The organism is Mycobacterium sp. IS-1556, from assembly GCF_001499985.1.
Classification (GTDB): domain Bacteria; phylum Actinomycetota; class Actinomycetes; order Mycobacteriales; family Mycobacteriaceae; genus Mycobacterium.
On sequence record NZ_LQIM01000010.1, the window covers coordinates 1 to 92,636 of the forward strand.

General features: G+C 66.7%; 87 protein-coding genes and 2 pseudogenes. 40 read left to right on the forward strand and 49 right to left on the reverse strand.

The genetic code is table 11. The annotated features are described in order from the left end of the window. Nucleotides 1-123 precede the first annotated feature (123 nt). The 4 genes and pseudogenes from AU187_RS24910 to AU187_RS08485 all read right to left on the reverse strand — a co-directional run. Nucleotides 124-276: pseudogene (locus AU187_RS24910) on the reverse strand (translation initiation factor IF-2 N-terminal domain-containing protein); the annotation flags it as partial. Between the two features lie 281 nt (nt 277-557). After that, nucleotides 558-1,538, reverse strand: a complete 981-nt coding sequence (gene ligD, locus AU187_RS08475; protein WP_286131882.1) for a non-homologous end-joining DNA ligase — start codon at nt 1,536-1,538, stop codon at nt 558-560. A gap of 106 nt (nt 1,539-1,644) precedes the next feature. Continuing rightward, the gene (locus AU187_RS08480) at nt 1,645-2,205 is read right to left on the reverse strand and encodes an Imm61 family immunity protein (protein ID WP_059166580.1); all 561 of its coding nucleotides are present in this window, start codon (nt 2,203-2,205) and stop codon (nt 1,645-1,647) included. A gap of 68 nt (nt 2,206-2,273) precedes the next feature. Further along, nucleotides 2,274-4,316, reverse strand: a complete 2,043-nt coding sequence (locus tag AU187_RS08485) for a hypothetical protein (RefSeq protein WP_082691792.1) — start codon at nt 4,314-4,316, stop codon at nt 2,274-2,276. A gap of 213 nt (nt 4,317-4,529) precedes the next feature. Here AU187_RS08485 and AU187_RS08490 point away from each other — a divergent pair, with 213 nt between their 5' ends. After that, nucleotides 4,530-4,976, forward strand: coding sequence for a helix-turn-helix domain-containing protein (locus AU187_RS08490; protein WP_286131883.1), 447 nt, complete (start codon nt 4,530-4,532; stop codon nt 4,974-4,976). Between the two features lie 38 nt (nt 4,977-5,014). Here AU187_RS08490 and AU187_RS25885 read toward each other — a convergent pair whose 3' ends face one another. Next, nucleotides 5,015-5,485 carry a hypothetical protein gene (locus AU187_RS25885; RefSeq protein ID WP_286131884.1) on the reverse strand — a complete coding sequence of 157 codons (471 nt, stop codon included), beginning with the start codon at nt 5,483-5,485 and terminating at the stop codon, nt 5,015-5,017. Between the two features lie 408 nt (nt 5,486-5,893). On the opposite strand from AU187_RS25885, the gene AU187_RS08500 reads away from it, so the two are divergent. Together AU187_RS08500 and AU187_RS08505 are read left to right on the forward strand one after the other, a co-directional pair. Further along, entirely contained in the window at nt 5,894-6,439 is a 546-nt protein-coding gene (locus tag AU187_RS08500; RefSeq protein WP_059166584.1) for a hypothetical protein, read from the forward strand. A 125-nt stretch (nt 6,440-6,564) separates the two neighbouring features. Then, nucleotides 6,565-6,864: a hypothetical protein gene (locus AU187_RS08505; protein ID WP_059166585.1), complete on the forward strand. Its 300-nt coding sequence runs from the start codon at nt 6,565-6,567 to the stop codon at nt 6,862-6,864. Here the strand turns inward: AU187_RS08505 and AU187_RS08510 are convergent. Beyond that, nucleotides 6,858-7,106 (reverse strand): helix-turn-helix domain-containing protein, encoded by a 249-nt coding sequence (locus AU187_RS08510; protein ID WP_059166586.1) that lies wholly within the window; start codon nt 7,104-7,106, stop codon nt 6,858-6,860. The two genes, AU187_RS08505 and AU187_RS08510, sit on opposite strands and share 7 nt — an antisense overlap. 61 nt (nt 7,107-7,167) lie before the next feature. Further along, nucleotides 7,168-8,304 (reverse strand): hypothetical protein, encoded by a 1,137-nt coding sequence (locus AU187_RS08515; RefSeq protein ID WP_286131885.1) that lies wholly within the window; start codon nt 8,302-8,304, stop codon nt 7,168-7,170. Between the two features lie 160 nt (nt 8,305-8,464). On the opposite strand from AU187_RS08515, the gene AU187_RS08520 reads away from it, so the two are divergent. The 5 genes from AU187_RS08520 to AU187_RS08540 all read left to right on the forward strand — a co-directional run bounded on the left by AU187_RS08520 (nt 8,465) and on the right by AU187_RS08540 (nt 11,705). After that, complete coding sequence (locus tag AU187_RS08520; RefSeq protein ID WP_059166588.1) at nt 8,465-10,048, forward strand: ParB/RepB/Spo0J family partition protein; 1,584 nt, start codon at nt 8,465-8,467, stop codon at nt 10,046-10,048. A 272-nt stretch (nt 10,049-10,320) separates the two neighbouring features. Next, nucleotides 10,321-10,572 carry a redoxin NrdH gene (locus AU187_RS08525; protein ID WP_059166589.1) on the forward strand — a complete coding sequence of 84 codons (252 nt, stop codon included), beginning with the start codon at nt 10,321-10,323 and terminating at the stop codon, nt 10,570-10,572. 52 nt (nt 10,573-10,624) lie between these two features. Next, a complete protein-coding gene (locus AU187_RS08530) occupies nt 10,625-10,909 on the forward strand; it encodes a hypothetical protein (protein ID WP_059166590.1) in 285 nt (94 codons plus the stop codon). A gap of 9 nt (nt 10,910-10,918) precedes the next feature. Next, the gene (locus AU187_RS08535) at nt 10,919-11,158 is read left to right on the forward strand and encodes a hypothetical protein (RefSeq protein WP_059166591.1); all 240 of its coding nucleotides are present in this window, start codon (nt 10,919-10,921) and stop codon (nt 11,156-11,158) included. Between the two features lie 13 nt (nt 11,159-11,171). Continuing rightward, nucleotides 11,172-11,705 carry a hypothetical protein gene (locus tag AU187_RS08540; RefSeq protein WP_059166592.1) on the forward strand — a complete coding sequence of 178 codons (534 nt, stop codon included), beginning with the start codon at nt 11,172-11,174 and terminating at the stop codon, nt 11,703-11,705. Between the two features lie 133 nt (nt 11,706-11,838). On the opposite strand, the gene AU187_RS08545 is transcribed toward AU187_RS08540, so the two are convergent. Together AU187_RS08545 and AU187_RS08550 are read right to left on the reverse strand one after the other, a co-directional pair. Continuing rightward, a complete protein-coding gene (locus AU187_RS08545; RefSeq protein WP_059166593.1) occupies nt 11,839-12,342 on the reverse strand; it encodes a hypothetical protein in 504 nt (167 codons plus the stop codon). 333 nt (nt 12,343-12,675) lie between these two features. Next, complete coding sequence (locus AU187_RS08550) at nt 12,676-13,149, reverse strand: hypothetical protein (protein WP_059166594.1); 474 nt, start codon at nt 13,147-13,149, stop codon at nt 12,676-12,678. A 396-nt stretch (nt 13,150-13,545) separates the two neighbouring features. On the opposite strand from AU187_RS08550, the gene AU187_RS08555 reads away from it, so the two are divergent. From AU187_RS08555 to AU187_RS08565, 3 genes are all read left to right on the forward strand, one after another. Continuing rightward, the gene (locus AU187_RS08555; protein WP_046363131.1) at nt 13,546-14,673 is read left to right on the forward strand and encodes a tyrosine-type recombinase/integrase; all 1,128 of its coding nucleotides are present in this window, start codon (nt 13,546-13,548) and stop codon (nt 14,671-14,673) included. Continuing rightward, nucleotides 14,663-14,995, forward strand: coding sequence for a helix-turn-helix domain-containing protein (locus tag AU187_RS08560; protein ID WP_024449211.1), 333 nt, complete (start codon nt 14,663-14,665; stop codon nt 14,993-14,995). Before AU187_RS08555 ends, AU187_RS08560 begins: the two co-directional genes overlap by 11 nt. A gap of 128 nt (nt 14,996-15,123) precedes the next feature. After that, nucleotides 15,124-16,458, forward strand: coding sequence for a hypothetical protein (locus AU187_RS08565; RefSeq protein ID WP_011856875.1), 1,335 nt, complete (start codon nt 15,124-15,126; stop codon nt 16,456-16,458). Nucleotides 16,459-16,807: 349 nt separating this feature from the next. Here AU187_RS08565 and AU187_RS08570 read toward each other — a convergent pair whose 3' ends face one another. After that, on the reverse strand, nt 16,808-17,500 hold the full coding sequence (locus tag AU187_RS08570; protein WP_011856876.1) for a TetR/AcrR family transcriptional regulator: 693 nt from the start codon (nt 17,498-17,500) through the stop codon (nt 16,808-16,810). 102 nt (nt 17,501-17,602) lie between these two features. Here AU187_RS08570 and AU187_RS08575 point away from each other — a divergent pair, with 102 nt between their 5' ends. The 3 genes from AU187_RS08575 (at nt 17,603) to AU187_RS08585 (ending at nt 19,326) form a co-directional block, all read left to right on the forward strand. Continuing rightward, on the forward strand, nt 17,603-18,115 hold the full coding sequence (locus AU187_RS08575; protein WP_011856877.1) for a PaaI family thioesterase: 513 nt from the start codon (nt 17,603-17,605) through the stop codon (nt 18,113-18,115). Next, a complete protein-coding gene (locus AU187_RS08580; RefSeq protein WP_011856878.1) occupies nt 18,112-18,783 on the forward strand; it encodes a TetR family transcriptional regulator in 672 nt (223 codons plus the stop codon). The genes AU187_RS08575 and AU187_RS08580 overlap by 4 nt, the downstream gene beginning before the upstream one ends. Before the next feature lie 78 nt (nt 18,784-18,861). After that, a complete protein-coding gene (locus AU187_RS08585) occupies nt 18,862-19,326 on the forward strand; it encodes a DUF6188 family protein (protein WP_059166595.1) in 465 nt (154 codons plus the stop codon). Nucleotides 19,327-19,374: 48 nt separating this feature from the next. On the opposite strand, the gene AU187_RS08590 is transcribed toward AU187_RS08585, so the two are convergent. Further along, complete coding sequence (locus AU187_RS08590; protein WP_011856880.1) at nt 19,375-20,424, reverse strand: LLM class flavin-dependent oxidoreductase; 1,050 nt, start codon at nt 20,422-20,424, stop codon at nt 19,375-19,377. Beyond that, nucleotides 20,421-21,017 carry a TetR/AcrR family transcriptional regulator gene (locus AU187_RS08595; protein WP_011856881.1) on the reverse strand — a complete coding sequence of 199 codons (597 nt, stop codon included), beginning with the start codon at nt 21,015-21,017 and terminating at the stop codon, nt 20,421-20,423. The genes AU187_RS08590 and AU187_RS08595 overlap by 4 nt, the downstream gene beginning before the upstream one ends. A 74-nt stretch (nt 21,018-21,091) precedes the next feature. On the opposite strand from AU187_RS08595, the gene AU187_RS08600 reads away from it, so the two are divergent. From AU187_RS08600 to AU187_RS08610, 4 genes are read left to right on the forward strand one after another with little or no spacing between them, the layout of a single operon-like run. After that, on the forward strand, nt 21,092-22,288 hold the full coding sequence (locus AU187_RS08600) for a cytochrome P450 (protein WP_011856882.1): 1,197 nt from the start codon (nt 21,092-21,094) through the stop codon (nt 22,286-22,288). A gap of 28 nt (nt 22,289-22,316) precedes the next feature. Beyond that, nucleotides 22,317-22,478, forward strand: a complete 162-nt coding sequence (locus tag AU187_RS25405; protein WP_156442342.1) for a hypothetical protein — start codon at nt 22,317-22,319, stop codon at nt 22,476-22,478. Then, nucleotides 22,463-22,915 (forward strand): PaaI family thioesterase, encoded by a 453-nt coding sequence (locus tag AU187_RS08605; protein ID WP_011856883.1) that lies wholly within the window; start codon nt 22,463-22,465, stop codon nt 22,913-22,915. Before AU187_RS25405 ends, AU187_RS08605 begins: the two co-directional genes overlap by 16 nt. 58 nt (nt 22,916-22,973) lie before the next feature. Next, nucleotides 22,974-23,864 carry an alpha/beta fold hydrolase gene (locus AU187_RS08610; protein WP_011856884.1) on the forward strand — a complete coding sequence of 297 codons (891 nt, stop codon included), beginning with the start codon at nt 22,974-22,976 and terminating at the stop codon, nt 23,862-23,864. A 133-nt stretch (nt 23,865-23,997) separates the two neighbouring features. On the opposite strand, the gene AU187_RS08615 is transcribed toward AU187_RS08610, so the two are convergent. Next, nucleotides 23,998-24,867, reverse strand: a complete 870-nt coding sequence (locus tag AU187_RS08615; RefSeq protein WP_011856885.1) for a metal-dependent hydrolase — start codon at nt 24,865-24,867, stop codon at nt 23,998-24,000. A 104-nt stretch (nt 24,868-24,971) separates the two neighbouring features. Between AU187_RS08615 and AU187_RS08620 the strand changes: the two genes are divergently transcribed. The 4 genes from AU187_RS08620 to AU187_RS08635 all read left to right on the forward strand — a co-directional run bounded on the left by AU187_RS08620 (nt 24,972) and on the right by AU187_RS08635 (nt 36,574). After that, complete coding sequence (locus AU187_RS08620) at nt 24,972-25,607, forward strand: TetR/AcrR family transcriptional regulator (RefSeq protein WP_011856886.1); 636 nt, start codon at nt 24,972-24,974, stop codon at nt 25,605-25,607. 330 nt (nt 25,608-25,937) lie between these two features. Further along, nucleotides 25,938-29,060: an MMPL/RND family transporter gene (locus AU187_RS08625; protein WP_011856887.1), complete on the forward strand. Its 3,123-nt coding sequence runs from the start codon at nt 25,938-25,940 to the stop codon at nt 29,058-29,060. A 188-nt stretch (nt 29,061-29,248) separates the two neighbouring features. Continuing rightward, entirely contained in the window at nt 29,249-35,098 is a 5,850-nt protein-coding gene (gene mobF / locus AU187_RS08630) for a MobF family relaxase (protein WP_059166596.1), read from the forward strand. A gap of 57 nt (nt 35,099-35,155) precedes the next feature. After that, a complete protein-coding gene (locus tag AU187_RS08635) occupies nt 35,156-36,574 on the forward strand; it encodes a type IV secretory system conjugative DNA transfer family protein (RefSeq protein ID WP_059166597.1) in 1,419 nt (472 codons plus the stop codon). 88 nt (nt 36,575-36,662) lie between these two features. Here the strand turns inward: AU187_RS08635 and AU187_RS08640 are convergent, their stop codons facing one another. From AU187_RS08640 to AU187_RS08690, 11 genes are all read right to left on the reverse strand, one after another. Then, nucleotides 36,663-37,847 (reverse strand): FHA domain-containing protein, encoded by a 1,185-nt coding sequence (locus AU187_RS08640; protein ID WP_059166598.1) that lies wholly within the window; start codon nt 37,845-37,847, stop codon nt 36,663-36,665. Between the two features lie 722 nt (nt 37,848-38,569). After that, on the reverse strand, nt 38,570-40,138 hold the full coding sequence (locus tag AU187_RS08650) for a serine/threonine-protein kinase (RefSeq protein WP_059166646.1): 1,569 nt from the start codon (nt 40,136-40,138) through the stop codon (nt 38,570-38,572). Nucleotides 40,139-40,236: 98 nt separating this feature from the next. After that, entirely contained in the window at nt 40,237-42,024 is a 1,788-nt protein-coding gene (locus tag AU187_RS08655; protein ID WP_059166600.1) for an AAA family ATPase, read from the reverse strand. A 3-nt stretch (nt 42,025-42,027) separates the two neighbouring features. Further along, nucleotides 42,028-44,115 (reverse strand): hypothetical protein, encoded by a 2,088-nt coding sequence (locus AU187_RS08660; RefSeq protein WP_059166601.1) that lies wholly within the window; start codon nt 44,113-44,115, stop codon nt 42,028-42,030. Then, nucleotides 44,112-46,655: an ATP-binding protein gene (locus tag AU187_RS08665; RefSeq protein WP_059166602.1), complete on the reverse strand. Its 2,544-nt coding sequence runs from the start codon at nt 46,653-46,655 to the stop codon at nt 44,112-44,114. Before AU187_RS08665 ends, AU187_RS08660 begins: the two co-directional genes overlap by 4 nt. After that, on the reverse strand, nt 46,639-47,016 hold the full coding sequence (locus AU187_RS08670) for a hypothetical protein (RefSeq protein WP_059166603.1): 378 nt from the start codon (nt 47,014-47,016) through the stop codon (nt 46,639-46,641). Before AU187_RS08670 ends, AU187_RS08665 begins: the two co-directional genes overlap by 17 nt. 2 nt (nt 47,017-47,018) lie before the next feature. Continuing rightward, entirely contained in the window at nt 47,019-47,156 is a 138-nt protein-coding gene (locus tag AU187_RS25635) for a hypothetical protein (protein WP_172800192.1), read from the reverse strand. Continuing rightward, complete coding sequence (locus AU187_RS08675; RefSeq protein ID WP_286131886.1) at nt 47,153-47,383, reverse strand: hypothetical protein; 231 nt, start codon at nt 47,381-47,383, stop codon at nt 47,153-47,155. The genes AU187_RS25635 and AU187_RS08675 overlap by 4 nt, the downstream gene beginning before the upstream one ends. Nucleotides 47,384-47,505: 122 nt before the next feature. After that, nucleotides 47,506-48,423 (reverse strand): conjugal transfer protein, encoded by a 918-nt coding sequence (locus AU187_RS08680; protein WP_059166605.1) that lies wholly within the window; start codon nt 48,421-48,423, stop codon nt 47,506-47,508. A 1-nt stretch (nt 48,424) separates the two neighbouring features. After that, nucleotides 48,425-49,519 (reverse strand): discoidin/SUN/FTP domain-containing protein, encoded by a 1,095-nt coding sequence (locus AU187_RS08685; RefSeq protein WP_059166606.1) that lies wholly within the window; start codon nt 49,517-49,519, stop codon nt 48,425-48,427. Continuing rightward, nucleotides 49,516-49,929, reverse strand: a complete 414-nt coding sequence (locus tag AU187_RS08690; protein ID WP_059166607.1) for a hypothetical protein — start codon at nt 49,927-49,929, stop codon at nt 49,516-49,518. The genes AU187_RS08685 and AU187_RS08690 overlap by 4 nt, the downstream gene beginning before the upstream one ends. A gap of 115 nt (nt 49,930-50,044) precedes the next feature. Between AU187_RS08690 and AU187_RS08695 the strand changes: the two genes are divergently transcribed. Genes AU187_RS08695 through AU187_RS08705 form a run of 3 tightly spaced genes read left to right on the forward strand, consistent with a single transcriptional unit; the run spans nt 50,045 to nt 52,103 of the window. Next, nucleotides 50,045-50,419: a helix-turn-helix domain-containing protein gene (locus AU187_RS08695; protein ID WP_059166608.1), complete on the forward strand. Its 375-nt coding sequence runs from the start codon at nt 50,045-50,047 to the stop codon at nt 50,417-50,419. Further along, entirely contained in the window at nt 50,388-51,185 is a 798-nt protein-coding gene (locus AU187_RS08700) for a hypothetical protein (protein WP_286131887.1), read from the forward strand. The genes AU187_RS08695 and AU187_RS08700 overlap by 32 nt, the downstream gene beginning before the upstream one ends. A gap of 54 nt (nt 51,186-51,239) precedes the next feature. Further along, entirely contained in the window at nt 51,240-52,103 is an 864-nt protein-coding gene (locus tag AU187_RS08705) for a hypothetical protein (protein ID WP_059166610.1), read from the forward strand. Between the two features lie 45 nt (nt 52,104-52,148). Here the strand turns inward: AU187_RS08705 and eccE are convergent, their stop codons facing one another. The 21 genes from eccE to AU187_RS08805 form a co-directional block, all read right to left on the reverse strand. Beyond that, on the reverse strand, nt 52,149-53,696 hold the full coding sequence (gene eccE / locus AU187_RS08710; protein WP_059166611.1) for a type VII secretion protein EccE: 1,548 nt from the start codon (nt 53,694-53,696) through the stop codon (nt 52,149-52,151). Beyond that, the gene (gene mycP / locus AU187_RS08715) at nt 53,693-55,345 is read right to left on the reverse strand and encodes a type VII secretion-associated serine protease mycosin (RefSeq protein WP_059166612.1); all 1,653 of its coding nucleotides are present in this window, start codon (nt 55,343-55,345) and stop codon (nt 53,693-53,695) included. Before mycP ends, eccE begins: the two co-directional genes overlap by 4 nt. Further along, nucleotides 55,342-56,859, reverse strand: a complete 1,518-nt coding sequence (gene eccD, locus AU187_RS08720; protein ID WP_059166613.1) for a type VII secretion integral membrane protein EccD — start codon at nt 56,857-56,859, stop codon at nt 55,342-55,344. Before eccD ends, mycP begins: the two co-directional genes overlap by 4 nt. Continuing rightward, a complete protein-coding gene (locus AU187_RS25890) occupies nt 56,856-58,691 on the reverse strand; it encodes a MinD/ParA family ATP-binding protein (RefSeq protein ID WP_286131888.1) in 1,836 nt (611 codons plus the stop codon). The genes eccD and AU187_RS25890 overlap by 4 nt, the downstream gene beginning before the upstream one ends. Nucleotides 58,692-58,813: 122 nt before the next feature. Continuing rightward, the gene (locus tag AU187_RS08730) at nt 58,814-59,770 is read right to left on the reverse strand and encodes an ESX secretion-associated protein EspG (RefSeq protein ID WP_059166615.1); all 957 of its coding nucleotides are present in this window, start codon (nt 59,768-59,770) and stop codon (nt 58,814-58,816) included. A gap of 14 nt (nt 59,771-59,784) precedes the next feature. After that, a complete protein-coding gene (locus tag AU187_RS08735) occupies nt 59,785-60,078 on the reverse strand; it encodes a WXG100 family type VII secretion target (RefSeq protein WP_059166616.1) in 294 nt (97 codons plus the stop codon). A gap of 36 nt (nt 60,079-60,114) precedes the next feature. Continuing rightward, nucleotides 60,115-60,417, reverse strand: a complete 303-nt coding sequence (locus AU187_RS08740; RefSeq protein ID WP_082691796.1) for a hypothetical protein — start codon at nt 60,415-60,417, stop codon at nt 60,115-60,117. A gap of 78 nt (nt 60,418-60,495) precedes the next feature. Next, a complete protein-coding gene (locus tag AU187_RS08745) occupies nt 60,496-61,872 on the reverse strand; it encodes a PPE family protein (protein ID WP_059166618.1) in 1,377 nt (458 codons plus the stop codon). A gap of 4 nt (nt 61,873-61,876) precedes the next feature. Continuing rightward, entirely contained in the window at nt 61,877-62,176 is a 300-nt protein-coding gene (locus tag AU187_RS08750; protein ID WP_059166619.1) for a PE domain-containing protein, read from the reverse strand. Nucleotides 62,177-62,363: 187 nt separating this feature from the next. Further along, complete coding sequence (locus AU187_RS08755; protein WP_082691779.1) at nt 62,364-62,774, reverse strand: helix-turn-helix domain-containing protein; 411 nt, start codon at nt 62,772-62,774, stop codon at nt 62,364-62,366. Beyond that, complete coding sequence (eccCa, locus tag AU187_RS08760) at nt 62,767-66,930, reverse strand: type VII secretion protein EccCa (RefSeq protein ID WP_082691780.1); 4,164 nt, start codon at nt 66,928-66,930, stop codon at nt 62,767-62,769. The genes AU187_RS08755 and eccCa overlap by 8 nt, the downstream gene beginning before the upstream one ends. Nucleotides 66,931-66,936: 6 nt before the next feature. After that, on the reverse strand, nt 66,937-68,415 hold the full coding sequence (gene eccB / locus AU187_RS08765) for a type VII secretion protein EccB (RefSeq protein ID WP_059166622.1): 1,479 nt from the start codon (nt 68,413-68,415) through the stop codon (nt 66,937-66,939). 161 nt (nt 68,416-68,576) lie between these two features. Continuing rightward, on the reverse strand, nt 68,577-71,012 hold the full coding sequence (locus tag AU187_RS08770; protein ID WP_059166647.1) for an EspK C-terminal domain-containing protein: 2,436 nt from the start codon (nt 71,010-71,012) through the stop codon (nt 68,577-68,579). Continuing rightward, complete coding sequence (locus AU187_RS24925) at nt 71,012-71,629, reverse strand: hypothetical protein (protein ID WP_082691781.1); 618 nt, start codon at nt 71,627-71,629, stop codon at nt 71,012-71,014. The genes AU187_RS08770 and AU187_RS24925 overlap by 1 nt, the downstream gene beginning before the upstream one ends. Then, nucleotides 71,626-71,967 carry a hypothetical protein gene (locus AU187_RS24930; RefSeq protein WP_082691782.1) on the reverse strand — a complete coding sequence of 114 codons (342 nt, stop codon included), beginning with the start codon at nt 71,965-71,967 and terminating at the stop codon, nt 71,626-71,628. The genes AU187_RS24925 and AU187_RS24930 overlap by 4 nt, the downstream gene beginning before the upstream one ends. A 13-nt stretch (nt 71,968-71,980) precedes the next feature. Continuing rightward, nucleotides 71,981-72,658, reverse strand: coding sequence for a hypothetical protein (locus AU187_RS25895; RefSeq protein WP_286131889.1), 678 nt, complete (start codon nt 72,656-72,658; stop codon nt 71,981-71,983). An 82-nt stretch (nt 72,659-72,740) separates the two neighbouring features. Then, nucleotides 72,741-73,145, reverse strand: a complete 405-nt coding sequence (locus AU187_RS08785) for a YbaB/EbfC family nucleoid-associated protein (RefSeq protein ID WP_082691783.1) — start codon at nt 73,143-73,145, stop codon at nt 72,741-72,743. Continuing rightward, nucleotides 73,142-74,932 carry a hypothetical protein gene (locus AU187_RS08790; protein WP_082691784.1) on the reverse strand — a complete coding sequence of 597 codons (1,791 nt, stop codon included), beginning with the start codon at nt 74,930-74,932 and terminating at the stop codon, nt 73,142-73,144. The genes AU187_RS08785 and AU187_RS08790 overlap by 4 nt, the downstream gene beginning before the upstream one ends. An 8-nt stretch (nt 74,933-74,940) precedes the next feature. Further along, a complete protein-coding gene (locus AU187_RS08795) occupies nt 74,941-75,240 on the reverse strand; it encodes a hypothetical protein (RefSeq protein WP_059166627.1) in 300 nt (99 codons plus the stop codon). Nucleotides 75,241-75,247: 7 nt separating this feature from the next. Then, a complete protein-coding gene (locus AU187_RS08800) occupies nt 75,248-75,562 on the reverse strand; it encodes a type VII secretion target (RefSeq protein ID WP_082691785.1) in 315 nt (104 codons plus the stop codon). Between the two features lie 33 nt (nt 75,563-75,595). Further along, complete coding sequence (locus AU187_RS08805; protein ID WP_059166629.1) at nt 75,596-77,209, reverse strand: DUF4226 domain-containing protein; 1,614 nt, start codon at nt 77,207-77,209, stop codon at nt 75,596-75,598. A gap of 470 nt (nt 77,210-77,679) precedes the next feature. Here AU187_RS08805 and AU187_RS08810 point away from each other — a divergent pair, with 470 nt between their 5' ends. The 3 genes from AU187_RS08810 to AU187_RS08820 all read left to right on the forward strand — a co-directional run bounded on the left by AU187_RS08810 (nt 77,680) and on the right by AU187_RS08820 (nt 79,964). Next, the gene (locus tag AU187_RS08810; protein WP_059166630.1) at nt 77,680-78,114 is read left to right on the forward strand and encodes a hypothetical protein; all 435 of its coding nucleotides are present in this window, start codon (nt 77,680-77,682) and stop codon (nt 78,112-78,114) included. Nucleotides 78,115-78,364: 250 nt separating this feature from the next. Continuing rightward, complete coding sequence (locus AU187_RS08815; protein WP_286131891.1) at nt 78,365-79,543, forward strand: helix-turn-helix domain-containing protein; 1,179 nt, start codon at nt 78,365-78,367, stop codon at nt 79,541-79,543. A gap of 124 nt (nt 79,544-79,667) precedes the next feature. Further along, nucleotides 79,668-79,964, forward strand: a complete 297-nt coding sequence (locus tag AU187_RS08820; RefSeq protein ID WP_059166631.1) for a hypothetical protein — start codon at nt 79,668-79,670, stop codon at nt 79,962-79,964. A 25-nt stretch (nt 79,965-79,989) separates the two neighbouring features. Here AU187_RS08820 and AU187_RS08825 read toward each other — a convergent pair whose 3' ends face one another. Both AU187_RS08825 and AU187_RS08830 read right to left on the reverse strand, forming a co-directional pair. After that, nucleotides 79,990-80,217 (reverse strand): hypothetical protein, encoded by a 228-nt coding sequence (locus AU187_RS08825; protein ID WP_059166632.1) that lies wholly within the window; start codon nt 80,215-80,217, stop codon nt 79,990-79,992. Nucleotides 80,218-80,260: 43 nt separating this feature from the next. After that, nucleotides 80,261-80,749 carry a DUF2637 domain-containing protein gene (locus AU187_RS08830; RefSeq protein ID WP_172800193.1) on the reverse strand — a complete coding sequence of 163 codons (489 nt, stop codon included), beginning with the start codon at nt 80,747-80,749 and terminating at the stop codon, nt 80,261-80,263. 1,146 nt (nt 80,750-81,895) lie between these two features. On the opposite strand from AU187_RS08830, the gene AU187_RS08845 reads away from it, so the two are divergent. The 6 genes from AU187_RS08845 to AU187_RS24940 all read left to right on the forward strand — a co-directional run bounded on the left by AU187_RS08845 (nt 81,896) and on the right by AU187_RS24940 (nt 87,764). After that, the gene (locus AU187_RS08845) at nt 81,896-82,264 is read left to right on the forward strand and encodes a hypothetical protein (RefSeq protein WP_059166635.1); all 369 of its coding nucleotides are present in this window, start codon (nt 81,896-81,898) and stop codon (nt 82,262-82,264) included. A 79-nt stretch (nt 82,265-82,343) separates the two neighbouring features. Beyond that, on the forward strand, nt 82,344-82,586 hold the full coding sequence (locus tag AU187_RS08850) for a DUF2188 domain-containing protein (RefSeq protein WP_059166636.1): 243 nt from the start codon (nt 82,344-82,346) through the stop codon (nt 82,584-82,586). An 876-nt stretch (nt 82,587-83,462) separates the two neighbouring features. Beyond that, on the forward strand, nt 83,463-84,182 hold the full coding sequence (locus AU187_RS08860; RefSeq protein ID WP_059166638.1) for a ParA family protein: 720 nt from the start codon (nt 83,463-83,465) through the stop codon (nt 84,180-84,182). Next, nucleotides 84,179-85,072 carry a ParB/RepB/Spo0J family partition protein gene (locus tag AU187_RS08865; RefSeq protein WP_059166639.1) on the forward strand — a complete coding sequence of 298 codons (894 nt, stop codon included), beginning with the start codon at nt 84,179-84,181 and terminating at the stop codon, nt 85,070-85,072. Before AU187_RS08860 ends, AU187_RS08865 begins: the two co-directional genes overlap by 4 nt. 396 nt (nt 85,073-85,468) lie before the next feature. Further along, nucleotides 85,469-86,614, forward strand: a complete 1,146-nt coding sequence (locus tag AU187_RS24935; RefSeq protein WP_082691786.1) for a lysozyme family protein — start codon at nt 85,469-85,471, stop codon at nt 86,612-86,614. Between the two features lie 67 nt (nt 86,615-86,681). After that, nucleotides 86,682-87,764 carry a VldE C-terminal domain-containing protein gene (locus AU187_RS24940; RefSeq protein ID WP_082691787.1) on the forward strand — a complete coding sequence of 361 codons (1,083 nt, stop codon included), beginning with the start codon at nt 86,682-86,684 and terminating at the stop codon, nt 87,762-87,764. 20 nt (nt 87,765-87,784) lie between these two features. Here the strand turns inward: AU187_RS24940 and AU187_RS08880 are convergent, their stop codons facing one another. After that, on the reverse strand, nt 87,785-88,423 hold the full coding sequence (locus AU187_RS08880) for a helix-turn-helix domain-containing protein (RefSeq protein WP_059166640.1): 639 nt from the start codon (nt 88,421-88,423) through the stop codon (nt 87,785-87,787). Between the two features lie 404 nt (nt 88,424-88,827). Here AU187_RS08880 and AU187_RS08885 point away from each other — a divergent pair, with 404 nt between their 5' ends. From AU187_RS08885 to AU187_RS08905, 6 genes and pseudogenes are all read left to right on the forward strand, one after another. Then, on the forward strand, nt 88,828-89,211 hold the full coding sequence (locus AU187_RS08885; RefSeq protein WP_082691789.1) for a WhiB family transcriptional regulator: 384 nt from the start codon (nt 88,828-88,830) through the stop codon (nt 89,209-89,211). A 342-nt stretch (nt 89,212-89,553) separates the two neighbouring features. Continuing rightward, nucleotides 89,554-89,820: a hypothetical protein gene (locus AU187_RS08890; protein WP_059166642.1), complete on the forward strand. Its 267-nt coding sequence runs from the start codon at nt 89,554-89,556 to the stop codon at nt 89,818-89,820. Next, nucleotides 89,817-90,329 (forward strand): hypothetical protein, encoded by a 513-nt coding sequence (locus AU187_RS08895; RefSeq protein ID WP_059166643.1) that lies wholly within the window; start codon nt 89,817-89,819, stop codon nt 90,327-90,329. The genes AU187_RS08890 and AU187_RS08895 overlap by 4 nt, the downstream gene beginning before the upstream one ends. A gap of 41 nt (nt 90,330-90,370) precedes the next feature. Then, nucleotides 90,371-91,105 (forward strand): annotated as a pseudogene (locus tag AU187_RS08900) (alpha/beta fold hydrolase); the annotation flags it as partial. Nucleotides 91,106-91,148: 43 nt separating this feature from the next. Then, a complete protein-coding gene (locus AU187_RS25900; protein ID WP_286131893.1) occupies nt 91,149-91,406 on the forward strand; it encodes an alpha/beta fold hydrolase in 258 nt (85 codons plus the stop codon). A gap of 418 nt (nt 91,407-91,824) precedes the next feature. Further along, complete coding sequence (locus tag AU187_RS08905) at nt 91,825-92,433, forward strand: hypothetical protein (RefSeq protein ID WP_286131894.1); 609 nt, start codon at nt 91,825-91,827, stop codon at nt 92,431-92,433. Between the two features lie 11 nt (nt 92,434-92,444). Here AU187_RS08905 and AU187_RS25775 read toward each other — a convergent pair. Further along, a partial coding sequence (locus AU187_RS25775; RefSeq protein WP_216636051.1) for a hypothetical protein occupies nt 92,445-92,636 on the reverse strand: 192 nt, incomplete at its 5' end.

A 92,636-nucleotide genomic window follows, 5' to 3' on the forward strand; every position in this document is an offset into this window, starting at 1 on the left:
CAACAACTACACTGACCGCTGCTCACAGGTGAGGAATTTCGGCGAGCACACCTGAGGACTTTCGACGAGCGCGATCAACCTGCCGCCGGCGCCGCGGCGCCCGGCGGTTTTGTTCTGCGCCTGGTATGCCTCACGCAGACGTCGGGCGACGGGGGCCTCAACTGTGGAGCTCGCTGACTTGATGAACTCGCCCTGTTCGGACAGTCGCGCCAACACTTCCTTGGCCGTCACGCCGAGTTCTTTGGCCAGCTCGTGCACCCGCGCCTTACCGCCCACGCCTACCTCCCGACCCCCGCCCACCACAGCCGTTACTTTCGGGCTACGGCTACTACTGTCCACCGACATCGGGGGTCCGCGCTGCGGTACACAACCTTGTGTTTGGGCTGACCGCAGCGTCCGCCGCCGCCGCACGTCGGCAGATCATGACCCTGCTGTCCCGCGAAGCCGGCGGCGGACCTAGCAACCACTCCCCGCCTTATTCCAGGATGTCGATCGCACGACGGAGAGCAGTTGCGAGCCACGGCTGGACGGGCTGTTGGGCTCGCCCGCCTAACGACTCAGGCAGCCCGCGGCACACGGGCACCGGCCAGCCCGACATCGCGGAGTCCCTTCCACGATGGGTGGCGCAGCCAGCGACCTGGCGTGTATTCGCGGTAGGCAATCTCGCCGACGTACCGAGGTGTCACCCAGCGCACGCCAGCTTCCGCGTGTGGGTTCCGCACCGGCGCATGCGGAATCTCGATCGGGTCGAGTAGTTCGAACAGCCTTCGCCGCTCACGCTGACTCATCCCGGTCCCAACCTGGCCGACAAGCACCAGCTCGCCGCTGTCGTCATAACCGGCCACCAGCAGCGAGCCCACGCTACCGCCGGCGGCGCTCGTGGTGATATGTCCCACGATCACCAACTCCGCTGTCGCCCTGACCATCGACTTCACCCAAAGCGGGGATCGGCCAGGCCGATACGGAGAGTCCAGGTGCTTGGCCACGATGCCCTCCATGCGGTTGGCCGCACACACCTCAAGCATGTTGGCCGGCGACACATCCACCCAGTGTCGGGGAACCGTCATGACCGGTGACTTATCCAACACCATCACCCCACCGAGGATTTCGCGGCGGCGGCCATACGGCTCGCCCGTGACATCGATCCCGTCGACAGACAGGACGTCGAAGGCCAAAAATCGGGTGGGCACCTCACGGACGAGCTCGGAGCTGGGACGGCGCTGCTGAGGCCATCGACGCTGGAGACGGGTGAATGACGGGCGCCCGTCGCTTCCAACGGCGACGATCTCCCCGTCCAAGATCACGCGGCGCCCGCCGACCGCCGCGCCGACCCGGGCAAGTTCGGGGAAGGTCCGGGACACCTCGGCACCATTCCTGGTGAACACAGCCACGTCGTCGCCGTCGACGACGATGAGGCCGCGCTGGCCGTCGTACTTCACCTCAACAGCGAAGTCATCACCCGCTGGCGGGCGTCCCAGTGTGGCCAGCATCGGCATCGGAGCCTGCCGCCGCTCCCCCGTTCTGCCGTTCGTGCCCACCTCATCGAGGTTACGCACGCACTTCCTCACCGCGGTCGGCGTCGTCCCACCGACGCGGACCAACCTGCGCGGCCCCCCAGGTACCTGCCGACTGTCGATTCCCCGCTCAGCGCGGCGTATAGCGGCCATTGCGCATGAGCGGAATGCCAGCCGGGCTCAGGAACGAGCGTTTGAGGTCGGGAATGGGCCACTGGAGGTAGTGCGATAGCGGCACCAGCGCGAGAAGGCTCAGGGTCGGGTCCGGAGCTGCGGCGACGGGCCCGCCGGTCGTACGCTTGAGAGTGCGGTATCCGCGCACCATGTCGCTCAGTTCGTAGCCGTCAGCCAGATCCTCTCTGCGCCAACCGAGTTCCAGGGGCGGCAGATCGAGGTCCTCGCGAATGTCATCGGCGAAGAGTCCCACGAGGTAGCGCTCTAGGACGTCCACTTGAGCCACGAACAGTAGCGGGTGCTCTGCGTCGTCGTCGGCCTGGGTGAGTTCGAGACGGTTAGCGCCGCGGCGCCGGACGAAGTAGCGGCCGGGTGCCCCGGCTTCAGAGCGCAGCTGCACATCGCCATCGTCAGCGACAGCGGTGAGGTAATGGGCGGTGCGGGCCCAGCCGACGCAGTCGTCGCTCAGTGCAATCGGAGCGTGTCCGTGGGCCGCTGCAACGCCTTCCAGTCCCACGCGAGTGAGGTTACGCAGCGGGTCTCGGGCATTGACAAGGCCGCCACCTACCGCCGCGAGGCGACCGACTAGGCCGCTGCGCGTTCACCGTTCGCCGAGGCGGACGCGGATCCGCTCGTCTTCTCGCCTGACGGTGTCTTCGCGTTGGCGCTCGACGGCCGGGCGTCGCTGCGGTGTCGGCCTACTGAGGACGCCGAGGACTCGGATGCGGTGGTGCCAGAGGCATGCCGGCCATACGATTCGGCACCGTCCCCGGCGTCCTTCGTCCCGGCGGGGGGCCCCACCTGCTCGCTGGAAGTAGCCTGACGCCCTGTGCCGCCGGATGACTCCAGCCGCGCCGTCCTGCGGTTAGCGGTGTTCGCAGCGGGCTCAGCGGCGGCCGCGGTGTTGGATGCATCCCCGTCTGCGCGGTCCCCCGGTGTCGGCGTGGCGTTGTCGATGTCCGGTTCGTCGTCGGTGCTGTTGGTGGGAGTCGCCACATCCTCGGTGGGGCCACCGACCGCAGGGGTCGCCGGCTCCTCGATGTCGACCGCGACGGGGCCGGCGGGCGTGGTCTGGGGCAGCACGTCGTCGGTTGCGTGCTCGTCGCTCACTTCTTCTGTCGTCGTCGGGTCGTCTGCTGCTGCTGGGGTGGCGGCATCCTCGGTCGTCGAGGCTCCGGGGTTCGAGGTGTCTGCGACCTCGCTGGCATCCGCGGTGCCCGGCACGGTGACCGTGTCCGCCAGTGTTGATCGCAGCGCGGAGCTCGGCAGGGCCGCGGGGTCTGCCGCGGCCGCGGTGAGCGCCAGCGGGCTGGCGTTGAAGATTCCGCCGATGGCCTGGCCGATGTCGATCGCGGTTGCGATCGTGTCCAGCGCGGCCGCGGTGGTGAACGCGGCGACGTTGACGGCACCGGTGACAGCGGCGGCCACGGCATAGGGAAGGCCGGCCACGAACGACGGTAGACCCGCAGCTTGCAGCAAGCCGCTGGCGGCGGTCGCCAGGCCCCCGGTGAACGAGTTGATGACCTCGGCGGCTGTGCCGGTGAGGTCCGCGCCGACCCGGAACGGCAGGGAGGCGAATGAGCCGGCCGTTCCGAGGACCGTTTGAACGGTCGTCACACCGGCGCCGAGAAGAACCGACACCGCGTTGGTGTAGCTGGCCGGGCTCTGCGGCGCCGTGCCGATCGCCCCGATCGCGTTCTGCAGTGCACCGGGGGTCGAGCCGTGGCCCAGCCAGGTCGACACCACGGCTGAGGCGCCGCCGGCGACCCGCTCGAGTGCGAAGGTCGCGGCATTGGCGGCGGCGCCGGTGATGCCGGTGACTCCGGCCAGTACGGCGGTGACGGGCGCGGACACGATGCCCTGGACGGCGGTCAGCGCGCCGTCGATGAGTGCGATGTCTGTGAGTGACTTGCCCGCCCCGAGTAGGCCGTTCACCAGGGACACGGCGTTGCCGATCTGGTCGCTTACAGCGTTGACCAGGGCGCTGGTCAAGTTCACCCCGCCGGTGGCGATGGCTGCGGCCGCGTTGATGCCGCCCTGCAGGGCCATCCCTGCGATGCCGAACGGGGTTGTCAGCAGGCCCAGGTAGCTGGCCGCCGAGAGCGGGTTGTTGACGATGCTGGCCACGGCGTGGGTGGCCGAAGCCAGGGACCCGGTGACTGTCGAGGTCAGGATGTCAGCGACCTGCCCGCTCGACAGGACGACGATGCTGCCCGTGGCGTCGACAGACTGTGCGAGCTGCGCCAGTCCGCCGGCGGATGCGGCCTTGAGGGCGATGAGCACCGATCCGAGTGTGGGATTGCCGCCGGCCGCGCGAATCAGTCCGTCCCACAGGTTGTCGTTGAGGGCTGCCGCGGAGGTCAGTGCGCCGCTGAGGGTGTGACTGGAGGCGTCGACCATCGAGGTCACCGTGGCGGTGATCGATGCCATCGCCGCATCGAGGTTGGCCGCCAGGGCGGCGATGTCGGCGGGGCTGATCGCGGCGGCCAGATGTATTTCCGAGGCCGATGCGTAGGGCATCGGGAGGTGGTGGTCACTGGGTGCCACCACGACTGGGGTCAGCGCGATCGTGCTGGCCGCAGTCAACGCGATGCCGGCAGTGAGATAGGAGCGAACGGAAAGTTCCATGAGGCCCTCCAAGGCGCACGGCGAATAGGTGTTGCGGAACACGGAGAAGGCATCGAAACTGCCGTGCGAAATCCGGTGCCAGCACTTTCGACCAGCCAAAATCCTACGATAAGATACTGCGCTATACAACGACGCTAAGATACTCTTTATTCACGTTACAGCGGCGGTGCGATGAGTCTGTCTCTCAATGAGAACCATCCGCGTCGTCGCCGTATGACTCGCCGCGTCCTGCGCGGCTTCGATCCCCGCGCCTTCACCGCGTTGCGCAATGGCGCGGGCATCAGCGTCAGCGATCTCTCGCGGCTCTCGGGTGTTTCGTTGAGCACGATCCATCACTGGGAGGCTGGTCGTCGCACACCACAAGTCGACATCCTCGCGGCGGTGATGACGGTGCTTGGCGCGCCGATCGACGCCGTGGTGCTCATTGCCCCCGAGGAGCGCTACCCCGGGGACTGGCGGGTCATGAACGGACTCACGCAGCCGCAGCTCGCCGCCAAGGCCCAGCTGTCCACGGCGATCCTCCAGCGCATCGAGCGCGGTGAGTATCCGTTGTCGGACAGGAATGCCGGCGCTCTTGCCGTTGTGCTGGGCATCACTGTCGACCAGTACCGCGCCGCCTATCAGCGAGCTCGGGAGCGGCCAGCGGGAGCGCCGAGTTAACCACGGCAGATCCAGGCCGCCAGTCATGGCAGCACTGATCACAGTGCCACGTCGGGAACTTCGCGTTCCCGCTCCCGTTCCATGCTCCGCTGGCGTATCTCCGCCTCCACGGTCGTGTTCGACATCATCCGCGCGCTGCCGATCACTTGCCGCGCCTGCGCGCGCTCCTCGTCGGTTACTTCCCGGCGCCCCGCGGCTTCGCGGGCCTTGGCCAGTGCCGACCTGGCTAGCTCCCGGCGCTTGTGAGGGTCGGTCTCGCTGCGCGCGGTCGTGAGTATGGACTGCGCCTCTCGTAGCAGACTGCCGGGAATCATCGTCAGCGCTGACTGCAGAACGGACTGCGCGCGCTCACGTTCCTCGGCGCTTGCGCCGGCGTCGAGGGATGCTTCGGCGGCTGCGTCGACAGCTGATCGTGCGTACTGACCCTGCCGATGCGGATCGGCTTCGGACTTTGCTGTGCGCAAGTCGTTTTCAGCGTTTGTCAGGGCGCCCGACAAAGGTGCGGTCATGTTCCGGACGGTACGGAGCGGTGCGCCGTCGAGTCCACCACCAGAGCCAACTTCGCACGAAAACTCGTCCGACAGCACGTCGAGGTACCTGAGCACGACTGCCCGGTCGAGGTCACAGGGCCACCACCGGAAGCCCTCTCGTGAGCTGCCGGTGTGGCGTGGGTGAGGGGTTAGCTTGCATGCAGGCCCGGCTCCCCCATGGTCACCGCGCCACCCGCCACCCCTGTTCAACTTCTCCGTGTTTGCCCCACGCGACGGCATGGCGGGTGGTCGGGAAACGACAGTCCTTGACAGGGAACGGTATTGGGCGATACGTACCGCGGTATTTGGTCTGCCAAAACCGTTGCTAGACAGCGCTTCTCACGGTAGAGTGTTGCTTATAAGCAACATCTACCGAAAGGCAGTCCGATGAAGCATCGATCCACCGAAGTGCATGTGACCCCCGCCGCGTTGGTCAGCCACACGATCGTCCGAATCCAGGGCGAGCAGAGCGGCGACATCGCCGTGCACCACGCCTGCTCCCCCAACGCCCGCCTGCGGCTGCAGTGGGGTGGCCTGCTCATGACGATGCTGTCAGCGCAGGCCGTGCAGGGGGTGCTGGAGGGGTTCTGCGCGGCACGTTCGGCGATGGCGCTCATCCCCCGACAGATCCCGGCACCCGGGCCCGCGGCGGCCGAGCCCTTCGCGGTGCCGACCGTGGCCATCGATTGGATGCGCCGACCTGCCTACGCGGTTGTGCCCCGCCAGGAGCTGTCGCGGGACCGCTCACGCCAGCTCCGCTGGCTCGACCTGCACATGGGCCCGATCACCTTCCAGGTCCTCGACCAGGCGGGAGCCATCAGCACCGTGGACCTGCTGACCACAGCTCACCGCACCGGGGTCCAGATCTTCCTGGACGGCCCCGACTTCGCAGCCGATCCTCGCGACCAGGACTACACCCCGCCGAACGCCTAGGGGTTATCCACAGCCTGCCGAGAGCCGGGTCTGCTTATCCACAACTCGTGGGAGACAGACCCGGTTTTGCTGTCTGGGGGCGCACAATCTGGCCGAGGTATCCCCCACCGCAAGGAGGCAGCGCCATGACTGCTCACTGGACTCTGACGACGGCAACCGCGCGCCGTGTCGACACGATCATCGGCTCGGCCCCGGACCACGAGGCCGCAGTGACAACGGCCCTGGCCGCCGCGCTAGATGCCATCCATCACGCAAGGGCAGGTGAGGCTTCCGCCTTGCCGCGCTATGAGCTTCGCGCCAGCGACGAACTGGTGGCTGTGATCCAAACAGGCACCGACACCGCTGGGCGCCCCGATCACACCGAGGCCGCCACGCTGATTCAGCGCATCGAGGCCTCGCGCAGCGTCGGCGTATCGCCTTACTGAGACCCTTGGGTCTGCAGTAGGGCCGCAGGATCGACGCCCAGGCCGCGAGCCAGGTGGACCAACACCACCACAGTCGGACTCTTACGCCCGCCCTCGATGTGATTGAGATGCGGTCGGCCGATACCCGCCCGTTCGGCGAGCTGGGCCTGTGTCAGACCCACCGCGGTGCGATGCTCGCGGATCGCGGCACCCAGCGCGGCCAGGATCTCGGAACCGTCGTCCGTAGACGTGTCGGCGCCCATAGCCAGCTCCCTCCCATGGCGTTGCCCATAGGCTACACCGCCGCGACGGGGCGAGTTGACCTCAGAACAGAACATCATCGCTGGTCGCCTCCTGCCACCATTCCTCGAAACCGGGCCGAGCTTTGTCCTCGACGACTGCCGGGCAGACGACGTAGAAGTGTTCCAGGGAGGGCAGCTCGGCACCTCGGGCCCGCAGCACGTGGCGCGTGATGCCGTCGGGTCCGGCGTGATGTTCGCCGGGCTGGGCCGCAAGTTGACTCGTCATCTGTTCGCGCGTGCCGTGGGCCACGGCGCGCACTGAACGCGCGGTGATGCCGCGCCCGTGGGGACGCTTGGACGAGCGGCGCGTGAGCCGGCGAACCTCGTAGAGGGCATGAGGCTGGTCAGCCAGCAGTGCCTGGTAGCGCTCCTGGACCTCGGTCAGACCAGCGGCGTCCACGAGTGCTGCCGCTGAGCCACCGGTGATCAGGGTCTGCCGGTCGTTGAGACTGCGGGCAACGAACTCGAGGAACAGGGCCTGGGCGCCGGCCTGTGGCTCGCGTCGGTAGCGCTCGAGGAGGGCCTGCCGACCCGAGGCCGTTGCCATCGCGAACGGGCAGAAGCCGCAGGCGGATTTCGACCACCGGCGCCCGGTCGTCTCGACGATGAAGTCCGAGCATCGGGTCCGATCCCAGCCCCACTCCAGAAGCGGATACCACCCGGTCCGGCGATCGGTGTTGAACAGCGCATCCTTTTCCGCCCGGGCCCGCTCACCAGCCTCAAAGCCCAGCACATGTCGATACCGGCGTCCGGCGGTCACCGAGGCGATGACCGGATCCAGGCAATTTCCCTTCGAATGAACCGAGCACATGCGGGCCCCGCCGACCTGAGGAAGCGTTCCGGCCGAGAGCATTTCGTCAGACAGCTTGTAGCCATCGACGTACAGCCGCTGCGGGGCAGTGGAGTCGTCGAGTACAGCGACACCCTCCCCGCTGGCGGTCGTCTTGCGTTGCGTGCGGCCGACCTGGATGAACCGGACCCCGTGCTGACGCAATTCGGGCAGGACGACCTCCTCGACGTCGCGCAGGGTCTGGTCGAACTCGTCGCCGGTGTGCGCGGTGAGCACCACTAGGTCCTGGAGGGCGAAGTCACGACTAGCGGGGTCTGTGAGCCAGCGCAACAGGACCGCAGTGGAATCGACACCCATGCCGTAACTCATGACAACCGTTGATCCGCAGTCGCTTTCAGCGAGACCAGGGATCTGGCCGTTGTTCATGCTCATCGAAATCAGTCACTCCGCATTGTTCCAACGTGTTGCCTATAGGCTACCTCATGGTGTAGCCTATAGGCAACACGTTGTTTCAGAGAAAGGAACCCCAATGACCACCACCGCCACCACTCCCGAGCTGCTCCACCTGAGCCCCAACGAGATTGAGATCGAGGACAACGTGCGCCTCGATCCCCGCCTGGACCGTGACTTCCTGGCCTCCATCGAGGAGCACGGAGTCTTGGTGCCGGTACTGGCCGTGCGCATCGACGGGCAGGGCAAACCGTTCGTCCGCGAAGGTCAGCGACGTATCCAGGCGGCCCGTCAGGTCGGGCTACAGACGGTGCCGGTGTACGTGCGCACCGTCGATGGAACCGACACCGCCGTTCGCGCCCAGCGCGTCATCGAGCAGATCGTCACCAACGATCACCGCGCCCCCTTGACCGAGGCCGAGCGTGCCCGCGGCATCAACCAGCTGCTGCTGGACGGGGTGTCGCCGACGAAGGTGGCCAAGGGACTTTCCACCACCAAAGACGCCGTAGCCGCAGCCAAGGTGGCCATCGAGTCCGAGAAGGCCATGAGCGCGCTGGACACCGGACAGCTCAACCTGGAAGAAGCCACCAGCTTTGTCGAGTTCGACGGCGACGACGCCGCCCAGGCCGAGCTGATCAAGGTGGCCGGCACCGACCAGTTCAACCACCGTGTCGCGCAGCTGCGGGCCGAGCGCGAAGACCGACGCCGCTACGAGGAGACAGCGGCAGCGTTCACCGCGAAGGGCTACACCGTGCTCGACCGCCGCCCCGGCTGGTCGGACAAGGCCTACATCCCGACCAACTACCTGCGAGACGCGGAGGGCAAGACCCTCACCGACGAGGCAGTCGCGGCGATGGACCCCCAGCACTGGGCAGTCGTGCTCGAAAGCGAAGAGGTGTTCCTGGACGTCGAAACCGGCGAACCGGTGGACGAGGACGACATCGATTTCGAGACCGCCGATGACCCCACCCTTGAACCGGCCGAGGGCTACCGGCACGCCCGGACCGTCACCGAGACCACCGCGTGGAGCCCCGAGTACTACTGCTGCAACCCGCGCGGCGCAGGGGTCACCATGCCCGACTGGGCAGCTCGCCAGTACGGCTTCGACGCCGACCGCCTCGCCGATGCCAGCGACCCCGACGGTGCGGCCGACCGGGAACGGGCTCGCCAGGAGCAGGCGGAGAAGGAACGCGCGGAACGCCGCAAGCTCATCGCACTGAACAAGCTCGGCGAAGCGGCAGCGATCGTGCGGCGCGAGTGGGTGCGCGACAAGCTCCTGTCCCGCAAGACCGCCCCGAAAGGCGCGGCCCTCTACCTCGCCGAAGTGATCGTCACCCGAGCAGACCTGTTCAACGATTACCACGGCCAGAAGCTCGCGCCCGAGCTGCTCGGCCTGGCCGACAACGAGACCGCGAAAATGGCCGTCGCCAAGCTCCCGGCCACCGGCGACGGACGCGCACTGGTGATCCTGCTCGGAATGGTGCTCGCCACTACCGAGGCCCGCACGGCCAAGGACGCCTGGCGCGCACCCCAGGACATCACCAAGACCTACCTGCGATTCCTGGAGGACAACGGCTACCCGCTCAGCGACATCGAGCAGGTGATCCTCGGCAAGCGCAAGGCCGACACCGTGTACCGACAGGCCTGCAAAGAGGACAACTAGCCGCCGAGGAAGGCCCCGAGGAGTTCCGCTTCCCGGGGCCTTCCGACCGTTCCTGAACAGAAAAAGAATCGCCAATAAAAGGGAATTCGCCGAATGGTTCCTAGTGTCATTAGCCACCGTCCTAGTGCCATTAATACCCGCCGTATAAACGCCTCTTCAATGCCAGAATGGACCGCCCTTAATATCGCTCTATCCGTTGCCTAGTTGCCTCCCAGCAATTAGAATAAGAGCTACAGAAACGCTTCAATTACCCAACCATTAAGGAGCGCGATATGAGCACCACCGCCTCGGTCACCGTCTACACCAAGCCCGCCTGCGTCCAGTGCAACGCCACCTACAAGGCGCTCGACAAGCAGGGCGTCACCTACGACGTCGTGGACATCAGCACCAACCCTGAGGCCCGCGACTACGTGATGGCCCTCGGTTACCTCCAAGCCCCCGTGGTGGTGGCCGGCGACGACCACTGGTCAGGTTTCCGACCCGATCGGATCAAGTCCCTCGCCACTGCCACGGCCGCCGCATAGCGCGCCCCGACCGATACACCCCTCCAGCCCCCCACCCGACCCAGGAGTCTCCATGTACACGCTGACCATCGACGAGCACGGCCGCGACGTGAGCACGCAGCACGACACCCCAGAAGCCGCCCAGGCCGCCTTACACGCGTACCTGGTCCTCTCGGACTACTACCACCGGCCCACTCAGCTCAGCGCCACTCACACGGCGTTCGAACTTCTGTCCCTTACCGATGCGCGGCCGCGCGTCGTCGGAGTGGCCACCATCGAGCCCTACTCCGAGCTCGATGCCCGCCGCGACCTCAAGGCCGTGTTCGATGCCAGTCCCGTCCACGCGCTCGCCTCGTAGAACCCCGACATGTCAACCGTCTTCCTCGCAACTGTCGACATCGGCTGCAAGGCCGTGGCCGTCGCCGACACCGCCGCCGACGCCACACGGCTCGCGTGCAGCACAGCCATGGAACATCTGCAGGCCGCGCACGGCGACCTCGGATACGACGACCCGATGATGGTCGGGAAGTACTTCGGAGTCACCGTCACCGAGTTCGACGTCGGCACAGCGATACTTCAGCACCAGCGCTGCGCGCTGGCGTCATAAGGTCACCCGCGCCATGGTCTTCTACCTCACCCGCGTCGCCGAGCTGCCCTACCCCCACACGATGGGCGATAGGCCGCGCCCGGACGGAGGACCGTCCAACTGTCCCCTGGAGCTGACGCGCTTGATGCGGGCCGGGGCCCCACACCCCGGCCAGGACGGCTACCGCCAACTGTTCAGCGACCCCACCATCGCCGGCCTCCGCCAGGCCTGCAACGTACATGCGGGAGATTGGGCCGTCGTGCTGCCCGCCGTCGAGGCCTTCCTTGCGCCCTACCCGGCGACCGCGCACCCCCTCGACATCTATCACCTCCGCGAGAACGATCCGCACATCACTGGCCTGCCCGACGACGATCGCAGGCTGGCGCGCGCAGTGCTCAACACGATCGACCCGATCAAGTACTTCGTCAACGCCCACAGCCGGCTCGAATCGATTGGCCAGCACCGCATCTGCTGGGCACGCACAGCCGGTGTCTCCGCGGTGCCTGTGTGGTTCGACGCCAGCACGGTGTCCCCGCCCCGCGACGCAGTGCTGCTGCAGCGCGGCTGAGCGCCCCTGCGCAAGATCACCGCCGCACTGCCCTCAGCTCATCCAGCTCGGCCATGCGACACCGCGCGCCACACCGCCCAGCTCGCCGCACCCGGCCACACGTTCACTGCACCTCTGCAAGTACTGGTGGACCTCACCACAGCGTGGCTTGATCACCAAGCAGCGCCGCCTGCACAGCGGCGGCATCCCAACCGTGGCGCACCGCTTCGCGCAACGCCACCGACCGTTCCCGTCGCACACCCCGACTGTCGAAGCGTCGCACCGCATATCGGCCGCCGCCACGGCGCATCCGGGCCATGCGCTCCATGTTGTCGCCCTGTGATCCCGACACGACGTGCTGGCGAGGATCTGTGGCCGCCGCAATCTTGACGCACACCGGGTTGTCGCACTCGTGGAGTCCGAGCACTCCAGCCGCCACCACGCCGGACACGATCGCCAACGCGTAGCGGTGCGGACGAACGCACACCCCCACCCCGTCCCGGGTGAGGTAGAAGCGGCCGTACCCATCGGCGCCGATCGCCCCGGTCCAGATGTCGCAATCCGAAGACGCTGGCCCGCAGACGACGTGGCTGTGAAAGCGGGCAATCTCAGCGGCGTGCACACCACGATCAACGATCAGCTGCCCCGCGCTTCTCATGGCCGTTGAACCTAACCGTCCGCACTGACATGCAGAGCGCCCACCGTGGGCCGTTTCCGCGGCGCTGTGACCGTGCCGCCGAGCGCGCCCGTTCGGGCACGGCAGCCGCCGCCGCATCGTGCGCGACGAGTCGAGGAATGCAGATGCCACCCAGGCGAACCCATCGAGCGCTGTGCACCGCACGATGCCGAACCGGTTGGCGCGCAAGCATCTGGGCCTCCCAGCGCTCGCGCTCGCACAGCGTGGCACCCGCTCGCCGGCCGAATCCGCCTCGAGCCACTCATCCCGCGCACCGCCGCCCTCGCGCAACCGAGCCTCAGCGTCGGCAACGCGTCACGCCGACACTGCATCGGCCGGAGGCTCACCGTCGTACGGGCCGACAGAGCGCGTCGACTCACCGTCCGAACCACCCTCACCTAGTGCACCCGAACCGTTCTCGACGGCAGCCTTCCCTGCTTTCGGGGCATGTCGTGCCATGGTGCGAACAACTCCGATCCCCACGTCTGTCCGCGCGGCGATCGTCGTCAGCGTCTCACCACGACCCTGCATCCGTGCGACCGCAGCGCCGGCCTTGGCCCGATGGACGGCCACCCGCTTAGCGGCTTCAGCATCGACCTGCTCGCGCAGCTGGGCGAGGCGCTCCTTCTTCCAGATCTCGACCTCGGCGATCTTTCCGACAGCGACGAGAAAGTCTGCGGCATCGTCGATGTTCGCCTTGTCTCGCGCGGCGCGCGCTTCGTTGGCGCGCCGGGTCGCTTCGTGTGCCCGCTTGCGGGCCTCAACCTTCGATATCCGTGGTGTTGTCATGGCCGCCGACCTTAGAAGCCGGTACCTCGATCGGGCCACCACCACAGCCACATTCGCTGTCCATCAATTTTTCACCGTCGTTCCTGCCGCACCACCATCTCAACCCTCACCACACCGCTCCCCGTTCCCCCCGCATCCGCGCACCGCCTCCTCAGCCCCCCATCTGAAACCCCCCTTCCACAGCCCACCGACAGACCACACACCTCTTGCACTCAGGACTCGAAGGTCGCGAATCAACCTGAAGTTGACGCGTATATCTGGCGCATGGGACCAGCGCCGGATGCGCTTCATTGAACCACTTTCGTGTTCCTCCTGGTAGACGGATTTCGCTCGCAGGTGTGGTAACTTGCGGTTGTCATTGACAACTCTAAGTTGACGATAGATGGAGGTTCTCTTGTGAGCGTTCCGGGGTCGGCGCACTTGGTTCTTGCCTCGGGCGTGGTTCACCTGGACGAGGCCAGCGCAGTCTTCGAAGCGATGCTGTCTGGGTGGGGTCGTCAACAGGCGTCTCGGCTACTCGCTGCTGAGGCCACGATCGAGCCGCGGCTGGCGTTGGTGCGGCGGTTCGCAGAGTTCGCCGGGGCGCCTCCGTGGGACTGGACTGCCGGCGATGTCGAAGACTTCACGGCCGCTTTGATGTCGGGCCCGGAACGCAAAGCACCGTCGACCATTCGCGGCTATCACATGTCGTTGCGGATGTTCTGCGACTACCTACTCGATAGCCGCTACGGTTGGATCGCGCAATGCGAGAACAGGTTCGGACGGATCCCATCGCAGGTCTGTCACGACTACAACACCGCCGCGCATCTGGTCGACTACGAGGGCAAGCCCGCGCGTCGCCCGTTCACCTACGACGAACTGGAAACATTGTTCGATTTCCTCGATGATCGCGTCGATGTTCTCGCTCGGTCCAGGAACAAAGGCGCGTTCGCGGCGCTGCGCGACGCACAGATGATCAAGACGGCCTACGCCTTCGGTTTACGCCGCCGCGAGCTGTGCTATCTCGATCTCGCCGACCTGCGTCCGAACTCGCGGATGCCGGCCTGGGGCACGTTCGGCGCCGTCCACGTTCGCTACGCCAAATCACGTCGCGGCAGCTCTCCCAGGCGTCGCACCGTGCTCGCCGTTCCGGAGTTCGACTGGGTGATCGACGGACTGCGCCAATGGGTCGACCACGGCCGCCCACTCCTCAGCCCCGGGAACCGTCAAGAGCTCTGGCTGACCGAGCGTCGACGGCGCGTGGCGACCAAGACCATGGATAGGCGATTCGCCGTCGCACGGGTGCAAGCGGGACTGCCTGCCGAGCTCACCTTGCACTGCCTGCGGCACTCCTATGTCACCCATCTGATCGAGTTCGGTTATCCGGAGCGGTTCGTCACCGAACAGGTGGGGCACTCGTATGCCTCGACCACCGCGATCTATACCTCGGTGTCCGACGACTTCAAGACCAAAACACTGCAGGCGGCGCTGCGCCGCGTCTACGGATCATCCACGACGACAGGTGAAGGCGGAGATGAGCACTAGGACCGTGCTGCGGTGGAACCTGCGTCAGCTGATGGCCCAGAACGGAATGTTCGCCACCACCGACCTTGTCGCACCGCTGCACGAGCGTGGCGTGGAGATCTCCCGACAGATGGTGCACCGGATCGCGACCAAGCCCCCGCAGCGCATCAATCTCGACCTGCTCGCCGCCCTCTGCGACATCTTGTCGTGCACGCCCAACGACCTGCTCGAGCTCGTCGCCGAACAAGTCCGTGAGGCGCCCGCGGTCAACGACAGCGGACCCGGCATCGGCGACCTGCGACCCATCCGCGCCACCATCCGCCGCCCCCACGACAACCAGTGACTCAGCGGGCCTGCTGGGAGTGTGCAAGCACCATCCGGCTAACCCCACTGACGCACGGGCGTCGCATCTGTGTCGCATGCCGTCGCAGACGGCACTATCACCCCGAGAAATGCCCGCGGTGTGAGACCGTGCGGCCACTGGCGTGGCAGCTCGACGATGCCATCGTGTGCGCCTCCTGCGCCGGTGTCGCATCGATCTTCACCTGCAGCGAATGCGGCCGCGAAGAACACCCCTACGGGTTCTACCGATGCGCCCGCTGCTTCCTACGCGAGCGCCTCACCGAGCTGCTCACCGACCCGATCAGCGGCACGATTCATCACCGACTACGGCCCGTGTTCGACGAACTGATCAACGCCGACCGCCCACAGACGGTGCTCTGGTGGCTGCGAAAGAAGCCCGGTACCGGCCCGCAGCTCCTTCGCGACATGGCCTGCGGAACGCGTGAAATCAGCCACGACACCTTCAGCGATCTTCCCTCGGACCGAGCCCACGATTACTTGCGCAGCCTCCTGGTCGCGGTCGGCGTTCTGGGCCCGATCGACATCCGCGTCGAACGGATGCTGCCCTGGATCGAGGACGTTGTAGCCGAGCTTCCGGCCGAAGACGCCGCCATCGTTCGCCGATTCGCGCATTGGCATGTACTGCGCCAGATGCGCAAGGCCTCCCACGAGAACCGGCTGACGAGATCGATGACCGATGCCTGCCGTCGTCGCGTCCGCGTGGCGATTCAGTTCATGGCGTTTCTGCACACCCACGACGCCACTCCGGCGACAGCGACACAGGAGATGCTGGAGCGCTACCAGGCGCTCCACCGGAGGCCGCTCACTGCCGAGTACGCCTTCCTCGTCTGGCTACGCCAATCCCGCATCAACACCACACTGAGGGTCACCGATCCGCCACGGTCACCTCCCTCGGTAACCGTCTCGGATTCCCAGCGGTGGGCCGCCGTCGGGCGGCTGCTGCACGACGACACAATCCGCCGCAAAACCCGCATCGCGGGACTGCTCACATTGTTGTTCGCCCAACCTCTTTCGCGCATCGTCGCCCTGCGATCAAGCCAAATCTCGATCTCCGACGATCACGCCGTGCATGTCGTCTTCGCCGCCATCCCCATCCAAATGCCTCCCCTACTCGACGACCTCATCCGCGAGCATCTGGAGCAGCAATGCGAAAGCCGCTACACCCCATCCCATACGGGCTGGCTGTTCCCCGGCCGACTTCCCGGCACCCACCTGTCCACCGAGAACATCCGCACCCAGCTCGTCGCGGTCGGGGTGAAACCCTACGAACATCGCAAAGCCGCCCTCTTCCAGCTCGCCAGCGACATGCCCGCACCCGTGCTGGCCGAACTGCTCGCGATCACCACCAAGAACGCAGCCGCCTGGGCCAAACTCGCCGCCCGCGACTGGACCGATTACGTCACCGAACGCGGCAGATCAATGCCGCATCGAAGGCGGAGCTAACTCGCAACAGCGATGTCGTAACCACTCCATGCCGCCGAGGCCACGATTCGCCTGCTCTCGTCAAAGTTGTTCTTTGTCAATCCTCCTCGCCACAAGTCAAGCAATCGAGAAACGGGTTCAAGCAGTTGCGCGCCCTCAAGCGTCTGAGACGCCGAACCGCGGGTGACCTGCACTTCGGGTAGCTCACTACCCTGCTGCGAGTCTCCGCACCTCGCTGTGGAACGGAAACCAGCGTACGGCCTCGCCGATGATGGCGACGAATGGTCCTTCGATGCCATCACCGACGCGATTTGCGAGAGGCGAAAAGGGCCCGAAGACCAGCCGGCTCGACATTGTGATTTCGTTGTGCCTAGCGAGCTGAGCGCGCCGGGCGGCCCGTCTTCTTGGTGGCGATGTTCGATTTTATGGCGTCGCTGTCGGTGTTGCGGTGGGCGGCGAGAAAGTCATCGACGATGTTCGCGCAGTCATTGTGAGTGATAGTGCGAAGCCCGGTCATTCGGGCGAAGGCGAGTGGTCCGACGAGTTGGCAAAGCGCCAGTTCCTGGTCGAAGTCGTTGAGTTCGGCTTGAGCTTTTGGGCTGGTGAGTACGGCGTCAAATGGTTGACGATATTGATCGACAACTCGGGTCCGTAGCGCCCCGGATGTGTGGCGGTCTTCCGCTTGGGCATTGGAGCCGGTGGGCCCCAATGAGAGCCACGCGAGTGTCGTGACATGCAGCGGTGCGTCGTTGAAAAGGGCGGCTTGGCGGCTGAGCAATTCGATCAGCTGCTCACGGAGGGGTCCGCTGGTCGGTGCCGGAGTGGTCACTTGTGGAAGTAGGCGTTCGAACGTGGCTGCCAGTAAATGCGACGAACTGTGGAAGTGGCGGTACAGCGTGGTTCGGGCCACTTTGGATGCTTTGGTGACGGCATCGATAGTGACCGCTTCCACCCCACCGGTGCTCAGTAGCGTTGCCGCAGCATCCAGCAGCCGGGTGCGTGACCGGATGAGCCGAGGGTCCACGTCGTCGTCAGGGACGGGCACTGCCTGACTGTCGCTCACTCGTTCACCTCGGCGGTCGATCTTCACGCGATGCTGTCACGGCAGTCTAGCAGTGTGGTACTAACGGTAGCGCAGCGAAACCGATCGTATTGGAGGGTGACGGTGCCCGAAAGCCTGTTGCCGCCCGAGCGACTGCCCTCGCACACCACGACATGCATGGGTTGCGGCCCGGACAACCCCCACGGACTGCGGTTGGTGGTGCATCGTAGCGGCGACGCGGTGTACACCGATGTGACGTTCGATGAGCGCCATATCGGGGCCCCGGGCCTGGCCCATGGCGGGGCAGTGGCCGCGGCATGTGATGACGTCCTGGGCTTCACGTTGTGGATCGCCGGAACCCCGGCGGTGACCCGCACCCTGACGGTCGAATATTTGCGGCCGGTGCCGCTGCATCAGACCCACCGGATTACTGCCCACATCGTCTCTCGTGAAGGGCGGGCGCTGCATGTCACGGCGACAGGCACGGGTGAGGGTGGGATCGCCCGCTTCACCGCCAGTGCAGTGTTCATTGTCGTCAGCCCTGAGCACTTCGCCGCACACGGCGATGTCAGCGCTTTCGGCGATCTTCTGGAGCAGTTCTCGCGCCGCGGCGGCCTCGACCCGGAGCCGTCATGACTGTCCCTCAGGCGCGCAGCCACGGGAAAACCCCGCCTTCGGAAGCGAACTCGGTCGCTGCAGAGAAGCGAGCCGCTAACGCGTCGCGTTCACGCGCGTCCGCACGGCGCCGGGAGACCATTCTTGATGCAGCTTTGGTCGTGGCCGCGGCGGGTGGTTACGAGGCGGTTCAGATGCGGACAGTTGCCGAGCGGGTCGGCATCGCCGTCGGCACGCTTTACCGCTATTTCCCGGCGAAAACCCACTTGCTGGTGGCAGCGCTGACGCGCGAGTTCCGTCGACTCGACTCGGCCGGGGACTGGGCGAGTGGTGAGGGCACACCGCTGGAACGGCTCGAACGGCTCACCGCACATCTGCATGACCGCTGGCAGCGCGACCCATGGCTGACGACGGCCATGACACGGGCCTTCGCAGTCGCAGATACCCGCGCCGCCGCGGAACTCGACCGCGCGGCCGATGAGATCCAGATCCTGCTGGCCCGCACGCTCAGGGGCGGCGAGCCCACTCCTACCGATCTGCACGTGGCTGGGATCATCTCCGACATCTGGCTGGCCAACCTCGTGGCCTTCAGCGGCCACCGCGCGACAGCCGCCGACACCCGCGACCGCATTGACCGAGCCACCAGGCGCGTCGTGACCAGCGCTGCTAGGCCAGCCGTCTACCGGTAACGATACTGCTGGTATCGCAGCGATACTTGGCGTACTCTTTGGGGATACGGCTCAACGATGCGTCGAAAAGAGACTGCCATGTACACCCAATGGATCGAAAACCTTGTCGTACAACGCCTCTCGCTGCACGGCGGCCTGGTTCTGGATTTCGATGATTACAACGAAATCGTCATCTCCTGCCCCCTACTATTGACGCTTCCTGCCGTCGGCACCTACCCCATCGAGGCGGTGCGTATTGACCCCCTCAGGATCGCGACCCACGAACGCCCGCTGCTGAACCTCGCCGGCGCACTGTGCACCCAGGCCTGGTCCAGCGACGATGGAGGGCTACACCTGAGCTTCTCGCGCGGACATCGCATCGATGTCGATCCCGACGCTGAACAGACAGCGTGGGAGCTCTATGGCATGCGCCACGGCTACATGGCCTGTCTACCTCAAGGACGGGTACGCGTGGTCCGCCATGACCTCCCCGACACCGACGACGCCAACATCGTCAACAGCGTCAGGCAATCATCGGCGGGGTCGGCGCGGCATACCCACTAATCCGGCCGCGGACACTGCGACGGGTCGACTTGGGCGGCAATACGTGGATCAGGTTGAACGTGGACAGGACCGCCCTGGCGACATCGAGGCGGGCGAGCATTCCCGGATGATGCTGTCGAGGTTTTGTTGCACGCGTTCGGCAGTGATGCCGACCGATGGTGAATACAGCATGATGTGGTCGAGGACGCCGTTGTACCGTCTCAATTGTTCACGGACCTCGTGCGCCGTCCCGGCGACACCCATGGCGTCGATCATCTCCTCGGACACAGCGGCGAACATCGCCGGGAAATCGCGCTGGGCGAATGCTTGCCGGATGGCTCGGCCTTCGCTGGCGAAGCCGTTCACATCGAGTACCGTCTCGTAGGATTTGACCGAGGAGTAGAACGCAATCTGCTGCGCCAGTTCGCGCCTGGCGACCTCGGCGTCGTCGTGGATGGCGCACATCACCATGGAAATGATTTCCACGTCATTGGGGTCGCGGCCGGTGTGCGCGGCGCCCCTGGCGATAGCGGGCCGGACGACCTCTTCGACGTAGGTGGTTGTGAACAGCGGATGTCCGGCTAGGCCGTCGGCCACCCGCCCGGCCGCCTCGCACATCCGGGGCCGGACACCGGCAGTGACGATCGGGATCGGCCTGCTGGAGGGTCCCACGTCGCCGGTCGGGGTGAGATTCATTCTGTAGAAACGGCCCTCGTGATGGATCGGGCCTTCATGCAGGTTCCATATCCGGCGCAGCAGCATCACGAGTTCTTCCATCCGCAGGGCGGGTGCGGAGGTGTCGGGCACGCCGTGCCAGTCGCCCATCATCCGTTTGGTGCCGTTGCCGATGCCGAGTACCAGTCGTCCGTTGGAGAGTTCGTCGAGGTCGCGCGCCTCGGTGGCCAGCACCAGGGGGCTTCGGCCGACGCCGTAGAGAATGGAGGAACCGATCCGACAGTTCTGGGTGCTGTTGGCCATCGCGGCCATGGAGATCGATCCGGACCGAGAATAGAACTCCGAGGCCCATACGGCGTCGAACCCGGCCGCATCAGCGGCCTGGGCGGTCTGGGCCAGTGACTTCAGATCCGCGCCGAGAACCGACAGGCCGTAGGTGCTCATGACTGGTCTCCTGTGCGCGGGCGCAGCCCGTCGAACATGACGGCGCTGAGGGTGCTGGCGACCACCGTCTCGTCGAGGTGGTTATCGGTGACCAGGTACATGAGTGCATTGATGGTGACCGCGCCGAACAGCGCAATCGACGTCGATCGCGCATCGGGCTGAGCGACGAGGGATCCGTCGCGGGCCCCTTCGATGAGCAGGGTTTCGACGGGTTGTTGGTAGGCGGTATTGATCATCTCGGCGATAGCCGGCATGCGGGCCGCTCGTCCCAATTCGCCGATGAGTGCACGGCATACCGCTGGCCGCTGCGCCATTGCCCGCAGTTGTGCGCGGATCACGAGTTCGAGGCGTTCGGCACCGGTGCCGCCGGTGTGCACGATCGCGGTCACAGCATCGAAGATGTCCTTGAGGAGGTCTTCGAGCAGGAAAGCAAGGATGTCCTCTTTACCGGCGAAGTAGTAGTACAGCGTCGCTTTCGGCACACCGGTCACCGCGGCGACGTCTTCGATCTTGGAGTCGTTGAGCCCCTTCTCGGCGAACAAGTCCGCCGCGGCGGGAAGCCGGTCAGAGATCTGACGTGGAATCTTGCGCATTGCCCCCCCTGTCCCGTTCGGCCGGTTTAGACTGCGAGTCTAAACCGTCGTTACTTTGGTGGTCGGAGGTCTTGGTGGTCTCGGTGCAAATTCGTTACGACCCGTTCGACGCCTCGATTCTCAACGACCCCTATCCGACGTATCGGTCGTTGCGTGACACGGCTCCGGTGTACCGCGCCGAGGAATCCCATACCTGGGTGTTGAGCCGGCACGCCGACGTCCAGGCCGCAGCACTGGATCACGGCACGTACTCCTCGGTGGACGGCATCTTCCCCACCCCACCGGGATCGGACTTCATCGGCTCGTTCCTGCCGATGATGATCGTGATGGACCCTCCGCGCCACGACCAGTTGCGTGCCCTGGTGAGCCGGGCGTTCACTCCCCGGCGGGTGGCCGGGCTGCAGGGCGCCATCACACAGATGGCCGCGGAGTTGTTCGAGCGCCTCGACGAGGGCTCTGGTTCGGCGGACTTCGTGACCGACTTCGCCGCGATCCTGCCCGCCGCGGTGATCGCCGATCTACTGGGCATTCCCGCCACCGATCGTGATCAGTTCCGATTGTGGTCGAGCCAACTGGTCCAGGTCGACGTCAACCACGGACAAACCACCGACGCACTGACCGCCGCCACCTCGATCTACGCCTACTTCACCGACTTCCTCGCCGACCGCCGCCAAACCCCCCGCGAGGACATGATGTCGGCGTTGGCGAACGCCACAGTCGACGGGATCAGACTGACCGACGAGGAAGTCCTCGGCTTCTGCGCGCTGCTGCTCGTCGCGGGCTACGAGACCACCACCAATCTGCTGGGGAACTCCGCGGTCGTGCTGGCCCAGCATCGGCAGACCCGCCGACGCCTGGCCGCCGATCGAACACTATTGGGGCCGGCAGTTGAGGAGTTGCTGCGCTACGACTCACCGGCACAGGGACTTTCACGAACCCTGACCCGCGACGTCACACTGCACGACACGACCATGCGTCAAGGTGAGAAGGTGCTGCTGCTGTTCGGGTCGGCCAACCGCGACGAGCGCGCCTTCCCCGATCCTGACGTGTTCGACATCGAGCGCACCAGTGAGCACCAGGTCGCCTTCGGTCGCGGCATCCACTTCTGTCTGGGCGCGGCACTGGCGCGGATGGAGGCCCGCATCGCTCTGGATGCTCTGTTGGACAAGGTGCCCGACTGGGAGGTCGATCTTGAATCGGCGCGGCGGCTGCGGTCCGGACCGATCCGCGGCTACACATCGCTGCCCATCACTTGGACCACACCGGTCTAGCCCGTGCCCCTCCTCGACGACGCGTCGTGTGCATCACCGCGCGGCCAGGTTCTTCATCGCCGTCGATATCGAGCACTCCGCCGCGCACGGCGACCTCGGCGCATTCGGCGACATGCTCAAACGATTCGCGGGCTCGAACGGTGATCGACCCATGACCGGACAGGAGAAAGGGGCATGGTGGTGGCAGTGACATTCGCGCACTTCGATGAGCAGATCGCCGACCAGCTGCTCAGATCGCCGAACACAGCAGGTGGACTGTCGAGGTTTCTGAGCTTTCGGCACACCGAACTCGCCGCCGGTCGGCTGGTGGCAGAGATGGAAACCCGTGCCGAACTGCTCACACCCTTCGGCACCCTGCACGGCGGATGTCTATCGGCGATGGTCGACCACTGTCTCGGAGTCGTGTTCTACCCCGTCATTCCGGCCGGATCATGGGTCGCCACCACCGAATTCAAGCTAAACCTGCTGCGACCCGTGTCCACCGGTGTGTGTGTCGCCGTCACCGACATCGTGTCGCTGGGCAAGCGCAGTGGAGTGGCGCGCATCGACATTAGCAACGGCGACAAAGCCGTCTGCGTAGCCCAGGGCACGGTCACGATCGTGAACGCCGCGGGCAACGCACTATGAAGGCGCTTGCTGCCGGGCCCACGCTTCGGGCGGACGACGATCTCGCCAGGAAGGTGTCATGACCTCCGCCGTGCAGCATCGGGTCCGAACCCAGGACGGGATCGCCCTGGCTGCGGACTGCTACGGCCACGATGACGCCCGTCCCGTCGTGCTGCTCCTGCACGGCGGCGGCCAGAACCGGCACGCGTGGAGCACTTCAGCGCGTCGCCTCCACGCATGCGGATACACAGTCGTCGCCTACGACACCCGCGGTCACGGCGACAGCGACTGGGACCCAGCCGGCAGGTACGACATCGAGCGACTCGCGACCGATCTTCTCGCCGTGCGCGAGCACTTCAGCGCCTATACCGCCCCTGCGGTCGTAGGTGCATCCCTTGGGGGCATGACCGTGCTCGGCACGCATCTGTTGACATCCGGGGCGTCGTGGGCGGCGGTCGTCCTGGTCGACGTCACCCCGCGACTTGAATTCCAGGGCGCCCGTCGCGTGGTGACGTTCATGGCCGCACATCCCGATGGCTTTAGCACCCTCTCTGACGCCGCAGAGGTGATCGCCGCGTACAACCCCCATCGCTCGCGCCCGGCCAACGTCGACGGCCTGCGCAAGGTGCTACGGCAGCGTCACGACGGCCGCTGGATCTGGCGGTGGGACCCGGCATTCATTCACTCCAACTTCGACTTTCTCCGCGACGAATCGACCACGGGAACGGAGCAATTCGACGCAATCAGCCACCTGCTGATCGACGGAGCCCGACGGGTCAATGCCCCAACACTTCTCGTAAGGGGCCTCTTGTCCGACGTGGTCTCCCAAGCCACCGTCGACGAGTTCAAGCAACTGGTTCCCCACGCCGAGACCGTCGACGTATCCGGCACCGGACACATGATCGCCGGCGACGACAACGACGCCTTCGGCTGCGCCGTCACCGAGTTCCTCGGCCGGAACCTCCTGTAGGTCGCGACGTTGGTCGAGCACCATCGATCGGCCAGTAGTCAGAACCGATCTTGACTTCACAGCGCGCGAAGCGGAGCCCATGAAGTGTTCTTCGGTTAAGGCCGACTTTGAACTGTGCCGGGCTCTGGTCGAGCTAGACGCCACTACGCACTTGCTGGCCACCATCGGCGTCGAAGAGTTCCTTGGTCCAGCGTTCGAGGATTTCTGCGCTGTCCCAGTCGTCGGGATGAAATCCGGCGCGGGTGTAGGAGCGAAAGCGCGCAATTGCTGCTGGGCTGAATAGCGGGTTATGACGGAAGGCTCGAAGGCTGCGCAGCAAGCGCACCGGGTTGTAGGCGGAACGGTCACCAGCCAGAGAGCGGGTGGTCTGGATGACCAACTCGCTGAACAAGAGGAGGCTGGCGATCCGCATCCCCCAGACCCTGGTGCGTTCGCTTCCACCGACCGTCTCGTAGACATCGAAAGCAACGGCCTTATGCTCGCATTCTTCCAGTGCGTGCCAGAGCAGAATAGGCCGCACTTCGGTGTCGCCGATCAGTTCTTGAGCTTCGTCGCTGGTGAGAATGATCTCGGCGAATGTCGCCGTGTAGTGCTCGAGGGCGGCCGTCACAGCCAGGCGCATCTTGGGAGAAAAACGCTTCTCAAGTCGGCCAACCAGCTTCTTGACATGCCGATCGATCCCCTCGGTGGGATAGCCCATTGCTTGAAGCCGATCGTTGAGCAGCCGATGCTGGTGTCGGTGGGTGGCCTCTTGTGCGATAAACCCCTTGACCGCCTCCTTGAGGTCAGCGTCGCTGATGTGGTCCCGGTACTCGCGGACTGACCGGATAAAGAAGTCTTCGCCTTCGGGGAACGTGGCCGACAAGGTGGACACAAAGTGGCTCATCACCAAGTCGCCATCAACGAAGTGCTGCCGACTGGTCCCAGCAGGCATATCGAATCGAACACGGCGGGGCTTCGGGACGACCCGTGCGGTGGGCCGTGTGGACGAATCGTCGCTCATGTTGTTCTCCCATTCGCCAAGGACGCGCGGTCAATCTGACTCTAAGCCTTGTCAGAATTAGATGGCAAGCTATCCACGTGGTTTCGGCGCGGGTGTATAGCGGAATGTCCGCCGAGGAGCGTCACCGGAACCGGCGCACCCGTCTCATCGAGGCCGCAACGGAGTTGATCGGCACGCGCGGCGTTGCCGCCGCCACTGTGACTGCCGTCTGCGCTGAATCGGGTGTCACGTCACGGTACTTCTACCAGCACTTCTCCGACCGAGACGCACTCCTGCGGGCTGTCTACCAGCAGCTCTATGCCACCTTCCAGGAGGTGATAGTCGACGCGATCCCCGATGCCGGCGAGCCACCGGAGGTATTGGCGTACGCGCCAATCCGCAGGCTGGTCGGCATGATCGACAACGACCCGCGGCTGGGTCGGATCCTGTTCGTGGAATCTGCAACCGAGCCGCTGCTCCGAGAGCTACGCAGCGAACTAATGGCAGGTTTCACCGACCTTGTCTTGCGCGAAGCCAGACTTCACCTCGACATCGCCGACTCTGCCGTGGGGGTTGCCCATTTGGCTTCGACCTTGGGCGTGGGAGGGCTATTCGAAGTCTTGCGCCGCCGACTCGACGGAGAACTGGAATTCACCACAGATGAACTCGTTCAGCACTGCGCAGGTTTCCTGGGCAGCCTAGGCAATTACGTGCTGCTGCAGAACACGGGCCAGTCGGCCACAACCGAAGCGCAAACCTAGAGCTAGCGGCCCCGCTACGCGATGTGGCCGTGCGTGCGCCCGACGACCAACGTCCGAGAACAGCAACAGCAAGACCCTGAACGGCATCCAAGGCCAGTGTCGTCGACTTACAGCGTCAGCCCTGGCTTCCAGAAACCCACTGAGTGTTCGATCATTCCTCTGCCCACTGCGACCGTCGGCCCGGTCCCGACTCGATAGCGGTCGCCGGCCCCTTCGCCAGCCGCGCGCTTTGCGCGGCCTGGCGACGACGGCCCCGCCACCACTTGCACTACATGCGGTAGCGTAGCGATACCGATAGTATCGCTACGATTCGCTACTAGTGGAGGCCCAGTGACCGACGGCACTGCAGATTCCCCAGGCCAGGCCACGCGCCGTGGCCAGCGGGACAACGGATCCCCCAACCCGGCCGAAACCCGCGAGTACAGCGAACGGTTGGCAGCGCTAGCCCGATTCACCCTCCGACACAAAGCGCTGGTCATCGGGGTATGGCTAGGCGCCGCGGTCGTCCTCGCGTTGCTGTTCCCCCAGCTAGAAACCGTGGTGCGCCAACAGTCGGTGGACCTCATCCCTCGCGATGCGCCGTCCTTGCAGACGGTTGACCGCATGAGCGCCGCTTTCGGCGAAGAAGGCTCAAAAACCATGGTGTTCGTCGCCATGGAAGACCCCAATGGCTTGACTCCGACTGCACGGCAGCGCTACGGCGAACTCGTGCGCCGGTTGCAGGGCGAAGGCAACCACGTCCTGCTGGTGCAGGACCTACTGTCCGATCCGATTACCGAAGCCCAGGCAGTCAGCGCCGACCGCAAAGCTTGGTACCTGCCCGTAGGTGTCACCGGCACCCTCGGAGACCCCACGGCCGCCGAATCGGTAAACGCGGTGCGCAACATCGCCGCCGAGGTCTTCACCGGCTCGACCACGACTGTGCAAGTGACGGGACCACCGGCAACCTTCAGCGACATGATCGCATCCGCCGAGCACGACCTGCTGCTGATCTCAATCGCTACCGCGGGCGTGATCGCCCTGATCCTGCTGATCGTCTACCGGTCGGTGTTCACCGCGCTGTTACCGCTGCTAGTAATCGGGTTGAGCCTGGCAGTCGGGCGCGGCGTGCTGTCCGCCCTCGGCGAGATGGGCATGCCCGTCTCCCAGTTCACCGTCGCCTTCATGACTGCGATCCTGCTCGGCGCGGGAACCGACTACACCGTATTTCTGATCAGCCGATACCACGAACAGCGCCGCGCCCAAGTACCCGCCGATCAGGCCGTCATCCACGCCACCGCCAGCATCGGGCGCGTCATCCTCGCCTCCGCCGCCACCGTCGCACTCGCGTTCCTGGCCATGGTCTTCGCGCGGCTCAGCGTCTTCGCCGCCCTTGGCCCCGCGTGTGCCATCGCCGTACTGTTCGGATTTCTGGCCACCGTAACCCTGCTGCCACCGGTGCTGTCGCTAGCCGCCAAACGCGGCATCGGTGAACCCAAACCCGATCGCACCCGCCGCTACTGGAACAGCGTCGCCGTCGCCGTGGTCCGCCGTCCCGTGCCACTACTCATCGTCAGCCTGGTCATCTTGCTCGCCCTGTCGGCAGCGGCAGCAACCATCAAAATCAGCTACGACGACCGCAAGGGCCAACCAGACACCACGGCCAGCAACCTGGGCTACCACCTGCTGGACCGCCACTTCCGCAAAGACGTCGTCATCAGCGAATTCCTCGTCGTGGAAAATCCGACCGACATGCGGACCGGCAAAGGACTGGCCGATCTTGACGAGATGGCCTCCCGCGTCTCCCAGATCCCCGGCGTCACCAAGGTTTCCGGAGTCACCCGCCCCACCGGAGAGCGCCTCGACCAAGCAGAACTGGCCTGGCAGAACGGCCAGATCGGCGACAAAATGGCCGGCGCCGTCGCCGAGGGCAACTCCCGCAAGGACGACCTCACCAAACTCACCGACGGCGCCGACCAGCTCGCCGACGGCCTCGCCCAACTCGACAGCACCGTGCGCACCGCCTTCACACCACTAGCCGGAATCCTCACCCAAGCCCAATCCGCAGGAACTCAGGTCAACCAATTCCGGCCGCTGCTGCAACAACTTTCCGCCACTGCCCCCGCCGTCGACCAAGCCATCCAATCCGGCCCAGGACTACGACCGCTGGCCAACCAAGCCCAAAACGCAATCACTCAACTCGACCCACTCGTCGGCGCCCTCAACACCTCACCCTGGTGCGCCACCACCCCACAATGCGCCCAAATCCGCAACCAGGTCCAGATCCTGGTCACTCTGCGCGACAACGGATTCTTCAACCAAATCGCCGACCTCGGGGACCGCTACGATCCCGCCACCAATGCCACCGTTGGTGGCACCCTCGCCAACGTCCAGAACGCAGTCGCCTCACTGGACAAGGCATTCGGAGCCCTGGGTGACCCCGCCGACCTGACCACAAATCTCCGCCGATTGCAGGACGGAATCGGACAGCTGGCCTCCGGCGCCCAAGCACTCGCCACCGGCGTCCGCACCCTCGCCGACAGCAACATCGAAATGCTGTCCGGCATGAGCCAGATCGCCACCCAACTACAGAACTCCTCGCGCGCAGCGGCCGACTCCGACTCCTCGAGCGGTTTCTACCTGCCCGCCAACGCATTCGAGAACCGGCAATTCACCGACGTCGCCGAACAATTCCTCTCACCGGACGGCAAAACAGCGCGGTTCATGATCGAAAGCAGCCACGACCCATACAGCGTTGAAGCCATGGACCTCGCCAGCCGCATCACCGACACCGCCAACACCGCACGACCCAACACGTCACTCGCCGACGCCACCGTGTCCGTAGCCGGCTTCCCCGCCGTCAACTCCGATATCCAACGACTCCTCTGGGCCGACTTCGCACAACTAGCCATCGCCACCATCATCATCGTCGGCGTCATCCTGGTCCTACTACTGCGCGCACTCCTAGCACCGCTCTACCTACTAGGCACCGTCGTGCTCAACTACCTCGCATCACTCGGCATCGGCGTCGTAGTCTTCCAATGGGGACTGGGCCACGAAATCGCCTGGCCCGTACCGCTGCTGGCGTTCATCATCCTCGTCGCCGTCGGCGCCGACTACAACATGCTGCTCGTCTCACGGCTCCGCGAAGAATCCGGAACCAACATCCGCGTCGGCGTCCTGCGCACCGTGGCAAACACCGGAGCCGTCATCACCTCCGCTGGCCTCATATTCGCCGCCAGCATGTTCGGCCTCATGGTCGGCTCAGTCGCCATCATGATCCAAGCCGGCCTCATCATCGGCTTCGGGCTGCTGCTCGACACCTTCCTCGTGCGCACCCTCACCGTGCCCGCCATCGCCACACTCCTACGCGAAGCCAGCTGGTGGCCCACCAAAGCAACAAACCCGCGACCCGGTCAGACCAACCCAGGAGGCATTAAGGACGCACCTCACGTGCTGGTCCAGGAGAGGTGAAAAGCGAACAGAGCAATACCCGGCGCTACATGCCGACCAGCGTGAAGGCGTATTCACCCCGAATGAATACGACCCCTGCGCCGGTAACCCCGAATCTGAGGGTTTCCTAAGAACCCCCGGTTTGGTGGTGGCTTCGCCAACCGCCAAGTTCGTACCGTCCGAGCCATGCGGACCCGTGTGTGCGCGTCATGGTGATGACGCTGCACAAGCTGACCGCCGGGGACGGATACCTGTACCTGGTGCGGCAGGTCGCTGCCGCCGACAGCACCGAGCGGGGCCGCTCCACGCTGGCCGACTACTACTCGGCCAAGGGCGAATCGCCGGGCCGATGGATGGGCCGCGGCTTGGCCGCTCTGTCTGACACCGGCCGCTGCGAGGTCAGTCCGCAAGCCCGCGAAGAGATTTGGACCGTTGACGAAGGCTCGGAGGTCGGTGAGGCGCAGATGCGCGCCCTCTACGGATTGGGTCTACACCCCAACGCCGAGCGCATCGAGACCTACGCCATCGGCCGCGGCGTGGGCTCGCCGCGGGCGGCTAGCCGACTCGGCCGCGAATTCCTGGTCCGCGATGGGGAACCGGAGTACGCGCGGCGGTTGGCGGTGGCCTTTCGCGATCACAACGCCGAGAACGGCGCGCACTGGAACGCCACCATCGCCCCGGAGATCCGCGCCCAGATCCGCACCCGCGTGGCGATGGAACTCTTCGCCGAGGAATACGGCCGCCCACCCGCCGACGACCGCGAGCTGTCCGGATTCATCGCCCGCAACACCCGCGCCCGCACCACAGCCGTGGCCGGATACGACCTGACCTTCTCGCCGGTGAAATCGGTGTCGGCGCTGTGGGCCATCGCCCCGCTATCGGTGGCTGAACAGATCGAGGCCGCCCACGATGCGGCGGTCGCCGACGTGCTGGAGTGGCTGCAAGAGCAAGCAACCTTCACCCGCGCCGGCGCCGGCGGTGTGGCCCAGGTCGACACCGAAGGACTCATCGCCGCGGTGTTCACCCACCGCGACTCCCGCGCCGGTGACCCTGACTTGCACACCCACGTCGCGATCTCCAACAAGGTGTCCCATGTGGACGCCAACGGTGTGCGCCGATGGCTTGCGCTCGACGGTCAGCCGCTGCACCGGGTGACCGTCGCGGCCTCGGAGTTGTACAACACCCGTCTCGAAGCCCACATGATCGCCAGCCTGGGTGTGTCGTTCGTCGAACAGTCCCGCGGACGCGGAAAACGGCCGGTCCGCGAGATCGACGGAATGTCAGCCGAATTGATGTCGCGGTGGTCGAGTCGCCGCGCGGCGATCGAGGCCCGCACCGCCGAGCTGGCCAAGGCATTTCAGGCCGATCACGGACGCGAACCAACCAACACCGAGATCATCGCTTTGGCCCAGCAGGCGACGCTGGAATCGCGCGAAGCCAAGCACGAGCCGCGCTCGCTGGCTGAGCAGCGCCACGTCTGGCGCACCCAAGCTGTGGAGGTCCTCGGGCGAGACGGACTGCACCGCATGCTGGCCGGTGTCCTGGCCGGTCCCAACCGAGCCCGCACCACACCCGTGGTCGACGAGGAATGGATCGCGTCGCGTGCTGGCGAACTCATCGCCACCGTGTCCGAATCGCGCTCCACCTGGCAGCGTCACCACGTGCGCGCCGAGGCGCTGCGAATCGCACGCTCGCACGGCGTGGCGCACGATGTCGCAGCAATCGAACGTCTCACCGATACCGCTCTCGGAGACGCGTTTTCACTGCCGCACGCCCGAGTCGCCGATGCCGACTTGGGCGAGCCTGTCGCGCTGCGTCGCCGCGACGGTGCCAGCGTCTACTCCCGCCACGGCGTACAGCTTTACACCAGCCGCGAAACACTCGCCGCCGAGCGCCGCATTCTCGACGCGGTGCACCGCTGCGACGGCCGCGCCGCCACCGCCGCCGATGTCGAACTGGCGCTCGCAGATTCGGCCGCCCGAGGACGCACCCTCAACCCCGGCCAGGCCGCTCTGGTCTCGGAAATGGCGACCTCCGGGCGCCGTGTCGCACTGGCGCTGGCCCCGGCCGGAACGGGCAAGACCACAGCCATGGCGGCGCTGGCCCACGCGTGGCGCAGCTCGGGCGGACATGTGATCGGCTTGGCCCCGACCGCCGACGCGGCGATCGTGCTCGGGGAGGACCTCGGTGCCACCACTGACACCCTCGACAAGTACGTGTGGTCAGCCGATCCAAACAAGGCCGCGATCTCCGCCGTGCCCGACTGGTTCGCGCACGTGGGCCCCGACACCCTGATCGTCGTTGACGAGGCCGGCAAGGCCGCCACCGCCGGGCTGGACGCGATGATCACCGACGCACTGCGCAAGGGTGCGAGCGTGCGACTGGTCGGCGACGACGGCCAGTTGTCGTCCATCTCAGCCGGCGGTGTTCTGCGCGACATCGCCGAAGCCACCGACGCGCTCACCCTGAGCGAAGTCGTGCGGTTCAAGTCACCGGCCGAAGCCGCCGCCGGCCTCGCGCTACACGATGCCGACCCGGCCGGCATCGGCTTCTACATCGACCACCACCGCATCCACGTCGGCACCGACGAGACCGCCGCCGACATGGCCTATCAGGCATGGCGGGCCGATCTGGCCGCCGGCGCAGACTCCATCCTGCTCGCGCCCACCAACGACGTCATCAACGAGCTCAACGCCCGCGCCCGCGCCGACCGGCTGGCCGCCGATCCCGAAGCCGCCCGGGCGGCCACGGTGGTGCTGGCCGATCAGCTCCACGCCAGCGTCGGCGACACCATTCGCACCCGCAAAAACAACCGCCGAATCACGATCGGTCGCAATGATTTCGTACGCAACGGCTACCGCTACACCATCACCGAAGTCCTCACCGATGGCGGCGTGAAAGCCCGCCACCTGCGCAGCGGACGCATCGTCACGCTGCCCGCCGACTACATCGCCGAACACGTCACGCTGGGCTACGCGGCCACCATCGACTCCGCTCAGGGACTCACCGCAGGACGGCGTGACACCAAGGGCACCTGCCACATCGTCGGCTCCGACATGCTGACCCGCCAACACCTCTACGTCGCGATGACCCGCGCCACCGACGAAAACCACCTGTACCTGTCCACCGCCGAAGGCGATCCGCACCGGCTGCTGTCCCCCAAGGCCACCCACCCCGACACCGCCGTCGACGTCCTGACCCGGACCTTGGCCCGCGACGGCGCCCAGGTGTCGGCCACCACCGAAGCCCGACGCGCCGAGGATCCGGCCACGCGACTGCAGGCCGCCACCGACATGTTCTACGACGCCTTGGGCGTGGCGGCCGAGAATCGGCTGGGCGCCGGTGCTCGCGATCGATTGGACAGCATCGCCGATGACGTGATCCCTCGGCTCAGTCAGCGCGAAGCCTGGCCGGTGCTGCGACGCAACCTCTCTGTCCTGGCGATCGGTGGTGCCGATCCCCGCGAGCTGCTCACCGAGGCGCTGGCCAAGGGCAGCATCGACGACGCCGCCGACCCCGCCGCGGTCCTTGATCATCGCATCGATCCCGCCGGCACCCATTCCGCCGGCATCGGGGTGCTGCGCTGGCTTCCGGCCATCCCGCAGGCACTCGCCGACGATCCGCAATGGGGTGCCTACCTGGCCCGCCGCGAACAACTGGTGGAAGGCCTGGCCGACCAGATCCGCGAGCGCGCGCGGGCCTGGACCAACGCGACCGCCCCCGCCTGGGCGCGGCCGTTGATCACCGTCAACCCGGCACTGACCGCCGAAATCGCGGTGTTCCGCGCCGCCACCGGCGTCGAGGACGCCGATACCCGTCTCACCGGCGCGCGCCAGTACCCCGTGCGGACCCGCGCCGTCCAGGCGACGCTGCAGCGCTACGCCGCTGCCGACATCGGGCGGCGCAGTGCCGACACCACCCGATGGAACGACCTCATCGACGCCATCGACCCGCGCCTGCGCGCCGATGCCTACTGGCCGCAGCTGGCCGCCCAACTCGCCCAGGCCACCCGCAGCACCGCCGACCTGCGACAGATCATCACCACCGCAGCCCGGCAAGGACCGCTGCCCGACGAACTGCCCGCCGCCGCGCTGTGGTGGCGCATCGCCGGCGCTCTGTCGCCGACCGCCACCCTGGCCACCACCCATTCGCGGCTACGGCCGGCCTGGATCGCCGACGTCGACGCCGTGTTCGGGGCCGCGCTGACCGAAACCATCACCTCCGACCCGGCCTGGCCCGGCCTCGTCGCTGCCATCAGCGCCGCCGACCCGACCACGTGGACTCCGCGCGACCTGCTCCATGTCGCCGCTGAACACCTCGCCGACGCCGCTGACGCCGACCACCCGATCCCGCCGGGCGACTACGCCCGTTTGATCACTTACACCGTCGACGCCTTCACCCACCGCCTCCAAGCTCGTCTCGGCATCGACATCGAGGACCTGCCCACCCCCGAGCACGCCCCGCCGCACCCCGACGAGGAGGCACTCTTTCCGCCCGACCCGCAAAGCCCTTTCGACGACTTCGGCGAAGCACCGCCCTTCGACGATTACTTCGACATCGCCCCGCCCGACGAATCATTTGGATACGGGTCCGAAGAAATCGGAGATTTGCAATTCGAAGACCTCTCAGCAAACCGACCCGCACCGGAATTGGGCATCACCATGGAATTGGTCACCACACTGCAGCAGGAATACCGCGAGGTCTGCAAAGCAATCAAAACCTTGGACGCAGAAATTCGCGCCGGAAATGGCCCGGCGATGCGTGCTGCCGCCGACGAGCTGCTGCGGATGCGCCGCCAGGTCGACGCCGACCGTCCCTACAGCCATGCCGTCACTGCGGTGATGGAGCAGTGGGCCGACGCCGACGCCGCCTACAACGACACACTTCGCCTCATCGAGCACGCCCGCACCCGGCTCAACCTTCTGCGCGCCGCCCCCGATGCCGATGAGCTTGACATCGCCTCGGCCCGCCGAGACGTCGCGTTCTACACCGCGCTGCTGCCCGATCAGCCGCCCTCGCTGCACTTCCAGCAGGCCCTCGCCGACGCTCAGGCTGCGCGCACCTCGGCCGCCGGCGGCCAGAAGATCGTCACCGAGCACGACATCGTCGCCGCGCGCGGCCGCGCCGAACACGCCGACCTGACCGCCCGCGCCGAACTGCGCGAGCGGCGGCGGATACTGCGCCGCGAGCTGGAACGGGCCGACCGGGACGTGGCCGCTGCGTTCGCCGCCGCCCAAACCGCCACCTCCGACACCCTCGAACAGCTGCTCGACTCGGCGCGCAATGAAGTCGCCCTCCTCGAGGTCGCCGGCCACCTCGACCTCACACGCAATCCCCTACTCATCCCTGTCGCAGCGTTGTCGGCACACGAGCCGCACACCGCGCAGCAGCTCAAATCGTTGGCGGCTCAGCCGTATCGGCTCAGCGTCGTGCGAGCCGACGCCACAGACCGCGAAACCGCCGCGGCGCTCTACACCCTGCGCAGCACTGCCAACGCCAACGAGCGCAAAGTGCTCTGGCTTTCGACCACCGACACCAGCGCCGCATCGGCACGCGACGCCGAGCTGGCCGACACCATCACCACCATCGGTCACGCCCACCGCCAAGTCAGTGATCAGCAGTGGGCCTTGCCGCCCCGAGCCATCGTCATTATCGACGACCCAGCGATTGCCGAGCCCGACCAGCTCGCCGACATCGCCCGCCACGCCGCGGCCGCCGATGCACGGGTCATCCTGCTCGACCCCGGCACCACCAGTCGCGGGGCCAGCTCGTCGGCGCTGCGGCTGCTCACCCACTCCCTGCCGTGGAACACCACCCTCACCCCCACGCCGTCAGCTCCCGCAGATCCGCTGCTGGAGACGCTGCCGGCCGTCACCATGGCCGACCGCCTCGGCCGCACCCACCTCAGCGAGCCGTGGCGTCAACTGCTCACCCAGTACGACGCTGCCGGTCGCGCCGTCCGTGCCGCCCAGCGCCGCCACCTCGCCCTGGGCTGGAACATCCCCGAGGCCGCAGTGGAGGGACCCGAGCACACCCTCGCCGCGGGCATCGACGATTAGCAGCTAATCCGGCTCTGGTGGTGGACTGTCGCACGCACTGCCCGCCACCATGACCCCATGACTACGCGGCCCGAGCCCTACAGCCCCTACTGCGGACTAGTCGTCAACGATGGTGGGCAACACGAAAGGGTCATGGGCGCACCCCATTTGGCGATCAGCGCCCCCACCCGCACCGGCAAGACCCGCCGTCTGCTGGCCCCGGCCGCAGTCATGCACCCCGGACCGCTGGTCGCGGTGTCCAGCAAGGAAGACCTCGCCGAACTTGTGCTGATGCGCCGCGGTCTGGGCCCTACCGGTGTCATCGATCTGCGCCCGGAAAAGACGCTGGCTTGGCCCGTGGGGGTGCGCTCGATGGTCACCGACCCCACCATGTCGATCACCTCGGCCGATGAAGCGCTGACCGTGGCCGAAACCATGCTCGCCACCTCCGGCGTGGGCTTTGGTGGAGCGTCGAGCGGACAGACCGTGGCCGCCGGCGGCTTGTGGGAGTCCACCGCCAGCCGCCCACTGGCCTGCCTGCTCTACGCGGCCAGCCCCCAAGGCAACAGCCAGGGCATGCCCTGGGTGCTCGAAGCGGTCGAGAACCTCGGCATCGACGACGAGGACGGGGGCGGCGCCACCCAGCTTCCCCTGGAGGCCACACCATCCTGGGTGACCGCCGCCGCGTTGTGCCCGCACCCGATGCTCGCTGACCCGATGCAGCGCGTGCTCACCTTCAACAGCCGCATGCGTGACAGCGTGGCCATCACCGTCTCCAAAGCAGTGACCCCATGGGTGCGGCTCGGGCTGAGCGCCACCGACCACCTGGACCGCCTCAACGCGGTCGACCAGCTCAGCATCGACGCGTTCGATGTCTCCATGCTCGATGATCCCGAGGCGAGCCTGTTCGTCATCGCCCCCAACACCGGTACCGTCGCCGGCGCCGCGGTGGCGCTGATCGACTCAATAATCCGACACTTCCGCAAGCGCACCGCCCAGCACCAGCTCGAACACCGGCTCCTGCTCGAACTCGACGAGGTGTGCAACTCCTGCCCGCTACCGGCCCTGCTCAACTACGTCGGTGAATCGGCCGGCCTGGGCGTGAACATCATGGCCACCGTGCAGGCGTCCAGCCATTTCGATGTCGTCTACGGGCCCAAGTACGCCGACGCGCTGCGCGACATCTTCCCCGGCACCGTCGTGATGTACGGCGCCCACGAGCGCCACCTGCTCGAACAGGCCTCACACTGGCAGGGACTGGCCACCCGGCGCACCGAGTCCTACGAGCCAAACGGCGGAAGCCGTTCGCAGTCCTCACAACTCGGCGCCATCATCGACTGGCAAGAGCTGCTACCGCAGAGCCTCGAAGAGGCTCAGCTTCTCCTGCGCGGAACAGCCGGGCGTCGCGTGCAGATCCCGGACTGGAGCGAATTCCTCAAGATCTATGACGGCGCGATCGCTGCCCGCAGGCAGCGCACCGCGAAGGCGTCGGCCTAACCGTCCGGAGCGGTGCAGCGGCATCTCCGAGGTGATGCGCCTGGGCGGAGGTCGCCGTGTCGCGCTCGTCGGCAAAGGGAACCACGTGCTACTCCGAGCCTTGACTGAGCATCTGGACGAGCCGCTGCAAAATCGCGGCCGCGGCGGCGGGCACGGGCAATTCCGATTCGGTGTTGGCGACCTCGCCGTAGCGGACGCCAGCGGCATTAGCGGCTTCTTGCACCGTCAACTGGTTGTGGTGGCGAACCGCATACAGACGCTGGCCCAGTGTGGCGGCCGGTGCGCGTGCGGCGCGCAACATCAGATCGGTGTATGTCCGCCTAACCTGTCCGAGGGTGAGGGCGAGTTCTGGTCGTCCAGTCGCCGAACGTGCAGCGTCGGTAAGGGTGGCGTCGAGTCGGCGTAGTTCGTCCAGGAGGGCGGTGGCCGCGCGGGTGAACTGCGGGTCGTTGCTCGGGGGCAGCATGGCGGCTCGGGCGCGGATGCCGCGCAGCGCGATGTCGGCCGCGTCGATCGCGACCGCTACTTGCACGGTCGGGGTGATCGCCTCGGTGGATTCGTCGTCGGGGATGGGATCGCCAGCCTTGATCCGGGCAAGCGTTCCTGGCTCCCAACCCACGTATTCCTCGATCTTGGCGCGGGTGCGTTCGCGTGGCCAGTGCCGGCCACGTTCGAACTTCACCAGCACGCTTTGGCTGATGATGTGGTCGTCGGTGAGCTTGCGTTGGGAAAGCCCGAGTTCCTCGCGCCGCGCGGCCAACGCGGCGCCGGCGCGCGCGATGTCCGGGTCGGGATGCTCGTCAGTTTCGGGGGCGGCCTCATCGGTGGTGGTTTCTGTGTCGTTAGCGGCGGGCTCCTCGACGGTAGCCTCGGTGCTTGCGGTGTCTTCGCCGGTCAACGCAGCGCCGAGTGTGTCTGTGGCATTGACGGTTTCAGCAAAGGTGGGAGTCAACCGCACGGCGACGCCGTTCGGGTTGCCCAGGTGCACTGTCAACTCGCGGTCGATCGCGACGGAGTCGACGCGCTGTCCCTTGAGGTAGGTGCCGTTGCGGCTTGCGGAGTCGATGAGCGTCCAGCCGCCGTTGGCGGGTTCGATGCGGACGTGTATGCGGGAGATCCCCGGCTCGCTGACTCGGATCTGCGAGGGCAACTGGCGGCCGATTGTGACGGCGCCGTCTCTTGGGTGGGCGGTGTGGACGCTGGAGGCGACCTCAATGGTCAGTTTTGGCGCCTTTTCGAGGCCGGTGTTGAGCGCGGAGTTGCCCTCGCGCATGAGACCTCCCGGTACGCCCGCTGCTAACGGCGAATGCTATCAATTCGGTGTCTGCGCGCTATGGTTTGCCTCGCGGGCTGCGATCTCTTGCCGGCTGGCGATCGCGCATATTACCGCAGTTAGAAACGCCGTTAAGGGGGGCGGACCGGCGGATTTTCGCGTCTGAAGCTGCGATGGTTTGCGCGATGGTTCGCAGCGGGTCGATCCGTCCCGACGCGTGCCATCTTTCGAGCGCGCGAGACCCAGCTTCCACGCAGGTTGCGGGTAGGTGGACGCATCGCGCGCGAACAGATGTGATGATCGAAAATATGGGTTCCGAACGGGCGCGGCGAAGGCGGCGCAGCCAGTGAGGCGCGCTGAGATCGGCGACTTGGTGCTTGCTGTCCACCGATGACGCGTGGATCGTTCGAGCGCCGCAACGCTGCCCGAATGGTCACCCGCTCGCCGCGGGCCAGGTCCTTGTCGGTCACGCCGCCTGTACCGGGCATGGTGGCGGCCACACCACCTGGACGTGCCGCACGTGCGAGGCGACGGTGTATGGGCCGGCACTGAGCACCCATTGCAGCGTCATGGACGGGCCGGCCGCGGTCCGGATCAGCAACAAAGCTTGAGCCTCATCCCTGCCCGCGGTCCTCTCCGAAAGGCCCACCGGCATTGATTTTCGCCGCCATGCCGACAGCACATCTGCTCGTCGGACCGGCGGCACTCTCCGGGCCGTGCCGCTATGAGTGCGAGGACCACCACGCATAGAGACCTTCCAGGGGCGGTCCCGGCGGGTCGGCGCGCACGACGCCCAGCAGCAGCTTCTCCTCGTTGGTCCACGCCACGACGGGCCGACCCTCCTGGACCCCGCAGAAGAGGGTGCCGCGCACCACGGTGGGGCTGTCGTTGCGTCGCCACGGCCCGGGCGACTGGATGTTGGGCGGACAGACCATGGGGACAGAGCGGTTCACGGTGTTGGTGAAGGCCGCACGCAGAGCGGATGAGTTGCGGCTGAGCGTATAGGTCGAGGACGTCGGACCGGCCGGATCAGTGTTGGGGCCGCACGTTAGAGCCGCGCTCGCCCCAGTGGCCGGGGGCGCAGGCTTGCAGGTGCCGCGCGGATAGCCGGACGGGATTAGACGTGCGAGCGTGGTCGACGGGGCAGGGGTGGCCGACGTGGTGGCGCTCGTCGACGTCGCCGGTGAGGTCGCTTGCGGTGAGTCCGATGACGGCCACAGCAGCTTCGCCCACATGATGGCCGCGGCGGTGGCGATCACGGCGAAGGCCGCCCACAAGATTTTGACGGACCGCTCCATCCGAGGTGGCCGCGGCCGCACAGGCGTGATGCGAATCGATTCTTGAAAGCTCGGGCCATACTGGGATGCGTTGAGCGGGGCGGGCCGTCGATCGACGGAGGGTCGACTGACGCGGCGCGGTGCCGGCGGCGTCGACGGTTCGGTAAGAGATGTCGCCGCCGCGGCCGCGGCCGCGGCGAACTCTCGCGCCGAGCTGAAACGCTGCGCCGGGTTCTTGGCGAGCGCTCTGGCCATCACCACATCTAGTTGGCGGGTCGCGTCGGGCAGGTGGTCGGAGATCCGCGGCGGCGCCTGCTGCAAGTGGGCGAGCGCGAGCGCAGTTGTTCCCTCGGCGCTGTAGAACGGTTGTTTTCCGGTCAGCAGCCGAAACAGTGCGCATCCCAGTGAGTAGATGTCGGCGCGGCCGTCGATGGGATCACCGGTGATGACTTCGGGTGCGGCATAGGCCAGTGTCACGGCGAGGGTCGTGTCGTCGTTGGGGTCGCCGGGTTCGTCTGGGCCGCCCGCTGCCCGCGCCACACCGAAATCGCTGAGTAGAACCTGCTCGTCGTCGTCAGACCCGTGGGCCAACAACACGTTTCCTGGCTTGACGTCGTGGTGCACGACGTTGCGCTGATGTGCGTAGTCCAGGGCTTTGGCGACTTCGCCGGTGATGCGAATGGCCCGCGCGGGGGTCATCGTTCCGGCCTGCAGCGCTGCCTCGGCATCTGTGCCCGCGACGTACTGCATGGCGATCCAGAGTTGGCCGTTGTCGGCTTCGCCGCGGTTGTGAATCGACACGATGTTGGGGTGTTCCAGCAGCGAGGCGATGTCAGCTTCGCGCACGAAGCGCTCACGGAACGCGGCATCGCGGGAGAGCTCGGCGCTGAGTACCTTGAGCGCGTCACGGCGGGGCAAGGTGGGATTCTTGGCCAGGTACACCGTTCCGGTCGCTCCGGTGGCAAGGACCTGCTCGATCCGATACCCCGCCACCAGCGATCCGACCGCGAACATAGACACAGCATCGCCTACCGGTGCGGCATGCCGACCGGACCGGTCAGGTGTGTCCGATGCTGTCTCACCGCTCATGCCGACCTCAGCGGCGGCCATCGTCAACCCTGCTCGGTCTGAATTCCTGCGCTGACGAGGACTTCTCTGAGCGCGTCGGTCATGTCGGCGTCGATGACGGTGCGCAGCAGGTCCGAGTCGGCGGTGGCCAGGTCGATCGACGGGTCGGACACGATCCGTGCCTTCATCTTTTCCACGGCCTCGGACATGACGTTGCGCACGTAGCGGCCGTTGCCGGCGATGTCGATGAGGGTTTCAGCGGGATTCTCGGGGTTGTTGGTCGCCGTCCCGGTAAGCCAGCTCGTGTACCGACCGAAGGTGTCGATCGCCTCGGGATGGACCAGCACGCGATAGTTCTGAGCGAACATGGCGGCGATCTGGCCCAGCTCGTCGGCGCTGTAGGAGCTGAACTCCAGCTGGGTGGGGAACCGGGACCGCAGACCGGGGTTGGCGGAGAGCAGCCGGTTCATGCCGTCGGCGTAGCCGGCCAGCGCGATCATGGTGTCGTCGCGGTGGTCCTCGGCGAACTTCATGATGATGTCGAGTGCGATCCGGCCGAAATCGCGTTCATTGTCGGCCTGGTACAGCGTGTAGGCCTCGTCGACGAACAAGACCTTGCCCCGAGCGCTGGTCAGCATGGCGCCAGTCTTGGCTTCGGTATCACCGATCACCCCGCCGACGAGATCCTTGCGCGAGACCTCGATGCACTCCGGAGAGTCGAGAATCCCCAGGCCGAAATACATCTTGCCCATCACCCGCGCGATCGATGTCTTAGCCGTTCCCGGCGGACCGACGAGGGTCATATGAAGGGCGTTGCGCTGGCCGACTCCTTCGCCGCGCGCCGCCATCGCCCGGTCGTAGATCTGCACGTTCTTAAGCTTTTTGACGTGCGCTTTCACCTTGCCCAGCCCGATGAAGGACTCCAAGTCCCGCTCGGCTTCCTCGAGGACGGCTTCGGCGGCCTGGGCCTGTTCGGCCTGGCGTAGCTCCTCGGTGGTCGGCCCGGACTGCGGATCCCAGCGGCTGGTCCGGGCGGCGATGGCCTCAGCGGTGGTGGTCTTGGGCCCGAAGGTGGCATCGGCCAGGGCGGTCGAGGCGTCAGGAAGCATGCGCCCGCCGACGCTGGCCATGCCGAACTCGGCACGTGCGTCATTTTCGCGACCCAGCCAGCGCAGCGCGAATCCGCGGTACAGGGCGGCCAAGGCGCCGGCGTGCGGGCTCACCTGATCAGCGGGCACGCCTTTGAGCAGCACCAGTCCGGCGTCGAACTCGCCGAGACCCACGTGCGCAATGCCGGCCATCAGGTCGGTCGCGGCATCAACGACCCGCAGGGTCCCGGTGACGGGCCGAGCAGCCCAGTCCAGGACATCGGTCCAGCGCTGGGTGACGTAGTGCAGGGTGGCGCCCAGACACCGCCAAATGGGCGTCTGCATGGGCTCTCGGGCGGTGTCGTAGGACTCCAGCAGCTTCTCGGCGGTGTCGTAGTCCTTCTCGGTCAGCAGCGCTGCAATGTAGGCCAGCGTGATCGACGCCGCCGTGTAGGGGAACACTTCGATGAAGCCCGGCGAGGGCACCGACGCTTCCAGAGCGGTGTCCTGCAGGCCCAGGCGTCGAGTCTCACGGTGCACAGTGGCGCTGGTTTCGTGGGCGTGGCGCAGCGTCTGACTGGAGTGATCGCCGGTGGCGATCAGCCCCAACCAGGCATCGCACATGCCGGGGTCGATGCTGACCGCCCGGCGAAACTGCTCGCGCGCGGCGGCGGGGTCAGCCTGGCTGCCGAGCAGGCCCAGGGCATCGAATCCAGCGTCGAGGTAGTCGCGCGCAGTGCTCATCGTCTAAGACCCAATCTCTCGGGGTGGTCGCGTCGGTCGGGGGGCGCGAGGCGCCGCGGTGTCGTTCTGACGTGGCTCGTCGGTGTCAATTGTCCCTGCTGGAGCACCGTTGCCGCGCGGTGGCTGCGACCCGGCCGCTGGCGCCGGGCGTCCGGGTGCCTGGGCCGTGCTGCGACTGGCGAGGGTAGCCGCCTGCGCGGGCTCACGGGCCGGTGAGGAGGCAGTTGCGGTATCCGGACGTGGCTGGCGCAGCGGGGCCGGTGAAGGATCGCCGCCGCCAGACCCCTGGGCGGCGGAACGCGATGGCGAGCCATCGCTGCTCTTCGCGGGCTTGAGCACGTGGCCGGCTGCTGCGGCGACGCCGGCCGCCTTGGTTGCCGCAGCGACGGGCACGGCCACCTCGGGTGCGGCCACCTTAACCGCGGTGACCGCGGCCGTGGCGGCCGCCGACTTGGCGGCGGCCTTCACCGGTGTCGCGCCGCTGCCGGCCGCCCCGCCACCGGCAACTTTCAGTGTGCGCGCGGTGCTCGACGAGCGGGGTTTGAACCATTCCATGCCGGGCGTGCGACGCGGGGTTGAGCCGTTGGCGTCGTCCTGTCCGCCTGCGGTGTCGTCGCGGCCGCCACGTCGAAGGCGTGCACTGGCGGACTGCGCCTTGTCGCGGTAGGAGCTCGCTTCGTCGCGGACCGCACCTGTTCCGGCGTGCCACGCGGCGCCGACCTGGCGGCGAATGGTGCCCATGCCGTCGGTATGGAAGGAGCGATCAACAAACCGGAAACCCAGCCACAGAACCCCTGCCGCCACGGCCATGATCAGCACCCGCGGTATCGCTGTCGCCGTGGACGCGCCGATGGCATCGGTGGTCAGCACCCAGGTGATGCCGATCGCCGAGACTGCGAGGTAGACCTCAAACACCATCAGCTGTACGACGTGCATGAAAAGCTCTGTCCCGCAGTGCTTGGCGAAGGCCAGAGCCCGTCCGAAGCCCAGCATTCCGATGAGGAAGGACGGACCTACCAGGATGCCGAAGTACAGCGATTTGATGCCGACCAGCATCGCCGACAGTCCGACGTAGAAGTAGAAGAAGGCCACCACGATCGCGACCAGAACCAGCAGGAGGCCGATGGTGGCGTCCGAGCCGCCGAGGCGCTGGGCGTAGGCCAAGGCTTGCGGAGCCCCGCAGTTGGCCATGGCGTGCGCGGGTCCGGGGCCATCAACACCTCCGGCTCCGATGATGGCGGCGTTCCACGCTTGCCGGCATCCGCCGACGTCATCGACGACCATGCCGAAGTTGAGCACCTGCAGAGGGTGGCGCACGCCGGCGGTCACGACGTTGGCCATCAGCGCATCGAGTTTGGCGTCCAGTGAGGTGCCGGACGCGAACGGTGCCCCAGTGGCGGCCTGGGCGATCTCGAGGCCGGTGCCGCGTCCCAGCGCCAGCAGACCGTGCTCGCTGTAGAGGTCGCCGATGGGGTCGGAGAACACCGTGGCCAGCAGGATGGTCAGGACCAGCGCGGTGCCCAGCATGGCCCAGCCCCGGCCGGGGTGGCCACGCAGTATGTGGTAGCCAGCGACGGTGACGCAGATGGTAATCGCGATGGGCGCCAGCATCATTGAGCTAACCAGTGAGCTGACCGCGTTGTAGAGCGGCAGGCCGAAGGTTGCGATGGCCACGAGCCAGCCGGTGGACAGCGCGAAGCGCAGAAACCACAGTGCGGCGGCCATGATGAAGATGAAGGTTCCGGCGATCATGCCCAGCCACCACGCGGCTGTCGCGTTGTCGACCGCGCGCTCCATGGCCGCGGCCATCCACGGCATCCACGTGCTCGGGTCGAGCATCGAAATCTCTTGGCCGTTGTTGGTGGCGGCTTCCCGTACCGAAACCATCGACAGGAAGTAGAACGCGATCGGCACACCATCGGTGTCTCGCAGTCCCGTCCAACCCAGCGCCGCGGAGCCGCCAGCGGCCACGGCGTTCGGCGCGCACAGCAAGGCCACGAAGGACAGGGTGTAGGTCAGCGTCATCGTCACGACCGTGCGTCGTGCGCGCGGGTGGTCAGCCAACCACAGGGTGAGCGCGCCCGAGGTCATGCGAAAACCTGTTGAGGCGGGGTGCTGTCGACGTCGGCGGCCAGCTGCGTCGTGGGGGCACCCAGGAAGCGGCAGCGGGCCCGCCGGCCACGCTCGTCAACGATGAACCCCTCCCCCATCCGCGAGGGATGCACTTTGCCGAAGGCGTCGTCGTCGCTGTCTTCGTCGTCGGCCGACTCGGCCGGGCTGGTGTCCTCGTAGTAGGACTGCACCACCTCCGGGTACAGCTCGGGATCTACACCGGCCCACTCCAGCGTCTTGGTCGCCAGTTCCTCATTGCGGATCGCGAACAACCACTTCTGGGTGATGAACTTGTCCCCCATCCGCTCGAAGTCGCGGTAGTCCTGGGAGATCAGCCAGATACCGGTCGCGTGTTTTCGGCCCTGGCGGGTGATGCGGTGGGCGGTGCGCGCGCCGGCGGGGTAGGCCATCAGCTCGGCAGCCTCTTCGAAAATCATCGTCGAAAACTGCTCGCGGTGCAGAAACTGGTGACGCTGCACGGTGTCGATGATCAACCCGTAGATCGCCATCCCCGCCCGAGCGCCCTTGGGCAGCTTGTCATAAAGGTGTGGGTTGAGAATGTCGTCGGCATCGGGCAGACCCAGCCGGTTGGTCAGCCAGATCGTCGCTAGTGACTGTGCCGGCGAGTACGCCGGCAACGATTCGTCAAAGATGGCCTGCGCCGCCGGCTGGGTAGCCCAAGCCTCCAGGCGGGCGAGCAGCATGTCGTCGTGGGAGCCAGGCTGATCGCGCAGGTAACCGATGAGCGACCGCATCGAATGAATACCGTTGGCCTGACGCATCTGCGGGCTCACCAGAAGGGTGAACCGGTTCTCCATGTCGCTGTCAGCGGGAACACCGATCATCGGCAAGATGTGATCGGCGGCCACCTCGCCGGCCTTGTCAAAGGGGAACATGCGCAGCGGGTCGAGACTGAATCGGGGATCTCCCAGATCGATCACCGTCGTGTGGGTGACGTTACGGAACGCCTGCCCCCACTCCCCGTGGGTACCAGGATCGAACACGTCGACCTTGCCGCCGCGCAGCACCACTTCGATTCCAGAGAGTTTGGCGCGGTTGGACTTTCCCGCTCCCGGGTCGCCGATCACGATCAGGCCAGTGTTCTTGTGGCGGCGGGCGCATCCTTCCGGATCGTGCAGGATCAGACTGCGCCGCAACGTGTTCTGGTTCTCCGCCAGCGGTGTGCCGCGAGAATCACCAACGCGCGTCGAGATCAATGGTGTGAAGCGGCCCCACAGGTGCGCCGACGTCGGATCGCGGAACTCGTCGAGGTAGGCGTGCTTCTCGCTGCCCGGATTGAAGGCGGCCCACAGCTTGGACTGCGCGCCCCGCCAGCGGCTGACCGCAATCTCGGCCTGGTCGAGTTCGTGGCGGACCTGTTTCACCGCGTCTTCGCACATCTCCAGCGTGGGTGCGCCCACGGCGATCAGGGTGGCGACATCGAGCTCTCGCTCGCTGGGGTTGGCTTTGATCTGCGCGTTGTACTCGCGGGTGCTGGCCAGCTTGATGTCGAGTTCGTCGTCCTCTTCGATCATGCGGCCCCGTTGGCGCATCTGGTCTTTAATGTTCTTGGCGGCGCGGGCGTTGAGCGCCTCGGCGCGGTCGGGACTGCGCACGGTGACGTGCTGTATCCAGTCGATGGCGGCTTCTGTGTCGACGTTATCGAGCGAATACAGGTATGCCGCCTTGGTGAACCGCAGGCCGGTGTCGGGGAAGTGCGTGATCGGCAGCAGCGCCTGATAACTCCACGGGCCCTCGGGGTGGTCGGCGTCATAAAGGCGCACGATCGGGCGCATTGTCGGCCACCACGACGAGCGCACCGCGTTGGCGCCCTCGTCGACGCCCGGGCGCACGAAATCGGCCGCGGTGAGCCGGTCTGGGCCGGCTGCGGCGGGCGGCATCGGGTCGCGCAGGGCACCGCGAAAGACGTTGTGCCGGTGCTGCCAGAGGATCTGCAGTGGGCTGGCCGGTCGGACGCTGAACTGTTGAGGCAGCGAGGCGACCACCTCGGCGGCCAGGCGTGCGTAGGCGGCCACCGAGGTGTCGGAGTCGACGTCGCGGCCGACTACCCAGTCCTTGGCCTTCGTGGCGGCTCCGGCCGCGGTGCGACCCGCCCGGCCGCTGTCGACCGGGAAGGTCAGCCAGCCGCGGCGTCGCTCCTCCAGGAACACCGGCGCACCGGCGGGTGCCGCCTCAGGGTTGAAGGTGGGTTCCCACAATCGGCAGTGCTCCACCCAACCTGGCTGGTGGCTGTGGTTGCCAACGATGTTGCGCATCAGCCGATTCGGGTCGGTGGTGTCCAGCAACCCCGACAGTGCCCAGCCCGAGGGCAGGGCGCGGGCGAGGTTGCGGTAGAACCGGCTGCCCCGTTCATGGGTGCGCAGCGGACGCAGCACAAGCGGCAGCCCGTCGATGAGGTAATCGGCATACACCCCGCCGCGGGTGAAGCGCAGGTTGCCGATCACCGCCAGCGGCGGATCGAAGAGATGATCGACGCGCGGCTCAGCGTTGCGAGCCATGACCGCTCCTGGCCGGCGGGCGCGCCGCGCACGCGTTCTTGGGCAGAATCGATGACAGCGCGAAGCTGGCGCGCGCGGCCAGGGATGGCCGCCGCTTGGGCAGCACCATCCGCAGGATCACCGTCACGACAACTGCTGCCACGGCAGCGCCAGCGAGCACACTGAACCCGCCATCTTCGTGGGTGCGGAACCACCACAGTGCGGGCAGCATGATCATGCCGATCGCGATGAGTTCAGCACTGCGATAGGGCCCGCCGGGCAGGCGATTTCCGGTCGAGGACTCCCCCGCGTAGATCGGAACATCGCGGATCCCGGTGAAGACCTTCGCCGGCTCCCCGGTGGGAACCTCGTTGTTGGGCATGGTCAGCTCTCTTCGTGGTGGCTGATGAGGATCGGTCGGTTGTTCGCGTCGTCGATGAGCCCGGTGGTGCCGTGAATCAGTGCGGCGATGACGAGGACGCCGAGCAGCGAGGCGCCCAGCTCAGAGATTCGATGGGTCATTGCCCGTAGACGGACACGATGCCGCGCTGCTGCAACTCCTGATTGCCCGACTGCTGGAATCCGGCGACGTTGGCGATGATCAGCGACAAGATGATGCCGCCCACCACGGCGCCGATGGCCGACCCGATTCCCTGCTTGAATCCGTTGCGTAGACCGACCGCGATGCCCAGCGCCATGGCGGCGAGGCCACCGACGACGACCACGATGGAGAAGATCTCCTGGGACATGCCCACGATCCCCTGTGCTGCTAAAACCGTTGTGTGCGAGGCGATATCCATCGGTGTTGCCTTTCAGTGTGATGGTGGATGGACTGAGCCGTTGGCGTGGTGCCAGCAGCTACGAGCGGGCTTCATCGCATGCCGCCGGCGACGGGGGTCGGCGGGGCATCAGGGTCGATCGCCGGAACCTTGTCAATCGCGGCCACCGACCAGGCGCCGCCGGTGGCGCGCAGCGTCAGCGGATACTCCAGCGGGGTGGTGGTGTAGTCGGCGGCTCGTGCACTGACGGTGACCCACACCCGCAGCTCGGCACCTTCGGCCGGGGCCTCCGGGACCGGCTTCTGCGCTCGGATCGAGGTGACTGCGGCCGTCGAGTAGGCGCGCAGCGGTCCTAGCCCGGAGTCGACGGTGACGAACCGCTCGATACCGTTGGCGTCGGTGAGGTAGCACGTCACAAAGCCGCTGATCACCGCTGCCAGGACGGCATCGTTGGTGATGGTGACCGGATAGTCGAGTGACACGTCGACCCCCGGTGGCGGTGGGTCGCGGCGGGCTGGTTTGGCCATCGCCCGCGGCGCGCCACCGTTGTACACGCTGACCGGGAGCTGGTAGTAGCTGCGCACCGGAGGAGCGTTGGTGTAGGACTGTTCGGTGACGGCCACGATGACGCCGTAGGTCACGACGCCGGGCGCGGTTTGACCAACAAACGTCGCCGATGCTGCCTGCGCGGAGATGATCAGCGGGGAGGTCGTGGGCAACGACATATCGGTGCTGTCGGGGAAGCAGCGCGACACCTCGCCCGCCCGGCTGCTGCTGGCGGTCAGAAGCACTGTCACGCAGTCGATCGCGTAACTCTCCACCAGCGCGGTCTCGTTGCCGACCGAGCGTGCGGTCACCGCCACCGGTGTCTCATCGGGCGGGAACACCAGCCGCCATAGCGTGGACGCTCCGCTGATCACCGAGCAGACCACCAGAATCGTCACGACGACCTTGGCGCTGCCCAGGCCGGTCGTGGTGAGTCGCCGCCGCCAGGTGTTGGTCAGCTGCATGTCAAACCGCCTTGTGTCCAATGATTTTGATGCTCGACACCGCGAAGGTGCCGTCAGCCGGATCGCGCGAGGTCGTCCCCCCGGGCAGGACCGGAGCCGGTGCCGGCGCGGTCCCGCCCTGATCGCCGCCGAGAATGTCGCCCAGGATCGACGGTCCGGCGGTCGGTGGCGGCGGTGCCCCGGAGGTGTCGGTCGGCGCGATCGCCGGTGGGCGGCTGGTTTCTTGGATGATCAGCGTGATCTTTGAGGCCAGCACGCCGGGGCGGATCGGTTCCACGGCTTCGCCACGGACATTGCCGGTGTTTTGGTTCTTCACTGTGCGGTCGGTGTCGTTGAACTGCCACTGCACCCGGGTGACCACGCGATGCTGTAGCCACGGGTCCGGCTGGTCGGGGCTGACGTGGGTCTTGTTGACTGCGCCCGGCACGATGGACACCGCGGTAATGACGAACGTGCGCCCCAGGTCGATCTCCAGGACCTGACCGTCGACCGATCGCACACAGACCCACGGGGTTGTGGAGTTGGGGTCGGCCACCGACTGCGCTGATGTGGACCCCGGCGGGCAGTCCGAGGAGGCCGTAAAGGGCAGGGGCCCATCGGTGTTCGGCGGCGGGCTGGGCGGAGCTACCTCGACCACACGGGGCGCTACCGGTGCGGCCGCGGGCCCGGCCGGCTCTGTGCTCGGCGAGTTGGCCATGGTGACAACCAGGGTGATGATGGTGCCGAGGACGGCTACGGCGCCGAACGCGGCGACTACCCACGGGGTGAATCGGCGCGGCGACGAATCCTGGGCGCGGGCGTCGGCGTCGGTGGGAGTGGTGTCCAGATCCACCACCGACCCGCCGACGTCGAAGGGCTCGCCGAGCAGCGCGTCGCGCGCGGAGTCGTCGTAGTCGTAGTCATCCTCGGCATAGCCCAGTGGCGAGTCCTCGGCGTCGTCGTCGAACTCTGCGGAGGCCTGCTCTGACCCGAGATCGGTTGAGTCAAGGTGCGCGTGGTCGTCGGCCCTGGCGGTGTCATCGCGGTCGTCGTCGTCGTGAACAGTGACCGCCCCGATGTTCCTCAGCCACTCGTCGTTGTCGATACCGCGCGTCATGGCCGGCGGCCCCGAACGGCGCCAGACGGGCGGCTTCCAGCGCGGGCACGCCGAACCTGTTTGCCCGCTCCATGGGGGGTGATCGCCCAAGCGGCGTCCAGGCCCTCAGCCACGGGCGGCCCCCACCGCAGATGCAGCTCCTCAATGGGGTCGCTCTGGGAGCTCGGTAGCGCCGCACTGCCCGGGGCCGCGGCCGGAACCTGCGCCGGAACCGTGTGATACGGCGGCGCCCACGACTGGGCCTGGTGGGCATGTCTGCGGCCTCGCCACCGAACCAGGTGCAGCACCAGGACCGCGAGCGCCACCACCGCCAGGACGGGAGCTAGCTGCACGAGTATCTGGACGAGCACGGCCACGACGACGGTCAACCCGACCGCCACCCCAGCCGCCACCATCAGCACGATCTTCACGTCTAGCCTCCTCGACTCGGCTAATGCTCAACTCTGTAATCGAACCGTATCCACTAAGGGGCAAATATGTCCACGCTCATGGACGACTAAGGGCGAAATATGGTTCTGTTAGCACATGGAGGCACCAGAACAGGGCATCGAGCGGCTCCACCACTTCGTCACCGAGCGTCGACGCGTGTTGGGAATCAGCCGCACGCAGATGTTCGCCCGCGGCGGCCCGTCGCCATCGACAATGAACAAAGCCCTCACCGGGGACCGGCGGCTGTCTCGATCCACCCTGGAGCGAATCGACCGCGCACTGGGATGGGCGCCGGGCTCGGCCAAGACCGTGATGGGTGGCGGCACCCCCACCTCACACATCCCGGCACCGAGCGACGCGGCCTGCCCCGCGCACGAGCACGTGGTCACTGTCCTGGAAAGCATCCGGACGCAGCTGCACACCGCCGAGCAGCTCGTCGATGATCTACTCGGGTCCGGCCATGCCCGCTGAGGTCTTCGACGAGGAACGCCGCGCCTGGATCGCCGCCCGCGCCGGCATCTGGATGTTCCAGAAGCGCCGCGCCGAGCTGCTCGGCAAACGCATCCGCGCCCGCAGCCGCGCCAAAGTGGGCGCCCGACCCGACCCACACGACGATCAAGTGACCCCGCCGCTGATCTTCCGCACGTCCTCCACCACGACCGGTGCCCTCGAAACCGGTGTCGTCGCCGCCCTCGCCGCCGCCGCCCCGATCGGCTGGCCTGCCGGCCGGACGCTCCACACCCTGATCACCGGGCTGATCCCCGAGCGCTTGCAGGCCTATCCGATCGCGGCGCTGATCTGGGCCGCCATCCTCAGCGGCGCACCCTTGCCGCTGCTGTATGACCCCAGTCCCTCGCTGGCCAGCACCCTGCTCATCCCGTGGCTGCTCGCTCAGATCCCGGCCACCTTCGCCTCCGCCGCGGCCTATGGTGTCCTCGAAGGCTGGCTGGCCATCGACGGTTCCAGCGACTGGTGGCCGTTGACTCCCGCTCAGCGCGACGTCGACGACACCCTGATCCTTGGCCCCGCCCCAGTGTCGATGCCGACGCTGCTGGACCCCGACCCGTCTGCAAGCAACCGATCGTCGGACGCCCTGCGTGTCCCCCGCCGGCGGCCGGCACCGGTCAACTGGACGCGGTTGGCCATCCCCGCCGCCGTCGCTGGCGCGGGCACCTGCTGGTACCTCGCCGCCGTCGCGAGCGCACTGATGTCTGTTCCCGCCGAGCTGCTCGGCTGAGCGCGGCGCTGTCGCTGGCTCAGTACTCGGCCTTGACGCAATACCCTCTCGGCTATGAAGTCGTGGGATTTCTGGATTGAGCGCACGGTGCCCGGTCCCGACCCGTGGGGCGGAGGCGAGAGCACTGAGCGGGTACTCGACGAGCAACTGCTGAAATCCATTACCCAAGGTCCGGTCGCAAACCGCACGGACATTGAAGTGGCGGTGGCCCTGGCCCGCTTCGCCCACGAGGAGTTCGAGGGCTACGGCACCGGGGGCGCCGACATCAGCCAGGACGATTCGGTGCTCGTCCTTCGGGCGCTCAAGGCTGTGTTGACCCGTTTAGGCATCACCACGTTCGATCCGCCGTTCAGAGACTTCAACACTTTCTACAAACACTGGCGAACCGAGGGCGCGGTCGGACCCGGCGGCTGGCAAGCGCGCCGCGACATCCTCGACAAGTACTTCGAGCCGCTCCACACACTGCTGGACGAGCGAGAGGCCGGCTCAATCACATCCACCCTCGCCGCTGCCATCTCCCCCCGCAGGGTCACCGGTTGGCCGCGCGTCGACGAAGAGATCTCCGAGCTGCGCCGCCACTTCGAATCCGCTTCGACACAGCAGGACTACTCCAACGTTGGAAACGACTGCGTGGCCATCCTGGAGGCATTGTCGGCGACCGTCTACGACCACTCGAGACACCAGCGCGGCAACGACGCCGAGCCTCCTGTTGCAAGTACCAAAGCCAGGCTGGACCGCTACGTCGAAGTCGAGTTCGCGGGAGCGGAAAACGCGGAACTTCGCAAGCTCGCCCGCGCCACCATCGAACTAGCCCAAGCGGTTAAACACCGCCGCGCCACCGTATCGAGAATCGAGGCCGGCATTGCCGCCGACGCGGTGATCCTCTTAGCCAATATGCTGCGCCGGATCCAGCGCTAAGCCGCGCCGAGTCCCTTTAGGCGAGGGCGAGGGTTAGACCATGGATCAGTTCAGGAACGTCTGTTCGTTGCGGAAGGTCACCGCGTCGACGCGGGCGGTGAACCGCTCGGTCTCGATGCGGATTCGTCCGTTGCGCTGGGTGATGCGCACGTCGGGTTCGACCGAGCGGGGACCGGCGCCGACGCTGATGCTGACGAGCGCACCGGGGTAGGGATTGCTGGACCCGTTGTGCACCACCACTGTTGGCGGTCGCGGCGGCTGCGCGCGCAGGTCGGGGGTGTTCCAGATCCGCGACGATGCCGCGGCCATGGCCCAGCGCCGCCGCGGGTCATACACCGCGACCACCTCACCGCTGGCCGAGGCCCGGCGTATGAGTTGGCGCACGGCGAGGTCGTCGTCCGCGTCGATGACGATACGGGTGGGCCCGGCCGGGTCACGCAGCGGCATGAGCAGCAGGGCGTCGTCCACCTTGCCCAACATCACCCCCGAGGAGCCGATGGCCACCGCGGCGTCGAGATCGGCGGTCAGCGGCCGTGCCGGCATGCCGTTGATTCGTTCAGCGCCGGGCAGCAGCGCCGACAGCGCCCACCACTGGCGACCCGTGTAGCGGTTGAGGATGACCGCCGGCGGTGTGAGCAGCGGCTGTGTCGTGGTGAACCGCACCGTCGCCGACACGGTGATGGCCCCGTTCGAGCGGCGCAGGTGCAACCCCAGCAGCGTGTGCTCTGAAGCGATGGCCCACATGTCGTCGAGGCGATCCGCCGTGAGGTCCTCGGCGCTGAGGTAGTAGCTGGTGACGTGGCTTCCGCGGTGGGTGAGGTCATTCCACCCTTCACGGAAGGTGCTCTCGACGTCTTCTTTGCTGCCGCCGTGCATGTCAAGTACCGCCTGGCGCATGTCGGCGGCCGTCATCGGCTCTGCCCGGCAACCACTTTGGCGCAGCGCGCGGGTGATACGACGGGTGACCGCCGCGACGGCGGCTGCGGCGTCGGTGCGCCACATCAGTCCGGCGGCGGTGTCCGGCGCGCGGGTATCCATGCGGATCACCAGCATGGTGCTGCGCTGCCCGGCCGCGGGCCTGTCGGCCAAGAGCTGGGCATAGAACTGGCCGTAGCTGTCGTTGGCCGTGCGGTGGCCCTGCGCGATCACATCGATGTCCACCCCGAGGCCGAAGCGCTGCATGTGCTCGGCAATGACACTCAGCGGCAGCGTATTCGGGGTTTCGGCCCCGTGAGGACGAAGCAGGGTGGGGATATAGGGGCGGCCCCATACGTTGACCATCGTGACCAGGGTGTGCTTGTCGGCATGCACACCCAGGGGCTGCCCATCGCTGTCGACGTCAACAAACTCGCCGATCTCGACGCGGTGTTCCTTGCGGCGGAGCCGCCCGATGAACCGCTTGAGCCACTGCCAGGGGGTCAACCGTGCGGCTTTCACCATGAAAAGCAACGCCCCCAGGACCGCGCCGCCGGCGGCACCGGCCCACCAGGGGCCGCCGAAGACAACGGCGATGGCTGTGCCGAGCACGGCAAGGATCTCGGTGGGCAGTGCGGCGCCGAGATCGGCGCGCGCGCTCCAGGTGCGTTCCTTCATCGCTGCTGCTTCCTTCGCCAGACGGTTGTCCCCCACAGCACCGCGCCGACCAGTACTACGCCCGCCCCGATCTGGGCGGCCAGCATGCGCGCCGGGCGTGGATCCGGCGGTGGCGGGGGTGGCGGAACGTGCAAGGGCGCTTCGGTGGGTGTTGGAGCCTTGGCAGGTGCCGGGGGGACGTCCCACGTCAGTGCTGCGAGTGGGTCGACCACGCCGTAGCCGATCACGTTGTCGCGCCCCCCGGCAGGAGCGTGTGCGGTGGCGGTGAGCCGGTGGATGACCTCGGCCGCGGGCAGCTGCGGAAACTTCGCCCGCACCAGTGCTGCCACGCCAGAGACGTAAGCCGCCGAGAACGAGGAACCGATGATCGGTTTGAACTTGTCCTCGTCGATCGAGGCATTGATGACGTGCCCCGAGGTCGACAGTCCCACGATGTCGGCCCCCGGCGCAGCGAGATCCACCCATGGCCCGTGCAGCGACGCCGCCTGGCCCATCAGCGGTGCTCCGAAGTTGTCGGTGGCCGACACCGCCAGCACGTAGTCGTCGAACCAGGCTGGTGAGGCGATGGTCACCACATCGTCCCAGCCGGACGCCCCGGTCGCCGGCGGAGGATTCTGACTACATCCCTGTGTGCCCGCGTTCCCTGCTGCGGCCACGATCACCACGTCTCGATCAACGGCCGCATAGCGCAACGCCGCCCCCAAGACTGCCTGGTCGGTTGGCTTGGTCACTGGGATGCAGGACACCAGCGAGATGTTGATGACACGCGCGCCGAGGTTGGCGGCGTGCACGATCGCACGCGCCAGCGTGTTGATGTCGCCGGTCCTGCGGGTCTGCTCCTGGTCCTGATCCAGCCGCGGGTCTTTCAACCCGAAGTTCTGCGAGCTTTGACGGATCGCCAAGATCACCGCATCTGGAGCGATGCCGACCAAGCCATCGGGACCACCGGTGGGTGGCGGCACCTGTGGACGGGGAAGCTGCGGCGCCTGGGCGACAGAGCCGCCGGGACCCCACGCGGGGGGCGGCCCGGGCGGCGGAGGCGGGGGTTCTGCCGGCGGCGGCGGAGGCGGCGGCTCGGTGGTGGTCTTGGTGATGGTGATAGTTGGCGGCGGTGGCGGTGGTGGAATCGGTTGCGGTGCAGGCGCCGCCGGGGGCGGCGGTGCAACCTGAGCACCCGCCGGACGCACCGGCAGCGGGGCGCCCGAGGGTGCCGCGCCGATCAACGAAGCGACCAGAGTGCCGTGGGCATCGCAGTCAGAGAGTCCGTCGCCGTACTGGCCCATCACGTAGTCCCCGCCTGCGACGAGGTGGGGCAGGCGCGGTGAGGGTGCAACTCCGGTGTCGATGACGGCGACGACGACTCCGGCGCCGGTCGACTCTTGCCAGGCCGCCGGCATATCCAGCAGTGCCAACGCTGGGGGCAGCTCGCGCAGATCGCTGCCGGGAATGACGCCGGTCAGCGTGCAGGCGCGTGTCTGTTTCATCGGCCAGTCCGGAGCGGGCGCGGGGTCGGGCGGGGGCGGCCCTGGCGGCACCACCGGCGGTGTGATCGCCCAGCTCGCGCCCATGCTGGTCGCGGCGAGCAGCGCAACGGTGCCTGCGAGCCCGGCGCCGGCGCGCACGCGGGCGCCGAACGGCGTGCGGCTCATATCCCGTGCCTGACCGCGTTGCGGATCACCGGGTACAGGTTGAGCAGCCACAGGGCCCAGGGCAGCAGGGCCAGCAGCAGCACGTATTCGATCATTTCGACGAACCGTCGCATCGGGGCGGTGTATTCGCGGAAGGGCACAACGAGAGCCGACAGCAGCGCCATCACCGCCAGGCCGAGGGTGACCGCGACGCAGATCAGCGCCACCTTGAGACTGGTGGCATCGCTGGCCGCGTAGCGGCCGATGACTACTGCGGCTGCTCCCACGCCTGCGACCATCAGCGTGATGGACTGGTACCGGTCCACGAATGAGCGGGAACGAAGCACCAGGATCACGCTGATCGCTCCGACGAAGGCGGTGTAGCGCCATCCACCGGGCTGGCCGGGCACCACGGCGTAGCGCGCGGCGACGACGGTCACCACGGCGAGGCCGATCATCATCCCGGTCAAGGTGTTGTTGCCGCGCATCGCCCATGCTCGGACCTGTTCGGCGGTGGCCGCCCCGGTCGGGCCGACTGGGGACACGGTGTCGGCGGGCTGGCCTGGCAGCCGCTCGAACACTCCGCGGTTGGTCACGGAGGGAAACAGCGGGGTCGGCACGCCGGAGGCGGCGACGGCGGTGCTGGTGGCCCAAGTGACGGCGATGATCACGCCGATCAGGGCGATGATGGCGACGCGTTCTGGCCGGACCTCCCAGGTGGAGGCCGCGACGATGGAGGCCCCGAAGGCGAACACGCTCACAGTCAGGATCGCGGCGATGGCCACGATGTGGCGACCCCATATCGTGGCGAGCACGATGACGCCGGCGATGATCGCGACAAGCGGCGCGGCGAGGTGCCAGAGCCCTGGTGTGCCGGGCAGCGACATCGCCGCCGCGGCGGCCGCGGGGATCAGCGCGACCCAGGACAGTGCGTAGCCTGTGGCGTGGCGCTCACGGCCTGCCGCGGTGCCCGCGTCTGCCTTGGACAGTCCCCGGGCTGCGGCGACGAGGGCCACCAGCATCGCCCACGCTGAGGCGGCGCCGATCCATCCGTACGGGGCGTCGGTGCCGCCGACGCTCCACCACCAGTTCACCAGGATCAGGCACGCCCACCCGACAACGCCGGCAGTCAGCCAACCGGCGACTTTGCGGCCGATGTCGGGGGTCAGGGTGGCCAGCAGTTGATTGGCCGCGCGAGCGATGGCGGTCGAGACCATTTCCGTGACCGGTTCGTAGGTTTCGGCCGAGGCTGCCGGTAAGAGCCACAACTGCTCGCCGTCGAGCACCCCACACTCATCCAGCGTCTTCTGTGGATCCAACGGCTGCGCGTCCGCCCGGCACAGCCGGTAGCTCTGCTCGGGATCGAGCAGCGGGCGGCCGCGTTCGCGCAGGACCTCGTTGACGCGGGCCACCAGGTCCTCGGTCACCGCAATCAGCGCCACCCCGGCGGGCAGCGAGTAGTCGATCTCGAAGTCCTCGCCCACCAGTAGCGCCACCCGGCACAGCGCGGGGGTGGTCGGCTCGGCGGGGTTCACTTCCCGTCCTCGCTGCTGTTGAAGCCCGTTGCCAGCCGAGCGGTGATCTCCAGGTAGCGCCGCCGGGTCTCGGGGCGCAGCTCGTGGATGTTGATCACCCCAGCAGAGGCAATATGAGGGTCGAACGGAACTACGAAGACGCGCTGTGGACTGACCCACCGGGAGAACTTCTCCACCAGCGAGTCGACGAGCTTGCGGTGGGCTTTACCTTTGTCGCCACGCACATCGTTGATGACGACCACGGTGCGCTGCAGCAGCCGGTGATAGCCGGCCTCATAGGCCCAGTCCATCAGTTCGGCAGCACCCTTGGCGCCGTCCGGTGCGGTCGAGGCCACCATGATCAGCGCATCGGCACGACTCATCAGGCCTGGAAAGACCTGGTGGTCGACGTCGGTTCCGGAGTCGCTGATCAGCACGCTGTAGAAGCGTTGCAGCACCGCGTGCGTGTCGGTGTAGACCTTGGCGGTCAGCGGCTGACGGTCGCTTTGGTACCGGTTCCCCAGAACATCCAGGCCGGCCGCCTCATTCATTCCGACGTGAGAGCGAATATCGCTGTAGCCGTGCAAGTTCCGGTCAGTCAACACATCCATGTACGAGTTCGTGGCCCTCGGGTCGATCCGGTCTGCCAAGTTGGAGGCGCGATCGGGGTTGGCGTCGATGGCGATAACCTTGTCCTTGCGCAGCGAGGCGAACGTCGACCCGATCGCCGCGGTGGTCGTGGTCTTACCTACCCCACCCTTACCGCCCAGCACCACGATGGAATAGGTGCCTCGCAGATGGCCGGCCACCGTCGCGTTGAGGTTGCGCAGCAGCTGCTCATCCGGTGACTCGCCGGTGTTGATGAGCTTGAAAGTGCCGTAGTACAGCCATTTTCGCCATCCGCGTGACGAGGGGATCTTGCGCGGAGCATTGAGCTCGGAGGCTGAAATCTGCTCGCTGCGCAGCTCTGCACCGCCGGTCCCTGTGCTCTGGGACCAGTCCCATTCGGGCGGCCGCGGCCCGCGCGGTGCTACCGGCTCGGCGGGCGGCAGTTCCGGCCCGCGTGCGGACCAGCCTGGCGGCGGATGGCTGGGCCGCTGTCCCCCACCGGGTTGGGGGGCGCCACCCTGGGCGGGCCATCCAGGAGGCGGCGGCGGTGTCGCGTTGGGGCCCAGCGCGTTTCGCAGCGTGTCGCGCGAGAGGAACTGCGTGCGCTCCTCGGGAGCAACTGGGCGCGGCGCGGGCCGACCTTGCGCCGACTCGTGCCGGTCCACCTCCCTGCCGGACGGTGACGGTTGTCCGCCGGGTCGAGGCTGCCATGGCGGCGGCGGCGCGGCACGTTCCTCGTCGGCATCGTGCGGGCTGCCTGTCGCGGGTGGCGTTCCAGTTGTGTTTGTCTGGATTGTCGGCTCGTCGGCGGGGATCGGGAAACCCCGCGGCGGGCTATTCATCTCCTGGACAGGGCTGCTGTCGCTGCGCTGGAGGGGGCCCTGGAGCTTCTGCGGCTCGAAAAGCGGTGGCGCCGCGGGGATGTCAGGTGAAGGGGCCGCGGCGTCGCTTCGCGGCGCGTTGTTCGGCCACGGCGGCGGTGGCGGAGTGTGACTCGTCGTCTGCGAGGGTTGCCCCCATCGGCCGCCTTCGGTGATGGGCGGATCGACGTGGTGTCTGCCGCTAGCAGGGTCGCCTTGGGGCTCATCAGCAGCAAATGGCGGCTGTGGATAGCCGGGTTCTGCTGTCGGCGTTTCGTCGCCTGTGCTTGCGGTCTCTGGTGCGTCCGTGCGGGTGTCGTCATCTTCGTCGCGTCCCGCCTTGTTCAGTGCGTCGAAGAACTGCTGGTCTCTGGACTCGGTCATGTAGCCCCGCCCTCCTGCCGATTTCCACCGGGGAGCACTTCAAGGCTCCTCGAATCGGTGAATATCACCGTCGCGGAAAGCCTACCAACCACACATTTCAGGCGTCCACGACGTTAGGCACATCAGTGTGCGTGAAATGTCTGAATTCTTTGGTGGTGTTCCCAGCCATCTCCGCTGGGCAAGTGCTTCAAGACGTCGCTGACCGCCCGACCGACCCGGGCGACGGTGCCTGGGAACAGCATCGTCCAACGCTGCTGGTCATCAGTAGTGCTCGTCGAAATGACGACCCGGCCCATCAAAGAGTCGACAACCATCGCTCCAGTAGCGGCAAACTCAGGTCCGTCCAATGAGTATTGGGTGGCGCCGATGGCCGCCCGAACGGCTCCGGTGTCGGATACTGCGACGACAACGCGAGCCTGACGGGCGGTCAGGCCCAGCTTTAGCAGTTCCCCGATCACGTCATAGCCATGTGGGTCGGCCTGCCAACTGGCCAGCACCGACTCCAGGCGCTCGGCCTCGATGTTGATGCCTTCAAACTCGGCCGGAAGCTCATCGCCGAGTAGGTCGTTGACGGCCTCGAAGACCGTGGTGTCGCCTTCCAGAGGGCTGATAGTGACTTCATCGAGCGGCTCATCACCGCTTCGCCACACGCGCGCTGCGACAACCCATTTGCCGTCACGGCGACAGAGAACCGCTGTGCGATCGGCAGATTGGTGTGCGCGCCATGCGCGTAGTGCTTCCGCTGCGGCGAGGGGTTCTTTGAGCGGATCCGCCGGCGGCTTGAAAAGTTCCGGGGGGCCGGTGAGGCGCTCGGATCGCTCGTCCGGCCGGGAGACCGTGATCGAGACATCGACATCGCATCGACCCAGTGTCCAAAGCCATTCCTGCACATCAGGGTCGAGCGTTCGACCCTGGCACACGCCGGCCTCCTCGAGCGCCTGCAGTCCTGGATGGGAGGCCAGCATCGCCTCGGTGTCGCCCACGGGCCGGACACGCAGCGCCGCAGGAAGTCTGGTGACGCCCGAGAGCGCAGCTGTCAGCCACAATCCTTCGGAAGTGGTCGACAGCTGCGCTCCCATGGGTCAGTCCTTACTCAGATGCCGACGAACCGGGCGGCGTTGGCCGCGTCGCCGACTGCGGTGTTGCTCGACGCCCCGCCGGTGGCGGTGCCGTGCCGGTTGATGGTCTCGAAGACCTGCTGGTAGGCCTGGGTGATCGAGCGCTGGGCCTCGGCGTAGGCGGTGGCGCCCTTGTCGGCCCAGAAGTCCTGCGTCTGGGCCAGGACGTTGAGCGCCTGCTCCTGAAGACTGTTCAGATGTGCGACCAGGCCAGATTGCGCGGCCACATGGTCGGCCATCTTCGCGTGGTCGTAACGCATACCCTCCATGGGTGTTCTCCTTCGAAGTTGTTGTTGGTGAGGGGATTACGCCTGGGTGGCGACGCTGGACAGGTTGGCCTGGTTCTCGGCCTCGACGCGGTCGTACTCGTTGGCGCCGATCTGCATGGCCTGGATCACCTGATCGAATCGCGCCGACACGTTGCGCCCCGTGGTGGCGACCTCCTCGGTGGTCTTCATCGAGGCGACCGATGCGACACCGACGAACGCGGAACCGCCGAGGTCCTGGTTCATCGTGACGTAGCGGCCCAGGGCGTTGAGCGTCTGGTTCTTGATTTCGTCCAAGCTGCTGGCCGCGTTGCGCAGTTTGGTTGAGTCAGTCTGGAACATGTCCACTTCCTTTCGATTCCCGTGAGGGATGTGCGTGCTGGTTCTTTGTCATGTGTTGCGCCGGTTGCCGCCGGGCGATCACCCTCCCCCGTCTGTGTAGACCACGCCATTGGCGGTCAGAATGGGGATGGCGTCAGCTTCGTCGAGGACCACCGAGAGCGAGGTGTCGTCCTCCCCGCGGCTCGTGCTCTGGTCGCGCCGCTGCATCGCCTGCGCGGCGCCCATCGGCATCATCCCGGGCATACCCGAGCCCATCGGCGTACCTGTGCCCGTGCCCGGCAGGCCTGCGCGAGCGGCCGCGGCCGGCTTGTTCTGCCCGGCGGAGCTGGACCCGTCGGCTGCAGAGGCTGGTCCCCACCAGGCCGCGGGCATCCCGATCGGTCCACCACTCATGCCGGCGCCCGCAGGTTTGGTCAGGGCAGCCGTCACCGGGCCGCCGCCGGAGCCGAAGCCGCCGCTGACGCCGTTCATCGATGACGCGAGGCTGGCGCCGGGCGAGCTGGCCGACAGCCCCCCGAAGGGCCCGCCGCCCATACCACCCATCGACCCCATCATTCCGCTCAGCGCACCACCCATTTGCATGGGCGCCTGCGCAACCTGCGAGAGCGGCTGGGTCATCCCCTGGGCCATCGACGGCAGCGAACTGGCCATGCCCATCATCGACTGGCCGGAGCCGAGAAGCTCGCTCCCACCCGGCTGGGCCAGCTGCGGCGTGCCGGTCGCGCCGATGTCACCATCGGCGCCCGACTGGCCGGTGCCCGCACTGGTGGCCGCCGACAGTGCGGCAGGCGCTGCGGAGGAGACAGCCTGGCCGGCAGCCTGCAGCGGGGCGCTGAGCCCCTGCATGGATGCTTGTACGCCGGTCTGCACCCCTGAAGCCCCCATACTGGCCACGCCCGCGGCCAGCCCGGCGGGATTCGCGCCGGTCACCAGCGGTGGGCGCAGCGGCACGCTGAGCCCGGAGGCAATGCCGGCCGCGGCGGTGGAGTAACCGGTCATCGCTGTCGCGTTCTGCGCCCAATACTCGCCGTACTCGACGTCAGCTTCCGCGATGGCCGGCGTGTTCTGGCCGATGATGTTGGTGGCCACGAGGGTCGCCTGGCGGATGCGGTTGGCGACGACCACCGGATACGGGATGGTCGCTGCCACCGCCGTGGAGTGCGCGGCGGCGGCCTCGCTGATCAAGCAGCTGGCCTTCTCCGCGTGCGCACCCGCTTCGATCTGCCACTCCGATTTGGGGACGGCCGCCGCCATCATGGAGGTGCCGCCCTGACCCCACCAGCTGCCCGCAGCGGTCGTGGCGGCCGTGGCCATCATCTGCGCACCCTGCTGCATGTGCGTGACCCCAGCGGCCTGGTAGCCGGCCACGACCGACGTCATGGCCGCAGCGCCGGGTCCGGTGGTCAGCCGGATGGCGTTGGTCTCGGGAGTCAAGCCCCAGTAGTGGACGGGCATATTCTCAGAGCAGCAGTGAGGCCTGGTTGACGGCCTCGGTCGCGACCGACGTCACCCCGGAGATGGCGACGTCGCCAGCGAACATCCCGCGGTCCGCGACGTTGACTCCGGTCTGGGCGAGGAACTGCGCATTGTGTGCCTGGATCGCGGTGGCCAGAAGCGCGGAGACCTCCTCACTTCCCATCGGCACGACGGCGGTCATCGCCGGTGCGGAACCGGCGAGGACACCGGCGGTGGTCGCTGTTCCGGTGGCTTCAGCTACTGACTGAGCAGCAACCCCAACCGGGTCAACAAAAAAGGTCACGATGAGCCTCCCCTAAGGCGCTAGGTACCTGATACGCCGAGACTAGAGCGGTTCTGCCAGGGCTGCCACCAGCGCAGCCACATTTACTGTCAACAAATTTGATATTCGCCGCTGGTCCACTCATGCCTCGGACATTTCGTTACTTCGCAATTATCTCAGCTACCGGCGCATGGTCCGGACACATATTTCAGCGGGAACGGGTGGCCAGCTGAACTGCGGATTCTGCGATGTCTCCGATGAGCTCGAGCCGCTTGCTGAGCGTTTCCGCGGCCGCGGACCCGGCCCTGGCTTCCTGTGCGATCTGAGTGAGCTGCTCCACTAGCACTTTCGCGGTCCCGCTCAGCGGATATTCGATGTCGGCGCGCAAAGTCGGTTCCGCGCCGCCCAGCACGGTGGCGAAACTGCCCGGGGTCCAGCCGAGCGCGGCTTCTATCCGCCCACGGGTGACTTCGCGCCCAGGGATCTTCCCCCGATTGATCAGGTCGGTGATCGTGGAACGGCCCACCCTGGCGATCTTGGCCAGATCCATCTTGGACAAGCCCAAGTCCAGCCGTGCTGCATCAACGGCTGCCCCCAGCCGATGTCCCGGATCAGTCAAGGGGCAGAACCTTTGCGATCTGCGCGGGGGCCGACAGCCGGTCGGTCACGTAGATTCCTCGGCCCACCGGCTGCCTGGCTGCACGAACGCCCCTGATCAGCTCGCCTTCCATGCGGGCGCCGTCCATGACGACGGTGGGGACGGTTTGGGCGATGAGCCGCCCGGCCAATGGAGACGACATCGCCGGCCCCCACGGGAAGCGCCGACCGACGATCAGGTGCAGGCCGACCTCGCGCGCGCGGTCGATGTACTTGGTCAGCCCCTCCACCGCCGGGCCCTTGCCGTCCGCGCGGAACATGTTGGCTCCAGCGCTCCAACCCGCGACGATCTGCTCGTCGTCGATGAGGACGAAGATCTCGGGCCCCGACCATGACCGCGTAGCCTGCGCGAGTTCTTCCTGCCCGGCGCGGCCGCGAGGCATGCGCGGCGCCAGCAGCGCGTCGATGTGGCCGGCCATCGCCCGCACATCGTCCTCGTAGTAGGTGTAACCCTCAGACTCCACACCGTCCTCGCCGATGTAGCGGCCCAGGTGCGGGCCTTGAACCACTCGCACCAGCGAGTTGCCGGGGTCGATGACGTAAATCTGGGCTTCCTCGGGTCGATAGCACCGCATGATCGACCGGGCGACCGCCGCCAGCGAGTTCGACAAACCGCACTCCGGGTTGCCGATGAACAGCAGGTGCGGATTGCGGGCGAAGTCGGCTTCGGCGGCCACCAGACCCACCTCGGAGATGCCGAAGGGCACCAAGCCCGGGCGCGCTTCCCGCTGGGCGGCGAACACTTCATCGACGCTCACCGTGCTCGGCAGCATGCGGACCTGTGCGACCTGATCGACACCGGTGAGCTTCGTGATCACCTCGGCGGCCTCACGCGGGCCGATTCTCCTTCCGTCTGGATCGGACAGGATGGGCAGTGCGGTCTGGAAGTGATAGCCCGCCATCGACGTGCCTCGGCCGCTGATGGTCTCGGTCCGCGTTTCCGCGTCCGGGTCGCTGGGATCACCGAGCAGTTCACGCTTACCGAACGGCACCTTCTTGGCGACATCGCGGTTGTTCTTGGACGGATCGTCTTGGCTGCCAAGGGCCAACTCGACGTTCAGCGTGAAACTGTTCGACATCCAGGAGGGGAAGCCGCCAGCGATCCAGCCGGCGGCGGCAACGATCGCGCGCACGCCGAGGCTATTGCCGCGCTCCATGATCACGCCCAGGTCGGCGAGCAGATCCTCGCCGAAGGTCGTGCGGAACTGCTGCCAGCCATCGATGACCAGAAACACCTCCCCGAAGGCGTCATCGGGTACCGGGCCGGCCTCACCACCGAACTTGCGGGCGCGGAAGCTCTCGATGCTCAAGCCCAGCCGGCTGAACGCCTCCTCGCGCTCCTCGACGAGCAGCTTCATCTCCGCGATCGTGCGCTGCACCCGCTCGCGGTCACCCGCCCGGGCGAACGAGCTCACGTGCGGTAGCGACTCGACCTCGTTGAGGCCCGGACCGCCCATGGCGACCACGACGAACTGCACCCGTTTCGGGTGATACATCATGGCCGCGCCCGTGATGATCGTTGTCAGTGCGGTGGTCTTGCCCGAACTCTGCTGGCCGATGACCGCACAGTTACCCGCGGAGAAGTCCAGGGCGTACACGCGCTGCGCGTGCTGGAACGGGCGGTCCTCGATCCCCACCGGGAACAGCAGACCGGCAGTGTGCCCATAGTCCTGGTACCAGGGCTTGCGCCGCAGACGGCGCACCAAATCTTCGACGGGCACCGGCTCCAGCGGCGGCAACCACATCTGGTGGACCGGCACCCTGGTCTGCTCGCGCAGAGACTTGATGGAGGCCTCAAGCTCGCGGATCGGTTGGCCATCTGCACCGAGCACGGTGTCGGCCGATTCCACTGGGGCCGCCGAGAGCTTCGGCGCAGACGCGATCGCGGCCATGGGCGCAGCGGTGAACACCTCCGGAGCCATGTACCCGGCCTGGGTACGCACCGCCTCGGCGGCCACCCGCCGAGGCGGATGGTAGACCTTGCGCGCGAACGCCGATTGGAAACGCACAAGCCGATCCCGGCCCTGCACCCGCAATAGTCCTGCACCGGCGGGCTTTTCGGGAAGATGCTTGGCTTCGTCGGTGCCGATGATCGCCATCGACTCCCCGGCGTCGAGGGTGCGCAGCCCCACGCGGATCGGGATGTTGGCCATGATGCCTGACTGCATCTCATGCCCAAGGCGCTGAGACCCCAAGATCATCTTCACGTTCAAAGCGCGGCCCTGGCGGCCGATCTCGTCGATGATCTTCTTCGAGTCGGGTGCTTCGATGAACATCTGCGTGAACTCGTCGATGACGATGATGAGCGCCGGCAGCGGCTCCAGCCGTTGCCCCAAATGGATTCGGCGGTACTCGTACTCGGCGACCTCGCTGATTCCCGCCCGGTCGAGCAGCGACTTGCGCCGCTCGAGCTCGCCGTTGATGACGTCGCCCATGCGCTCGATCCACAACGAGTCGTCCTTCAAGTTACCCATGGCGGCAACGACATTGGGCAATCCGGCAACCATGTTAGCCGTCGTCTTACCCTTGAAGTCGAAGAACGCGAACACCAACGTCTCCGGGGAATGAGTAAGGGCCGCCGACAGGATCAACGTGGTGAGAAACGACGACTTACCCGAACCGGTTGTGCCCGCGATGACCATGTGGTGGCCCATGCCGCCTTCATGGGTCTCCTTGAAGTCGATGTAGACCGGCGCCCCGGTCGGATCGACGCCGATCGGGAACTGCAACCACTTCGCGCCCCACGAGTTGTCCTCGAACGGAGGGCCGGGCAGCGTGGGCGCCCACAGCTTTTCCACGTCCAGGTTGCCGGGGTCGTCGATGCCGAGGATTTTGTAGAGGTCGGCGTCAACGGAAGAGTCGTCGATGAGGCTGCGAGAGCGCTCGCCCTCCACCCGGTAACGGGCCATCTTACGGGCCAACACCCGCGCGCTGGCCATATCCATCGAGTCGGGGCGGCAGAACCATTGGCCGCGGTGGGTGACCTCAGTCTCCGAAACCCAGAACGTGTTGGTTTCTTCGAATCCGAGCCCGCGGCCCGGCTCATCCGAGAGAGCCAGGAAGGTCACCCCCGCCACGCCGCCAGCGCGGGTCAACGTCTCCCAGTGACGGTCATCGCCGCGGCGCCGGCGGTCATCGATCACCAGCCAATGCGGCGTGACGGTAGAGTTCGTGCGGAAGGCATCGCGACCGTGCAGCTCTGTGCCGACCGCCGCGTCCATCTGTTCTCCGGTGGTCCACACCATCCGGGTAGGACCACCGCGATCCCGCAGCGTCGGGTGCGCGCAGTGCGGCAACCACTTACACCATTCCCAGCGGGCGATGTCGTCGGTGACGATCATGATCTTGAAGTCGCGCGGTGAATGCGCCACCGCGGCTTGGCAAATCATCGCGCGCGCCAGCCCGTACACCGCATCCATGCCGTCACGGCCGAGCAGCGCCATACCGGCAATGTTGCGTAGTAGCAGCGGTTTTGGCGCGTTCTGCAGCTTGCTCTGCGTCTGCAGGAACGCCGAAGCGGCGTCATAGGTGACCGGCTCGTAATCCTCGCGGCGGCCCAGCTCGTTGCTCTCCAGCTCTTTGACGACCTTCGAGGTGCCCAGACCGACCCGCACCTGGCTGTAAAACACCTTGAGCACAGGATCATTGGGCGTGCGACACCACATCCTCGCCGACCCAACCAGCCCGGACAGCAGCGCCGGCTCGGGATGGAGATACTCGAACTGCGCGTGCTGGGCCCGGGCGGCGTCTTGGACCTTTTCCCGCGTCTCATCGAGGGTCATGGCGTAGTCGCGCAGCGCCTGTTCCATCTGCGGACCCGTGAGCTGCTTGTCGCCGCCGCCGCCGCGATTGGCAAACATGTAGGACCCCATCGAAACGATCATCATGATGGGGAAAAGCAGCGTCATCATGCCCATCGTTCCGGTGCGCAGACCGGGCTGAGAGAGCATGAGCGCGATGATCCCGAGGAACGCGACGCCCATGACCACCGGCAGGATGATCGCGGCCTTGCTGCGGGGCACCGGCCGCGGGGCCTCCAGCGGTTCGGGCACCGTCTCGCGCCCACCCATCGTCGGAGGGACCTTCACCGAGCCCTGACGGGGCTTCACTGTTGCCATGCGGGTCTACCGTCCTTGTTCGGTGATCGGGGCCGCGGAGCCGGCCAGCGTGTCGTGCATCGTCATCGCCGCCTTCTTCGACAGCTCCGGGCCGGCGGGCCACACCCGCAGCAGTGGCCACGGCGCCAGGCGGGGCGCGACATCTTTGAGCCCCAGCGCCTGCAGTGCTTCATCGTCGAACGGGACGCCGTACCGCGCCCCCGATTCGCTGATAAGCCAAAGGGTTTCGCGACGAGCCGAATCGGCGCTTGCGCCCGTCGTGGACACCCATGTTGCCGGATTGTCAGCCAGCAGTACCTGATCGGCCAGCCTGCCCTGGTCCTCATCGGCGACGACCAGCGGAACCAGGTGGGCCTCCTGCTCGGCGGTCACTGGCAAGGCGCGGCCGACCAGAAGCCGCTGGCGGGCTTGCCGATCCGTTGCGCCTCGGTCCCAGGCCACGCACAGCACGGGGTCGGCACGCCAGTTCACGACTTTGAGCGGCTCTGTCGGATAGTCGGTCACGTCGAGCACATCTCGAACAGGGACATCGCCCAGCACGTCCGGCGAGATGCGAGGCGGCTGCGTCACGCCGAACGAATCCCGTTGGCGCAGCATGGCTGCCACGACCGAGGACACCGGCTGCACACCATCGGCGAGCACGACATAGAACTGATCCTTGCCCGAGGCCACATCCTGAGACACCACCACCGATCCATTCACCAAAGGTGTAGGCGTACCCAGGTTCACTGTGCTGGGCTGGCCGGCCCCCGGCACCGCCGGAACCACCAGAGGACGACCAGCCGGAAGGGCGTCGACCATGGCCTGCGAGAGATCGACCGGTGCACCGGCCTCCTCCAAGCCCAGCGGCTCAACGACTGCCCTGTCGGAAAGGTCAACCGGCATCCGCACACCATTGGTGATGACATACGCCTGCTCGTTGAAGGTGCCAAGAACGGCTGTATCGGCGCCAACCTCGCGGGCCCGATCACCCAAAGTCAACTCGCCGTTGATCCCGGTGATCACGGGACGCCCGCTCATCGATTCCGACGCGGTGTCGCACACCGCCCATCGAGACACCTCCGGCGTGAACACCCGAGGCGGCTCGGTGGGAGCGCCCTCGATGCCGACCAACGGTCCCCGAGGCCACTTGGCGAGGTCGTCGGGACTGACGAACGTCGGCTCGGCCGGGTCCCCGGCAATGAGCCACGCCGACACCAAGTTCAACGCCGGATGCAGCCTGCCGTCCACTGAAACGAAGACCGTGCCGAGTTTGCGGTCGGCCACAATCTTGGAGTTGTTGACCAGGCCTGCGGGCCTTAACCAGCCCACCACGAGCGCGCCAACCATCACCAGGACAGCCAGCAGCGCCGAGATCATCAGCATCAATCGCTGGGTCCGTATCCGGTCGGTCTGCATGCGCACCGACCGGCGCTGAAAGGCGAAACCCAGCCGCCGGCGCAGGAAGTAGTGACCTCGCACCTGTGTCTTGGAAGCCAGATTCATCGGCACCCTCAAACCGTACCGTGCAAAACAACGAGTCAGCCACCACCGCAGCCAAAATGACTTTGAAGGAGTTGTGGTGATGTTGCTGGGTCAGCGTCGGTGTGATGCCTTGCGCGTCGGTCCCCCTCGGCGTGGAGGGCTCGACGGCGGGCTCTGCGGGGTTACCCAGCGTGCACAAGATCCTCTTCGACACTGGCGAGCGACTCGACGATCAGATCGCGGATGTGGACGTTGCCGGCGGCCGCCGCGGCGTAGCACATGTCGGGCAGCGGCAGGGGGCGAGTAGCCCATCCGCCGATCAGCTCGGCGGTGCGCGCCACCATCCAGTGCGCGCGGTAGCGGGCAAGTTCTTCAATGGTCTCGCTCGGATCAGCCTGACCGACAAACCCTGGCCGGAAGATCGAAGTGACAGTGTTGAAGTCCTTGGCCGCCGCGTCGTACTCAGCCCACTGCTGCGGGTTTGGCTCCCGGTCTCCGCCGCGGGTGAGCCAGATCTGACGCACGGGATTAGGGATCCCGCCGTCCACCGCTACCGCCTGGGTGGTTGCCGTGTTCATCAGCAGGGCGCTGGCGGCCGCCACGATCCTGTCTTGGAGCATTGGATCAGCGTCCATCACGCGCAGCAGCCGCGGATACACGTCAGGCCACAGCACCGCCAGCCGGTGCTCATGCATCCCATCCATTCCGGGCGCAGCGGCCTGCTGCCCGGGCTGAAGTAGTGGATTCGTCTGTCGCGTGCACGACGGCGGATGCTCTACCCCGGCATCACGCAGTGCCGTCAACGGCCCCGTGGTCGCAGCCGCCACCAGCCGCCAGCCCATCTCGGCGCGCAGCTGCGCGTACTCGATGAGAACTCGCGCCGGATCAGACCAGCCGAACCACAGTTGCCGAAAATGGTCGTCCACCAAAGGATCTGTTGCCAATACCCGGACCGAGCGGGGCACGTAGACGCCCGCGGGAATGTAGCTGGCCCCATCATTGGATGTGATAACGGTTTCAGTGCCGCTTGGTGAGCGGAAAACCCCCACCGCCCACTCGATCGGGTAGCCAACCGCCTGGGCGGCGTGCTGCAGCTTCCATGCCAGCTCCTTCGCGGCCGCCGCATCGGCCGATTCCCGGCGCTCACGCGCCGCAGCCGTTTGGCCCGCTGCAACCACACTCGCCGGTATCAGGGTCGCACCCGCCCCGGCACCCGATGACGACGGTGCAGCCGAAGGCGCGTTGCTGCCCGCGGCGAGCGTTCCGGCCGGGACCGTCGCCGCGGGGGGCGGCGCAGCGCCGGCCGGTGGACCCATCGAGCCCGGCGGAAGCATCATCGGGGCGCCGCCACCGCCGGTGCCCATGCCAGTCCCGGTCGGAGCAGCAGCGGCCGGAGCCGCCGGCGTGACCATGCCCGGCTGAGCCGCAGCCGGGGAAATTCCACCGCCGCCTGGAGCGGCCGTCACAGGTGTGGCCGACACCGGGTGCCCCCCTCCGGTCAAGGCCGGTGAGGGACTCGATGGAGCCGGGGGCGCAGAGGGCACCCCGCCACCGATGCCAGCTCCTGTCGACAACCCTTGGGAGAACGCCGCAGCAGGTGATCCAGCGCCTGCACCCGAGCCCGGAGCCCCTCCAGCACTGGGCAGTCCGCTTCCCGTGCCAGGCATCTGACCCATGCCGCTACCCAGTGGGTTGGACCCCATCCCGGGCATTCCGCCGCTCCCCAGTCCGCCCGGCATCTTCGGCATCCCGCCGCCGGTGCCAAGCCCACCTCCACCGCCAGTGCCCATGCCGCCCATTGACGGCATACCGCCACTACCAACTGGAGAGGCTGCCTGCCGCGGCGACGTCACACCAGGGGTCGCCTGCGTAACCGGACCAGTTGCCGCTGTTACCCCTCCGCCATCCGCATTCACGGAGCTTCCGGGCTCAACCCCCGGCTGAGTCGCGGACGCCCCGTCTAGCCCGGTTGGCGGGCTCGCGGTTGGTTTGTCTTCAGAGCCGACATCGTGCGGGTTCTTCAACGGATCGTCGTCTTGGGTGATGCCGGGGGATGTCTTGTTGTCGACGGGCTGAATGGCGGGGCTCGTCGCGATGTCGCCGTATCGGGTGAGAAGGTCTAGCGCGCGGGTGTTTTCCGCGCTGGCCTTGAACGACGTATGCAGTGCCATCGCCGCCTCAACACCCCAGCCAGTCTGGGTGCGGGCCTGCGCATGGTAGGTACCGACCAGGGCCTCGCGCTCTCCCGGGAGCTTGGCGGCGTTGATCGCAGCGTCCGCATCACGGACCAATTGGTCCTGCGCTGCAGCAGTTTCCCGCAGCACGACAGCAATCCCGTTGCACTTCTTCGCAACGCCGGCGTGCCACTCACTGATCGTCTTTGCTTCCTCAGCCAGCATCGCCCCGGCCTCATGAGCCTTGTCGAAGCCTGCTGAATCGGCGGCGTCACGGAATGCGGCGTTGTCTTGCACGATCTGCTGGTGAATGCCGTTCCACGCCGCAGCGCCCGCCTGGTATGACTGCTCCTGGGCCTCCCAGTGTGCCGCGTCCGGCGGAACCATGTCCGGCGTAACAATCAGCGGGCCATACGATCCCGCAGCTCCCCCTGTCGAGGGCATCAGCGCAACCCGCACGCCGGCGCGATCACATCCACAAGGTCATTTCCTCGATCGCGGGCCGTGTTTGATGCCCCCCAGTCACGGATGTTCGCACTATGAAAGCTGTCGATCTGCGCCGCAGTCCATTCGTCAATCAATGCGCGCAAGTCAGGCGGAGTGGCAGCACTTGTCTTCTCTCGAAGGTGTGCGATCTGGGAGGTTCCAACCAGTTTCTCGTTCGTGCGTGCACCGCGTGTCTCGGGACTTGATCCTCCAGTCGAATCAGCCAGCGCCGCACGGCTTTTAGCTGCCACGGCTAGGGTCCGGGCGGCCTGTTCCCATGCTGCGCAAGTGGATTCTTTGGCTGCCAGAATCTGGGCGCTGGTGTACTTGGCTGGTGGTGGGGGGACGATGTTCACGGTGTGCTGTGCCGGCGTGATGGGGTTGGCGAGTGCGACTGCCGTCGCTACCGCCGCTGCGGCGGCGATAACAAATGCCCCTGCGGCGGCGAACATTCCGGCGCGGCGCGGATGAGGTGTCCGCTGTGTTGGTGGTCCACCCGCGTTCTGAGGGGGAGGTGCGGGTGGACCACCTGTTGGGGTGGTTTGGTGCGTCGTCGACGTCGCGTAGGTGGTCATACCGCCACGGTCCCGCCGCTGGGTATGAGGGTGAGCGACTGCCGGTTCTCGTTTTCGGTCGTCACCATCGTCGTGACGGACTCGGTTTTGCGTTGATAGATGCCTGCGATCCGCCGCCCGCCGCCAGCGTTGAGGCCTTGCCGGATTGCTTCATCCTCGGCAATGGTCTCTGTCAGCGGCGCCCACATCGGCCGGGCTGCGCAAGCGGCCGCGGCACCCGATGACGCTGCGCCCGAGGGGGCTTGGGCGACAGTCTCGGCGACCAAAGCGGGAGCCGACGCGTTCGCTGCCTGAGCCTCGACCGGCTTGAGGGTGAAAGGCTTGGTTACCGCAGGCATTGAGTTTCCCCTCCTACTTCTGGCAGGCCGCGTGGACTTTGTCCATCGCGGTCTGGCCCTGCTGTGCGGGTAGGTTGCGGTCCTGGCCGCTGGTGTCGGCGGCCAGGACGGCAAGCGTGGCGTCGATGTAGTCGCCCATCGGGTCGGCGATCTCGCGTGGTGTGGCCGGCGGGGTGTGCAGGCGCAGGTACTCCATTTCGACCAGGACCACCGCTTGCTCATTGGCGAGCGCGGCTTTGTACTCGGGGCTGTCGCGGTTGGGCAGCGCCGCCACGAGCGGCACCGAGGCCTCGTACACCGCGGCGACCACTGACTTGGCCGCGGCGCACGCCTCGTCGCGGGCTGCGCTGACTTCTTCGGCGCTGTAGGTGGGTGCGGAGGGTGTCACTGTTGTGGTGACCGGCGCCGGATCGGGGCGCGTCCACGCCAGAGCGCCCATCACTACCGCTGCCATCGCGAGCACGACCGCGCCACCTGAAAGCGCCCACACCGACTTCGGCTTGCGTTCACGCGGCGCGGGGGCCGGCGGCATGAAGGGGGCTGGTGGATAGGCCTGAGGGGGGAGCACTCCGGTGGGGGTGCCTTGGGGGAATCCACCCGTCGGTGGCTGTTCCGGCCCCCGCGGAGGGGCCCACGGCGAGCCTGGACCCGCCGCAGCGGGCCCGACCTGCGGTGACGTGCCCTCGTTCATGCATTAACCGTAGCGCCGATTGACGACATGTGGCTACCAGCACGGCCCGATTCGCCATCACCGGTTGGCAGCGTGACCTGCATTACTGGAGCTTGTCGAGCAGCTCAGCAGCCTCTCGGGCTGCCTCTTCTGCGTTCTGCTCGATGACGGCACGCTCGGCGTAGGCGTCGGCAACAGCAGCCTGCAGCGTCGTGCTAATTACCTGCTCAAGCCCCTCGTTTGTGTAGCGCGTCGTGCATCCTGGGGCCAGCGACAATGACATCAGCCGCCCATGATGATTGACCGACAGCTGGACGTCACCGTCAGCGCTTTCCATGTGGACGTCGATGCTGGCCCACTTTTTCCGAAGATCCCGGAGCGTCTGCTGAACGCGCTCGATCGTCGCAACATTGCGGGCCACCAACTCGGCGTCTGATTCGTAGGCTGCGGGGCGAGCGCCGTTGAGCGTGGCCACTGGCCTGGCGGCGGATCCGTGCGCTGCGGTCATTTCGCATCCCCTTCGCTGTCGGGTGGCATCGTGACGCGGCGGCGCGGACGACCGGGAGCAGCTTGGTCTCCGGATCCCGTTTTGGTGGCAGCGGCGTTGTCGACGCTGACGGTTTGGCGACGTTCGACCTCACCTTTGACGGGCTCTCCGTTCGGAATGGAGGGCAGGACCACGGTCTTGTCCGGTGGCGGCTTCGCGCGGTCGCCACCCGCGCCGCCGCCAGCGCCCATGCCGCCCATCATCGGCGGAATCATGCCCATCCCGCCCATGCCGGCGCCGGCCGGTACGGGTGAGCCCGGCGGGCTCACCGCTCCGCTGCTGGTCGGCAGCGCCGGTGCACCACCGGTGGGCGCCGACGCAGCGGCCAACGCACCACCGCCTGGAGGCAGGGAGGTGTCCAGTCCGGCTGGCTCCATACCGCCACCGCTGCCACCACCACCACCGCCGCCGCTGCCGAGGCCGCCGCCGAAGTCAGACAGTCCCGCGTCGTCGAGCGGGGTATCGAGCCCGAGGTCAGGCTCCTCCTGGAGGCTCGACGCCGCACCCTGCATGACCTGCTGAGCGGCCCCCATGAGCTGCTGCGGAACGCTGGTCACTGCGCCCATGGCGCCGCCGAGAGCACCCGCGAGCATTGAGGGGACCATCGCCGCCATCGGAAGCATCTGCTGCATCGGGTCACCGCCCATGGGCGAGGCGCCCTCCGCGCCGGCCAGCAGCGGATCAGCGGCAGGGTCGGCCAATGGATCGCTACCCCCGGCGGCGGCTGAGGTCGCGTCGAGGTCGGACGACGCGCCCGCGCCGTGCTGATCTTCGCTCTCGCCGGGCTTACGCTCCCCTGGCTGTCCGGATCCTTCGCTGGGCGCGCTGGCCCCATCATTGACGATGTCGGTGACCGGCGGTGGCGGCGGCGGCGCCTGCGGCAGCTCCGAAAGGTGATAGGACACCCCGGCTGTCGTAGCTTTGTTGTCGAGCTGTTGCAGGTGATTGCCATACCGCACGAACTGGTCTGAACCCATCAGGCCGCCGGTCTGCATCATCAGCATCTGCGCACGGGTCATCGACTGCCGCGTATCGGTGAACTGCTGGGTGCGCGGAGTTTCTTGCTGGGTGCGGTCGAAGCGGCCACCGTGATCCTGCGCGGCTTGAGCCACCGTGGCGGAATGGGAAGCCATCTGATCGGCCCACGACGCGAACTTGTTCAACGAGGCCGCCAACTGCGGTCCGGTCTGCCCGGTGATGCCGGCCGCGACAGCGCTCTCGGCAGTCCGGGCGGCGACAGCGCAGGCTTCGAAAGCGCCCTGGTAGGCGCGGCATGCGGTGTGAAATGTCGCGCCGGCACTGCTGCTGCCCGCCTCGATCAGCCCAGCGGTCGCCTCGCCGGGGCGCGGAGCCATCGGCGCGATCGGCGTATCGGGTGCCACCGCGTTGGACTTGACGGCGGCCGGGGTCGCCGCGCCACCCCCCGCCGCCGCGGGTGCACCGCCCACAGCCAGCGATGCGGCGTTGGCGGCGTCGATTTCCGCCATGTTGGCGCTCACGGCGACCACGGCCTGCGCGGCCGCGGTCAGGACTGCTGCGCCGTCCAATGCCCGACTCGACAGCACTCCCCCGTGCTCGGAGAGCCGGGCCGCCGCGGTGGTCGACACCTCGTCCGGCGCCAATGGGGCATGAACGGGGGGTGCCGCTCCCAACGCCGCCAGACTGCCAGCGGCCGAGGTCATCGTTGCCGCAACCGTGGCCATCCCGCCGTAGGACACATCAAGGCGTGGCCCCCCACTGCTTGGCATGTCTTCCCCTAAAAGTCGATGGTCATCGCGAACGCGGCCACCTGATCCTCGGTGGGCAGAAATGAGCCCACGTTCTCCACGTGATTGCCTTCCATCTCCAACCGCAGCGCCAACTGTGACCGCAGGTAGGCCAGGGTATTCAATCGGATGATCCGCGCCGCCAACTCCTCGTCGGCGAGATCCATCGCCTCCGGCTCCAGCTGCACCCCGACCGAAGCGCCCTGACGGTCGACAGAGACGATGATGGACTCATCGTTGCTGGTGGCCTCGAAGACCTCCACCGTCGTCTGCTGCACGGACTCCAACACCAGCCCCCTACGTATCGGACGGGCTGATCGTCACGCGCGCCCGGTTCTCAGCCTCGACCCGCTCGTACTCGGCGGCCGAGGCCAACAGGGCATCACGCATCTGCTCATGACGCCGCTGCTCACTGGCCAAGGCTGCGTCGCGCTTGGCCGCAACATCGTTGACCGAAGCCTTGACCTGGTGATACAGCGGACCCAAGGTTTGCGCCTCGGTCGTCATCCGCTCGTTGTCGGCGCGAGCAGCCACGATCTGGTCGATCGCCTGCGCGTGCACCTCAGCACGACGACGCAGCTCAGAGGGATCGACCTGGACTACCACACTCATAATTTAACCCCGTTCGTCGGTGGATGCTGACACCTAGTTCGCCCCCGCCAGCACGGTTGCTGCCGGAGCTGCTGGAGCTGTCTGGACCTGCGGACGTGCCCAGCCCAGGAAGTTCGGGCCGGTAGGCATCTCCTCAACAGGGGTTACCTGCCCGTTCAACCAGACCTTGCCGTTGCCCAGCGCCATCACCCGGTGATCGGTGAACTGCGCGTAGTCCATCAGCTTCAGTTGACTGGGCGAGACCGGCTCATTCACCGGGGCACCCGGGGGCAGCACCGTGATCTGGGCCTGTCCCGCCGCGTCGTCGAGACTGGCGCCTTCGAGGACCAGGCGGCCAGCATGGGCCAACTGCGGATTGTCGGCAGTGACGGTCGACCCGTCCGGCAGCTTCACCGACACGTCGGGCCCGGGCTGTGCCGGAGGAACCTGCCCGGTCTCAGCGGCTACCGGCTGAGGCTGCTCACCCTCAGCGGGCTTGGCCGCCGCCGGCTCACTCACCGGCGCACCCTTGGCGTCCCCATCGGCGGCGGCCGCATCATCGGACTTCTCATCAGCGCTGCCTTGCTCGGGGCTCTCGGGCTTGGCCGCCAGCGGATCATCCTTGAGCGTTTCAGCCGGGTCATCCGCAGTGCGCGAGGTGGCTTCCTTGATCGCCCCGCCAATCGCACCGCCCAGATCGCCGAGTCCCCCTCCCCCGCCAAAGCCGCCCATTCCGGGCATCATCGAGCCCATCGCACCCGGCAGCCCAGACAGTGCACCCATCGCCGGGCCCGCCAGCCCGCCCAGGCCTGCCATCAGCGGATCGGAGGCCAGCCCGCTTAGCAGCGGGTCACTAGCCAGCGGGTCACCGGCCCCGGCGCCAGCATCCGCTGGCGGTGTTGCACCCGCCGAACCGCCTGTGCCACCCCCAGTTTGGCCGCTACCACCGTCTGCCGCCGGGTCCGTGGAGACGCCGCCCGTGCCGGCAGAATCCTTCACCGCGTCATAACGCTGAGCGAGCGCATCGAGCACTTCGGCCTTGGACTCGGCGTCCATCCCCGAGGACTTGACGATGCCCAGAATCTCCTGAGTCTTGCTCTGCAGAAAATCATTGAGCTGCTGCTGGCCGGCAGGGGTGTCCAAAGTTGGCCCCAGCTTATGGATTTGGTCCACCAGCGCGGCCTGCAACGCCTGCAACTGAGCTTTGCCCTCATCAGATCCCGTCTTGGCGCCCAGGACCGCATCCACGAGCTCCTCGTCGGCCTCGGCCAGCGCGGTCGTGTTCTTGGCCAACGCCTCATCAACACGCTGAGACGCTTCCGCCGCCCGCCCGGAAAAGCCGTCATCGGCCGGTGCCGACCCCTGGCCCGGCGCGGCTGGAGGGGCGTCGACACTGGCCGGCACCGTCGCCGGCGGGGCCCCGGGCGGGTCAACCAGCTTCGCCCCATCGAACAGCGTCGGGTTGTCCAGCCGCAGCGCCCCCAGATACTTGTCGTCAAGGGTTGTCGGCAGATCCTTGTTAATCAGCCATTCCTCGGGATGATTCTTCGCCCGTTGATACATGTCGTTGAGTGCGGCGAAGTCCGCATCGTTGAGCGTTCCGCGCCAGTCGGGCTTGAAGCGCAGGATGTGGTCAATCGCTTCGACGACCTCGGCCGCGGTGGCCATCAGCGGCCGCCTCCCTCAGCGCCGCCGCAGCACGAAACGGTTCTGTCCACGACAGAGACCCGCGCGCTAGGCGGCGTGCCGGACAGCTGATCCGCTGCGTCAGCGAGCATTGCAGCCAGCAGGTGCGCCACCAAAGAGTTCATGGATCGGACGATAAGAGCGCAGACCTTGACGGGTCCACCACCACAGCCACATTCGCCGTCAATCTCAGTGCCGACAGCTCAAGATCACGATTCGATCTCCAATGTCCGGCGTGTCGGTGGATTTTCTGAAAGAGCGTGCGTAAAGATCTGCGCACCGGAATGTCGCATCCAGTTGCACAATGACCAGCGTGTCCCGGCGGTTAATCCGCCAGCTGCGTGCGAAACTTCGGTCAGTAACACCAGCAACAGGAGGCACACCAGCCTTTGTGACCTGCTGCGTAGGACGCCGTCGACCATTCCCGCCCGAGACGAAAGGAGTGAGCGCCGTTGACCGCATCGGATGCGGCCCCCTCGGCCAGCCGACGGGGCCGCCCACATCTCGGTCCGCGCACGGTCGTCACTGCAGCGCTGTGGCCCGGGCTCGAGCGCCTCGTCGACGGCGCCCGGGGCACGCTGGATCGCTCACCATTTCTGGCCGACCTCCTGTCCTGGCATGTCGGCCGAGCGGACCTCATCCGCCACCTCCAGATCGCCCTACCGCTGCGAACTGACGGCACCGATGCCCTGGCGGCCCACTCCGCTGGAGCCACCAGGCATTGCACCGTGCGAGTACATCCCGACGTCGCCCACGAACTCGAAAGCGGCGCAAGCGAATCCGGGCTACCCCGCGCGGTCTACATCGCCGACGCCATCGCAGAGAGCCTTGGCGTCAGCCGGGCCCACGCCACCGCGAAAGAGGAGGGACTGCCCTTGGCGATGTAACCAATCTCAGCGCTTGGGATCTTTTCAGCCCTCCCGTAGGGAACTGTCTTGCTCGCTAGATCCCAGCGCAATACGCACACATCTTCATAGGCGCTAAACAGCCGTAAAGACGACTGTGCCCCCCGGCGGCAACCGGAGGGCCTGGTCGCGGCTTAAGCGCCACTTTCCCGAAGGGACTGTCGTGAGAGACAGGTCTCACGGTAGCGTATGCGCTGGCACTGGTCCAGATCTGCGCACCGCGTTTCTCCGTATGTCCACGCCGAATGTGGACAATTCGCCGCGCTCGTATCGCGGCTGCAGCACCACGGTGCGCCGACGCGGCACCATCCGCACGACCCCGGTCGCCGACGTCGTAGCTATCCGCCGCGGCCGCCGCATGGCCGGCCGGGAGCTGCCCTCCCCCAGCCAGTTCGTCACCCTCGAGATCGAGCCGGACGCGCACGCCGGCGTCGCGTGCTGGAGCGGTGGCCCCACTCGTTGGGCACAGGTAACCGTGGCGTGCGCCTACGACCAGCGCTACCGGCAGATCCGTGAGCAGATGACTGCCCCGGTCTCCAAGCGCGCCGTGGTGGCGATCGCCGCGGAGATGGCGCGCTTCGCTGACCGCAGCACCGGCCGTAACTGCCGGCCGAGCGTGGCGACACTGGCGACACGGACGGGTTTCTCGGAGCGCACTGTTCAGCGGGCACGTGAGTGCCTGCGTCTGCTGGGCGTTGCAACAGAGGTGGTTCGCGGCCGCCAGCGCACCTACGTGGAGCGGATGGCGTCCTGGCGGATGGGCGATCGGTGCCGCGGCTGGGCCTCAGTCTGGGCGCTGCACGACAACCAGCAGGTCAACCGGGTTATCCACATACTGACACCCCATCTGGAACGGTCCCCACTTAACACTGCTATCTCACCTTTGAAGAGACTGGTTACTACCCACGCGGGCGCCGAGGGCGCCCGGCAAGGCGTCGCTCCGCGCCGCCGAAGCATCGACAAGGACGGGCAGCGGCTAGCGCGAGCCTGGCGCGCACACCCCAAGGCACCACCGTGGTCACGCAAGTACGGTACCGGCGCCTGGGCAGCGGTTCTGGCCGCTCCCGCCCGTGCAGGTTGGACCGCCGAGGACCTCAACGCTGCCGTTTCGGACTGGCTGATCGGTGGCCACCGGATTTCCGACGCGCCGCCCCGGCCGATCGGGCTCATCGGAGCCATCTTGGCCGCCTACACAGCCCACAACGAGCTCTCCGTGCGCCCGATGGCCTACGCCGAGGCGGCCGCCGCCGCGGCCGCGGCCGAGCGGACCGAGCAGCAGCGTCGCCGCGCAGCCGAGCGCCAGGCGCACGCCGAAGGACGGGAGATCGGCCGACAGGCATTGCACGGACAGGGCCGAGCAGAAGTGGCCGCGGTGCTGGCCGCGATCAGACACCGGCGCGGCCGCCGATGAATCAGACCCCGAACCTACCGATACGAAATGTGCCTCTGCGCAGGTCACCGCGTTAACCGCGGGAGCCTGCACGGTCGTTTCGTACCGTGCAGACGGTAACCAATCACAGTCGGAAAGGAACCCAGTGCGAACGCGATACTTTGTCACCGACGGCCCACTAGCCACCACCGTCTCGGAGTGCTCGGAGAGCTACTTCCGCGAAGGCCTCGCCGCCGGTGGCGGCGGCGTGCGCATCCTTCGCCGCGACGGGTTTGTCGACCTCGTTACCGGCAGCCGTTACCTCGAACCCAACACTGCGATCCGCGCGGAGGTCAGCGAGGCCGTGCTCCAAGTCGTCTACCTTGGCGTGGTCATCGCGAAGTACGAGGAGTGGACCGACTACGCACTCTTCACCGCGGCGGACTACCCACTTGGTGTCTGATGTTCCGCAGGCGGGCGCAAAGGCTTCAAGGCAGCGACGTGCCGGGGTATGTCGGCTCGTCCGTGCGCTCGTCGAGCACGGCCTTGGCGGCGTCGCGGATGCGGGCCACAGTGTCGTGACGCAGCCCGAGCTGTTGCCCGATCTGGCGCAGCGCCAGGGGCGGCTGGGTGTCGTGGAGCATGCGCAGCGCGTCGGCGATCTTGGCGGTTGGGTGCGACAGCATCTGCCCGCGTTCGTGAATGGCCGCCGCCACCGCATCCCACCGCTCGAGTCGCTCAGCAGCAAGTGCGAGTGCGTCATCCTGCCGCTGGGCGATCTCGTCGCGGCTCGTACGGAGTGAACCTCCACAGGATCGAGAGAGCGTGGGTAACGAGAACGAGCGCGATCGGCGGCACACACGCAATCGCGGCTGCCCCCCACGACCCCAACACCGGACCCGGCAGATGGTCATTGGGCAGCATCGCGTGCACGGCATTGCCGGTCACACTGACCGCAGCACCAACCCCCAGCAGAGCCCAGAAGTAGCGGCGCGGCCCGCGCTGCTCCGGATAGGCCGAGAAGGCGACCAACGCCATCGTTGCCAACACGATCGTGCCGTCGATGATCACCGGCCACAGCCATGCCAAGTTCCCCGGCCATACAGTGCGAGCAGCTAGGTCTGCCAATGACGCGAACGATAGGACAAAGCTCAGCGCCGCAATAAGGACTGTTATCCCCACCGCAGTTGCTCGTGTCATGCGGATCAGCGAGAGGCGCGCAGCTCGGTCCTCGATCTTGTCGGACACCCCCCGGTCCGCCGCCACCACAGGCAGGGGATCCCCCGTCTCCGGGACACGATGAACTGCGTAATCCGACATAGGCGTCGCGGTCTGAGCCGGCCCGCTGGCGTCCTCAATGAGAAGTGCTGTCATAGGTATGCCCGTCCCTGTCGCAATTGGTCCCCAGGCGAAGCCTCGGCACACGTGCGCGCGCCTTGCTAGGTCAACACCCCTCGGGGCCGGTACAGGGCAGCATTCCGGACCACGCTGCGTATTGTCCACCACCAGAGGCGGATTCGTGCCGAGAGGACCCACACGGCGGCCCGACACATTTACGGAAAGCGGCTATTTCACCGATGACCCAGATCGTGACGAGCTGGATCACCTACGCACGGTCGAGCAGCCGTGCATATCGTTCGTGACTCTCCGGTCGGCGCTCGACGGGATCGTCAACCGTCCCCTGGTCGTGAGCAGTCCTATGACGCCCTGGCCGGTTCGGATCGAGCGTCGGCTTGTTCGCAGAACTGATGCGCCTGCTGGATGAGATCAGCGACCGCCGGCGCCAGCAACTCCGCGACTTTGACTCCGCGGGCCTCGGCATACCGTGTCAGGGCAGAATGGTCATCTTCGCTAACACGCTTAGCGACCAGCTTGGAAGACGCTCGGTTCTCCCGATGACGCCAGTTGCGCCGCCGGCCGTTCGCGTCGTCACCGGTATTCATATCTGCCACCAGACGCTCCGATCAGCTCGGCCCTGCCAGCCCACATGCTGAGCAGCTATTACACGATTCCGATAACACATTATCAGTAACATGTTCTGTGTAACACGAATCGTGTAATAGCATGTCAGGCGTGTCGTACGCACAGTCATTGAGAGTTCAGCAACTCTCTGCGACTGTGTTCGGGCAGAAGCACCGACTGGCCATCATGGCGGCAATCGCCCAAAGCGATGGGCTCGTCAATCCCACGGACTTGGCGATCGAACTGGGGTTCCACGCCCAAAGTGCTGTCCAAGCCCCGATCAGGGACCTCACAGAGGCCGGCTTGATCACCCGCCAAGAGGGCCCGGGTCGGGTCTACTACAGGCGGAATCCGCACCCGATTTGGGATGCGGCACTTGCCCTCCTCGGTCAAGCCCTCGGCTCGGAAGTTCCTTCCGACTCCAGATCATAGGTGGGCGAGCTGGAGTTTGGCCCATCGTGGTTTGCCGACAACTACGGTGTGGAGATGGCAGAGATTCAGTGGACTCGGCTACAGCAGTCGAACACGCTGAAGGCGGTAGGGATTGTGCGGGCTGCCGTCGGCAGTGATGATCCTCAACAGAATGTATTCGCGGCGACTCGCGCTGTGGCGCAGCTGGTTCCCGGTGGCGTCGATGCAACGAACGCAGCGTTCGCGGAGGCAGCTCCTGACTTGATCACCGGGTTGGCGAATGTGGCCGCGACGCTGGCTGAGCACTTCGCCGAGAAGTCGGGGATGCCGGTGGAGCAGATCCTCGACAACGTTGAGGTGGCGGTGCGAACGGTGAGGGTCGTCGACTAGCTCCATCGGACCCCCGGCCGTGTGGGTCTTTTCGTCGAAACTGCAAGCCGATGCACGCGCTGGCTGCCAGCATCGGAGGATGGCAGAGACCAACAGAAACGCACGTCACGTCGTCCCCAGCGAACGCGGCGGCTGGGATGTGCAGAAACCCGGCGCCGATCGTGCCAGCGCCCACTACGACACACAGGCTGAGGCCATAGACCGAGCACGGCAAATCCTGGAGAACGACGGCGGCGGGGAACTCACCATTCACGATGAGCAGGGGCGAATCCGGGCGAAGGACACCATCGACCGCCCCGATCCGTTCCCTCCGCGGGGGTAGCGGCACCCTTGGGCTCATCGCCCAGGATGACAGGCGACGTGCACCGGTCACGACGTGGCTGCGCCCCGCCGCGATGTCTGCGCGAGGTGCTCGTTTCCGACGGCGCCCGCCCGGCGGATCATGACCGACAGCGCGCGCCGCCGAACCGACATGGTGGCGGATGCACCGTCCGCGACGGAAGTGGCCACAACTGACCCCGCTGCTCTGATCTGCCGGCCGCTGAAAGGCTGTGGCATCGGGGTGGACCAGTCGCTGTGCTCGGGCGTGCGCTGGGTGTTCCAGCGGCCGCGGCCGCGCACAGCGCGAGCGTCCACGGTTGAGGCTGCGCGTCGATGCGCCACCGCGCTAGGCGGAGCGCCGTCCTCGCCGCTCCCCCAGCTCACAAGGCCGCCCCGATCGGAGTTCGAAGTTCGCATCGCGAGCAGCCGCTCTGCTCGCCCGACCCCAAACGCCGGGACAGCAGCAGCCGGCGCTTTCGGAGATCGGTTTTCCGCGGAAAACTGGGAGGTGCGCCGCGCACCTATCGGTAAGAGTGCTTTGTCGTTGGACGCGCAGCTTGCGCCAGCCAGCCGACCCGCCACGCGCGCCAGTTCTCCATCGAACTGACCATCGCGGCCCGTGGTTTTCCGCGGAAAACTGGCGCATATATGCAGGTCACACGCCTTCACGGTGCCGAGCGTGAGAATTGGACCGCTCCATAACCTATCTGCGTGAATGCCTGACGTGAGCCAGTTTTCCGCGGAAAACTGGCTCACTTGTTACCTCGTCTTGAGCGTGTCGTCGAGAGAATGTCGAGCGGCCGACGTAGCCTTCCTACCGTCTGTTCCGCAGAGCTTTCCGCATCCGCGAGTGAAGAACCTTGAAGGATCCCACGCCATGACCCGAGTAGTTACTCTCCTGAATCAAAAGGGCGGTGTCGGCAAAAGCACCGCCACTGTCAACCTCGCTGCCGTTCGCGCCGAGCGCCTCAGCCAGGGGCGGGATGAGGACGCCCAATCCCCCGTCGCCGCGATCTCTATTGACCCGCAAGGGTCCGCCCAATGGTGGGCCAACCAAGTCGAAGACCTACCGTTCCATCTGATTCAAGCGCATGACGATCCCCTCGAATGGCTCGCGCAACTGAACAACTTGCCGACCATCGATGAGGTCTATGTCGATACCGCCGGCTGGTTCGACCTGGACCCGGACGGCGCCGGAGACGGGCTTGGAAACGGTCATTCCGCCGACGCACTACGTACTGTTCTCGATGTGACCGACGAGGTGCTCGTGCCGATTCTTACCGAACCCCTCTGCTTTGACCCCACCGCGCGAACCATCCGGAAGATCCTCGAACCGCGCCAACTCCCCTACCGCGTCTTCATCAACAATCACGACAGCCGTGACGGCACGTACTGGCTCAACCAGACGCAAGAATTTGTTCGCGGGCGAGACTGGCCGCTCGCTGAGACGGTAGTCCGGCACTACAAGCTCCACACCAATGCCTCTAACGACGGTGTGGTGGTGACGCAGTACAAGAAGACCGGGAAAGCAGCCAACGCCGCTGCCGACTTCTACAACCTCGCCGACGAACTGATGGCGACCGGAGTTCACTCATGAGTCGCGGGGGAGTGAAGAGTTTTGAACGACTTGCCCAGGCGATCGGAGAGCAGTCGTCGGTTGACGGGACCACGGCGGGTTCGGTGATCGCCCCGCGGGCCGGCCTTTCGCGATCGGTCCCGCTGCGGGACCTGGTGGCTAATCCGCACAATCCGCGCGATTCGCTCGGCAACCTCGACGAGCTGGCGTCGATCGTCGACCATCAGCTCCAACCGGTGGTCGTGGTGACCAAGGGCGCGTTTGTGAAGCTCTATCCCGATACCGCCGTCGATGCGCGTTGGGTTGTGGTCCTCGGCAACCGCCGCCTAGCGGCTGCGCACAAGTTCGGCCGGCCCGAGCTCGATATCGTCATCAGGGACGAACTGGCTAAGGACAAGGCGACGCTGCTCACGGCTGTCATCGCCGAGAATGTCGACCGATCGGGATTCGACGTGATCGAAGAAGCCCGGGCGGTGGAGAGCTTGGTGGGGGAGTACCGCAGCGCAGACGCCGCCGCAGAACACCTCTGCAAGAGTAAGACCTGGGTTTCCCAGCGGCGCGCGCTGCTGAAGCTGGCGCCCGAACTGCAGGAAGCCACTCGCCGCGGCGAGCTGGCCATCCGCGATGCCCGCGATCTGGCGCGCGTCCCGCTCGAAGAGCAGGTGATCCGGTGGAAGAGAACTCGCACAGACCTCGATGCGGTTGACGGAGAAGGCCCCGCTGACGTCGAGGCGTCGTCAGGCAAAGGACGCACGGAGGGCGCCAGCTCCACCCAGGCGAGGGCGGTGAGCCGAGCCCTGCGGCGTTTCGACGTCGATCCCCATGCGCTCGCCGTCGCGTTGCACGGGCACCTCGGAGACGCTGGCTCGCGGACGCTGGCGAGTCAGCTCAGAAAGCTCGTCAAGCAGTAGCGAGCCGCAGGAGTGCAGTTGCCCCGCGGCGAATCAGCCCCGTCGCGTGGTCCGGTTTTCCGCGGAAAACTGCTCATTCGAACCACTAGTTTTCCGCGGAAAACTGCACCTGAACAGCGGACACCTATTCCGGCCGATGCTGGATGGCGCTGCGGGCCAACGGTTTTAGGTGCTTTCGATCTGCGAGGTCGCGGCAGCGAATGACGGGTAGGTTGGACGGTCGGGGGGAGTTGCGCGGCCGCCGCGCGAGACCCCTCTGGCAGATCCCAGTTCATCAACACGGCGGGGCGCCGGTTCGCGTTCGTGCACAAAGCGGTATCGAAGCCGTGCAGCTTTCAGCTCGATCTTGGTTCTGGTGGTGGTCGGCTGTGCTGGTGGTGGGTGATACTGCCGGTTATGTCCTTGCAGGGCCTGGTTGATGCCACGGCGACGGCGCTCGGTGGTGCGCGGGAGCTGTACGGTCAGGCCGCCCCGGCGGCGGGGTTGCCCTCGACGAGCGGGTTGCAGAGCCTCAAGACCGATTTGCGGGTGTCGGTGGACACGGTGCCGGCGAGCTGGAGTGGTCGTGGGGGAGAGGGTTACAAGTTGACCGGCGGCAACGGGGTGGCCGCGTTGGACAACGTGATCGGCGCCGACCGTGGTGTGGGCCCGCAGGTGGTGACGGCGTCGAACGAGTCGCGTGATGGCCGGTCGGGGATGAACGGGGTGGTGAGCGACACCCGGGCTGGGGTCAATGCGATCGCGCCGAGCACCGACACCCCGGCGGGTAAGACGGTGCTGGTCAATCACCTCGAAGGCCAGCTCGACCGGGCCAAAGCCCTACTCACCAAATCTGAGCAGCGCGGCCAGATGCTCGCCGCGATGATCAAGTCTGCTGGCAGCGGCTACGGCGCAGCCCCCATGGGAGGCGGCGCGCCCATGGGTGGCGGCGGCGGTATGCCGATGGGAGGTATGGGTGGCGCGATGTCACCGCTGGCTTCGCTGTCGGCACTAAGTGGCCTGACCGGCAAGATTCCGGGCCTTACGGATTCCTCGTCACCGCGACGCGCGGCCGCGACCCGCGGTGCGGCACCGGCATCCTCTGCAGCGAAGATCCCGGTAGGGGAAGTGAGCTTCGCCGGCCGGGGCACCTTCCCCAAGGGGCCGGCGGCTATGTCGGAGGCCATCAACGCCGCCCTGGACGCCCGCGGGGTCACCGATCCAGTGGCCCGCAAATACTGGCACGACGGCTATATGACGTTGACCGGCCGCGAAAGCGGCCACAACGACAACGTCGTCAACCTGTCGGATTCCAACGCTAATGGCGCCCGAATGTCCGATGGCGCCCCAGCCAACAGCTCCCGCGGCCCCGCGCAATGCATCCCCACGACGTTCGCCGGATATCACCAGCCGGGCACCTCGACGAGTATCTACGAACCGGTGGCCAACGTCGCGGCCTCAATGAACTACGTCATGGACCGCTACGGCGTGAGTCCGGACGGGTCCAACTTGGCTTCTCGGGTGCCTCAGGCAAACCCGCACGCGAGCCCGCGGGGCTACTAGCCCCGCGTCGCGCGAATCGGGCGTTGGTGGTGGTCGGCTGTGCTGGTGGTGGGTGATACTGCCGGTTATGTCCTTGCAGGGCCTGGTTGATGCCACGGCGACGGCGCTCGGTGGTGCGCGGGAGCTGTACGGTCAGGCCGCCCCGGCGGCGGGGTTGCCCTCGACGAGCGGGTTGCAGAGCCTCAAGACCGATTTGCGGGTGTCGGTGGACACGGTGCCGGCGAGCTGGAGTGGTCGTGGGGGAGAGGGTTACAAGTTGACCGGCGGCAACGGGGTGGCCGCGTTGGACAACGTGATCGGCGCCGACCGTGGTGTGGGCCCGCAGGTGGTGACGGCGTCGAACGAGTCGCGTGATGGCCGGTCGGGGATGAACGGGGTGGTGAGCGACACCCGGGCTGGGGTCAATGCGATCGCGCCGAGCACCGACACCCCGGCGGGTAAGACGGTGCTGGTCAATCACCTCGAAGGCCAGCTCGACCGGGCCAAAGCCCTACTCACCAAATCTGAGCAGCGAAACATCGCGTTAGCGAACATGATTCGCGCGGCCGGTGGCGGTTACGGCGGCCGCCCGATGGGTGGCGGCATGCCGATGGGCGCCGGCATGGGAATGCCCATGGGCGGCGGCTCACCGATGAGCGCCTTTGGAGGCGGCGGCGGACTCAGTGGTCTCGGCGGCCTCTTCAGCCCGATCGCCAAAGCAGGCCTGGCCAGCAGATCATCGTCCGGTCGCCCCGGTGCGGCCACAGGTGTGCCGGGTATGCCGGGGCTGGACCGGCCCGGGCTGGCCAACGAGTCTCGCCTGCAGAAGTACACCCGCCGGCTTAGCCGCGCGATCAGTGCGGCCTTCCCTGAGATCACCGAGATCGGTGGGTACCGGCAAGATGCGCTCAAGTGGCATCCCTCCGGGCTGGCGATCGACGTCATGATTCCGCAGTGGGACACCCCTGCCGGGAAGGCGCTCGGCGATCGGGTGGTGGCGTTCGTCCAAGCCCACGCCCAGGAGCTTGGGCTCGATCACGCGATCTGGCGCCAAACCCAGCACAACGCGGACGGCAGTTCCTCAGGAATGAGCGATCGAGGCTCGGCCAACGCCAACCACTTCAACCATGTCCACATCGCTAGCATCGGCGGCGGCTACAGCGGCTACTGACGGATCGGCTTGCGAACCCGTTATCCAAGCGTTTCTGCGGCCTTCTGGATGGATTCGCGACTTTCGTGCACCTCGCGCATGACGGCAATCGCGTCATCGAACGATTCGGCATCGGGCAGGCTGGCCGCGATCAGCGTTTCCATCTGCCGCATGTTGGCGTCGAGCGCCTTGAGCGCTGCAGCGCGTGCACTGGGATCGTTCAGTTCGCTGGTCAGTACCTCAAGACACACCTCGGTGATGGCCACCACGGCCGAGGCAATCGAGAGCGCCTGACCATACTGCGTGGCGCTGCGCATCCCTCCGGCCGAGGCCAGGCGCTGTTGGAGGGCTTCGGCACGATCGACTACGGCCTCGGTGTCGCGCGGTGGAACCTTCGGTGGGTCTTCACCATCGCGGATGGCCTGAAATGTGCCGCGTGGCCATTGCAGCGCGTCCTCCAGCTTGGGCACGTTGCTCACTCGAGGAGGGCCCGCGCCGCGTTCGAGCCGGGTCGCCGTGCCGAGCGACACCCCGGCCAACTCAGCGAGCGCACGCTGGGATAGCCCCAGTTCAGCGCGGCGTCGCGCAACGCAGTCCCGCAGTCTCGCCAGGGAGGGATCGAGAGCATCGCCGCTGGCCGGCGTGGTTTCGCCCGCTTCGTCGTCGATGTCGCCGCCCACACTCAAAGTGAACCACATGCAGCCTGAACAGACACGTATCTGACTATGTGCGCGGTCGGCAGCTAAGACCCCGTCTGCACCCAGCAGACCGCGCCACAAATACCCAACTAAGGCGCAATCTGTCCGCTGCCGACGACGACGCGTGAAGAATTTTTGAGTCGGTCGCCGGCAGTGGCCACCCTGTCGCCCGCCGCGACCATATGCAGCGTAGCCCCAGCTCAACGGACATTTATACGGGCACCGCTCGGACTGTCGAGGCCACGGAATCGTCCACATGTCGGCGTGTGCGGCGGACAGTTGAAGATTTGTGCTGCACAGATGCGTCTGGTTGGGGTTATGATCAGCTCATGCCTAAGAACGGCACAACTAACAACCAAGTAGAGCCCAACTCGGGAGGTGGCGTCGTGACGCATCTAGTGGCCAATCCGGTCAAGATGGAGATCAACGGACTGTGCAACTACTCGGCTGACCCAGAGGACTGGTTCGACTACCGCAAGACCAAGCAGTGCAAGCGGATCTGCGGCAATTGCCCGCTGCGGCAGGCGTGCGCCCGTACGGCCCTGGCGCTGGAGGCCACCGATGGAGTGTGGGCCGGGGTGGATCTGCCCGGGGAACACGCCACGGTTGAGGAGCACGAGGTTGCCCGACGGCAGCTGGCAATGGTCGTCGCCGCCATGGATCACCAGCCCGAGTCACACCGCCTGCGCTGCTTGGCAATCCGGGAAGCGATGCACAACGCCGCGTTCCCCGGCAACGGAGCCTGCGTCGCGGAGTCGGCCAGTGCCTAGTTCGGGCCCGAGGACCTGCACCAACCGGGTCTTACGGGACTACCTCGTCGCGGCCTTGCGCTGTTCGGCGCACCCGCTGACCACGACGCAGCTCCGCCAGGGGGCACCCACCGTAGCGGTCCCGGGAAGCGCGCGTCCGCTGCCCCCGACCCAGGAGACCATTTACCGGCTGCTGCGCAGCCTCCAGAACGAAGGTGCCGTCGCAACGACCGACACCGCCGACTGCCGGCGCGCCTGGATTGCGATAACCGATCCCGCCACAGACCACGAAATCGCAGCCTTGGATGCGCTATTCACAGCGCCCAGCGCCTCCGCCGCGCATCGACCTTCGAAGTTCGATCCATGTCGGCGACGCCGCTGACCGCAGAAGTGCTCGCCGCACTAGAGCGCATCGGCTGCCCCGTCAGTACCACCGACGTGATGCGGTGGCTCAACCGCGATCGGGCGACTCCGCTCGTCGTCGATCAGGTGTACCGGGCCCTGGATGCGTTGCGCGCCCGCGGCGCGGTGCAGCGACTCAAGCCGGCGAGCAACAGGCGGGTCCGCTACTGGGCAGTCGCCGCCGGCGGTGACTGCAGCTGCGGACCGTCTCAGCGGGGCGCGTCATGACCGACACCGGCAGCCCCCGGGACGAGGAAGCAATGCCGATTGCGGACTGGCTGCGCATCCTGCTGTCCGGGCGTCCACACCAAGTCATCGGTGACGACCCAGCCAACCCCTATCTGCTGCGCTGGTTCCTGATCCCGCGAAACCCCGTCCTCAACATCTACCGGCACCGCTTCTGCCAGTCCGATCCCAGTGTCCCGCACGATCATCCCTGGCACTTCGCCTCCATCGTGCTGCACGGGCGCTACCGCGAGATCGGTGAACACCGCACCGTCGTGCGCCGAGTCGGGTCGGTGGCCTTCCGCCGCGCCAGTTCCCGGCACCGAGTGGAGCTACTCGGGCACCCCGTCACGACGGTGATCATCACCGGCCCCCGCTGCCGAGCCTGGGGCTTTTGGTGCCCGCGACCAGCTGGCCCTCCCGCGTTCGTGCCTTGGAAACAGTTCGGATCCGGCGGGTGCGGCGAATACCTCAGCCCACCAACAGGAACAGGCAGGAGTGCAGTCCGATGAGCACAGCCATTTCCACGCAACTCGCGCCGCTCCAGCATTCGATGACCTTGAGTACCGAAGCCACGGTTGTCGCCACCCCGAAGACGAGGCAAACGGCGGGCGAAGCATCCCCACGCCCAACCCTGAAGGGATTCCCCCGACGCGCCCGCTCGGCGCGCGTCGATCTGGCGGTCACCACTACCGATGGAGTGCGGCTCGCCGTGCGCGACTACGGGCCTCCCACCGCACGCCACACCGTGGTGTTCCTGCACGGCTTCTGCCTGTCCGGCGATTCATGGACGGGTCAAATCGCCTACCTACGACGCCGTTACGGCGATGACCTGAGGGTCCTCACCTACGACCACCGCGGTCACGGACGGTCCACCGCCGCGCCGATGAGCACCTACCGCGTGTCCACCCTGGCCGCTGACCTCGCCGAGGTGCTGACCGCACTCAACATCACCGGTCATCTCACCCTCGTCGGCCACTCAATGGGCGGAATGGTGGCGTTGGAGTACTGCGCACGGCCCGCCACCAATCGCCCGGTCGAACCTCACGGACTCGTTCTGGCCGCGACTGCAGCCGGAAAACTCTCCGAGCGGGGCCTGGGCCGGCTACTGGCGACTCCCGCCATCTCAGCGATGTTCGGCCTGATCAATCATGCCCCCGACGCGGCGTTGAGAGCGTGCACCGGACCGATCTGCGCGGCCCTGACCCCCTGGCGCGGCGCAGCCCAAGCACGGCGAGCAACCCTGGCCGCCCTCGCAGCCGCGGCGCTGGCCACCACCCCCGTGGCAACCATCGTTGGATTCCTCCCGGCGCTAAGCACCTACGACACCTATGCCGCCCTCGGCTCGATCCGCGCCCAGACCCGTCGTCGTCAGCGGGGGCGCCGACCTGCTGACGCCACCGGCTCATTCGCGCGACCTGGCCGACGCCATCCCCGGCGCCGCCCACCTTCACCTGCGCGACGCGGGGCACATGCTGCCACAGGAGGCATCGCAGGTGGTCAACGACGCCATCCGCCAGGTCCTGTCGATCGAAGACCACGCCGGCGGCCCGGACGACACCATCCGCGGTGAGCGATTGCCATGCTGAGGCCACCACCGTCGCCGCCGAACGAACTACGCCGCGACATCGCCGCGCCCAGCAGTTCTCGCGTCCCCGGAATCGTGCGGGTGCGCGTATCACCCATGCACCGTCCGCAGACGGAATGCACGTGTGGCTGGCGCGGCCGGCGGCGAATACTGCGTGCCTCCGCCGTGATCGACGTGCTCATTCACGCCAGCACCGTCGGCTGTCTGCCAGCGGTACCGCTCGTCGACGTCGACATCGGTCGGCGGCCATGACGCCGCACCTGCCGATGAGCATCAACGACCGGCGACTACGGGCGTTCTTCGCCGTGCGGGGCTACCCGGACCCAGCCACCGTGAGTCAGGAGAGGACAATATGGGCCGCAACAGGACGCCGGACCCGAACCAGCCGGATCTGTTCAGCACCCTCGACGAGGCAGGCGGTGACGGTGGTCGACCCGGAGATCCTGAAGGCGGTGCAGACCGTCTACTCGACCGAGCTGAGCCTGCCCGAGGAGTGGACCCCCGAGCAGCGCACCGACTTCCTGACGGCCGAAGCGGACAAAATCAGCTCGATGGCGGCCAGCATGGCCGAGGAGCTCTGGGAGAAGGCCATCGCGGCGTGGAGCCGCCAGCGCAACGGCCAAACACCCAACCACGCGACCAAGGTGGCCCTGCTGGAGTCGGCACGGGCGCAGGCGGCACAGACGGTGCTCAACAACGAGCTGTACGACCTGATCGAGACCGACGAGAACACCCCGGAGTGGGAGACCCCAGACCCGATCCCGGACCCCGCCACAGTCAGCTGGGAGCAGCGCTGGACGAACCCAGCTCTGCAGAGCGAGCCCAGCGAGGACCTCGAAGCCCTGATCGACCACCTGTGGCCGGCTCCGGACTTTTCGGGACCGTTCCGAATCAAGGCGGGCTACCTACTGGCGGCCCGGGCCGAGGACGGCCTGACGCCACCCGCCCACCCCGAGGACCCGCTGACCGCAAAGTATGCGGAGATGATCTACTCCGACCTGCGCAGGGACGGCCTGCCCGAACGGTAGGTCCGCAGGCCTCACTGTTCGACGACTTCACCGACGACACTCCCGCAGCCACGTCCGCGGCGGCCGACGATCCGCTCAGCCCGGTCGCCGTCGTAGACCGGGGGGGTCCACAATCTGGACCCCCCGTCACCAGCGGAGTCGTGGCCGACGATCCGCCGACCCAGGTCACCGCCGTCGACCCCCGTCCACAATCTGGACCCCCC

Coding starts and splice junctions, on each gene's coding strand:
- AU187_RS08485 (WP_082691792.1), bottom strand. CDS start 4,316: ATGGAACTTTCCGTTCGCTCCTATCTCACTGCCGGCATCGCGTTGACT.
- AU187_RS08490 (WP_286131883.1), top strand. CDS start 4,530: ATGACTCGCCGCGTCCTGCGCGGCTTCGATCCCCGCGCCTTCACCGCG.
- AU187_RS25885 (WP_286131884.1), bottom strand. CDS start 5,485: ATGACCGCACCTTTGTCGGGCGCCCTGACAAACGCTGAAAACGACTTG.
- AU187_RS08500 (WP_059166584.1), top strand. CDS start 5,894: ATGAAGCATCGATCCACCGAAGTGCATGTGACCCCCGCCGCGTTGGTC.
- AU187_RS08505 (WP_059166585.1), top strand. CDS start 6,565: ATGACTGCTCACTGGACTCTGACGACGGCAACCGCGCGCCGTGTCGAC.
- AU187_RS08510 (WP_059166586.1), bottom strand. CDS start 7,106: ATGGGCGCCGACACGTCTACGGACGACGGTTCCGAGATCCTGGCCGCG.
- AU187_RS08515 (WP_286131885.1), bottom strand. CDS start 8,304: ATGAGTTACGGCATGGGTGTCGATTCCACTGCGGTCCTGTTGCGCTGG.
- AU187_RS08520 (WP_059166588.1), top strand. CDS start 8,465: ATGACCACCACCGCCACCACTCCCGAGCTGCTCCACCTGAGCCCCAAC.
- AU187_RS08525 (WP_059166589.1), top strand. CDS start 10,321: ATGAGCACCACCGCCTCGGTCACCGTCTACACCAAGCCCGCCTGCGTC.
- AU187_RS08530 (WP_059166590.1), top strand. CDS start 10,625: ATGTACACGCTGACCATCGACGAGCACGGCCGCGACGTGAGCACGCAG.
- AU187_RS08535 (WP_059166591.1), top strand. CDS start 10,919: ATGTCAACCGTCTTCCTCGCAACTGTCGACATCGGCTGCAAGGCCGTG.
- AU187_RS08540 (WP_059166592.1), top strand. CDS start 11,172: ATGGTCTTCTACCTCACCCGCGTCGCCGAGCTGCCCTACCCCCACACG.
- AU187_RS08545 (WP_059166593.1), bottom strand. CDS start 12,342: ATGAGAAGCGCGGGGCAGCTGATCGTTGATCGTGGTGTGCACGCCGCT.
- AU187_RS08550 (WP_059166594.1), bottom strand. CDS start 13,149: ATGACAACACCACGGATATCGAAGGTTGAGGCCCGCAAGCGGGCACAC.
- AU187_RS08560 (WP_024449211.1), top strand. CDS start 14,663: ATGAGCACTAGGACCGTGCTGCGGTGGAACCTGCGTCAGCTGATGGCC.
- AU187_RS08580 (WP_011856878.1), top strand. CDS start 18,112: ATGACTGTCCCTCAGGCGCGCAGCCACGGGAAAACCCCGCCTTCGGAA.
- AU187_RS08585 (WP_059166595.1), top strand. CDS start 18,862: ATGTACACCCAATGGATCGAAAACCTTGTCGTACAACGCCTCTCGCTG.
- AU187_RS08590 (WP_011856880.1), bottom strand. CDS start 20,424: ATGAGCACCTACGGCCTGTCGGTTCTCGGCGCGGATCTGAAGTCACTG.
- AU187_RS08595 (WP_011856881.1), bottom strand. CDS start 21,017: ATGCGCAAGATTCCACGTCAGATCTCTGACCGGCTTCCCGCCGCGGCG.
- AU187_RS08605 (WP_011856883.1), top strand. CDS start 22,463: ATGGTGGTGGCAGTGACATTCGCGCACTTCGATGAGCAGATCGCCGAC.
- AU187_RS08610 (WP_011856884.1), top strand. CDS start 22,974: ATGACCTCCGCCGTGCAGCATCGGGTCCGAACCCAGGACGGGATCGCC.
- AU187_RS08615 (WP_011856885.1), bottom strand. CDS start 24,867: ATGAGCGACGATTCGTCCACACGGCCCACCGCACGGGTCGTCCCGAAG.
- AU187_RS08620 (WP_011856886.1), top strand. CDS start 24,972: ATGTCCGCCGAGGAGCGTCACCGGAACCGGCGCACCCGTCTCATCGAG.
- mobF (WP_059166596.1), top strand. CDS start 29,249: ATGGTGATGACGCTGCACAAGCTGACCGCCGGGGACGGATACCTGTAC.
- AU187_RS08635 (WP_059166597.1), top strand. CDS start 35,156: ATGACTACGCGGCCCGAGCCCTACAGCCCCTACTGCGGACTAGTCGTC.
- AU187_RS08640 (WP_059166598.1), bottom strand. CDS start 37,847: ATGCGCGAGGGCAACTCCGCGCTCAACACCGGCCTCGAAAAGGCGCCA.
- AU187_RS08650 (WP_059166646.1), bottom strand. CDS start 40,138: ATGTTCGCGGTCGGATCGCTGGTGGCGGGGTATCGGATCGAGCAGGTC.
- AU187_RS08655 (WP_059166600.1), bottom strand. CDS start 42,024: ATGAGCACTGCGCGCGACTACCTCGACGCTGGATTCGATGCCCTGGGC.
- AU187_RS08660 (WP_059166601.1), bottom strand. CDS start 44,115: ATGACCTCGGGCGCGCTCACCCTGTGGTTGGCTGACCACCCGCGCGCA.
- AU187_RS08665 (WP_059166602.1), bottom strand. CDS start 46,655: ATGGCTCGCAACGCTGAGCCGCGCGTCGATCATCTCTTCGATCCGCCG.
- AU187_RS08670 (WP_059166603.1), bottom strand. CDS start 47,016: ATGCCCAACAACGAGGTTCCCACCGGGGAGCCGGCGAAGGTCTTCACC.
- AU187_RS25635 (WP_172800192.1), bottom strand. CDS start 47,156: ATGACCCATCGAATCTCTGAGCTGGGCGCCTCGCTGCTCGGCGTCCTC.
- AU187_RS08675 (WP_286131886.1), bottom strand. CDS start 47,383: ATGTCCCAGGAGATCTTCTCCATCGTGGTCGTCGTCGGTGGCCTCGCC.
- AU187_RS08680 (WP_059166605.1), bottom strand. CDS start 48,423: ATGCAGCTGACCAACACCTGGCGGCGGCGACTCACCACGACCGGCCTG.
- AU187_RS08685 (WP_059166606.1), bottom strand. CDS start 49,519: ATGACGCGCGGTATCGACAACGACGAGTGGCTGAGGAACATCGGGGCG.
- AU187_RS08695 (WP_059166608.1), top strand. CDS start 50,045: ATGGAGGCACCAGAACAGGGCATCGAGCGGCTCCACCACTTCGTCACC.
- AU187_RS08700 (WP_286131887.1), top strand. CDS start 50,388: ATGATCTACTCGGGTCCGGCCATGCCCGCTGAGGTCTTCGACGAGGAA.
- AU187_RS08705 (WP_059166610.1), top strand. CDS start 51,240: ATGAAGTCGTGGGATTTCTGGATTGAGCGCACGGTGCCCGGTCCCGAC.
- eccE (WP_059166611.1), bottom strand. CDS start 53,696: ATGAAGGAACGCACCTGGAGCGCGCGCGCCGATCTCGGCGCCGCACTG.
- mycP (WP_059166612.1), bottom strand. CDS start 55,345: ATGAGCCGCACGCCGTTCGGCGCCCGCGTGCGCGCCGGCGCCGGGCTC.
- AU187_RS25890 (WP_286131888.1), bottom strand. CDS start 58,691: ATGACCGAGTCCAGAGACCAGCAGTTCTTCGACGCACTGAACAAGGCG.
- AU187_RS08730 (WP_059166615.1), bottom strand. CDS start 59,770: ATGGGAGCGCAGCTGTCGACCACTTCCGAAGGATTGTGGCTGACAGCT.
- AU187_RS08735 (WP_059166616.1), bottom strand. CDS start 60,078: ATGGAGGGTATGCGTTACGACCACGCGAAGATGGCCGACCATGTGGCC.
- AU187_RS08740 (WP_082691796.1), bottom strand. CDS start 60,417: ATGTTCCAGACTGACTCAACCAAACTGCGCAACGCGGCCAGCAGCTTG.
- AU187_RS08745 (WP_059166618.1), bottom strand. CDS start 61,872: ATGCCCGTCCACTACTGGGGCTTGACTCCCGAGACCAACGCCATCCGG.
- eccCa (WP_082691780.1), bottom strand. CDS start 66,930: ATGGCAACAGTGAAGCCCCGTCAGGGCTCGGTGAAGGTCCCTCCGACG.
- eccB (WP_059166622.1), bottom strand. CDS start 68,415: ATGAATCTGGCTTCCAAGACACAGGTGCGAGGTCACTACTTCCTGCGC.
- AU187_RS08770 (WP_059166647.1), bottom strand. CDS start 71,012: ATGCCCTCGACAGGGGGAGCTGCGGGATCGTATGGCCCGCTGATTGTT.
- AU187_RS24925 (WP_082691781.1), bottom strand. CDS start 71,629: ATGACCACCTACGCGACGTCGACGACGCACCAAACCACCCCAACAGGT.
- AU187_RS24930 (WP_082691782.1), bottom strand. CDS start 71,967: ATGCCTGCGGTAACCAAGCCTTTCACCCTCAAGCCGGTCGAGGCTCAG.
- AU187_RS25895 (WP_286131889.1), bottom strand. CDS start 72,658: ATGAACGAGGGCACGTCACCGCAGGTCGGGCCCGCTGCGGCGGGTCCA.
- AU187_RS08785 (WP_082691783.1), bottom strand. CDS start 73,145: ATGACCGCAGCGCACGGATCCGCCGCCAGGCCAGTGGCCACGCTCAAC.
- AU187_RS08790 (WP_082691784.1), bottom strand. CDS start 74,932: ATGCCAAGCAGTGGGGGGCCACGCCTTGATGTGTCCTACGGCGGGATG.
- AU187_RS08800 (WP_082691785.1), bottom strand. CDS start 75,562: ATGAGTGTGGTAGTCCAGGTCGATCCCTCTGAGCTGCGTCGTCGTGCT.
- AU187_RS08805 (WP_059166629.1), bottom strand. CDS start 77,209: ATGGCCACCGCGGCCGAGGTCGTCGAAGCGATTGACCACATCCTGCGC.
- AU187_RS08815 (WP_286131891.1), top strand. CDS start 78,365: ATGTCCACGCCGAATGTGGACAATTCGCCGCGCTCGTATCGCGGCTGC.
- AU187_RS08850 (WP_059166636.1), top strand. CDS start 82,344: ATGGCAGAGACCAACAGAAACGCACGTCACGTCGTCCCCAGCGAACGC.
- AU187_RS08860 (WP_059166638.1), top strand. CDS start 83,463: ATGACCCGAGTAGTTACTCTCCTGAATCAAAAGGGCGGTGTCGGCAAA.
- AU187_RS08865 (WP_059166639.1), top strand. CDS start 84,179: ATGAGTCGCGGGGGAGTGAAGAGTTTTGAACGACTTGCCCAGGCGATC.
- AU187_RS24935 (WP_082691786.1), top strand. CDS start 85,469: ATGTCCTTGCAGGGCCTGGTTGATGCCACGGCGACGGCGCTCGGTGGT.
- AU187_RS24940 (WP_082691787.1), top strand. CDS start 86,682: ATGTCCTTGCAGGGCCTGGTTGATGCCACGGCGACGGCGCTCGGTGGT.
- AU187_RS08890 (WP_059166642.1), top strand. CDS start 89,554: ATGTCGGCGACGCCGCTGACCGCAGAAGTGCTCGCCGCACTAGAGCGC.
- AU187_RS08895 (WP_059166643.1), top strand. CDS start 89,817: ATGACCGACACCGGCAGCCCCCGGGACGAGGAAGCAATGCCGATTGCG.
- AU187_RS25900 (WP_286131893.1), top strand. CDS start 91,149: ATGCCGCCCTCGGCTCGATCCGCGCCCAGACCCGTCGTCGTCAGCGGG.